The sequence below is a fragment of the Streptomyces sp. NPDC027189 genome, assembly GCF_055566975.1.
The window spans coordinates 1-113,997 of the sequence record NZ_JBVHRI010000005.1 but is presented as its reverse complement, the minus strand read 5'-3'; the positions used below and the strand labels follow the sequence as shown (position 1 = coordinate 113,997).

At 70.1% G+C, this 113,997-nt stretch carries 96 protein-coding genes and 3 pseudogenes (1 of these 99 only partly in view); 40 read left to right on the top strand and 59 right to left on the bottom strand.

The window, feature by feature from the left end; translation table 11 throughout:
- Positions 1-117 carry the end of a lipopolysaccharide biosynthesis protein gene (locus ACZ4RZ_RS14110; protein WP_467744487.1) on the top strand. It extends 3,723 nt beyond the left edge of the window, so only the last 117 of its 3,840 coding nucleotides appear in the window; its start codon lies off the left edge, out of view; its stop codon occupies positions 115-117.
- Positions 118-154: 37 nt separating this feature from the next.
- On the opposite strand, the gene ACZ4RZ_RS14105 is transcribed toward ACZ4RZ_RS14110, so the two are convergent.
- Positions 155-1,570: a GH39 family glycosyl hydrolase gene (locus ACZ4RZ_RS14105; RefSeq protein WP_467745053.1), complete on the bottom strand. Its 1,416-nt coding sequence runs from the start codon at positions 1,568-1,570 to the stop codon at positions 155-157.
- 167 nt (positions 1,571-1,737) lie between these two features.
- On the opposite strand from ACZ4RZ_RS14105, the gene ACZ4RZ_RS14100 reads away from it, so the two are divergent.
- Complete coding sequence (locus ACZ4RZ_RS14100; RefSeq protein ID WP_467744485.1) at positions 1,738-2,832, top strand: DUF5925 domain-containing protein; 1,095 nt, start codon at positions 1,738-1,740, stop codon at positions 2,830-2,832.
- Between the two features lie 56 nt (positions 2,833-2,888).
- Positions 2,889-3,659, top strand: coding sequence for a DUF72 domain-containing protein (locus ACZ4RZ_RS14095; protein ID WP_467744484.1), 771 nt, complete (start codon positions 2,889-2,891; stop codon positions 3,657-3,659).
- Positions 3,660-3,805: 146 nt separating this feature from the next.
- On the opposite strand, the gene ACZ4RZ_RS14090 is transcribed toward ACZ4RZ_RS14095, so the two are convergent.
- Positions 3,806-4,174: a GntR family transcriptional regulator gene (locus ACZ4RZ_RS14090; protein WP_467744482.1), complete on the bottom strand. Its 369-nt coding sequence runs from the start codon at positions 4,172-4,174 to the stop codon at positions 3,806-3,808.
- 71 nt (positions 4,175-4,245) lie between these two features.
- On the opposite strand from ACZ4RZ_RS14090, the gene ACZ4RZ_RS14085 reads away from it, so the two are divergent.
- Together ACZ4RZ_RS14085 and ACZ4RZ_RS14080 are read left to right on the top strand one after the other, a co-directional pair.
- Positions 4,246-5,175 (top strand): GNAT family N-acetyltransferase, encoded by a 930-nt coding sequence (locus ACZ4RZ_RS14085; protein ID WP_467744480.1) that lies wholly within the window; start codon positions 4,246-4,248, stop codon positions 5,173-5,175.
- Positions 5,156-5,656 carry a ribonuclease FAU-1 family protein gene (locus ACZ4RZ_RS14080; RefSeq protein ID WP_467744478.1) on the top strand — a complete coding sequence of 167 codons (501 nt, stop codon included), beginning with the start codon at positions 5,156-5,158 and terminating at the stop codon, positions 5,654-5,656. The genes ACZ4RZ_RS14085 and ACZ4RZ_RS14080 overlap by 20 nt, the downstream gene beginning before the upstream one ends.
- A 21-nt stretch (positions 5,657-5,677) precedes the next feature.
- On the opposite strand, the gene ACZ4RZ_RS14075 is transcribed toward ACZ4RZ_RS14080, so the two are convergent.
- The gene (locus ACZ4RZ_RS14075) at positions 5,678-6,295 is read right to left on the bottom strand and encodes a class I SAM-dependent methyltransferase (RefSeq protein ID WP_467744476.1); all 618 of its coding nucleotides are present in this window, start codon (positions 6,293-6,295) and stop codon (positions 5,678-5,680) included.
- A 136-nt stretch (positions 6,296-6,431) separates the two neighbouring features.
- Between ACZ4RZ_RS14075 and ACZ4RZ_RS14070 the strand changes: the two genes are divergently transcribed.
- On the top strand, positions 6,432-6,566 hold the full coding sequence (locus ACZ4RZ_RS14070; RefSeq protein ID WP_356140129.1) for a hypothetical protein: 135 nt from the start codon (positions 6,432-6,434) through the stop codon (positions 6,564-6,566).
- A 43-nt stretch (positions 6,567-6,609) separates the two neighbouring features.
- On the opposite strand, the gene ACZ4RZ_RS14065 is transcribed toward ACZ4RZ_RS14070, so the two are convergent.
- The 3 genes from ACZ4RZ_RS14065 to ACZ4RZ_RS14055 form a co-directional block, all read right to left on the bottom strand.
- Complete coding sequence (locus tag ACZ4RZ_RS14065; RefSeq protein WP_467744475.1) at positions 6,610-7,059, bottom strand: GNAT family N-acetyltransferase; 450 nt, start codon at positions 7,057-7,059, stop codon at positions 6,610-6,612.
- Between the two features lie 177 nt (positions 7,060-7,236).
- Positions 7,237-7,797, bottom strand: a complete 561-nt coding sequence (locus tag ACZ4RZ_RS14060; protein WP_467744473.1) for a DinB family protein — start codon at positions 7,795-7,797, stop codon at positions 7,237-7,239.
- A gap of 533 nt (positions 7,798-8,330) precedes the next feature.
- The gene (locus ACZ4RZ_RS14055) at positions 8,331-8,735 is read right to left on the bottom strand and encodes a hypothetical protein (RefSeq protein WP_467744472.1); all 405 of its coding nucleotides are present in this window, start codon (positions 8,733-8,735) and stop codon (positions 8,331-8,333) included.
- Between the two features lie 84 nt (positions 8,736-8,819).
- On the opposite strand from ACZ4RZ_RS14055, the gene ACZ4RZ_RS14050 reads away from it, so the two are divergent.
- Entirely contained in the window at positions 8,820-12,230 is a 3,411-nt protein-coding gene (locus ACZ4RZ_RS14050) for an AfsR/SARP family transcriptional regulator (RefSeq protein ID WP_467744471.1), read from the top strand.
- A gap of 506 nt (positions 12,231-12,736) precedes the next feature.
- On the opposite strand, the gene ACZ4RZ_RS14045 is transcribed toward ACZ4RZ_RS14050, so the two are convergent.
- Positions 12,737-13,102: a hypothetical protein gene (locus ACZ4RZ_RS14045; RefSeq protein WP_467744469.1), complete on the bottom strand. Its 366-nt coding sequence runs from the start codon at positions 13,100-13,102 to the stop codon at positions 12,737-12,739.
- Between the two features lie 905 nt (positions 13,103-14,007).
- Here ACZ4RZ_RS14045 and ACZ4RZ_RS14040 point away from each other — a divergent pair.
- Positions 14,008-15,015 (top strand): lytic polysaccharide monooxygenase auxiliary activity family 9 protein, encoded by a 1,008-nt coding sequence (locus ACZ4RZ_RS14040; protein WP_467744467.1) that lies wholly within the window; start codon positions 14,008-14,010, stop codon positions 15,013-15,015.
- Positions 15,016-15,073: 58 nt separating this feature from the next.
- Here the strand turns inward: ACZ4RZ_RS14040 and ACZ4RZ_RS14035 are convergent, their stop codons facing one another.
- Together ACZ4RZ_RS14035 and ACZ4RZ_RS14030 are read right to left on the bottom strand one after the other, a co-directional pair.
- The gene (locus ACZ4RZ_RS14035; RefSeq protein ID WP_467744466.1) at positions 15,074-15,934 is read right to left on the bottom strand and encodes an esterase/lipase family protein; all 861 of its coding nucleotides are present in this window, start codon (positions 15,932-15,934) and stop codon (positions 15,074-15,076) included.
- Positions 15,935-16,105: 171 nt separating this feature from the next.
- Entirely contained in the window at positions 16,106-16,552 is a 447-nt protein-coding gene (locus ACZ4RZ_RS14030) for a MarR family winged helix-turn-helix transcriptional regulator (protein ID WP_467744464.1), read from the bottom strand.
- Between the two features lie 115 nt (positions 16,553-16,667).
- Between ACZ4RZ_RS14030 and ACZ4RZ_RS14025 the strand changes: the two genes are divergently transcribed.
- Positions 16,668-17,042: a cupin domain-containing protein gene (locus tag ACZ4RZ_RS14025; RefSeq protein WP_467744463.1), complete on the top strand. Its 375-nt coding sequence runs from the start codon at positions 16,668-16,670 to the stop codon at positions 17,040-17,042.
- A gap of 227 nt (positions 17,043-17,269) precedes the next feature.
- Here ACZ4RZ_RS14025 and ACZ4RZ_RS14020 read toward each other — a convergent pair whose 3' ends face one another.
- Together ACZ4RZ_RS14020 and ACZ4RZ_RS14015 are read right to left on the bottom strand one after the other, a co-directional pair.
- Positions 17,270-18,244: a DNA polymerase Y family protein gene (locus ACZ4RZ_RS14020; protein WP_467744462.1), complete on the bottom strand. Its 975-nt coding sequence runs from the start codon at positions 18,242-18,244 to the stop codon at positions 17,270-17,272.
- Entirely contained in the window at positions 18,241-21,666 is a 3,426-nt protein-coding gene (locus ACZ4RZ_RS14015; protein ID WP_467744461.1) for a DNA polymerase III subunit alpha, read from the bottom strand. Before ACZ4RZ_RS14015 ends, ACZ4RZ_RS14020 begins: the two co-directional genes overlap by 4 nt.
- A 277-nt stretch (positions 21,667-21,943) precedes the next feature.
- Between ACZ4RZ_RS14015 and ACZ4RZ_RS14010 the strand changes: the two genes are divergently transcribed.
- Positions 21,944-22,462 carry a P-loop NTPase family protein gene (locus tag ACZ4RZ_RS14010; RefSeq protein WP_467715966.1) on the top strand — a complete coding sequence of 173 codons (519 nt, stop codon included), beginning with the start codon at positions 21,944-21,946 and terminating at the stop codon, positions 22,460-22,462.
- 465 nt (positions 22,463-22,927) lie between these two features.
- On the opposite strand, the gene ACZ4RZ_RS14005 is transcribed toward ACZ4RZ_RS14010, so the two are convergent.
- Positions 22,928-25,675, bottom strand: a complete 2,748-nt coding sequence (locus ACZ4RZ_RS14005; RefSeq protein WP_467744460.1) for a helix-turn-helix transcriptional regulator — start codon at positions 25,673-25,675, stop codon at positions 22,928-22,930.
- Positions 25,676-26,135: 460 nt separating this feature from the next.
- On the opposite strand from ACZ4RZ_RS14005, the gene ACZ4RZ_RS14000 reads away from it, so the two are divergent.
- The 7 genes and pseudogenes from ACZ4RZ_RS14000 to ACZ4RZ_RS13970 all read left to right on the top strand — a co-directional run.
- Complete coding sequence (locus ACZ4RZ_RS14000; RefSeq protein WP_467744458.1) at positions 26,136-26,396, top strand: hypothetical protein; 261 nt, start codon at positions 26,136-26,138, stop codon at positions 26,394-26,396.
- Positions 26,397-26,678: 282 nt separating this feature from the next.
- Positions 26,679-28,937 (top strand): FUSC family protein, encoded by a 2,259-nt coding sequence (locus tag ACZ4RZ_RS13995; protein ID WP_467744457.1) that lies wholly within the window; start codon positions 26,679-26,681, stop codon positions 28,935-28,937.
- A gap of 355 nt (positions 28,938-29,292) precedes the next feature.
- The gene (locus ACZ4RZ_RS13990) at positions 29,293-30,207 is read left to right on the top strand and encodes an MBL fold metallo-hydrolase (protein WP_467744456.1); all 915 of its coding nucleotides are present in this window, start codon (positions 29,293-29,295) and stop codon (positions 30,205-30,207) included.
- Positions 30,208-30,229: 22 nt separating this feature from the next.
- On the top strand, positions 30,230-31,720 hold the full coding sequence (locus ACZ4RZ_RS13985; protein WP_467744454.1) for a carboxylesterase/lipase family protein: 1,491 nt from the start codon (positions 30,230-30,232) through the stop codon (positions 31,718-31,720).
- Between the two features lie 60 nt (positions 31,721-31,780).
- Positions 31,781-32,164, top strand: a complete 384-nt coding sequence (locus ACZ4RZ_RS13980) for a RidA family protein (RefSeq protein ID WP_385276454.1) — start codon at positions 31,781-31,783, stop codon at positions 32,162-32,164.
- Between the two features lie 86 nt (positions 32,165-32,250).
- Positions 32,251-33,099: a hypothetical protein gene (locus ACZ4RZ_RS13975; RefSeq protein WP_467744452.1), complete on the top strand. Its 849-nt coding sequence runs from the start codon at positions 32,251-32,253 to the stop codon at positions 33,097-33,099.
- Between the two features lie 325 nt (positions 33,100-33,424).
- Positions 33,425-33,712 (top strand): annotated as a pseudogene (locus ACZ4RZ_RS13970) (FAD-dependent oxidoreductase); the annotation flags it as partial.
- Positions 33,713-33,858: 146 nt separating this feature from the next.
- Here the strand turns inward: ACZ4RZ_RS13970 and ACZ4RZ_RS13965 are convergent.
- The 9 genes from ACZ4RZ_RS13965 to ACZ4RZ_RS13925 form a co-directional block, all read right to left on the bottom strand.
- A complete protein-coding gene (locus tag ACZ4RZ_RS13965; RefSeq protein ID WP_467744450.1) occupies positions 33,859-34,941 on the bottom strand; it encodes a S1 family peptidase in 1,083 nt (360 codons plus the stop codon).
- Between the two features lie 297 nt (positions 34,942-35,238).
- On the bottom strand, positions 35,239-36,183 hold the full coding sequence (locus tag ACZ4RZ_RS13960) for a slipin family protein (protein WP_467744448.1): 945 nt from the start codon (positions 36,181-36,183) through the stop codon (positions 35,239-35,241).
- A gap of 146 nt (positions 36,184-36,329) precedes the next feature.
- Positions 36,330-37,229 carry a S1 family peptidase gene (locus ACZ4RZ_RS13955; RefSeq protein ID WP_467744447.1) on the bottom strand — a complete coding sequence of 300 codons (900 nt, stop codon included), beginning with the start codon at positions 37,227-37,229 and terminating at the stop codon, positions 36,330-36,332.
- A 262-nt stretch (positions 37,230-37,491) separates the two neighbouring features.
- A complete protein-coding gene (locus ACZ4RZ_RS13950; RefSeq protein ID WP_467744445.1) occupies positions 37,492-38,274 on the bottom strand; it encodes a DUF1684 domain-containing protein in 783 nt (260 codons plus the stop codon).
- 4 nt (positions 38,275-38,278) lie between these two features.
- Positions 38,279-39,664, bottom strand: coding sequence for an NtaA/DmoA family FMN-dependent monooxygenase (locus ACZ4RZ_RS13945; protein WP_467744444.1), 1,386 nt, complete (start codon positions 39,662-39,664; stop codon positions 38,279-38,281).
- Positions 39,661-40,779 carry an LLM class flavin-dependent oxidoreductase gene (locus tag ACZ4RZ_RS13940; RefSeq protein WP_467744442.1) on the bottom strand — a complete coding sequence of 373 codons (1,119 nt, stop codon included), beginning with the start codon at positions 40,777-40,779 and terminating at the stop codon, positions 39,661-39,663. The genes ACZ4RZ_RS13945 and ACZ4RZ_RS13940 overlap by 4 nt, the downstream gene beginning before the upstream one ends.
- A gap of 51 nt (positions 40,780-40,830) precedes the next feature.
- Positions 40,831-41,628 (bottom strand): amino acid ABC transporter ATP-binding protein, encoded by a 798-nt coding sequence (locus ACZ4RZ_RS13935; protein ID WP_467744441.1) that lies wholly within the window; start codon positions 41,626-41,628, stop codon positions 40,831-40,833.
- A 41-nt stretch (positions 41,629-41,669) separates the two neighbouring features.
- A complete protein-coding gene (locus tag ACZ4RZ_RS13930) occupies positions 41,670-43,487 on the bottom strand; it encodes an FAD/NAD(P)-binding protein (protein WP_467744439.1) in 1,818 nt (605 codons plus the stop codon).
- Positions 43,484-44,344, bottom strand: coding sequence for an amino acid ABC transporter permease (locus ACZ4RZ_RS13925; RefSeq protein WP_467744438.1), 861 nt, complete (start codon positions 44,342-44,344; stop codon positions 43,484-43,486). The genes ACZ4RZ_RS13930 and ACZ4RZ_RS13925 overlap by 4 nt, the downstream gene beginning before the upstream one ends.
- 394 nt (positions 44,345-44,738) lie before the next feature.
- Here ACZ4RZ_RS13925 and ACZ4RZ_RS13920 point away from each other — a divergent pair, with 394 nt between their 5' ends.
- Positions 44,739-45,692, top strand: a complete 954-nt coding sequence (locus ACZ4RZ_RS13920) for an ABC transporter substrate-binding protein (protein WP_467744436.1) — start codon at positions 44,739-44,741, stop codon at positions 45,690-45,692.
- Between the two features lie 126 nt (positions 45,693-45,818).
- On the opposite strand, the gene ACZ4RZ_RS13915 is transcribed toward ACZ4RZ_RS13920, so the two are convergent.
- Positions 45,819-47,042 (bottom strand): DUF5685 family protein, encoded by a 1,224-nt coding sequence (locus ACZ4RZ_RS13915; RefSeq protein ID WP_467744434.1) that lies wholly within the window; start codon positions 47,040-47,042, stop codon positions 45,819-45,821.
- Between the two features lie 290 nt (positions 47,043-47,332).
- On the opposite strand from ACZ4RZ_RS13915, the gene ACZ4RZ_RS13910 reads away from it, so the two are divergent.
- On the top strand, positions 47,333-47,770 hold the full coding sequence (locus ACZ4RZ_RS13910; protein WP_467744433.1) for a cell division protein SepF: 438 nt from the start codon (positions 47,333-47,335) through the stop codon (positions 47,768-47,770).
- A 48-nt stretch (positions 47,771-47,818) separates the two neighbouring features.
- On the opposite strand, the gene ACZ4RZ_RS13905 is transcribed toward ACZ4RZ_RS13910, so the two are convergent.
- Together ACZ4RZ_RS13905 and ACZ4RZ_RS13900 are read right to left on the bottom strand one after the other, a co-directional pair.
- Positions 47,819-49,009: an acyl-CoA dehydrogenase family protein gene (locus ACZ4RZ_RS13905; protein ID WP_467744432.1), complete on the bottom strand. Its 1,191-nt coding sequence runs from the start codon at positions 49,007-49,009 to the stop codon at positions 47,819-47,821.
- 314 nt (positions 49,010-49,323) lie between these two features.
- The gene (locus ACZ4RZ_RS13900) at positions 49,324-50,928 is read right to left on the bottom strand and encodes an MFS transporter (protein ID WP_467744430.1); all 1,605 of its coding nucleotides are present in this window, start codon (positions 50,926-50,928) and stop codon (positions 49,324-49,326) included.
- Positions 50,929-51,183: 255 nt separating this feature from the next.
- Between ACZ4RZ_RS13900 and ACZ4RZ_RS13895 the strand changes: the two genes are divergently transcribed.
- Together ACZ4RZ_RS13895 and ACZ4RZ_RS13890 are read left to right on the top strand one after the other, a co-directional pair.
- Positions 51,184-52,365 carry a glycosyltransferase family 39 protein gene (locus tag ACZ4RZ_RS13895; protein ID WP_467744428.1) on the top strand — a complete coding sequence of 394 codons (1,182 nt, stop codon included), beginning with the start codon at positions 51,184-51,186 and terminating at the stop codon, positions 52,363-52,365.
- 251 nt (positions 52,366-52,616) lie between these two features.
- Positions 52,617-53,645, top strand: a complete 1,029-nt coding sequence (locus ACZ4RZ_RS13890) for a phosphatase PAP2 family protein (RefSeq protein WP_467744426.1) — start codon at positions 52,617-52,619, stop codon at positions 53,643-53,645.
- Between the two features lie 111 nt (positions 53,646-53,756).
- Here ACZ4RZ_RS13890 and ACZ4RZ_RS13885 read toward each other — a convergent pair whose 3' ends face one another.
- Positions 53,757-53,972, bottom strand: a complete 216-nt coding sequence (locus ACZ4RZ_RS13885) for an I78 family peptidase inhibitor (protein WP_467744425.1) — start codon at positions 53,970-53,972, stop codon at positions 53,757-53,759.
- Positions 53,973-54,377: 405 nt separating this feature from the next.
- Here ACZ4RZ_RS13885 and ctaD point away from each other — a divergent pair, with 405 nt between their 5' ends.
- Entirely contained in the window at positions 54,378-56,069 is a 1,692-nt protein-coding gene (gene ctaD, locus ACZ4RZ_RS13880) for an aa3-type cytochrome oxidase subunit I (RefSeq protein ID WP_467744423.1), read from the top strand.
- Here ctaD and ACZ4RZ_RS13875 read toward each other — a convergent pair.
- Positions 55,951-56,988, bottom strand: a complete 1,038-nt coding sequence (locus tag ACZ4RZ_RS13875; RefSeq protein WP_467744421.1) for a helix-turn-helix transcriptional regulator — start codon at positions 56,986-56,988, stop codon at positions 55,951-55,953. The genes ctaD and ACZ4RZ_RS13875 overlap by 119 nt on opposite strands.
- Before the next feature lie 63 nt (positions 56,989-57,051).
- Between ACZ4RZ_RS13875 and ACZ4RZ_RS13870 the strand changes: the two are divergent.
- Positions 57,052-57,333: pseudogene (locus ACZ4RZ_RS13870) on the top strand (epoxide hydrolase N-terminal domain-containing protein); the annotation flags it as partial.
- A gap of 195 nt (positions 57,334-57,528) precedes the next feature.
- On the opposite strand, the gene ACZ4RZ_RS13865 reads toward ACZ4RZ_RS13870, so the two are convergent.
- Together ACZ4RZ_RS13865 and ACZ4RZ_RS13860 are read right to left on the bottom strand one after the other, a co-directional pair.
- Entirely contained in the window at positions 57,529-58,815 is a 1,287-nt protein-coding gene (locus ACZ4RZ_RS13865; RefSeq protein ID WP_467744420.1) for an ABC transporter substrate-binding protein, read from the bottom strand.
- Positions 58,790-59,326 (bottom strand): MTB12 C-terminal domain-containing protein, encoded by a 537-nt coding sequence (locus ACZ4RZ_RS13860; protein ID WP_467744418.1) that lies wholly within the window; start codon positions 59,324-59,326, stop codon positions 58,790-58,792. The genes ACZ4RZ_RS13865 and ACZ4RZ_RS13860 overlap by 26 nt, the downstream gene beginning before the upstream one ends.
- Positions 59,327-59,448: 122 nt before the next feature.
- Here ACZ4RZ_RS13860 and ACZ4RZ_RS13855 point away from each other — a divergent pair, with 122 nt between their 5' ends.
- Genes ACZ4RZ_RS13855 through ACZ4RZ_RS13845 form a run of 3 tightly spaced genes read left to right on the top strand, consistent with a single transcriptional unit; the run spans position 59,449 to position 63,904 of the window.
- Positions 59,449-59,931, top strand: coding sequence for a hypothetical protein (locus tag ACZ4RZ_RS13855; protein ID WP_467744417.1), 483 nt, complete (start codon positions 59,449-59,451; stop codon positions 59,929-59,931).
- Entirely contained in the window at positions 59,931-63,179 is a 3,249-nt protein-coding gene (locus tag ACZ4RZ_RS13850) for a branched-chain amino acid ABC transporter permease/ATP-binding protein (protein ID WP_467744415.1), read from the top strand. Before ACZ4RZ_RS13855 ends, ACZ4RZ_RS13850 begins: the two co-directional genes overlap by 1 nt.
- Positions 63,176-63,904, top strand: coding sequence for an ABC transporter ATP-binding protein (locus tag ACZ4RZ_RS13845; RefSeq protein WP_467744413.1), 729 nt, complete (start codon positions 63,176-63,178; stop codon positions 63,902-63,904). Before ACZ4RZ_RS13850 ends, ACZ4RZ_RS13845 begins: the two co-directional genes overlap by 4 nt.
- Here ACZ4RZ_RS13845 and ACZ4RZ_RS13840 read toward each other — a convergent pair.
- Both ACZ4RZ_RS13840 and ACZ4RZ_RS13835 read right to left on the bottom strand, forming a co-directional pair.
- Complete coding sequence (locus ACZ4RZ_RS13840) at positions 63,792-64,478, bottom strand: transglycosylase family protein (RefSeq protein WP_467744411.1); 687 nt, start codon at positions 64,476-64,478, stop codon at positions 63,792-63,794. The two genes, ACZ4RZ_RS13845 and ACZ4RZ_RS13840, sit on opposite strands and share 113 nt — an antisense overlap.
- A 117-nt stretch (positions 64,479-64,595) precedes the next feature.
- Positions 64,596-65,264 (bottom strand): transglycosylase family protein, encoded by a 669-nt coding sequence (locus ACZ4RZ_RS13835; RefSeq protein WP_467744410.1) that lies wholly within the window; start codon positions 65,262-65,264, stop codon positions 64,596-64,598.
- Between the two features lie 537 nt (positions 65,265-65,801).
- On the opposite strand from ACZ4RZ_RS13835, the gene ACZ4RZ_RS13830 reads away from it, so the two are divergent.
- Both ACZ4RZ_RS13830 and ACZ4RZ_RS13825 read left to right on the top strand, forming a co-directional pair.
- Positions 65,802-66,575 carry a hypothetical protein gene (locus tag ACZ4RZ_RS13830; protein WP_467744408.1) on the top strand — a complete coding sequence of 258 codons (774 nt, stop codon included), beginning with the start codon at positions 65,802-65,804 and terminating at the stop codon, positions 66,573-66,575.
- A 429-nt stretch (positions 66,576-67,004) separates the two neighbouring features.
- Positions 67,005-67,205 (top strand): hypothetical protein, encoded by a 201-nt coding sequence (locus tag ACZ4RZ_RS13825; RefSeq protein ID WP_467744407.1) that lies wholly within the window; start codon positions 67,005-67,007, stop codon positions 67,203-67,205.
- Between the two features lie 74 nt (positions 67,206-67,279).
- On the opposite strand, the gene der is transcribed toward ACZ4RZ_RS13825, so the two are convergent.
- The 6 genes from der to ACZ4RZ_RS13795 form a co-directional block, all read right to left on the bottom strand.
- Positions 67,280-68,752, bottom strand: a complete 1,473-nt coding sequence (gene der, locus ACZ4RZ_RS13820; RefSeq protein WP_467744406.1) for a ribosome biogenesis GTPase Der — start codon at positions 68,750-68,752, stop codon at positions 67,280-67,282.
- A gap of 78 nt (positions 68,753-68,830) precedes the next feature.
- Positions 68,831-69,544, bottom strand: coding sequence for a lysophospholipid acyltransferase family protein (locus ACZ4RZ_RS13815; RefSeq protein WP_467744404.1), 714 nt, complete (start codon positions 69,542-69,544; stop codon positions 68,831-68,833).
- Positions 69,502-70,194, bottom strand: a complete 693-nt coding sequence (gene cmk / locus ACZ4RZ_RS13810; protein ID WP_467744402.1) for a (d)CMP kinase — start codon at positions 70,192-70,194, stop codon at positions 69,502-69,504. Before cmk ends, ACZ4RZ_RS13815 begins: the two co-directional genes overlap by 43 nt.
- A 238-nt stretch (positions 70,195-70,432) precedes the next feature.
- Positions 70,433-71,518, bottom strand: coding sequence for a prephenate dehydrogenase (locus tag ACZ4RZ_RS13805; protein WP_467744401.1), 1,086 nt, complete (start codon positions 71,516-71,518; stop codon positions 70,433-70,435).
- A complete protein-coding gene (aroH, locus tag ACZ4RZ_RS13800) occupies positions 71,515-71,877 on the bottom strand; it encodes a chorismate mutase (protein WP_467744399.1) in 363 nt (120 codons plus the stop codon). Before aroH ends, ACZ4RZ_RS13805 begins: the two co-directional genes overlap by 4 nt.
- A 49-nt stretch (positions 71,878-71,926) precedes the next feature.
- Positions 71,927-72,313, bottom strand: a complete 387-nt coding sequence (locus tag ACZ4RZ_RS13795; RefSeq protein ID WP_467744398.1) for a YidB family protein — start codon at positions 72,311-72,313, stop codon at positions 71,927-71,929.
- Between the two features lie 283 nt (positions 72,314-72,596).
- On the opposite strand from ACZ4RZ_RS13795, the gene ACZ4RZ_RS13790 reads away from it, so the two are divergent.
- The 4 genes from ACZ4RZ_RS13790 to ACZ4RZ_RS13775 are packed head-to-tail and all read left to right on the top strand — an operon-like array spanning position 72,597 to position 75,125.
- Positions 72,597-73,265, top strand: a complete 669-nt coding sequence (locus ACZ4RZ_RS13790; RefSeq protein ID WP_467744397.1) for a hypothetical protein — start codon at positions 72,597-72,599, stop codon at positions 73,263-73,265.
- A 48-nt stretch (positions 73,266-73,313) separates the two neighbouring features.
- Positions 73,314-73,898, top strand: coding sequence for a DUF6529 family protein (locus tag ACZ4RZ_RS13785; RefSeq protein ID WP_467744396.1), 585 nt, complete (start codon positions 73,314-73,316; stop codon positions 73,896-73,898).
- The gene (locus ACZ4RZ_RS13780) at positions 73,895-74,314 is read left to right on the top strand and encodes a Rieske (2Fe-2S) protein (RefSeq protein ID WP_467744395.1); all 420 of its coding nucleotides are present in this window, start codon (positions 73,895-73,897) and stop codon (positions 74,312-74,314) included. Before ACZ4RZ_RS13785 ends, ACZ4RZ_RS13780 begins: the two co-directional genes overlap by 4 nt.
- A gap of 22 nt (positions 74,315-74,336) precedes the next feature.
- Positions 74,337-75,125: a nucleotidyltransferase domain-containing protein gene (locus tag ACZ4RZ_RS13775; RefSeq protein WP_467744394.1), complete on the top strand. Its 789-nt coding sequence runs from the start codon at positions 74,337-74,339 to the stop codon at positions 75,123-75,125.
- On the opposite strand, the gene ACZ4RZ_RS13770 is transcribed toward ACZ4RZ_RS13775, so the two are convergent.
- The 15 genes from ACZ4RZ_RS13770 to ACZ4RZ_RS13700 all read right to left on the bottom strand — a co-directional run bounded on the left by ACZ4RZ_RS13770 (position 75,027) and on the right by ACZ4RZ_RS13700 (position 91,980).
- Positions 75,027-75,803 carry a nucleotidyltransferase domain-containing protein gene (locus ACZ4RZ_RS13770; protein ID WP_467744393.1) on the bottom strand — a complete coding sequence of 259 codons (777 nt, stop codon included), beginning with the start codon at positions 75,801-75,803 and terminating at the stop codon, positions 75,027-75,029. The genes ACZ4RZ_RS13775 and ACZ4RZ_RS13770 overlap by 99 nt on opposite strands.
- Positions 75,804-75,806: 3 nt before the next feature.
- Positions 75,807-76,829 (bottom strand): ADP-ribosylglycohydrolase family protein, encoded by a 1,023-nt coding sequence (locus tag ACZ4RZ_RS13765; RefSeq protein WP_467744391.1) that lies wholly within the window; start codon positions 76,827-76,829, stop codon positions 75,807-75,809.
- On the bottom strand, positions 76,826-77,584 hold the full coding sequence (locus tag ACZ4RZ_RS13760; protein WP_467744390.1) for an NUDIX hydrolase: 759 nt from the start codon (positions 77,582-77,584) through the stop codon (positions 76,826-76,828). The genes ACZ4RZ_RS13765 and ACZ4RZ_RS13760 overlap by 4 nt, the downstream gene beginning before the upstream one ends.
- A 159-nt stretch (positions 77,585-77,743) precedes the next feature.
- Entirely contained in the window at positions 77,744-79,225 is a 1,482-nt protein-coding gene (locus ACZ4RZ_RS13755; RefSeq protein ID WP_467744388.1) for an MFS transporter, read from the bottom strand.
- Between the two features lie 31 nt (positions 79,226-79,256).
- A complete protein-coding gene (locus tag ACZ4RZ_RS13750) occupies positions 79,257-79,871 on the bottom strand; it encodes a TIGR03086 family metal-binding protein (protein ID WP_467744386.1) in 615 nt (204 codons plus the stop codon).
- The gene (locus ACZ4RZ_RS13745; RefSeq protein WP_467744385.1) at positions 79,868-80,863 is read right to left on the bottom strand and encodes a sigma-70 family RNA polymerase sigma factor; all 996 of its coding nucleotides are present in this window, start codon (positions 80,861-80,863) and stop codon (positions 79,868-79,870) included. The genes ACZ4RZ_RS13750 and ACZ4RZ_RS13745 overlap by 4 nt, the downstream gene beginning before the upstream one ends.
- 166 nt (positions 80,864-81,029) lie before the next feature.
- Positions 81,030-82,094, bottom strand: coding sequence for a pseudouridine synthase (locus ACZ4RZ_RS13740; RefSeq protein ID WP_467744383.1), 1,065 nt, complete (start codon positions 82,092-82,094; stop codon positions 81,030-81,032).
- An 11-nt stretch (positions 82,095-82,105) separates the two neighbouring features.
- Positions 82,106-82,756 carry an SMC-Scp complex subunit ScpB gene (scpB, locus tag ACZ4RZ_RS13735; RefSeq protein WP_399088865.1) on the bottom strand — a complete coding sequence of 217 codons (651 nt, stop codon included), beginning with the start codon at positions 82,754-82,756 and terminating at the stop codon, positions 82,106-82,108.
- Positions 82,753-83,970, bottom strand: a complete 1,218-nt coding sequence (locus ACZ4RZ_RS13730; protein ID WP_467744381.1) for a segregation and condensation protein A — start codon at positions 83,968-83,970, stop codon at positions 82,753-82,755. Before ACZ4RZ_RS13730 ends, scpB begins: the two co-directional genes overlap by 4 nt.
- 18 nt (positions 83,971-83,988) lie before the next feature.
- Complete coding sequence (locus ACZ4RZ_RS13725) at positions 83,989-84,561, bottom strand: hypothetical protein (RefSeq protein WP_467744379.1); 573 nt, start codon at positions 84,559-84,561, stop codon at positions 83,989-83,991.
- Complete coding sequence (locus ACZ4RZ_RS13720) at positions 84,546-85,673, bottom strand: ParA family protein (RefSeq protein WP_189191469.1); 1,128 nt, start codon at positions 85,671-85,673, stop codon at positions 84,546-84,548. Before ACZ4RZ_RS13720 ends, ACZ4RZ_RS13725 begins: the two co-directional genes overlap by 16 nt.
- 388 nt (positions 85,674-86,061) lie before the next feature.
- Positions 86,062-87,177 (bottom strand): alanine dehydrogenase, encoded by a 1,116-nt coding sequence (gene ald, locus ACZ4RZ_RS13715; protein ID WP_467744378.1) that lies wholly within the window; start codon positions 87,175-87,177, stop codon positions 86,062-86,064.
- Between the two features lie 144 nt (positions 87,178-87,321).
- Positions 87,322-89,403, bottom strand: coding sequence for a tetratricopeptide repeat protein (locus ACZ4RZ_RS13710; protein ID WP_467744376.1), 2,082 nt, complete (start codon positions 89,401-89,403; stop codon positions 87,322-87,324).
- Positions 89,404-89,574: 171 nt separating this feature from the next.
- On the bottom strand, positions 89,575-90,201 hold the full coding sequence (locus tag ACZ4RZ_RS13705) for an NUDIX domain-containing protein (protein WP_467744374.1): 627 nt from the start codon (positions 90,199-90,201) through the stop codon (positions 89,575-89,577).
- Between the two features lie 129 nt (positions 90,202-90,330).
- Positions 90,331-91,980: a CTP synthase gene (locus ACZ4RZ_RS13700; RefSeq protein ID WP_467744372.1), complete on the bottom strand. Its 1,650-nt coding sequence runs from the start codon at positions 91,978-91,980 to the stop codon at positions 90,331-90,333.
- 521 nt (positions 91,981-92,501) lie between these two features.
- Here ACZ4RZ_RS13700 and ACZ4RZ_RS13695 point away from each other — a divergent pair.
- Positions 92,502-94,304, top strand: a complete 1,803-nt coding sequence (locus ACZ4RZ_RS13695) for a glycoside hydrolase family 15 protein (protein ID WP_467745052.1) — start codon at positions 92,502-92,504, stop codon at positions 94,302-94,304.
- Between the two features lie 147 nt (positions 94,305-94,451).
- Positions 94,452-95,834 (top strand): FAD-binding protein, encoded by a 1,383-nt coding sequence (locus ACZ4RZ_RS13690; protein WP_467744371.1) that lies wholly within the window; start codon positions 94,452-94,454, stop codon positions 95,832-95,834.
- Between the two features lie 76 nt (positions 95,835-95,910).
- Here ACZ4RZ_RS13690 and ACZ4RZ_RS13685 read toward each other — a convergent pair whose 3' ends face one another.
- A complete protein-coding gene (locus tag ACZ4RZ_RS13685; RefSeq protein WP_467744369.1) occupies positions 95,911-97,605 on the bottom strand; it encodes a flavin monoamine oxidase family protein in 1,695 nt (564 codons plus the stop codon).
- 10 nt (positions 97,606-97,615) lie between these two features.
- Positions 97,616-99,124, bottom strand: a complete 1,509-nt coding sequence (locus ACZ4RZ_RS13680; RefSeq protein WP_467744367.1) for an APC family permease — start codon at positions 99,122-99,124, stop codon at positions 97,616-97,618.
- 222 nt (positions 99,125-99,346) lie between these two features.
- Between ACZ4RZ_RS13680 and ACZ4RZ_RS13675 the strand changes: the two genes are divergently transcribed.
- Positions 99,347-100,987 carry a PucR family transcriptional regulator gene (locus tag ACZ4RZ_RS13675; protein ID WP_467744366.1) on the top strand — a complete coding sequence of 547 codons (1,641 nt, stop codon included), beginning with the start codon at positions 99,347-99,349 and terminating at the stop codon, positions 100,985-100,987.
- A 12-nt stretch (positions 100,988-100,999) separates the two neighbouring features.
- Here the strand turns inward: ACZ4RZ_RS13675 and ACZ4RZ_RS13670 are convergent, their stop codons facing one another.
- The gene (locus ACZ4RZ_RS13670; protein ID WP_467744364.1) at positions 101,000-102,136 is read right to left on the bottom strand and encodes a glycosyltransferase family 4 protein; all 1,137 of its coding nucleotides are present in this window, start codon (positions 102,134-102,136) and stop codon (positions 101,000-101,002) included.
- 621 nt (positions 102,137-102,757) lie between these two features.
- Positions 102,758-103,207 (bottom strand): annotated as a pseudogene (locus tag ACZ4RZ_RS13665) (hypothetical protein); the annotation flags it as partial.
- A gap of 186 nt (positions 103,208-103,393) precedes the next feature.
- Between ACZ4RZ_RS13665 and ACZ4RZ_RS13660 the strand changes: the two are divergent.
- Positions 103,394-103,546: a hypothetical protein gene (locus tag ACZ4RZ_RS13660; protein ID WP_467744362.1), complete on the top strand. Its 153-nt coding sequence runs from the start codon at positions 103,394-103,396 to the stop codon at positions 103,544-103,546.
- Positions 103,547-103,624: 78 nt separating this feature from the next.
- Here the strand turns inward: ACZ4RZ_RS13660 and ACZ4RZ_RS13655 are convergent, their stop codons facing one another.
- The 3 genes from ACZ4RZ_RS13655 to ACZ4RZ_RS13645 all read right to left on the bottom strand — a co-directional run bounded on the left by ACZ4RZ_RS13655 (position 103,625) and on the right by ACZ4RZ_RS13645 (position 107,214).
- Positions 103,625-103,918: a hypothetical protein gene (locus ACZ4RZ_RS13655; RefSeq protein WP_399088883.1), complete on the bottom strand. Its 294-nt coding sequence runs from the start codon at positions 103,916-103,918 to the stop codon at positions 103,625-103,627.
- Positions 103,919-104,094: 176 nt separating this feature from the next.
- Entirely contained in the window at positions 104,095-104,778 is a 684-nt protein-coding gene (locus ACZ4RZ_RS13650) for a hypothetical protein (protein ID WP_399088885.1), read from the bottom strand.
- A 1,239-nt stretch (positions 104,779-106,017) separates the two neighbouring features.
- Positions 106,018-107,214, bottom strand: coding sequence for a hypothetical protein (locus tag ACZ4RZ_RS13645; RefSeq protein ID WP_467744360.1), 1,197 nt, complete (start codon positions 107,212-107,214; stop codon positions 106,018-106,020).
- 240 nt (positions 107,215-107,454) lie between these two features.
- Here ACZ4RZ_RS13645 and ACZ4RZ_RS13640 point away from each other — a divergent pair, with 240 nt between their 5' ends.
- From ACZ4RZ_RS13640 to ACZ4RZ_RS13625, 4 genes are all read left to right on the top strand, one after another.
- A complete protein-coding gene (locus ACZ4RZ_RS13640) occupies positions 107,455-107,754 on the top strand; it encodes a hypothetical protein (RefSeq protein WP_467744358.1) in 300 nt (99 codons plus the stop codon).
- Positions 107,755-107,875: 121 nt separating this feature from the next.
- Positions 107,876-109,279, top strand: coding sequence for an IS1380 family transposase (locus ACZ4RZ_RS13635; protein ID WP_467744357.1), 1,404 nt, complete (start codon positions 107,876-107,878; stop codon positions 109,277-109,279).
- Positions 109,280-112,810: 3,531 nt separating this feature from the next.
- A complete protein-coding gene (locus tag ACZ4RZ_RS13630) occupies positions 112,811-112,999 on the top strand; it encodes a hypothetical protein (protein WP_467744355.1) in 189 nt (62 codons plus the stop codon).
- A complete protein-coding gene (locus ACZ4RZ_RS13625; RefSeq protein ID WP_467744353.1) occupies positions 112,996-113,295 on the top strand; it encodes a hypothetical protein in 300 nt (99 codons plus the stop codon). Before ACZ4RZ_RS13630 ends, ACZ4RZ_RS13625 begins: the two co-directional genes overlap by 4 nt.
- A gap of 319 nt (positions 113,296-113,614) precedes the next feature.
- Here the strand turns inward: ACZ4RZ_RS13625 and ACZ4RZ_RS13620 are convergent.
- The coding region (locus tag ACZ4RZ_RS13620; protein WP_467744351.1) for a transposase at positions 113,615-113,997 on the bottom strand (383 nt) is incomplete at its 5' end.

The window sequence follows — 113,997 nt, the reverse complement described above, 5'->3', positions numbered from 1 at the left end:
GCGGTGCGGCCCGGCGTGCGGCAGCTGCGCTGGCTGCAGAGCAGCTTCTGGTTCTCGCTGCCGCTGCTGGCGGTGTTGCTGGCTTCGATGGTGCAGCGGTTCCTGACGATGAAGTAGTGCATGCGTACGCGGGCGCCGAAGTGGCTCACCGGACCTACCGGGTGAGCCACTTCACCTCGTACGCCCGCATCTCGAACCGCTTGCCGTCCACCTGGGCGCTGATCGAGCGGTCCAGGGCGTTGATCACTAGGGCGACCTTGTCGGTGGCGAGCACGCGGACGTTGGGCACGTCGTCGGCGGCGACGGACACGGTCTCGTACTTGGTCCCGGGCGGGAACTCCTTGCCGAAGCGGGACACCAGGTCGTGGATGGGGAGTGGTTTCCCGCCGTCGGCGCCGTCGGTCGGCGTCCACAGGCAGCCCGCGCAGTCGGAGCCCTTCTCCTCCTCCGGGTTCCAGTAGAAGCCCGAGGAGGCGCCGCCCTTGACCATCGCGATCATTCCGGCGGCCTGCACGGCGGCGCGGTGGATCTCGGACCAGCCCTTGCGGTCGTCGTTGCCGTCGGCCGGTTCGACGTAGTACTCGGCCCACCACAGCGGCAGGCCGTGCGTCTGTTCGCGCACCCACTCACCGACGGCCGTGAGCTTGTCGGTGGCCGCGAACTCGTTGGGCAGCATCTCGTCGTCGTTGGTGTAGCTGGAGCCGTCCACGACGACGAAGTCGGCGCCCACCTTGTTCTTGTTCCAGTAGTCGAAGGCGTCGAGGACGCGCTGGTCCATGGCACCCCAGGTGCCCTTCACGGTGGTGGACGCGTTGTCCGTCTGGCGCGGGTCGAAGCTGTCCATGACCAGGTAGGGGCCGCCCACCATGATGTCCTCGTTGACCTTCTTCAGCGCCTTGTAGACCAGGTTGTAGAGCTCGGTGTAGCCCTCGTAGTCCCAGCGGGCCTTGCTGTCGTTCCAGAAGCCCTTGAACTCGTTCCAGACGATGAAGTGCCGTACGTCCGGATAGCGCTTGGCGACGGTCGCGGCGAGCGCGGCGAAGTCCTTGTAGTGGGCGCGGTCCGGGGCGGTCTCCAGGGCGGCCTGGCTCCAGTCGGTGACGCCGGACTTGCCGCCCTTCATCCAGTCCGGGGAGCAGCACAGGGTGACGACCGGGGTGCCGCCGGACTTGCGGATGAAGTCGATGCGGCGGTCCATCTCGGCGAAGTCGTAACGCCCCTTGGACGGCTCGGGGTTGCCCGCACCCCAGCCCATGATGTGCTGGTTCTGCGGCAGCGACTGCTTCTCCAGCAGCCCCTCGACGCGCTCGGTGGCGGCGGCGGCGCCCTCGTCGGCGCTGAACTGGGTATGGGTGAAGCCCCAGCCCACCTCCGGCCGCGGCGTTTCGGGCGGGGTGACCGGTGTACCATGCACCTTGTCCCCGTCGCGGGTCGTGCCCGCGATGCTCCCGCCGTCTCCCGGCAGGGTGTTGAGCAGGGTCACGACCAGGGCCAGAGCAGCCACACCGACGCCGAGCAGCGCGGTGAGCCGCCACCGTCGTGCCCCCGAATTCCACCCATGACGTCCCATCATGGGCAACAGTAACGGCGGGGATCGGCCGTAGGACAGATCCCGTATCACCACAGCCCTGTAACAGGACGGAGGGGATACACCGGATGCGGTGGACGACAGCCGACACACGGGACGCACCGCGGAAACCGGGTGCACGGCGCGCCCACGTGACGGATCATGGCGGCATGTCTGCGAACCCACACGACGCTCTGCCGATCCGGCTCAACGTCGACGACAGCGACTCGCCGTCGGACGTCGTCGACGCGCTGTTCCTCGGCCGCTTCGCGACGGGCGAGCAGCCGCACTCGCACGCGGCGAACATCGACCGCGTACGGTCCGGGGCGACCCTGCTCCCGCCGGGCGCACGCGTGCTGCGCTCCGCCCGCGACGACGACCGCAGCTCGACCCTCGCCGAGGGCGACGGCTGGACCCTCCTGGTGTCGCGCTGGAACCGCGGCGCCGACGTCACCGTGACCGCGACCAGCGAGGAGCTGGCCGAGAAGGTACTGAACCAGGCGACGGACGGCGCGGCGGACGAGCCGGAGCCGCAGCCGGAGAACGTGACGATGGGGTTCTGGTACGTGTCGCCGCGCCGGGGCCCGCACCGTACGACGCGGCAGATCTCGGCGGGTACGTGGGAAGAGGTCCGCGCCAACTACACGGCGCCGGTGGCGGACGCGATGGACCGTCTGATGAAGACGACGCCGGAGGACATCGCGGGCCGGCTGCTGCTGTTGCACGGGCCGCCCGGCACCGGCAAGACCTCCGCGCTGCGCACGCTCGCCCGCTCCTGGCGCGACTGGTGCCAGGTCGACTGCGTCCTGGACCCCGAGCGGCTCTTCTCGGACGTCGGCTATCTCATGGACATCGCGATCGGCGAGGAGGACGGCACGGGGAAGGGCCGCTGGCGGCTGCTCCTCCTGGAGGACTGCGACGAGCTGATCCGCGGTGAGGCCAAGCACACCGCGGGTCAGGCGCTCTCGCGCCTGCTCAACCTCACGGACGGCCTGCTGGGTCAGGGCCGCAATGTGCTGGTGGGCGTCACCACCAACGAGGACCTGGAGCGCCTCCATCCGGCCGTTGTCCGCCCCGGCCGCTGTCTCGCCCGCATCGAGGTCGGCCCGCTGACCCGCCGCGAGGCGGTGAGCTGGCTGGGCACGGAGGAGGGCGTCTCGCGCGAGGGCGCGACCTTGGCGGAGCTGTACGCGCTGCGCCGGGGGACGACTCCTACGTCGGTACCGGACCAGCGCGAGGGCGCGGACGCGGGGCTGTATCTGTAGCTCCGCATCCGATCTGTGGCCCCGCGTCTGCCCGCCTCCGGTGCTTTGATGGAGGTATGACCCTGTACGTCGGCACGTCGGGGTGGCAGTACAAGGACTGGCGCGGTGTCCTCTACCCGGACCGGCTGCCCCTGCGGCTCTGGCTGGAGGAATACGCGGCGCGGTTCGCGACGGTCGAGCTCAACAACGCCTTCTACCGGCTGCCGTCGCGGCAGAACTTCGAGGGCTGGCGGGAGCGCACTCCCGCGGACTTCGTCGTCGCCGTCAAGGCGAGCCGCTATCTGACCCACATCAAGCGGCTGCGGGACCCGGCGGAGCCGGTGCACCGCCTGATGACGCACGCGGCCGGCCTGGGCGACCGGCTCGGCCCGGTCCTGCTCCAGCTCCCGCCCACGCTGCGCGCCGACCCCGCGCTCCTCGACGACTGTCTCGCCCAGTTCCCGTCCGGCACGCGGATCGCGGTCGAACCGCGCCACGACTCCTGGTGGACGCCCGAGGTGCGCGAGGTGATGGAGTCACGGGGCGCCGCCCTCTGCTGGGCCGACGTGCTGTCCCGCCCGGTGACCCCCCTGTGGCGGACCACCGACTGGGGCTACGTCCGCTTCCACCAGGGCCGCGCCCTGCGGTGGCCGCATTACGGCCGGCAGTCCCTGACGACCTGGATACAGCGCATCGCGGACACCTGGCCGGACGACCACGACGTGTACGTGTACTTCAACAACGATCCGCACGCGGCGGCCGTCCAGGACGCGGTGACGTTCGCCCGGGCGGCGAGGGCAGCGGGCCTGACGGTGACCCGCACGCCGGGCCACATGCCGGCGTCGTGAGGTGACGCGGCCCGTCTACTCACCGCGACTCTTCTTTCCGCCTCTTCCCGTCTCGTCCCGCCTCGACGGCGCTCCGGCGCTCCGCTCCGGCACGGCGGCGTACCCGGCGGTGCCGAAGTCGGCCCAGCCGCGGCGGCGACCCGCTCCTATCCCCCGTAAGCCGCCCGCAGGGCATCCCGTACGGCGTCGAGCGCGGCCGACTCCGTGAGGCCGAGGCGGCGCGCCCGGTCGGCGTAGGCCTGCGCGGCGGTCGCGGCCTCGCGTGACGCGGCGTCGCCGGCCGCGGCCACGAACGTTCCGTTGCGCCCCCGCGTCTCGATCACCCCGTCCGCCTCCAGGGCCCGGTACGCCTTGGCGACGGTGTTGGCCGCGAGGCCGAGCGACTCGGCGAGGCCGCGCACCGTGGGCAGCTTGTAGCCGACCGGCAGCGCACCGGACCGGGCCTGCTCGGAAATCTGGGCGCGCACCTGCTCGTACGGCGCGGCCCCCTCATCGATGTGGATCTTCAGGGTCACGCAGCGATTGTCCCGTACCCACCGGAAAATGAGAGGCATCCGCACACGACCCACGCGTAGCGTGCGACTCCATGACCGTGATCGTTCGCGAACTGCGCCGCGGAGACCGGGCGGACGCCGAGGCCTTCGCCCGCATCCGTCACCTGGCCCTCCCGTTCATGCTCTTCACCCCCGAGTCCATCGCCTACGACCTGGAGCACGCCCACCCCGACTCCCACTACCAGCCGCTGCTGGCCGAGCGGGACGGCGAGCTCGTCGGCACCGCACAAGTGGGCTTCGTATACGACAGCCCGGAGCCCGGCCAGGCGAACGTCAACGTCTATGTGCACCCCGAGCGGACGGGACGCGGTGCGGGCGCGCTGCTGGTGCGCGCCGCCGAGGAACGCCTTGCCGCCCTCGGCGCGACCAGGCTGCACGCCTGGGTCCTGGACGAGCCCGGGAACCGTGCCTTCGCGGAGAGGCACGGCTACCGCGCCGGCCGCTCCGCGCACTTCCTCCGCCTGGACCTGGCGAACGGCTCCCTGCCGCCGCTCCAGTCCCCGCCGCCCGGCGTGGAGCTGCGCACCGCCGCGGACTTCGCCGACGATCCGCGACCACTGTTCCACCTGGACGCGGAGACGCTGCTGGACGAACCGAGCGACGTCGACCGCGAGTTCACGGACTACGAGGCCTGGCTGACGGAAACCTGGCGCCACCCCCTGTTCAGCCCCGGGCTGACCTCGGTCGCCGTGGTCGACGGCCGGCCCGCCGCGTTCAGCGCGGCCCGCACCGACGGCGGCACCCGCTATGGCACGGTGATGACGGGAACCGCGCGTGCCTTCCGGGGCCGCGGCCTCGCCAAGCTCGCCAAGAACGACTCCCTGCACCGCGCCCGCTCGGCCGGCTTCACGGAGGCGTTCACGGGCAACGACTCCGGAAACGGGCCGATGCTGGCGATCAACAAGTGGTTCGGATACGAGATCTGCGCGACGGAGGTGCAGTATGTCCGCGACCTCGGCTGACACCCCGGCCTCACTGGAGGTCGTCCTCGTCAAGTACGGGCGTACGAAGATCAGTTACCCCGCCGAGCTGCTCGCCGACGACGGCACGCGGATCACCGTACGCGCGCCGTGGGCGGGCGACGGCGTACGCGACTTCGGCTTCGTCCGGTTCGAACAGGGCGATGTCTTCACCGAGTACTACTGGCGGGACCGGTGGTACGCGGTGAAGGAGGTCCGCGACAGCCAGGGTGTGCTGAAGGGCTGGTACTGCGACATCACCCGCCCGGCCACCGTCTCCGGCGGCGAGCTGGTCGTCGAGGATCTCGACCTGGACCTGTGGCGCTCGGCCGACGGCAGGACCGTACTCCGCCTGGACGAGGACGAGTTCGCGGCGAGCGGCCTGGCGACCACCGACCCCGAGGCCGCGACCGCCGCCGAGAACGCCCTGGACGAACTCGAACGACTGGCCCGCGGCGGCGACTTCGAGGCGCTACTGGCCTAGCCGGCTAGGGCCCCCGTCTCGTCACTCGACGGTGGCCACCACCGCGTAGCGCTCGTCCTCGACTTCCCGGCCCCACAGCCGTGCGTCGTCCGACAGCGGCTCCACGCGGAGGTGGGTCACCAGAGGGTCGAGGAGGGCGGTCAGCCGGTCGGCCGGTATGCCGACCGGGCTCACGGTCCCCCAGACGCCCTCGACGAGGACGAGTCGCCCTCCCGGGCGGAGCAGTCCGCGCCAGTGGCGCAGGACGCGCTCGGGGTCCGGCAGCGCCCACAGCACATGGCGGCACAGCAGCACGTCGAACCGCTGCTCACCGATGGGCGGTGCCACCGCGTCACCGACGAGAAACACCGCGTCACGGCCGGCCAGCTTCGCGCGCGCGAGGTCGACCATGCGCGGCGAGCGGTCGACCCCGGTGACCCGGTGACCTCTCTCGGACGCGAGCAGTGACAGGCTGCCGGTGCCGCAGCCCGCGTCGAGGACGTCGGCCGGGCGCTCGGGCAGCCACGCCCGCAGCCGGGCCGCCCAGGCCTCCCTTACGACGGAGTCGCGCAGGCCGTGGTCCGGCTCCTCGTCGAACGTGACGGACTCCGCGTCCCAGTCGACGCCCGCTCCCGGATTCATGTCACTGTTACTCGCCATGCGCCCCAGGGTGACACCCGCCACTGACAGTCGATTCGTGACAGCCGCCACAGACAGATCCCGACCGATGAGGAACTCTCCCGGAAAGGGTCTACCTCCGTACACAGCGGAATCCGGTAGGCACAAGGAGGCAGCCATGCGCCGTGTGACCGTGCAGAAGCCCCTGAGGAAGTCGGACTCCCGCCGTGTGCGGGACGAGGCCGACGAGCGTCCGGCCGAGCGCCCGGAGGTCCGAAAGGACATCGCACGAACGTGGTGGCCGGACGGCTGAGCCGCCGCGACCACCACCAGGACCAAGACCAGAACCGGAACCGTCAGACCAGCCGCTTGCGATAGTGGATCCGGTCGTACGGACCGTCGACGCGCCGCTCGACCACCTCGTACCCGTACCTCGGGTAGATCTTCTGGTTCTCCCACATCAGCGCGTTCGTCAGAAGCCTGATCTCGGGCAGTCCGAGCTCACGCGCGCGTGCGTCCACGAAGTGCAGCAGCCGGCGCCCGATGCCCTTGCCGTGGGCGTCGGGGTGGACGGCGATGATGTCGAGGTACAGGTGATCCTCGCGCTCCTCGACCACCACGAGCCCCGTCACCGGCTCGCCCGTCACGAACACCTGCCCCGCGGCCACGTTCGCCGCGTGATCCGCCTCCATGGGCGCCGGAACCAGCCCGATGCGCGCGATGTAGGGATGGAACGCCGCGTCGATCAAGGCCTTCACGACCGGCACGTCGTCGGCGACGGCCGACCGGATTTCCTCGTCTGTCATGCCGCGAACGCTACCTACCTGATCGCAGTCTCAGCACTCCCTTGACGGGAGCACCCACGACGGGCCGTACCGCTGCCCTTGCTGCGGCTCATCGCACTGGCCGAGCGTGGAGCGTTCGAGATCTGCGATGTCTGCTGCTGCATGCGCCTGCGGCGGCGGATGTAACCCCGGCCCTCGTTACTGGCCCACCCTTCCGTCGATGCACTCGCGCAACAGGTCGGCGTGCCCGCAGTGACGGGCATACTCCTCGATCCTGTGCACCATCAGCTCCCGAACTGCGATCCCGTCCTTCCCCAGACGCTCGCTCAGATCCGGGTGCTCGGCCAGCGCGGCGTCGGTCGCGGCCTGCTCGCGCGCCAGAGCGGAGTACGCAGCGTCGACCTCGGCCTGCTCGGCGACAGCTCCGTCGAAGTCCGCGTCACGCTCGCCGTACAGCTTCGGCAGCGGATCACCGTCGCTGATCCAGTTGCGCCAGTCCCGTTCCACCTCGACGAGGTGCCGAAGCAGGCCGAGCAGCGACATCGTCGACGGCGGAACCGACCGCCGGGCCAGTTGCTCCGCATCCAGACCCTCGCACTTCATCCGCAGGGTCGTGCGGTAGTTCGTCAGGAAGTCCTGCAGCGTCGCAAGCTCGCCGTCCGGACTGACTCCTTCGCTGTCGCGGGGGTCGTCATCCGGGTCAACCCACATGTCGGGGTAGATGGTTGCCCGGCTCCATCGTGCGGTTTGGTCACTCATGCGTTCCATGTTCGTCCGTGAGGGCCCGAGCTCGCCAGTCCCCGCGTTTGAAGTAGTTCGGGTGCTTGGGGGCAGCGTCGTTGTCCATCACCAGGTGCAGCTCGCCTTCGGGGTAGGCGCGCGGGTGACCTGCTTGAGGAAGGCGCGGAACCCTTGGCCCCGGTGCCGGGCTTGCACGCCCCGGTGACCTGGCCGGTGGCGAGCTGCCCGGACAGAGAAACAGCAGGCCACCGGCAAGAACACAGCAGCTCTCCGCGCAAATGCCCGTCGAACCATCTGGGTACGCTCCGCCTCGGACATCTCGGTGTTCTCGCTCAGGAGTCTCAACTCGCTGCGGGCCTGGGTCAGCACAGCGAGAAAGCCCGCGTACAGGTCACGCCGGGGCTTCCGCCACTCGGACGTGACGGCGCGTTTGTGCTTGCGTGACTCCAGCAGCAGCTCGCGATGGTCCTTGCGCGCCTCCACCAACAGCGAGGTCCCCCTTGCGACACCCGCGCCCAACAGCGTGGCCAAGAGAGTCGTCCACTGCATCGTCAGCCGAACGCGTTGTGCCGTGTGTTGCCGTCGCCGACCAGCACCCCTTGAGCGCCGCGGGCGTCCACGGTGATGTGCCCCGTCCGGCGCTGCGCGCGGAATACGGCGCGGGCCGCCGCGAGGATCTCCTTGTCCGTCTCCGCTCTGGAGCCCGTCAGGACCTGGAGCAGCCGGTTCCACCACAGGTCGGGGTCCGTTTCGTACGCGTCCAGCACCCGTACGCCGTAGCCGCCGCCCACGCCGTTGCCGCCTTCCCCGCTGTTGGCGCCACCCCCGCCCAGCCGTCGGCGGACCGCCTCGCTCAGCCCGGCGTAGAGGCCGTGGACGACTCCGCGCGCAGTGTCCGTGAGTCCGGCCGCCGCCCGTGTGGCCAACGCGGTGGCCACCAACTCCACGTCGGTCACTGGGACCTCCCCTCAGTTGTGCGGGTTGTGCGATGTCGTGTCCGTCACCATGGCCGGGGGTGCTGCAATGCTGGTGAAATTCCGATGATGTGGAGGAGCGGGGGCTACGCAGTGGACGGGGGAACTCCTCAGCAGCTTCGGATCGACGTGCTCGGGCCGTTACAGGCTCGGCGGGGCGCAACACCGCTGGATCTGGGGCCTGTTAAGCGGCAAGCCGTGCTGGCCGCGTTGCTGCTCCGTCAGGGGGCCGTGGTGAGCCATGAACAGCTGCTCGACGGGGTGTGGGGGTCGGAGCCACCCGCATCCGGCCACAAGGTGCTGGCCAGTCATGTCAACCCGCTGCGCAGGACACTCGACGCCGAAGGCACCCGGCATACGGAGTCGGTGATCCGCAGCGGCAAGGGCTGGTACCGCTTCGCCGCCGACGACGTCCGGCTCGATGTGGCGGACCTGACCGAGTGGGGCGATGAGGCGCTGCGCACCAAGGCGTCCGGCGACCTGGCCACCGCGACGGACCAGTTGTCCGCAGCGCTCGCGCTGTTCCAGGGCGAGCCCTTGGCCAACCTGCCGGGACCGTTCGCGCAGGCCGAGCGGGAGCGGATGCTGGAGCGCCGGCGAACACTCCGGCTGGAGAGGCTCGAGTCTCTGGTCCTGCTCGGCCGGTTCACCGATGCCCTGGACGACCTCGCCGCGCTGTCCGCGTCCGATCCGTATGACGAGTCGCTGTTGGCCTTGCGTATGCGGGCTCTGTACGGCTGCGAACGTCAGGCCGAAGCGCTGAACGCCTACGAGGACATGCGCGTACGCCTGCGTGACGAACTCGGAGTCGATCCCCGTGAGGAGCTCCGCCGGGTGCACGAGGCGGTGCTGCGCCAGGACGACACCTGCCTCCTCGGTCCGGCGGATCCCCCCGCGCAAACGCTCTCCAAGATCACCCTTCGTAATGATCCGGCAGCGGCCGCGCCGATGCGACCAGGGTCACCGCAGCGATCCGCTCACCCGCCACGCGACAGCGCTCCGCCCTCTCCGGCCGAACTGCCGCACGACGCCGCGGGGTTCGCCGGCCGCACCGACGAACTCGCCAGGCTGCACGCGCTGCTTCCGCCCGAGCAGGGCCGGGGACCGGCGAACACCGTGGTCATCTCCGCCATCGGCGGCGCCGCCGGCATCGGCAAGACCGCTCTGGCGGTGCACTGGGCACACCAGGTGCGTGAGCGCTTCCCGGACGGTCAGCTGTATGTGAACCTGCACGGATTCGACCACGACCGGCAGCCGCTCAAGCCCGGCGAAGCCCTTGAGCTCCTGCTGCGCAGCCTGGGGCTCGCGGCATCAGAGATCTCCACGAACGACGACGCGCAGGCACGCGTGTACCGGACGCTGCTCGCCGACCGACGCCTGCTCGTCCTGCTGGACAACGCAGCCTCGGCGGAGCAGGTCCGTCCGCTGCTCCCAGGCAGCCCGTCCTGCTGCGTCGTCGTCACCAGTCGCAACCGGCTCGGCGATCTCGTGGCCCGCGACGGGGCACACTCCATGCCGTTGGACCTTCTCCTGCCGGCCGAGGCCCGCGCACTGCTGAGCCAGATACTCGGCGCGGACCGGCTGTCCGCGGAACCAGCCGCGGCTGACGAGTTGATCCGGCTGTGCGGCAGCCTGCCGCTGGCTCTGCGCGTGGCCGCCGCCCGGCTGGCGGGCGATCCAGGCTTGCGCCTGGCCGATCTGGTCACCGAGATGTCCAAGGGCAACCGGCTTGAGGCGCTGGAGCCGGACGGTGACGACAGCTCCCCCTTGCGTACGGCCTTTTCCGCGTCGCACGCGGTTCTGGCGCCAGCCGCGCGCCGGCTGTTCCGCCTGCTCGGCCTCTTCCCCGGACCGCACCTCACCGCCGAAGTCGCGGCAGCCCTCCTGGACGTACCACTGCAGCCGGCCCGACGCCTGCTCAGCACCCTGGCCGCCGCCCACCTGATCGAGCCGGCGACGGTGGGCCGATACCGGTTCCACGATCTCCTTCGCGAGTACGCGCAGGAGCGTGCGCAGGTGGAAGAAACGGCGGCAGATCGTGACGCCGCGTTGCGACGCGTCCTGATCTGGTACGTGCACGCCGCTCGCGCCGCCTCGGGAACCTGGTTCTTCCCGGAGCTGCCCCCCGACCTCGTCCCCGAGGGCGGCCGGCCGGGCATGCCAACCGCCGCCGGAGCCGAACAGTGGCTGGAGGCGGAGCGGGCGAATCTGCTCGCCGTCATCAACCATGCCGGCCGCCACGGTCCCCGCCTCGTCGCCTGGCACCTGACCAACGCACTGCTCGGCTACTTCTGGCTCCATCTGCCGCGGGCGACGTGGCAGGCCACCGCGCAGACGGCGCTGGACGCGGCCACGGCCGAAGGCGACCTGTTCGGCCAGGCAGCCATGCACAGCAACCTCGGAATGGCCCGGTGGGACCGGGGGCACGCAAGGCAGGCGATGGATCATCACGCACGCGTACTGGACATCAGTCGGGAGCTCGGTTGGGCGACAGGCGAGGCAGTGGCTCTCGGCGGCACAGGCTTCGTGGAATGGAGCATGGCGCGCCTCGACCGTGCGCACGAGCATCTCACCACCGGCATGCGGATCATCCGTGCAGCCGGAAATCGTCACATGGAAGCGTTGGGGTTGGTCTTCCTCGGTTGGACCTGCCGGGATCTGGGCCGGCTGCGCGAGGCTGCTGATCACCTCGAACTGGCCATCAGGCGAAACGAGGAGATCGGCTGGAACGACGACAGCCTGGCTCTGCAGAATCTGGGCTGGGTGTACTGGGAACTCGGACGTCTGGCTGACGGCCTCGACGTCCTCGGCCCCGAGGTGACCGCTGACGAGAGGAGCGGATACCGCCATGGCCGCGCGATGATGCTGGACGCCGTCGCGAAGATCAATATCGAGCTCGGCCGCCACGACGAGGCGCTGATACAGGCTGAGCGTGCCTTTGCCATGGTCAAGGACGTGGGACGGCGCTGGATTCAGGCCGGCATCCTCAACACGGTCGCCGACGCTCACCGAAAGCTCGCACATTTCGACGAGTCGGTCCGGGTTGACGGGCAGGCTCTCACCCTGGCCCGCGAGGCGAGATTCAGACGCGCCGAGGCGGACAGCATCCTGGGGCTCTCCCTCACCCAGCAGCAGCTGGGCCTGCACGACCAGGCCCGCAGCCATGCCGAGCAGGCGCTGAACCTGGCGCGCGATCACGGGTTCCGCGTGGTGGAGGGTCAGGCCCTGACCGTCATGTGCGGTATAGCGGAGTCCGAGGCGACGTATGTCAGAGCCGTCGCACTCGGCCGGGAGGCACTGGCGATACACCGTCAGACCGGCCACCGCCTCGGCGAAGCCCGTACCCTCGTCGTCCTCAGCCGCGCCCTCCACAAGAGCAAGGACGCTGCCGCCGGCCCCATGAGGCAGCGGGCGTTGGACGTCTTCTCAGACGTCGGCGTGCCGGCGGCGGAGGCGTACAAAGATCTCGACTGGTGACGTTTGCACAGCCGTGACCGGAAACCTTCGAAGAAGGGCGCGGCTCTTCTAAAGGAAAGGGCTCAACCGGAAGAACGTTTTCCCGGGCCAGACACCTCATGGACGACGTTTCCGCAGTTCACAGCCCGCCCACGGAAAACTCCTGAAGCGGGTGTCGCAGGTTCGAATCCTGCCGGGGCACAAAGAGAAGGGCCGGCTCAGGAGGGGTTGCCTCCCAGGCCGGCCCTTCGGCGTTTCAGGCGCCGTGCCACAGGCGTGCCACTACGTGCCGGCGGGGTCCTCTTCGGGGGTTCTTTGTCGTCTGGATCGGTCGGCGGGTGCCGCACCACAACCGCGCCATTGGCTGAGGCCGCCGCGTCCGTCGTTCCCTGTCTCGGAGCCAGTCGCAGCGGCATACGCAGGCCAGTTGTCGAAGTGACTGCCGGCGACTGCGCACGACGGCGTTCGGGAAGGTCCGGCCAGGCCGAGGGGCAGGGGCGTCTGCACGGGAGCCTTAGGCGGGTGCGTCAGGCGGGTGGGCATCCGAACCAGTTCACCGTGCCGTCGCTGGAGGTATAGCCCAGGCACCTGATGGTTCTGTTGTGCAGGGTCTCGGTCCGGTCGACCCCTTCGTCCAGAGTGTCCCCCTTGTAATGGGTCTGTTCGAGGGTGTCGATCTCGACGATGTACCAGCGGCTCTTGTCGGTCGGGATGCTGCAGCGGTGGCCGGTCACGTTGCGGCTGGGCCCTTCGCTCCACATGTCCTGTTCGGCGCGGTCGCAGTGCGCGCTGTCGGCGGCGCCGGCGGCGCCGGCGCCGGTGCCGAGCAGGGCCGTCGCGCCCGTGGCCACCGCCGCGGTAACGCCGAGCAGGCGCTTCAGAGTGATGTTCATCGATTGGTCCTCCTGCCAGGTGCGGTGACGGCTCGGAGTCGCCATGTCACCTCAGTGTGATGGTCACACTTATCCGGGATGTCCGGCCCGGCAGCCGGCGGCGCAGTCCCCCGACCCGGTGACGTCGGTGATGCCAATGCAGCAGGCCGCGGTCACACCCCCGGCCGCCCCCGGAGCGGGCCTCGGTTAGTGCCGGGGAGCGCCGCCCCGTCCTGGTCACCACCGACGGCCGACGAGCCCTCACGGTGTGGAAACGATGGCGGCCACGGCTGGCCGACCAGAACCGTGCCCAGGAGTGCGAGGCCCTGCGTCCCCTCCTCCACGGCGAGCAGGCCGCGCGACTCGCAGCGCAGGCCCGCCTGGGCCGACCGTCCAGCCGCCCCGCGGGAACTCTGCCCCTACCCGGATCTGATGGACAGCTGACATCCACGTGCGACATCAACGACAGCGGGACTCACCTGGCCTTGTTGCCCACGCATGAGGGGCGTGCCGTGCAGAGGGGGTCACACACCCCAAACAGCTCCCCCAGGCCAGGGGCATCGGCGCTCTCACGGGGAGGGGTCCCACATGGTCGTTGGGCACACTCCATGGTCCCCGACCTGGACGGAAGCGAGCCCGCTGCTCGCCCTCAGCAGCCCCGCCGGGAGCCATTCAGAGAGCCAACCGAGGCGTCTCACCGCGGACAAGAGCGGACTGCCACGGACGGTTCCGCCGCTCGCCCGCAGGTGGGACAGAGCTCCCCAAGCGCCCTTCCTGAGCCCCCAGTTAGCCCCGCCTTAACGGCGCCATAAGGATCTCCATCACCCGCCTCCAGCAGGCGATTCCACGGTTTCTTGGGGCTAGCTTGCTGATCGCCCCCCACGGGTTCGCCGCATGCCCGAAGGACCGTTTCAAGGAGTTCCCCCATGTCTGCTCGCCGCAAGGCCGCCACCGTCGCCGTCGGCATCGCCCCCCTCGCCCTGACCGCGCTGGGCGCCGCGCCCGCGTCCGCGCACGGCACGATGGGTGACCCGGTCAGCCGGGTGTCCCAGTGTTATGCGGAGGGCCCCGAGAGCCCCAAGTCGGACGCCTGCAAGGCGGCCGTCGCGGCGGGTGGCACCCAGGCGCTCTACGACTGGAACGGGATCCGGATCGGCGACGCGAACGGGCAGCACCAGGCGCTGATACCGGACGGCAAACTGTGCAGCGCGAACAACGACGAGTTCAAGGGGCTCGACCTGGCGCGCGCCGACTGGCCGGCGACCGGCGTGAGCAGCGGCTCGTACACCTTCAAGTACCGGGTGACCGCCCCGCACAAGGGCACGTTCAAGGTGTACATCACCAAGGCGGGTTACGACCCGTCCCAGCCGCTCGCCTGGGACGACCTGGACCTCGAGCACCCGGTCGCGACGGCCACCGACCCGGTCGCCTCGGGCGGCTTCTACACCTTCTCCGGCACGCTCCCGGAGCGCTCGGGCAAGCAGCTCCTGTACGCGATCTGGCAGCGCTCGGACAGCCCGGAGGCGTTCTACTCCTGCTCGGACGTGGCCTTCGGCGGAAGCGGCAACGCAGGCAGCGGTGGTACGGGAGGCAGCTCCTCCCCCGCCCCGACCGCCTCCGCGCCCTCCGAGGAGCAGATCGAGGACGGTGCCGACAAGTCGACCGTCGAGCACCACGGTCACGGTGACGATGACGCCAGTACGTCGGCGGAGCCGACGACGGCCGCGAGCACCACGAGCGCCGCGGCGGCCGGCACGGACACGGCGAACGAACCGAAGGCGGACGGTTCCTCGCAGAACCTCGCCGAGACGGGCGGCGACTCCTCCACGTCGTACATCGCGATCGGCGGGTCGACCGCCCTTGCGCTCGGTGCCGCGGCGCTGTTCGCCTCGGTCCGACGACGCGCGATGTCGGGTGGCCGCCACGGCCGCTAGGGCGCGGGATTCCGGGGTCTGTCCGGCGGCTCAGGCCGGACAGACCCCGGCGGCGTGCTCAGCTGAACACGGACGCGCAGGTGGTCGCGGTGGCTTGCGACGGATCGAGGGCGTTGGCCACCTCGTGGAACGCGATCCGGTCGAGGAGACCGATCGCCACGTGCTCGGAGAGGTCGACCGAGCACAGGTTCTGCAGCAGGACGTTGTGCACGTCGGAGCCGGTGAGGAACTGGGAGTTGTACGGCGTGGCCACCTCGTCGTACTTGGTGGCGATGACCGTGTAGTGGACGCCCGCGACGGTGTCGCCGCCGGCGTTGAGCTTAGTCAGGAACGCGGATCCGGCGACCTGGTCCGCGAGTCCCGGAGTGGCCGCCGAGAGCAGGTCCTCGGCGCCCGGGAAGTACGGCAGCAGGTTGGCGAGACCGCTGAGAGTCGTGCCGTGGTTGTCGGGCGCGATACCGACGAGCGTGTTCACCTTGGCGGCTCCGCCGAGGAACTTGAGGTAGTAGCGGGGCATCATGCCGCCCTGCGAGTGACCGACGAGGTCGGCCTTGGTCGCGCCGGTCGCGGCGAGCACCTTGTCGACGAATGTCTGGAGCTGTTCGGCCGACTTGTCGATGGGGCCGAGGCCGTTGAAGAGCGGGACGCCGGGCAGCTGCCCGTAGTCGAGCGAGTAGACGCAGTACCCGCGGTGCACGAGGTAGGGGGCGAGGCCCAGCCAGTTGTCGACGGAGTTCCCGAAGGTGCCGTGCACGAGGACGACGGGGCGGGGGTGGGTGGCGGACGGCTTGCAGGAGTAGTTGTTCCAGCCACTGCTGGGGGCGGAGTCCGCCCGGGCGGTGGCGGCGGGGACGACGGCGACAGCGACGGTCAGGAGCAGCGCGGTCAGGGGTCTGAGCACGCGCTTCCAGGGCAGCATCGGGTGATCTCCTTGCGGCTCAAGGGAGTTGCGACGGCGTACGCCCTGTGATCCGGATCACGAGGATGCTGTTCACTCGTCAAGTTACGGGTGAGTAGCTCACGTGTGAAGTTACGCGTCAGTAAAAACTTCCAGTGGTAACCAGGGGCAGCGGTCGCAGCCTACGAACCGTCACCAGGCGGGCCTGATAGGACCGTAGGGCGCGATACGCACCAATCGGTCACGCAACGCGCGCATTTCACCCTCTCCGAGTAGCCCACCCCACGTCCGCACGACGTCGGCGGCCGCCTCCTCCGCCGCGCGCGTACAGGCCCAGCCGCGCTCGGTCAGCACGACCAGCCGGGCACGCGCGTCGTCGGGATGCGGGCGCCGCTCGACGTACCCCTTGCGGACGAGCTCCTCGACGAGCTGACTCGCCGCCTGCTTGGTGACCCCGAGGTGGGCGGCGAGGTCGGTGACCGTCGCGCCGTCCGGGGCGAGCCGCGCGAACGCGAAGCCGTGCGCGGGCCGCAGCCCCTCGAACCCCCGGGCGACCACGCCCTCGTGAATACGTTGCGTCAGCTCACCGGCGACGGCGAGCAGCGCGGCGGACAGGGCCATGGCCTCGGAGTTCTGCACGCACGCATTGAAACACCCTTGACGGATTGGTCAAGCAGCTTGACCATAGGAGCGTCAGGCATGGTCAAGCAGCTTGACCATCTCCTCTTGCCCATCCACCTGCCCGGAGGCACCCGTGCCCGTCATCCGTCCGTCCGAGGCCGTCGTCCACGAGATCCACGGCGCCCGTTTCATCGCGCACGCCACTCCCCTGAGCGGCAGCAAGGAGCTGTGCGCCTGGCGCGGCGAGATACCCGCGGGGACCAAGGCCCCCGTCCACACCGTCAACCGCGAGGAGATCTTCCATCTCCTCGCCGGCGAACTGCTGATCACCCTCGACGACCGCACCGAGCGGATCGCCGCGGGCGACACGGTGATCATCAACCCGGGCGCCACGCTGGGCGTCGAGAACCCGACCGAGGAAACCGCGATCTCCTGGGTCACCACATCCATCGGCCTCCAGGCGGAACTGGCCGACGGCTCGGTCCTCACTCCGCCGTGGGCGAACTAGGGAGGCCCTACGGGGTTTCTCGCCCCCTCCGCCCCTACCCTCCCCCACTCTCGGCTTCGCTCGAGCGGGGGGACCCCCATCGTCCCTGGGGGCTGCGCCCCCAGACCCCCGCTTAAAAAGACTGCACAGTTCCCCGCGCCCCCAAAAGGGGCGCGGGGAACTGCGCGACCAGCCCTCGCGGGCAGCGGCGGCGGGGGCGAAAACCCCGTAGGGCCGCCGCATTCCCGTCACGCCGCCAGCGTCCCCGGCCCGATCACATGCGGGCCGAACTTCGCCCTGGCTCTGTCCGCGACCTCCTCGATTCGGCGGACCTTCTCGTCCACCGGGTCGAAGGTGAGCTGGTAGGAGGCCTGTTCGGCGGGGGTCAGCCCCTCGGCGCGCAGGGCGATCGCGCGGACTCGGGCGCGCTGGAGGCCGAGCGCCTCGTACATGCGGTACGCGGTGTCGGTGAGCGTCGACGAGTGTGCGGTGGGCTCCTTGAGCGTACGGCTGCGGGTGGTCGCGGAACGGTCGGCGTAGCGGACGGTGAGGGTCAGCGTGCGGCAGACCTTCTCCAGGGCGCGCAGCCGGGTACCCAGCTCCTCGGCGGCCGAGAGCAGGGCGCGGCGGTGCCGGGACGGGTCCAACTCGTCGCGGGAGAAGGGGCGTTCGGTGGCGAGGGAGCGTGAGGTGGCGTTCGGGACCACCCTGCCCCGGTCGATGCCGGACGCCCTCTCGTGCAGCTCGCGGCCGGCCCGGGCACTGGTGAGGCGCTGCAGTGTGGACAAGGGTGCGGCGGCGACCTTGCCGATGGTGTCGAGGCCGTACTCGCACAGGATGCGGGCGGTGGCGCCGCCGATTCCGGGCAGCGCGGCGACGGGCCGCTCGGCGAGGAACTCCGCGACGGCGTCCGGCTCTGCGGGCACCACGCGGGTCACCCCGGGCGCGGCGTCCCGCAGGGCCATCCGCGCGAGCATCGGCCCCGGCCCGGCGCCGATCACGCAGTCGATCCCGTACAACGCGAGCGCCCGCACCCGGATCAGCGAGGCGAACTCCACGGCACCGCGCCCGAAGTACCGTTCGGCGCCGCGCAGATCCAGCAGCGCGCCGTCGGGCGGCAGCGCCTCGATGACGGGGGTGAACTCCTCGAGGAGCCCGAGGAGTTGAGGCAAGGCCGCCTCGTACATCGGAGGCAGCTGGAAACGTACACAGAGGATGGTCATCCCGCACTCCCCGGACTCTGGTGCCACAACTTCTTTCCCCCCGCGGGCCCTTCGCCCGCGGGACGCAGATCGGCCCAGGGGTGCATCTCGAACCCCGTGGGCATGCGGATCTTCCGGCCCGCAGCCGGATCGCCGTCATCGGGCTTCTCCGGCACGGGCTCCGCCAGCCGCGCCGCCACCACGTCGAGGCCGCCCTCGGTACGCAGCTCGACCAGCTCGGCGAGGTTCCAGGCCGCCGCGCCCACCACGCTGAGGCTGCGCGGGCCCCGGCGCTGCACCACCCCGCGCACCAGCAGCAGCCAGGAATGGAAGACGGTGTGGGCGCAGGCGTCGTGCGAGTCGTCGAAGAAGGCGAGGTCGACCAGGCCGGTGCCGTCGTCCAGGGTGGTGAAGATGACGCGCTTGCCGGAGCGGATCGGCGGGGTCTGGGTGGCCGCCTTGGCACCCGCGACCAGGACCGTCTCACCGTGCCGCGCCTCCCGCAGCCTGCGCGCCGTGACCACGCCCAACTCCCCCAGGAACTCCCGGTGGTCGTCCATCAGATTGCGCGAGGCGTCCATGGAGAGCACACCCAGCTCGGCACTGAGCCGCTCCGCCGAGGAGAGGTCGGGCAGCCCGGCGGAGGCGGTCTTCCGCCCTCCGGCCAGGGGGAGTTGGTCCCCGCCCGCACCCCGGGAACCCCGATGCAGCTCGGTCAAGTGCAGTTGCAGATCACGGCGGTTGGCGCCGAAGGAATCCAGCGCACCGACCTGCGCGAGCCGCTGTGCGAGCGGCCGGCTCGGCCGGGCCCGCTCCCAGAAGTCGAGCAGCGAGGCGTACGGCTGCCCGTCCGCGATCCGCGCGGCCTCGGCCTCACTGATGCCGTGCACGTCGGAGAGCGCCAGGCGCACCCCCCACACCCCAGATTCAGACACCAGTTCGATACGATGTGCGACCGCCGACCGGTTCACGTCCAACGGCAGGATCGGCACCCCCCGCCGCCGCGCGTCCGCGAGCAGCAGCCGCTTCGGGTACATCCCGGGGTCGTGCGTGAGCAACCCCGCGTAGAAAGCCGCCGGGTGATGGGCCTTCAGCCACGCCGACTGGTACGTCGGCACGGCGAAGGCCACCGCGTGCGCCTTGCAGAAGCCGTACGACCCGAAGGCCTCGACGATCTCCCAGGTGCGCGCGATGGTCTCGGCGTCGTACCCCTTCGCCGCCGCGTGCTGGGCGAACCAGAAGCGGATCCGCCCCTGCGACTCGAGGTCGGAGAGCCCGCGGCGCACCCGGTCCGCCTCGTCGCGTCCGCAGCCGGTCATGATGTCGACGATGTCGATGATCTGCTCGTGGAAGACGACGACTCCGTACGTCTCCCTCAGCGGCCCCTCCAGATCCGGGTGCGGATAGCGGATCGGCGCCCGCCCGTGCCGTGCCTCGATGAACGGCCGCACCATGTCGGCGGCGACCGGCCCGGGACGGAAGAGCGAGATGTCGACGACGAGGTCGTGGAAGGTCGCGGGCTGAAGCCGCCCGACCAGGTCCCGCTGGCCCGGCGACTCGATCTGGAAGCAGCCCAACGTCTCGGTGGACTGGATGAGCCGATACGTCGCCGGGTCGCCCGGCGGTACCGCGTCGATGTCCGGCCGTTCCCCCGTGGCCCGCTCCACCTCGGCCACCGCGTGCGCCATCGCGGACTGCATCCGCACGCCCAGTACGTCGAGCTTGAGCAGCCCGAGGTCCTCGACGTCCTCCTTGTCGAACTGCGACATGGGGAAGCCCTCGCCGCTGGTCGGCATGACCGGCGTACGGGCGAGCAGGGAGGCGTCGGAGAGCAGCACCCCGCACGGGTGCATGGCGATTCCGCGCGGGAGCGCGTCGAGAGCCTCGACCAGCTCCCACATCCTGCCGTACCGCTCCCCTTCTCGTTGAAACTCCCTTGCCAACTCCCGCAGTTCGGGCAGTTCGTCCATCGCCGCCCGGGCGTCGCGGGCCCTGATGTGCGGGAAGGACTTGGCGATCCGGTCGATGTCGGCGGGGTCCATGGAGAGGGCGGCGCCCACATCGCGGATGGCGTGCCGCACCCGGTAGGTCTCGGGCATCGAGACGGTCGCGACCCTCTCGGTGCCGAACCGGCCGATGATCGCGCGGTAGACCTCCAGGCGGCGCGCGGACTCCACGTCGATGTCGATGTCGGGCAGCACCGAGCGGCGCTTGGACAGGAAGCGTTCCATCAGCAGCCCGTGCTCGACGGGGTCGGCGTGTGCGATGCCGAGGAGGTGGTTGACGAGGGAGCCCGCACCGGAGCCGCGCGCGGCGACCCGGATGCCCATCTTCCGTACGTCGTCCACCACTTGAGCGACCGTCAGGAAATAGGAAGCGAAGTTGTGATGGGCGATGATGTCCAGTTCGCGATGCATCCGCTCCCAGTAGGCACGCCGGTCGGCATAGCCGCGCAGCACCATCCCCGCCGCCGCCCGGGAGGCCAGGGCCCGCTGGGCGGTGCGGCGGCCGGCGCCGACCAGGTGCGGTTCGGGGAAATGGACGGTGCCGATACCGAGGTCGTCCTCGGGGTCGACGAGGCACTCGGCGGCGGTGGCATGCGTCTGTTCGAGCAGGCGGTACGCGGTGTCGCGGCGGTAGCCCGCGGACTCGACGATCCGCTCGGCGGCACTCAGCATGGCGGCCTCGCCCTTGAGCCAGGCCTCGCCGGAGTCCAGCTCGCGCCGGGGGTCGACGGGGACGAGACGGCGGGCGGCGTCCAGGACGTCGGCGACCGGGCCCGCGCCGGGGTCGGCGTACCGCACGGCGTTGCTGAGCACCGGCCGCACCCGCTGCTCGGCGGCGAAGCCGACGGTGCGGGCGGCAAGGCGCAAGGAGCCGGGGCCCGTACCCGTGCGGCCGTGCCACACCGCTTCCAGGCGCAGAGCGTCGCCGTAGATCTCCCGCCAGGGCGCGAGCAGCTTCGCGGCCCGGTCGGGGCGCCCGGCGGCGAGCGCGCGGCCGACGTCGGAGACGGGGCCGAGCAGGACGGTCAGGCCTTCGGCGTGGTTGTCCGACCAGGGCAGCAGCGGCTGGCCCGCGTCTCCCGCATGGACCGCCGTAACGATTCTGCACAGGTCGGCCCAGCCGGCCGCGCCGTCCCGGGCCAGGAAGGTCACGCGCGGTGTCGACTCATCGATGAAGGCACCGCCACGCACCGGAGTGCGGCGCCGCTCCCCCCGTACGGGCTCCCCGACCGCCACCTCCGCGCCGAACAGCGGACGGATGCCCGCCTTCGCGCAGGCCTTGGCGAACCGGACCGTGCCCGCGAGGGAGTCCCGGTCGGTGAGGGCGAGGGCGTCCATGCCCCGCTCGGAGGCGCGCTCGGCCAGCCGCTCCGGGTGCGATGCCCCGTACCGCAGGGAGAACCCGGAGGCGGTATGCAGATGCGTGAACCCTGGCACACGCACCTCCCGCACCCATGGGCTCCGACGAGCCCTCGAACACCAGTTCCCAACTACCTCACCCCCACCATAGACCAATTCTCGAACTCTTGTGCGAAATCCATTCGAGCCCGTCCCACCTGCGCAAACACCGGGCGCGGTGTGACGGAGCACGACAGTTTGCGAATGGAGCACGCTGACTCGCGAGCCCTTTGGAGTCGTTGCATTTGGTGAGTCGGTGGTGGCAGGTGAGGAGCGCAGGAGCGTTCCTCCCAGGGCGCCGGGATAGGGTGCACCCGTGGAACGGATCTTGGTGGTGGGTGTCACCGGTGCGGGCAAATCCACGCTCGCCCAAACCGTGAGCAGTCGTCTGGGCGTGCCGTACCACGAGATGGACGCGCTGTACTTCAACGGCCCCAACTGGGCCATCAACAACAAGTTGACCGAGGACGCATCAAGGCTCACCGCCGAGCCTCGCTGGATCATCGACTCTCTCGGCTATCCGGAAGTCCGTGATCTGCTGTGGGACCGGGCCGACACCGTGATTTGGCTGGACTATGCCAAACGCGTCATCATGCCCCGCGTACTGCGCCGGTCCATCCGGCGCACCGTCACACGCGAGGTCCTCTTCGGCGGCAACAGGGAAACCTGGACGGACTGGCTGAGCCGGGAACACCCGGCCTGGTGGTCCTGGTCCCAACACGGGGCCCGCCGCCGCGAAGTCGAGCGCCGTGTCCGCGATCCCCGTTTCGCCCCTCTCGACACCCTCCGCTTCGGCCACCCCAATGACACGGCGGCCTGGCTGGCATCCCTCTGACCCGGCGGGCCAGGCCGCTGGGGCGTAGCCCTTTGTGGTGTGAGGTGGACTCTGGGCGCAACGCCGGGCGGGGTCCGCAGCCGACGCAGGACGCGGCACCTCGTGCGGAACAGCGCCCTTTACGTCGAGGACCGGATCGAGCACGTCGATCCGGTCCTCTCCGCCGTCTCGTCGGCGCTGGTGGGTCCGCAGTTGTCGGCACGGTCGTGGCTGCAGGTGTAGGGGCGTGAAAGGCAGGCCAGGGCTCGGACGGCTCTCACGCCCCCCAAGGGCACAGGCGCAGGGGGTAGGACGCCCGGGTGAATCCCTTGTGCGACGACGAGCTCATGTGACCGCTCGTCGTCGCGCTCCACGAATCTGTCATGCGGAATCGAGCCGCGGGTATCCGTCAGCCGACTGCAGCGCGACGGGCGCCGCCCGGCAGGCGGCACGCTCGTCAGCGCGCATCCGGGGCAGACTCGGCGCTCAGCCCTGGACGCCGGTACCCGACAGGGTGCCTTCGACCACGTCGCGGAGCTGTGAGCGGGCGGTGATGCCCAGCTTGGGGAACACCCGGTAGAGGTGCGAACCGACCGTGCGCGGTGAGAGGAACAGCTTTTCCCCGATCTCACGATTCGTCAGACCGCGGGCCGCCAGCTGGACGATCTGCTGCTGCTGGGGGCTGAGTTCGGCGAAGGCACTGGGCACGACGTCGCCGGCCTCGATGCCGGCGGCGCGCAGTTCTGCCTTGGCCCGCTCGATCCACGGCCGAGCGCCCAGCCGCTGGAAGGTTTCCAGGGCGGCGCTCAGCAGCGGACGGGCCTCGGCGATACGGCGTCGCCGCCGGAGCCATTCCCCGTAGTCGAGCTGTGTCTGCGCCCGTTCGAACGGCCACTGCTCACCTGCATCGTCCGCCAGTGCCGCCTGGAAGTACGGTTCCGCGTGCTCCGGTTCGGCGAGCAGGGCGCGGCCCCGGTCGATCAGTGCGGTGAGCCGTGCCGACATGCCTGTACCGAGGCGCCGCGCCGATCGCTCCAGCAGTTCGGCGGCGTGCTCCTGCTGTCCTCGGCGGACGGCCGCCGCCGCCAGTTCGGCCAGGACGGTGTAGGAGACGTGGTAGTGAACCGGATCGCCGTCGTCGGTGAACGCGGAGCGGAACTGTGTGTACGCGGTGTCGTAGTCGCCCTCGGCCACCGCCGCCAGGCCCAGGGCCCGACGCGCGAAGACCGCGACGGAGCGGCTTTCCAGCGGGTCGACAAGGGCCAGCGCCTGCTCGGCTCTCCGTCGTGCGTCGGCCGGCTCGCCGAGCAGGGCGAGCACCGTGGCGTCGAGTGCCTGGGCACACGCCTCGGCGTGGTCGAGTCCGGCCGACGATGCCATGGCCGCGATGTCGGCGGCCACCGAGCGGGCCTCGGCCCATCGGCCCTGCTCCAGGCGGGTCCAGCCGGCCGCGCATCCCAGTCCGTCCGGGAGCGGTCCATGGGCCTGCCACTGGTCGAATGCCTCGTCGAAGGTCCTGGCGGCGAGGGTGGTCTGGTCGAGCAGCCAGGCGACGATGGCCAGCGCGGTCAGGCGACTGGCGTCGCCCTTGGCCTCGGCGATGAGCCCGGGCAGCACCGGTGCGAGGGAGGCTCCTCCTGCGCTGCTGGGGTCGGAGACGGCCAGTACCCAGGCGTGCAGGGCCGCTCCGGCGGCATCGTCGGGCATGCGGGAGAGCAGGCTCTGGATCTGCCGCTGTTGGGACTCCTCGCCCGAGTAGTAACGGACCACCGCCGCCGCGGCCAGCGCGTCGAGTACGAGGGGCGACCGGGCGTCCGCCGCCTCGTCGGCGACACGCATGAGCAGGGCGAAGGCTGCTGTGTGATGGGGGCCCAGGGACATGAGCTGTCCGGTGGCCAGCGCGGCTTTGCCCAGCAGTGCCTGGTCGTCGGTGCACTCGCGGACTGCGGCGGCCAGGTGTTCCACCCAGCCGAGTTGACCGGTGAAGACGGCGGTGGCAGCGGCTTCGGTCAGAAGGCGCGCCCGGTCCTCGCGGCGCGGGCTGAGCTCCGCGGCGCGCTCCTGGGCCGCGGCAGCGGCCGCGAAGCCACCTCGGCGCCGGGCCCGGTCGGCCGTCTGCTGCAGGGCGGCCGACACGTCCTGGTCGGGGCGTACGGTCGCGGCGGCGAGGTGCCAGGCGCGGCGGTCGGGCTCCTCGCACAGCAACTCCGCGAGAGCGAGGTGGGCCCGGCGGCGTTCCTCGAACGACGCGGCATGGTAAACGGCGGAGCGGACGAGCGGGTGACGGAAGGAGATCCCGGATCCGTCCTGGCGTACGAGACCGGCCCGGTCCGCGGGTGCCCATGCCTTGTCGTCCGCCTCGGGAAGTCCCACGGCCGCCGCCTGAGCGTCCGCCGCGTCGGCGGCCGCGAGCAGCAGCAGGATGCGGCGGGTCGGTTCCGGCAGGTCCGCCGCGTGCCCCGCGAAGATCCGCTCCAGTCGGTCGGTGACCGGCAGCGGGCCCTCCACGCCACTGCCCTCGGGATGCCGGATCGCGGTGGCGTGGGCGAGTTCCACCAGGGCCAGCGGGTTGCCGGCCGCCTCCTCGAGGATCCGCACCCGGGTTCGGCCGGTGGGCGGCGTGGGCTGCCGGTCCAGCAGCCGGTTGGCCGCCTCGGCGTCCAGCGGGCCGAGTTCGAGGCGCTCGTATCCCTTGTCGAAGCCGGGCAGCGCGGCCGCGGTGCGGACTCCGACCAGCAGCGTGACGGGCTCGCTGTCCATGCGTCGCGCCACGAAGGAGAGAACGTCCAGTGATCCGCGGTCGATCCACTGGGCGTCGTCGACCACCACCAGCAGCGGGGCGGTTTCCGCCAGGTCCGACAACAAGGTCAGAACCGCCAGACCGACGAGCATCGCGTCGGGAGTCTCCACACACTCCTCGAGTCCCAGGACGGCACGGAGCGCGGAGCGCTGCCGCGACGGCAGGCCCTCCGCTTCACCGAGTACCGGGCGCAGCATCTGATGAAGACCGGCGAATCCCAGGTGCGCCTCGGATTCGCTCCCCACCGCCCGCAGCACTCGGCCACCCGCACCCCGTGCGCGATCGGCCGCGAGGTCGAGCAGCGTGCTCTTTCCGGCACCGGGGTCACCCGTGACGATCAACACGTCGCTGTTTGACCGATCAGCGCCCACACGCCGGATGATTTCTGCGGTCTCGGTTTCTCGGCCCACCACCGCCAGACCGGAATTCCGCATCGAGCGCTGGTCCCCACGAGCCCTTCCATCGTTTTCCACGGATGCTCCAGGGAATCGAGATACGCCCAGATACTAGCGTGAGGGAACCGCGGCAGCGCACCGCAGGAGCGGCGTCGAACCCGCTCAAGAGCACTCAGAGCGCAGTCGTCGTCCGGGGTATTCCGGCCATGGCATCCATGGAGTTCTCCCAGACCGCTCGTTCATCTTCGCACCGTCACGGCATCGGGATCGTCACGGCGGGACAACCGGCAGGCGTATACGCCCCGCCCCTGTGGACGAACGGCACCGATGCAGTCACGTGACGCATACCCCGGCTGTTCGTCCAGCCGCAGAATCGTGAAGCGGGCACGGCCGCGCCTTTCCGGGTCGGCGGGCAGGAACGGCCGTGCGTCGCCGGTGGTGTCGTGCCATCGAAGACGGGGATCACATAAACCGTACATTCTGACCGGAAGGCGCTGTCATGGTCACTGGACGCTCGTGGCTGGTCGGACTCGGGTTCCGTACGCCATGCGGTCGGCTTGTACGCCACTTCTACGTAGTCGACGGCATGGCCGATCCGGAGCAGGCCCACGAGGCAGCTCTTGGGCGGGCGAACGACCCGAGCGAACGCGCAGGGCGCGGAAACCTGCGGCCCGACGACGGCTGTGTCGAGATGCGCCGAGTGTCGCGCGACCCTCTGGGCACCTGGCGGCTGTCCGTCCCAAGTCCGTGCACTGCCTAGCCCCCTGGAACCGTAAGCCATCGTCGACGGGTGCGGGCCCGTCCGGCGCCGCGCGGTCGTCAACGCCGACAACGGACGCCTTGTCTCCTTTCGCCGTCCATGCCACCGCGAGCTACCCCACGGTCCTCCACCTGCGTGCTGCAGAACCTCCGAGAGCAGTCACCTGACGCATACCGGACGGAACCCCCGCGTACCGAGACTGGCCACGCGAGTGGTGGCCGGCCAGAACCTCGAGACACCCCTCGCGGCCGTGCACCCGCGAAAGGACCTACGGAGATCACCATGGTGGCAAGGACAACGGCATCGCTGTGGGACCGCTTCGCCGCCTTTGACCCCGGGCTCATACGTCTGACCTCCGCGATGCGCGCCGTGCTCGGCACAGCCGCGGCCCTTGCCGTGCTGACAGCGCTGGGAGCGCCCGAAACGGCGCTGGTGGTCGGCGGCTTCACCGCGATGACGACGCCACTGGCGATCAGCGACCTGCATCCGCGCAACCAGCTCATCACCCTCGGACTCGGCGCTCCGCTCTCTCTCGCGTCCCTGGCCTCCGGAGCCGTGCTGACGCCGTACCCGACGGCAGCCAAGCTGATCTTTTTGGTGGTGATCTACCTCGCCGTTCAGGCCCGCCGGTTCGGCCCACGAGGGCTGGGCCTGGGGATCTTCGGTTTCATGGCCTTCCTGCTGTCTCAATTCACCCAGGCCCGAGCAGACCAGCTTCCGCAACTCGGGGCGTCGGTACTTGTGGCTTTCGGGGCCGTCACGACCGTGTGGTACTGCGCCGGCCCCATCACGGCGGCCGGAGCTCTGAGGCGGCTGCGGCACGCATTCGACGTGCGTCTGCACGACGTCCTGCGGGACACGGCCTCGATGGTCGCCACCGGGCAGGACGACGGCACCCGGAGCCGCTCGTTGCAGGACCGCCTCGACAGACTGCACGCATCCGTGCTGCTGATCGAGGACTTTCTCGACGAGCGCGCCGTCGACGAGGGCACCGAGGCCCTGCTGCGGCACATTGGTCGTGTGGAGGTGGCCGCGCAGCGCCTGGCCGTACTCACGGTCCGCGTGGTCCGCACACCGGAGGCCCGCAACGATCTGGCGGAACGGACGGCGCGACAGCGGCTCGCGCAGCGGATCCGGGCTCTCCGGCACCAGCTCACCGTGGGAACGGCCTGTGCATCCGAGCAGTGCGAGGAGAGGCACGAAGGCGGCCCGGCGAACCGGCCGACCGGCTCCGCACATGTGCAGGACTGCTTCCCCGCGGTCGACGAACTCGCCGCAGCCCTGCGGGTTCTCGGCCCACGCGGCCGCCCGGCAGGGTTCGGGACACCTCCTCACAAGCCCGCCCCACCAACCCTCGGGTCGGTGCGGCACAGGGACACAGACACCGAAGGCCTGAAGCGCCAAGCCACACGTCAGGCGTTCCAGGTGACAACGGCCTCGGCCCTCGCCGTCACGGGCGGTCATCTCCTGTCTCCGCACCTGTGGTATTGGGCCGTCGTGGCTGCATGGGTCGTCTTCATCAGGACCGAGAGCACCGGCGAGGTGCTGCTGCAGAGTGTCCGGCGACTGGCGGGCACTGTCCTCGGCGTGGTGTTCGGCTACGGCCTTGCCGCCCTGGTCGGCGGAGACGGCCCTGTCCTCCTGATCCTGCTTCTGCTGTGCATGTTCGGGATGTTCTACACCCCGTCACAGGCCTATTGGGCCGTGACGTTCTTCATCACCGGCACACTCAGCATGCTCCTCGCGCTGATGGACACCTTCTCGACGCAAGTGCTGCTCCTGCGTGTCCAGGAGACCGCTCTGGGAGTGTCCTGCGGGATCCTTGCCGCCGTCCTCGTACTTCCCACCACGGTCCGCCGGGCCAGTGACGAGGAGCTGGTCGGTTTCCTGCGCGTCCTCGACCGCCTCCTTCGGGGCATCGCGTCAGGAAGCACGGACGCGGAAACCACGACGAGCTGGGTCCGCGCGGCACACGACCTCGACCAGGCACTGGAGTCCTTCCGCAAGGCCTGTCTGCCTCTCACCCATCCGCTCAATCCGCAGCGCGGCCGACGTCACCACGCCCGCCACCTGCTGGAACTTCTTGAGGCCGGCGCGTACCACGCACGGAGCCTGGCCGCCACGGCCGAGCGTCTCCCGGCGGGCCATGTCTCGGAATGCGCCCCCCGCCTCACTGCTGCGGCCGACCGTGCCCACGAGACCGTGGCCCACCTGATCCGCGTCACCGGCCATCGACCGGGAATCTCCTCGCACACGGCACGCCCCAGGGTCGTCAGGGCACTGTCCCTGCTCTCGGAGGAGCGGCGTGTGAGCCGCAGCCGGCCGTCGCCGGAGTATCGCCTGCTGCTGCACATCAATCGCCTCGACGCGACCTTGACCGCGCTTGTGCGAGCCTTGGAGCCGCTCATCTCGGACCCCGGCCGCACCACCATGGTCCCGTCCGAGAGCGTTGACATCCCGTCGCCGCACGGGCCGGCCCCGGCTGCCGCGGTGCACTGCGTCGATCTCGCGGACGAGTGCGAACGTGCCCAAGCCGTCTGACACCCCGGCAGAACGCATCACGGGGTGACCGCACACCCTTGCATTTCGCTGATCGACAGGCATCAAAGCCGCCGACGTGAAAGGCAGGGACGGCCACCGCACACGACACCGCCGGCAAGCAGTCATACGGATCCGGCTGCCGTCTCGTGAACGCGGCGAGGTAGCCACGTGCTCGTCCACGAGGTATCCAGGAATGGAACTCGGAACGGGGAGCCGCCTCGCCTTTCACCGGGCCTACAAGAGGAAACGCCCCGTGCTCAGAGCTGTACAAACAGGTGCAGTCACGTGACGGATACCGCGCCCGCTGGGGCCGCTCGTACGGTTGAGTAAATCCTCCGAATTCCAAGGAAATCCCATGGAACAGATCACCCTCGGCAATGTCTCCATCACCCGGGTCTGGGAATACTACGGTTCCGTCGAAATGGAGCCCCACGCCTTCTTCCCGGAAAGCTCGAAGGAAGTCTGGGAAGCCGGTAAAGACTGGCTGGCCCCGGACTTCCTGGACCCCGAGACCAACATCGTGAATTCCGCGATCCAGACCTGGCTGCTGCGCAGCGAGGGCAAGACCATCCTCGTCGACACCGGCGTGGGCAACCACAAGGACCGTCCCTACGCCCCGGTGTGGAACCGTCTCGAAACGGACTTCCTGGCCAACCTCGCCCGAGCCGGTGTCCAGCCCGAGGACGTGGACATCGTGATCAACACGCATCTCCACATCGACCACGTCGGCTGGAACACCTACCTGGACGGGCGGCAGTGGGTGCCCACCTTCCCCAACGCCACCTACCTGATGCCGAAGGACGACTTCGACTTCTGGAACCCCGAGAACGGCCACAAGCCGCTGCTCGGCCGCGGCAACCAGAACGTCTTCGAGGACAGCGTGGCCCCGGTCCACCAGGCCGGCCAGACGCAGCTGTGGGAGAACAGCCACCAGATCGACGCGAACCTGCGCCTGGACTTGGCTCCCGGGCACACCCCCGGCTCCTCCGTGCTGACCCTCACCTCCGGGACCGACCGCGCGGTGTTCGTCGGCGACATGCTGCACAGCCCGGTGCAGATCCTCGAACCGGACGCCAACAGCTGCTTCTGCGAGGACCCCGCGGGCGCCCGAGCCACCCGCCGCAAGGTGCTGGGCTGGGCGGCCGACAACAACGCCCTCGTGATCCCCGCCCACCTGGGTGGCCACGGCGCCACCGAAGTCGTCCGCGAGGGCAGCACCTTCGCCATCAAGGGCTGGGCCCCCTTCACCCCGTACACCGAGCAGGGCTGAAGCCCGCGGAAAGGCACGAGAAATGAGCCACCACCCCGAACCCGTCGTGACCACCGCGCAGGGAGCCGTCCGCGGTCTGCGCCAGGACGACATCCGCGCGTTTGTGAACATCCCGTACGCCGCCCCGCCGGTCGGCGCCGGCCGGTTCGCCCCGCCGCAGCCGCACGAGCCGTGGGACGGCGTACGCGACGCCACCGTGCCCGGCCCCAACGCGCCGCAGTCCGAGCGCAAGCTCGGCAGCATCGACATGGCCCCCTACTTCGGCACCGGCTGGAGCCGCGGCGAGGACTACCTCACCGTCAACGTGTGGACGCCCGCCGCCGCGCAGGGCGACCTGCCCGTGATGGTGTTCGTCCACGGCGGCGGGTTCGTCGCCGGCTCGACGCGGTCCGCGATGTACGACGGTTCCGCCTTCGCCCGTGACGGCGTCGTCCTCGTCACGCTCAACTACCGGCTCGGCATCGCCGGGTTCCTCGACCTCCCCGGAGCCCCCGCCAATCGCGGCCTGCTCGACGTGGTCGCCGCGCTGCGCTGGGTGCGGGAGAACATCGCCGCCTTCGGCGGTGACCCGCACAACGTCACCCTCTTCGGCCAGTCGGCCGGGGCGACCGTCGTCAGCGGCGTCCTCGCCACCCCTGAGGCCGCGGGCCTTTTCCGCAGGGCGATCGTGCAGAGCGGCAGCGGCCTGGGCGCGTTCACCACCGAGCAGGCCGCCCGCGTCACCGCTGCGGCCGCCGAGGTCCTGGGCGTCAAGCCGCACGCGGACGCTTTCGCGGAGATCTCTGACGAGCGGCTTGTGGAGGCCGCCTCCAAGCTCGCGGGCATCGACCTGCAGACCGCCACCCACCACGACCCGCTGATCGGCCTCAGCCCCTTCAGCCTGGTCATGGACACCCAGCCCGCCGAAGCCGTCGCCGCCGGACACAGCTCCGACGTCGACCTGCTCATCGGGACCAACACCGAAGAGGGCCTCCTCTACCTGGTCCCCGTGGACAAGTACGCCTCCTCGACCGCCAAGGACGTGGACGACACGGCGGCGCGCTCGCACCCGAACCCGGCGCAGCTCGTCGAGACGTACCGCAAGACACGTCCCGAGGCGTCCTACGGCGAACTGCGCTCCGCCATCATGGGCGACGCGCTGTTCGGCGCGGGCAGCAGGGCCCTGGCCGGCGCCCATGCCGCCCACCCCGAGTCCGCGACCTTCGCCTACGAGTTCGCCTGGCGCTCGCACGCCCTGGACGGAGAGCTCGGCGCCACGCACGCGGTCGAGCTGCCCTTCGTCTTCGATCTCACGCACCTGCCGCAGCTGCACGGCCCCGCCGCCCTGCTCGGCCCCGACAAGCCCCCGGCGGATCTCGCCGCCGGCATGCACGAGACCTGGATCCGGTTCGCCACCACCGGCGACCCCGGCTGGGACCCGTACGGCACCGAACGCAGGGCCACGATGCACATCGACGCCGAGTGGACCCAGATCGACGACCCCCGCAGCCGGGAACGGCAGGCCTGGAGCTGACGCCCGTACGGTTTCGCCTGCTCACCCTCTTCAAGGAACACCACCGTTTCAAGGAACACTGTGACCAGAACCGTCATCACCACCGAGAACGCCCCCGTCCTGGCGGCCCCGCTGTCCCAGGGCATCCGCAAGGGCCCCGTCCTGCAGGTCTCGGGACAGCTCCCGTTCGATCCGGACACCGGAGAGGTCGTCGGCACCACGGTCGCCGAGCAGACCGCACAGACCCTGCGCAACGTCACCGCCGTACTCAAGGCGGCCGGCGCGGGCCTGGAGGACGTCGTGATGCTCCGCGTCTACCTCACCGACCCCGCCCACCTGCCCGAACTGAACGAGGCGTACGCGGCTGCCGTCGGCGAACCCTTCCCCGCCCGCACCACCGTCTACATGCAGCTCCCGCCGGGACTGCTCGTGGAGATCGATGCCCTGGCAGTCCTGGACGACTGACTCGGCCACGGAGCAAGGCCGGTCTGGCGCGGTCCCGGGGACCGCGCCAGACCGGCCTCCATCCCTGAGAGCGGAAAGGGGGCACGATGGATGATCGCCTGTCGAGGGCGTGCGTCAACCTGAGGGTTGCACCGGTGGACCTGCTGGACGCCTTTTGCTCCCTGTCGGGGCGCCCTTCACCGCCCTCCGAGCCGCATCCGGTACGCCGGGCCTACGGGCAAGTGCTCCACGCGGTGGCCTCGCTGCCGCTGGGCGCGCTGCAGCCGGGCGACGTGCGCGCGGCCACCGAGGTGCGCGCCGGCCTCCTGAACGCCGACGTGCCGCCCGCGTCCGACGCGGGCGCCCGCTGTATCCAGCACACGGTCGACGAACTGGGTCCCGCCGGCCTGTGGACGCTGGCCCGCAGCACCGCCATGACCCGCGACGACCTCGCGTGGGGCGCCGGCGCGACCCTCGCACGGGAACGCCTCGCACAGCCCGACCCTCTGGACGAACTCGCCGCACAGGCCATCGTGGACGAAATCGCCGAACGGACCCCATGCCAGTGGGGCCGTCACCACACCGACGCGGTCCGTGCCGCGCTGTACCGGACCCTGGCCGACCTCGCCGACGTCCTCCTGGAAGTGTCGGAGTCCACCCCGACACCCCTGCGCTGGACCACCGACGACGACGGAAGGCGCGCCTCAGCCGTGATCGGCGAAGTGGTCCACGACGTTCTGGTCCAGAAGGCGGAGAACGCACCCTCCGCCGCACAGCCCGTCTGGCACCACCCCTCGCCCTCTGCCGCACGCACCGCCTGGCAGTGGCGCATCACGAACGGACCGACGACCGGCCGTGCCTCCCACGGTTGCGGACCCTTCCCTTCCGCGCTCGCGGCCCGGCACACCGCCGAGTGCGCGATCACGGCACTCACCGCCGGGAGATGCAGCCTGTGAGGGATCGGGCACGTGGCCCCGTGCCGACGCCCACACCGCCCTCCCTGACGGTTCGTTCCGGCCTCCCCCGCCATCGACGCTTCCGAGTGGCCCGACTCCCTCACCGACGCCGACCGGCGTGCGCTGTCTCCGGTGTTCTGGAACCCACGTCAGCCCCTGCGGTCTACTCGGTCCGGACATGAACAGCCACCTCGACCTGGACCCGACCGCCTGGGCAGTCACCGCGCGCGGCCCACGCGGCCCCGAGGAGACACCGGCCGCGCTGTTCTTGCTGGAACGGCATGAAGCTTTGCTGCCTGGTTCGCGTCGAACGCAGGGTGGTGGCATGAGCGACTTCGACTTGATGCAAGCCGGTGAACGGACCTGGGATGTCGTGGTGGTCGGAGGCGGCGCCGCCGGCCTTTCGGCGGCCTTGAACCTGGCTCGGCGCCGGTCGGTGCTGGTGATCGATGCGGGCGAGCCCCGCAATGCTCCGGCCGTCCATGTCGGGGCCCACGGAATCCTCGGCCGTGATGGTATCTCCCCGCTGGAGCTGCTGCGGCTGGGGCGGGAGGAGGTCGTCTCGTACGGCGGCCGTGTCGTCTCAGGCCGGGGCGCGCAGATCCACCGGGACGGCGCGGCTTGCGATCACGCGCAAACAACCGTGCTCTGTCACACCGGGCGCGGGGCGTCGGCGTCGGCCAGCCCCGCGCCCCGCACACACCAAAGCCCCGCCCCCGCACAAGGCGGGAACGGGGCTCCGTCGGAGGGTGCCGGCCGTCAGCCGATCTGGGCGCCGAACGTCGAGAGCGCCTCGGTGATCGGCTGGAAGAAGGTCTCGCCGCCCGAGGTGCAGTCGCCACTGCCGCCGGAGGTGAGGCCGATCGCGGAGTCGCCGTCGAACAGCGAGCCGCCGCTGTCACCGGGCTCGGCGCAGACGTCGGTCTGGATGAGTCCGTTGACGATGTCACCGTTGCCGTAGTTCACGGTGGCGTCCAGGCCGGTGACCGTGCCGTCGTGCACGTGGGTCGTCGAACCGCTGCGGGTCACCTTTTCGCCGACGGTCGCTTCGGCCGCCTTGGTGATCTTCTGCGTGGAGCCGTTGTAGAGGTCGACCTCGCTCGGGTGGTCGACGTTCCCGGTGTACTTGACCAGGCCGAAGTCGTTGTCCGGGAAGCTGGACTGCTCGTTCGTGCCGATCTGGTTGCCGCTGGAGTCCGACCAGGTGGAGATCGCCTCGGTGCAGTGGCCGGCGGTGATGAAGTACGGCTGCCCGTCCTTGACCACGTTGAAGCCGAGCGAGCAGCGCCCGCCGGAGCCGGTGATGGCGTCGCCGCCCGCGATGAAGGGCTTGAACTCCCCCTTCGTGCGCTGGAGTTCGGCCTTGGCGCCGAGACCGTCGACGACCTTGGTCAGCTTCTCCAGATCGGCACCCTTGACCGTACGGTCCGCGGTGACGACGACCTTGTTGGTCGCCGGGTCGGTCGCCCAGGACGTGCCGGGGATGGTCGCGTCCTCCTTGAGCGCGGTACGGGCGCTCTTCAGCTCGGCGAGGGAGTTCTCGACGATTCTGGCCTTGGCGCCGGCCGCCGCAACGGTCTTGGCCGCGCTCTCGTCGAGCACGTTGACGACGAGGTGCTGGGACTTCGCGTCGTAATACGTTCCTGCCGCGTCGGCGCCCAGGTCCTTGCCGAGCGTCGAGGCGAGCTTTCCGGCCGCCGCGATCGAGAGCGTGTGCGGCGTGGGAGCCTTGGGAGCCTCACTCGCGTTCGCAGTCTGGAAGGTGACTCCGGCGGCGACGAGTGCGGCGATGCCCGCACCCGTCATGACGGCACGCCGCTTGGGTATGCGTCGATGCTTCAACTCACGTCCTCCTGTGGGGGGTCGGTCGCGGAGGTTGTGGGGACCCCCGTAACCGGAAGGCGTACGGACATGGACCTGGCGCACGACAAAAACTCGCGCCAGAACGCATCAAGCCGTGTCCATGCCAGTTGTCGCGGCCCACTATTCCGAGACGCACAGGGGGCGCACAAGGTCGACTTCAGGACGCGCGTACGCCAACGGGCGTACGCACCCTGCGCCTTGACGGTGCGTGGTCACACCACGTCGGTTCCCTGTGCAAACACTGCGTGCGCGCGACGGTCGTACAGCCTGTGAGGTCTAGTCCTGTCTCGTTTTCGAGCCCTCGGCGTCCTGATCCAAGGAGGCGTCCAGCGACGGGGGTTGCTCCTGCACCGGTTGCTGAACCGCGGGCGGTGCCTGCTCGGGTGCCGGGGCGGCCGGCTGTTGCGCCTGCTCCGGTACCGGGGCGACCGACTGTTGCGCCCGCTCGAGGAAGCGCAGCAGCTCCACCGGGAAGGGCAGTACGAGCGTGGAGTTCTTCTCCGCCGCGACGGCCACCACCGTCTGCAGCAGCCGCAGTTGGAGCGCCGCGGGCTGCTCCGACATCACCCCGGCGGCCTCCGCCAGCTTCTTGGAGGCCTGCAGCTCCGCGTCCGCGTTGATGACCCGGGCCCGCCGCTCGCGGTCGGCCTCGGCCTGCCGGGCCATCGACCGCTTCATCGTCTCCGGCAGCGATACGTCCTTGATCTCCACGCGGTCGATCTGCACACCCCAGCCCATGGCCGGGCTGTCGATCATCAGCTCCAGGCCCTGGTTGAGCTTCTCGCGGTTGGACAGCAGATCGTCCAGGTCGCTCTTGCCGATGATCGACCGCAACGAGGTCTGCGCCATCTGCGAGACCGCGAAACGGTAGTCCTCGACCTGGATGACCGCGTCGGCCGCGTCCACGACCTTGAAGTAGACGACCGCGTCGACCCGAACCGTCACGTTGTCCCGTGTGATGCCCTCCTGGGCCGGCACCGGCATCGTCACGATCTGCATGTTGACCTTACGCAGCCGGTCCACGAAGGGCACGACCATCGTGAACCCGGGCCCGCGCACCTCCGAGCGCAGGCGGCCCAGCCGCAACACCACGCCCCGTTCGTACTGTTTGACGACGCGGGCCCCGGCCATCGCATAGACCAGCCCCACGGACGCGACGGAAACTCCCGCCGCCACCAGTTCCTCGACCATCACGGCCCCCCAGGGTCCGAAGTGGCGCATCAGGCGTGTACAGCGCGTACTTCGACGGTAACTCCGTCACCTGACCAAGGGCGAGCCCCCGCACGTCAGTTGCGTGCGGGGGCTCGCCTGCTGCCGGCTGCAGGTCTGGCCGTGCGGAAGCCGTGTGGGGGAGAGCAGCCGGTCGGTCAGCCGACGCTCACGCCGTAGTAGTTCAGCGCCTCGACGACCGGCTGGAAGAAGGTCGTACCGCCGGAGGTGCAGTTGCCGCTGCCGCCGGAGGTCAGACCGTAGGCGACGGAACCGGCGTAGAGCGGGCCGCCGCTGTCGCCGCCCTCGGCGCACACCGTGGTCTGGATCATCTGGTAGACCACGTCGCCGCCGCCGTAGTTGACCGTGGCGTTCAGGGCGGTGACCCGGCCGCTGTGCGTGCCGGTGGTCGAGCCACGCCGGTAGACGGTCGTACCCACGCTGGGCGTGGCGGCGCTGGTGATGGTCTGGCTGCCGACCGCGCTCGGGTGGGCGATCGAGGAGTTGGTGTAGCGGACCAGCGCGAAGTCGTTGGTCGGGAAGCTGTAGCTGACGTTCGTGCCCAGCGTCGTGGTGTGACCGGAGTTGGAGTACCAGGTGGAGGCGACCTCGCCGCAGTGGCCGGCGGTCAGGAAGTAGTAGGTGCTCCCGCTGTGCACGTTGAAGCCGAGCGAGCAACGGTACTGGCCGCCGTAGATGGCGTCGCCACCGGTGATCAGCTTCTTGAACTTGCCGGGGGTGTGCTTGATGGTGAGGGCGGCGGCGTTGCTGCCCGCGTCCTTCTTGATCTTCGCGATCTCGGCCTTCGAGACCGTGCTGTCGACGGTGACGACCACGCGGTTCGTCTTGGCGTCGACCGCCCAGGCCGTGCCCGCGACGTCGGACTTCAGTACCGACTTGTTGACACTGCTCAGCTGAGTGGCGCTGAAGGTGTGGACGTCGGACGCGTTCGCGCTGGGGACCGCGAACGATGCGGCGGCCACGAGGCCGGTGGTGACGGCGATCAGCCGGGTCCGTCTCGTTATGCCGCTGCGGGGAGTGGTGCGCTTGATCCTCACGTTCGTCCCTCCGAAGGGAAGTCGGGGGCCCTCGTGTCGTGGGGTAGGGGCCCGTGAGGCGCAGCCGGGGGCCGCCCATCCGGATTCCGGACAAGCCGTGCCCCTGACAAGCGCTGTGGGGGAGTATTCGGCTGCACGGCCAAGCGGCGCAAGGGCACCTTTCGGCCGTGCAGCGTTCAACTTGCTGACGCCCCAGGGCAGTTGATCTTCGGCCCCCGAAAAGCCCCGGAGCCCCCACGAACCTTCGGAAGTCCCGGCAGCCTCAGCGCAGGTGGCGCTCCCCCGCCGCGATGGCCGCGCCCAGCGTATTCCCGGACGGCGGGAAGGGGCAGATGAAGTGGTCGGCGAATGCGCACGGCGGAAGCACGGCCCGGTTGAAGTCCACCGTCGTACGCCCCTCCGCGTCGGGCGCCGCGGGGCGCAGGAACCGGAAGCGGTAACTGCTGTCCCCGCTGGTGGCGTCGGCGAAGACGGCCCACAGCGAGCCGTCGCTCTCGACCGACACCTGGAGCGTGAGGTCCTCTCCGTCCAGGGTGAAGGCGAGGACACCGCCGAGCCCGAGGCCGCGGGAGACTCCGTCCGCGTTCTCCACGCGTACGGTGCGGTCCTCGCCGTACGGCGTGAAGTGCCCCGGCACCGACCAGCGCGGATCGTACGGGGTCGCCTCGATGCCTTGGAAAGCCCCCCGCGCGGGTGCGGCGGGGTCGTAGTCGCGTACGCCCCAGATCCCCTCGCGCACCAGGACGACGAACCGGCGCTCGCCGCGCCCGACGCGGGCCCCGGCCGCCGGCCCGAGGTCGGCGTCGAGCACGACCTCACCGGTGAAGGGCTCCCCGTCGACGGTGAGTCCGTCCTCGGCCGTCGCCGTCAGGACGACCGCGTCGTCCTTGGCGGCCCAGTGCCCGGGGATGTCCGGAAGTCGCCCCTCCGGATAGTCCTCGATCCAGTGCGTGCCCGTGAGCGCCAGCGGTCCGTAGGGCGCGGACACCGTCTCGGTGCGGTGCTCGTGCCAGTGCTTCCAGTCCTCGGATGCGTCCGTCGTCATGTGATCAACCCTTCCATACGGGCTGCGCCAACCCGAGGTGTGAGCGCAGCGTCGTGCCCGTGTATTCCGTGCGGAACGCGCCGCGCTCCTGAAGCAGCGGCACCACCCGGTCCACGAACTCGTCGAGTCCGCCGGGTGTCAGATGAGGTACGAGGATGAAGCCGTCGGCGGCGTCCGTCCGGACGAACTCGTCCAGCTCGGCGGCGACCGCCTCGGGCGTGCCGATGAAGGACTGCCGCCCGCTCGCCTCGATGACGGTCTGTCGGATGGACAGGCCCTTCTCGCGCGCGAGGGTCCGCCATTTCTCGGCGACCGCGAGGGGGTCACCGACGCGCACCCGGCCCTGCACCAGGGTCGACTCGGGGACCGGGTCGATGTCGGGGAGGGGGCCGTCGGGATCGTACGAGGAGAGGTCGACGCCCCAGATCTGCTCCAGGGTGAGGAGCGCGTTCTGCGGCGAGACCTGCTGCCGCCTGATATCGGCCGCCCGCTCCTGCGCCTCGGCGGCCGTGTCACCGAGCACGAAGGTGACCCCTGGCATGATCTTCAGGTCCTCGGGCGCCCTCCCGTACGTCGCGAGCCGCCCTTTGACATCGGCGTAGAACACGCGGCCCTCCTCCAGCGTGCCGTGCCGTGTGAAGACGACGTCGGCGGCGGACGCGGCGAACTCGCGGCCCTCCGGCGAGTCCCCGGCCTGGATGACGACGGGGTGCCCCTGTGGCGAGCGCGGCACGGTGAACTCGCCCGCGATGTCGAAGTGCCGCCCACGGTGCGCGAAGGGGCGGGGCAGGCCTTCGGGCGTCCAGGAGTCCCACAATTCCCGAGCCGTCGCCACGAATTCGGCGGCGCGGGTGTACCGATCGGCGCGGTCGAGATAGCCCCCGCGCCGGAAGTTCTCCCCGGTGAACGCGTCCGACGACGTCACCACGTTCCAGGCGGCCCGGCCCCCGCTGAGGTGGTCCAACGAGGCCAGTCTGCGGGCGAGCTCGTAGGGCTCGTTGAAGGTCGCGTTGACCGTGGCCGCCAGGCCCAGTCGCTCGGTGACGGCCGCGAGCGCGCTCAGCACGGTGCGGGACTCCGGGCGTCCCACGACGTCGAGATCGTGGATACGCCCCTTGTGCTCGCGCAGCCGCAGGCCCTCGGCGAGGAAGAAGAAGTCGAAGAGCCCGCGCTCGGCGGTACGGGCGAGATGCTCGAAGGAGGCGAACTCGATCTGGGACCCAAAGGAGGGGCGGCGCGATGGGGGTCCCCCCGGGCGTTCAGCACCGGGGGAGCCTCCTGCCGGGGTGGTGGTCGAGTGACGGGCGGGAGGGTCGGCCCAAACGGTGGTGTTGTTGACGCCGGGGAAGTGGGCGGCGAGGTGAATCTTTTTGCGAGGCCGTACGGTCATGACGCTCCCCCTGCCACGACGTACTGGTTGGCGGGCCGGGCAAGACCCAGGTGTTCCCTGAGCGTGCTGCCCGGATAGAAGGTGCGGAACAGACCGCGGTGCTGGAGCAGCGCGACCGTTCCGTTGACGAGCCGCTCCAGGTCACGGCGCGGTTCGACGGGCGTGAGGTGGAAGCCGTCGGCGGCGTCGGCCCCGTGCCAGGTGGCGATCAGCTCGGCGAGGTCGACGGGGCCGCCGCGGTACAGCGGGCCCTGCGCGGTCTGCCGGGGCCCGCCGCCGCCGTGGCCCGGCTCGGCCGCGCGCTCGCCGTCACCGAGGTCGACGGTGAGCCCGGCGAGGACGCGCAGGTCGTCGGGGTTTCGCCCGAACTCGGCTGCCGTGTGGCGCAGTTCGTCCCGTACGGCACGCGCCCGGGCCGGGCCGGCGACGCGGACGAGCGCCACGTCGGCGTAACGGGCGGCGATCCGCCGGGCCGGTCCGTCGGTCGCGTCGACGACTCGTATGGGGTGGCCCTGCGGGGGCCGCGGCACGATCGAGGGCCCCTTCACGGAGAAGGTGGCGCCCTCGAAGTCGACGTAGTGCAGTTTGTCCCGGTCGATGAAACGGCCCGTGGCCTCGTCGCGTATCTCGGCGTCGTCCTGCCAGCTGTCCCAGAGCCGGGCGGCCACGTCGGCGACTTCGCCGGCCTCCTGCCACAGCGCGTCGGCGGACGGGGGTCCCCCCTGCTCGAGCGGAGCCGAGAGCTGGGGGGAGGCGTGGCGCCGGCCGAACAGCCGGGCCTCCCCCTCGGTCGTCGACACGTCGATGTGCCAGCCGGCCCGGCCGCGGCTGACCCAGTCGAGGGTCGCGACGGCCGCCTGGACGTGGAAGGGCTCGGTGTGCGTGGTGGTGACGGTGGGCACCAGACCGATCCGGTCGGTGGCGGGCGCGACCCGCGAGAGCACGGCGAGCGCGTCGAGCCCGGGCCGCGCGAAGGTGTCGCCGAGTGTCACGAAGTCGAGCGCGCCGCGCTCCGCGAGTCGCGCGAGCTCCACGTGCGAGGCGGCGTCGAAGGCCGCCTGCTGATCGAGGGCGGCGGCCAGGTGCAGAAGCGTCCGGCCGTGCGGTGCGGTCATGCGATGAACCTTTCTGAGGGGGGTGGTTTCGAATGGCCAAGGCGACTGGATTCACAGGACCTTGGAGAGAAACGTGCGTGTGCGCTCGTGCCGCGGCCTGTCGAGAACATCCCCGGAGGCGCCCTGCTCGACGACCCGGCCGTCGTCCATGAAGACCACGGTGTCGGCGACCTCGCGGGCGAACCCGATCTCGTGCGTGACGACGATCATCGTGGTGCCCTGGTGGGCCAAGTCCTTGATGACGTCGAGGACTTCACCGACCAGCTCGGGGTCGAGCGCCGAGGTCGGCTCGTCGAAGAGCAGCAGTTTCGGTTCCAGGGCGAGGGCACGGGCGATGGCGACCCGCTGCTGCTGGCCGCCGGAGAGCTGCTTCGGATAGGCGCCGGCCTTGTCGGCGAGCCCGACCCGGTCGAGCAGCCTCCGCGCGGTCTCGACGGCGTCCTTGCGCGGCCGCTTCAGGGCGAAGACCGGCGCCTCGACGATGTTGTCCAGCACGGTGAGGTGCGGGAAGAGGTTGAAGTTCTGGAAGACGAAACCGATCCGGGTGCGCTGCTTGAGGATCTCGCGCTCGGGCAGCTCGTACAGCCTGTCGCCCGAGCGCCGGTAGCCGATGAGCGAGCCGTCGACGCTGATCCGGCCCCGGTCGACCTTCTCCAGATGGTTGATGGTCCGCAGCAGCGTCGACTTGCCGGAGCCGGAGGGCCCGAGGACGACCGTGACCTCCCCGGCCCGTACCTGGAGGTCGACGCCCTTGAGCACCTCCAGTGAACCGAAGCTCTTGCGGACGGACCTGATGTCGACCATGGCCGCGGCGGCGGCCGGATCGTCCTTGGTGAGTGACGCGCTCATAGCGAAGTTCCTCAGGGGTGTGGGTGATCTGGAGGGCGCGTTCAGGCGGCGGCGCGACAGGACAGCGCGCGCAGGAACGCCAGCGCGGCACGCGCCGTCGCGTCGTTCTGCCGGAACGCGGGGCCACCGGTACGCGGCCGGGTGAACGCGCCCGAGCCCCGGGCATCGGTGTGCGGGCCGAGCGCGAAGCGCCGGGGGTGCGGGGTGCCGGAGCGGTCCAGGACCCGCCCGTCGGCGGCATCCACGGCGAGCAGTCCCTCGGGGGTCGCGGCGGCCCCGTCGGCGTACAGCTCCCGCAGCAGAGAGTCCCGCGTGCGCTCGACCGTGGGGTGCGGCAGCCGCGCTTCGACGAGTGCGCGTGCCTCGATCGTCGCGCCGGGCACGGTGGCGCTGGCCGCCCGGAAGATCCCGTCCTCGGCGGTGACGGTCATGTCGGCGCCCACGAACTTCAGGATCCCGGCCCGCGACAGCGCGAGCATCTGACGCAGCCGCGGACCGGGCGGCCCCGACGCCAGACAGCTGAAGAAGCCGTGCCACCAGGAGCCGATGTCGCCGAGCCGGACCAGCTGCCCGTAGACGGAGAGCAGCCCGAGAAAGACGGCCAAGTCGGGGCTGTGCGAGGGATCGTGACGTCTGCTCAGATCTTCCTCGATATATCTGCGCAGGCCGCTTTGGAGCTCCTCGTACGAGGTGTGCCGCACCCCGTCCAGCGGGTGGTCGAGTGCGGCGAGGTCCAGCCGGTCGGCGGGGTCGGGCACCGCGGACGCCACCAGCGCCTGGATCTCGACGCCTTCTGCGGCCGCGTACTTCTCCTCGAAGTCCGTCCAGGCGATCCGGGTGCGCTCGGGGTGCGCGGCGAACAGCCGGTGGTAGTGCGCGAACCCCAGCTCCTTCTCCACCAGCGGCCAGACGTCCCGCCGGAAGTCGAAGCCTCCCCCACTCTCGGCTTCGCTCGAGCGGGGGGACCCCCATGGGCGCGCGAGGAGTTCGTCGATCTCCGCGGGCCCGAAGAACCGCGGCAGCGGGGGCCGTTCGCCCTCCCAGCCGTAGCCGATCTTGGAGTGGTAGGGGACGCCGCGCCGCGAGCCGACGTGCAGGATCGGCTCCCGCCCGGACGGGTGGTACGTCTGCCCGTCGTAGCGCCCGCCGCGCCCCTCCGTCAGCAGCACCATCAGATCGACGAAGGCGAGCCCGAAGCCGCGGACGAGGACGGGTTCGCCGGGGGCGAGGGCGGACAGGTCGCTGTCGGCGGTGAAGTCCGGCGGCAGATGGACCAGCCCGTGCTCACGTGCGTACGCCGCCAACTCACGCTGTTCGTCGTCCAGTTCGGCGTCGAGGTGGCCGAGGGACAGCACCACGAGGTCGGCGAGGAGCGGGCGCGACCGGCCCTGAAGCCACACCTGCTGGCGGTCTTCGCGGGGTCCGTTGACGCGCAGGGCGCGGTGCGGATGGTGCTGGACCCGGATTCCCGGCGGCAGGGCGGCCACGGCACGCTCGTACACCCAGCGCAGGTACGCGCCCTGTCGTGGCCGGTCCGCGAAGGTGCGCCCGTCGAGGCCCGCCCACTCGTGCAGGGTGGGGCCTTCGAGCACCGGCCCGGCCATGTCCACCGTCTCGTCGGTGAACATCGTGACGTCCTGGGCCTCGGAGTTCATCCACAGCAGCGGCGACTGCTCCTCGCGCCAGATGCGTCCGGCGCCCGGCGGACAGGGGTCGACGACATGGATGTCGAAGCCTTCGATGCCGTCACTGCCTCGATCGCCGTACAGCTCGGGAGCGTTGGCGGCGATCCGCTCCAGGAGACCGGTCCCCCGCGGTCCGGCACCCACGATCACCAACGAGGGACGTCCTGGACTCATCGGCCGCGCTCCGAACCGCGCGCGTAGTGCTTCTCGACGTAGTACTGGCCGACGCTGAGCACCGAGGTGACGATGACATACCAGAGCGTGGCCACCATCAGGAGTGGCATGACCTGGTAGGTGCGGTGGTAGACGAGCTGCACGGAGTAGAGCAGGTCCTGGACGGCGATGACGCTGACGATGGAGGTGCCCTTGAGGGTGCCGATCAGCATGTTCCCGGCCGGCGGCACGATGGAGCGCATCGCCTGCGGCAGCACGATCTTCCACCAGCGGCGCCACCTGCTCAGGCCCAGCGCCTGCGCGGCCTCGATCTGCCCGCGGTCGACGGAGAGGATGCCGCCGCGCACCACCTCGGCGGCGTACGCGGCCTCGTGCAGGGTGAGGCCGACGACGGCGACGGTGACCGGGCCGAGCAGATTCACCGTCTTCACGCCCAGGATCTGCGGGTAGAGCGCCCCGATGTTGAACCAGAACAGCAGCTGCACCAGGATCGGCATCGACCGGAACAGCCAGACATAACCCCAACTCACCGCCCACAGCACGGGGTTGGCGGACAGTCGGAACGCGGCGAGCAGAGTGCCGAGCGCGAAGCCGAGCCCCATCACGACGGCGGTCAGCCACAGGGTGAGCCAGAGGCCGCGCAGGACGGAGGCCGAGGTGAAGTAGTCGCCGACGACGCCCCACTGGAACGCGTCATTGCGCACTACGGAGTTGAAGGCGAGCCCCAGGAGGGCCAGGACGACGGCGGCGGCGGTCCATTGACCGAGACGGCGCCGCGGGACGATGCGCAAGAGCGCCGCTTCTTCCGGGTCTTCCGGTGCGGCCGCGGCGGCCTTGGTAAGGGTGTCGGAGGACATGCGAAGGCTCCGTGATGCGTCGGGATCGAACGCGGCTGATGCCTTCACACGGAGCGCCACGAGGCGCGTACGGCCGAGCCCCTCAGCAGGACCGTCCACCGAGAGTACGGGGACGTTTCCCCTCACTGTCAAGGCTGTCCATACTGTGAGCGTTACGTCTCAACGCAGTTGACGCGGAAACGGATGCCTGTTCCACTTGGGCCCATGAATCGGCAGCAGCGGCTGGTCACGCGCTCCCACATCGACTTCGGTCGAGTGTGGTCCTCGTCCTGTTGAGCTGACCCCCTGCGCGCCCGCTTCTGACGGGCGCCTTCGCGTTCTCCCCCGCCTTCACACGCGCACCCCTCCCCTCGCGCTTCCTTTCTCACCTTCTGCTTTCAGGAGACCGCACACCATGCGTACGCCCACGCGTGCCCGCAATCGATATTTTGCGCCCTTTGTTCTGACCACTTCGGCAACCCTGCTCCTCACCGCGTGCGGCTCCGGCTCGGACGACTCCACCGGCGGCACCGCCCAAGCCGCGGCCAGGGCGGACAAGATCCCCACCGCCGACGTCGTCTCCGCCGTCGAGAAAGACGAGGCCGCCGCCAAGCTGCTGCCCTCCGGAGTGCGCAGCCTCACCCTCGCCGTCAGCGTCGGCGGTACGCCGCCCGGCACCACGTACCTGGCCGACGGCAAGACCCTGACCGGCCAGGACGTCGACTTCGCGCACGCCGTCGCCAAGGTGCTCGGCATCGAACTCACCACGGAGCAGGCCTCGTTCGAGGCGATCCTGCCGGCCCTCGGCAGCGGCAAGTACGACGTCGGGGCCAGCAACTTCGGCGTGACCGACGAGCGCCGCAAGGTGATCGACTTCGTCACGTACATCAACGACGGCCAGGGCTTCGCCACCCGCGCGGACAGCAAGCTCACGAAGGTCACCGACCTCGAGCAGCTGTGCGGCCTGAACGTCGCGACCACCGCGGGGACGACCTTCGAGGCGACGCTGGAGGAGAACAAGAAGGTCTGCTCCGACTCGGGCAAGAAGGCGTACAAGGTGCAGACCTACAGCGAGCAGGGTGCCATCTGGTCCTCGCTGCAACAGGGCCGCAGCGACATCGTGATGAGCACGATCAACGGCCTGCGCTACACCGTCGCCCACCAGCAGGGCGTCAAGTTCCTCAACGAGTTCCACCGCCTCGATGTCGGCTTCGCCTTCAAGAAGGGCACGAAGCTGGCGCCCGCCTTCCAGGCCGCCGTGAACGAGCTCATCGCCGACGGGACCTACGACAAGATCCTGAAGAAGTGGGGCACGACGGGTTCGGCGATCGAGAAGTCCCAGATCTCCCCGCCGGAGCTGCGGAACTGAGGCGTACGGTGCTTTCCCCGCGCCCTGTGCGAGAGCGCCCCCATCAGGGGCGCGGGGCTCCGACATCCTGCGACTCCACCGCGTGGGCGCGACCAGCCGCCCAGGCCCCGCCGCTTACGCGGATCGTCACAATCCGCAGTCGCAGCACGAGCAGCACTCACAGCATTCGCAGGCCTCGCAGCAGTTGCAGTCACAGTCGCAGTTGCCGAGGCACCCCTCGCGCTTCCTGCGCGACCACGGGCCCTCGTACTCGTCGGCACAGCACACCTTGCAGGTGCAGCACAGCCCGATCGCGGCCGCGCACCCGGCCCAGAAGCCGCGCCTGCCGGGCCCCGGCGGCTGGAGGGAGGGGCCGCCGCCGAAGGGGTTGCCGCCGACGTACGGATTCTGCGGCGCACCCTGCTGGGGCGGCGGGCCGAAGGAAGCGTCGGGCCCGAACGAGCCCTCCGGCGCGTGCCCGCATCCCGACGTCCCGAACGCCCGGTCCACCGACCGCCCCAGCTCGTGCACGAGCAGCACATGCACCAGCTTGCTGTCGGTGCTGTGCTTTCCCGGGGAGACCCCGGACCCCCAGGCCACTTCGCGCAGCGCGAGCCGTATCCCGTGCAGGGCGTCATCGGCGAGCCGACGGGCCTCGGCCGACGACGTCCCCGTGGCCGTCAGCGGGTTCCACGCCCCCGACGCGGCGTCAGTTTCCCTGTCCTCCACGGCATCCAGGAGATGCGCGAGCCGTCCGAAGAGGCGTCCGGCCTCGGCGAGGGGCTCGGCGTTGCCGGGACGCCCGGCCAGCACGGCGGTGTGCGCGAAGGCCGCGGCGGTGGCGGTCTCGGTCGGTTCGGTGACGGTCAGCAGTGGCGTTCCGAGCCCGGCCAGCGCCTCGATGCCGACCTGCCGGTCCACGGCGTCGACGAGGACGGCGGTGTCGAAGCCCACGTCGGAGCCGGTCCGCGCGCCGGCCTTCCCCCAGCTCGCGGCGACCCGGCGCGCGGCGAGCGCCACCGGCTTGCGGGCCAAGAGGCCGTCGCCGTCGGCGACATGGTCACGCACCTTCGCCGAGGCGAGCACCAGCGAGACGGCGGCGGCGAGCCGGGCGCCCTCGCCCTGCGCGACGGACGCGGTGCGCATGCCCCGCAGCGGACAGGGCCCGGCGGTCCGTCGCCAATCCGTCGTCCGCTCGGCCTGAGCCTCCGTCAAAACCGATATCAGCAGCCCGTCGTAGTTGGTGACGACCCTGGCGAACTGGCCGTGGTCCCCGCGCAGCGCGAGGCACAGCCCGCACAAATGCGCCATCCATTGCGTCTTGAGTCCTTCACCGAGGCGGTGGCTGCAGGGCCTCACGATTCCGAACACGACACTCCCCCGTGACACGTACGACGTTGAGCTGCGGCATCGTATCGACCACCTCGTTCACCCGTACGCACCGCCCGTCACCCGAACGCCGTGAGAAATCATATTTCACTCTCAGTCAGCAGCCGTACACAGCAAGACCCTTGGGGCACGGGGGCTCTCGACGTATTCGCTGTGCACCAGTACCGTCACGAAACCCCCGCGCGGCGTCTATCCACTTGGCGCGACATCCGCATCATGGACGACCATGGGGATGCGGAAAGCAATAAAGACCGCTGTGAGAGGAGGCGTCCATGGGATCGGTGCGCAAGGCGAGTGCCTGGCTTGGCCTCGTCGACGACAACGATGACGAGCGTTACTACGACGACGACTACGCCGAGGGTCAGGAATCCGGCGATGCCTGGGTCACCGACCCGCGGGTGAAGGTCGCGTCCGAGACGGCGGAGGAGAAGGGCCGCCGGATCGGCACGGTCACCCCGGACAGCTTCCGGGACGCGCGCGGCATCGGTGAGCTCTTCCGGGACGGTGTCCCGGTCATCATCAACCTCACGTCCATGGAGCCTGCCGACGCCAAGCGCGTGGTGGACTTCGCGGCCGGCCTGACCTTCGGGCTGCGTGGCACGATCGAGCGGGTCGCCACCCGTGTCTTCTTGCTGACGCCCGCCAACACGGAGATCGTCAGCGGCGAGGCCGCGGGCCGTCCGACGGACGGTTTCTTCAACCAGAGCTGAGGCAGGGCCGCTCACCGGCCCTGCCCGCTCAGGGTCCCCACCGGGCCTCTACCGGAAGGCATCGAGTCCGGTGAGCGCCTTGCCCAGCACGAGTTGATGCATTTCCACGGTGCCTTCGTAGGTGAGCACCGACTCAAGGTTCGTGGCGTGCCGCATCACGGGGTATTCGAGCGAGATGCCGTTGGCGCCGAGAATCGTCCGCGCGGTACGGCAGATCTCGATGGCCTCTCGTACGTTGTTGAGCTTGCCGAAGCTGACCTGTTCGGGACGGAGCCGTCCCGCGTCCATGCGCCGCCCCAGGTGATGGGCGAGCAGAATCCCCTTGTGCAGTTCGACCGCCATGTCGGCGAGCTTGGCCTGGGTGAGCTGGAAGCCGCCGATGGGCCGTCCGAACTGCTCACGCGTCTTCGCGTATTCGAGGGCGGCCTCGAAGCTGGCCCGCGCGGCGCCCATCGCGCCCCACACGATCCCGTACCGCGCGTGCGAGAGGCAGCTGAGCGGCCCCTTCAGCCCGGTCACGTCCGGCAGCACGGCGTCGGCGGGCAGCCGTACGTCGTCGAGGATCAGCTCGCTGGTGACGCTGGCCCGCAGCGACCACTTGTGCTTGATCTCGGGGGCGGAGAAGCCGGGCGCATCCGTGGGCACGACGAACCCGCGGATCCCGTCGTCGGTCTGCGCCCAGACGACGGCGACCCCGGCGACGGACCCGTTGGTGATCCACATCTTCCGCCCGTTGAGGACCCAGTCCCCGCCGTCGCGCTTGGCGTACGTCCGCATGGAGCCGGGGTCGGACCCGTAGTCGGGCTCGGTGAGCCCGAAGCAGCCGATGACGTCGCCGGAGGCCATGTCCGGCAGCCACCGCTGCTTCTGCTCTTCACTGCCGAACCGATGAATGGCATACATGGCGAGGGAACCCTGCACGGACACGAGCGACCGAATCCCGGAATCGGCGGCCTCGAGCTCCAGACAGGCAAGCCCGTACTGGACGGCGCCGGCCCCCGCACAGCCGTATCCCTGGAGCGACATCCCGAGCGCCCCGATCCCGCCCAGCTCCCGGGCCAGTTCCCGGATCCCGGGCAGCTCCCCCTTCTCGTACCACTCGGCGATGTGGGGCAGCACCCGGTCCGCGGCCCAGGCCCGCACGGTGTCGCGGATCGCGAGGTCCTCCGGCTCCAGGAGGTCATCGATACCGAGGGGGTCAGCTGGGTCGAAGGGCGGGAGCTTCGAGGACGCGGACATGGGACAGCCTCCGGATGACTGAAACTAGCACCGCTAGTTACGATTCCGACCCGACGTTACGACTCAGTGTCCCGCAAGTCCAGGCCGCACCCGACGACGACCCGGCAGCCGCCAACGGCGCCCCACCCCCACGGGAGACGAGCACTTGTAAGCGGGGCAGAAACGGACGGTGCGGCGGCGGGAGAAGAAGCGGTGCGGGAGGGTGCGGGAGCGGGAGAAGAAGCGGTGCGGGAGGGTGCGGGAGCGGGAGGAGAGGCGGTGCGGGAGGGTGCGGGAGCGGGAGGAGAGGCGGTGCGCGCGGGAGAAGGAGACGGCTACGCGGACACGCGGGACTCGGCAGCTTCCCTGGGCGCGGGAATCGCCGCGCCCGCCGCGGGCGCCCCGCACTCCATGACCCGCGGCAACCGCAGCGCCATCACAGCCCCCAGCAGCAACAACCCCGCGCTGACCAGCAGGGTCACATGCAGCCCGTGCACAAAGGAGTCCCGAGCCGCATGCCTCAGGGCCGCCCCGGGAGACCCCCCGAGCCGCCCGGCAACCTCGTAGGCCTCCCCCAGCGAGTGCCCCGCGGCACGGGAATCGGCCGCCGGAACCCCGGGAACCGACGACAGCCCGGGCGCGTACGCCGCGTTCATCACGCTCCCCAGGAGCGCGATGCCGATCCCGGCGCCCAGCTGGTACGAGGTCTCACCTATCGCGGCGGCCCCACCCGCCTGTGCCGGCGGCGCCTCGCTGAGCATCGACTCGTACGCCCCGAAGAGCGTCGTCTCCAGCCCGAACCCCAGCAGCACGAACCCGAAGAGCAGCAGCCCCGTGTTGTCGTCCCCGCCCATCGCCGTGAGCGTCACCACCGCGGCCGCGGTGAGACAGAACCCGAAGCAGACCATCGCCCGCGGCCCGAACCGCCGCAGCATCTTCGCCCCGGCGAGCCCCGAGGCCATCGCCGCGACGGTGAGCGGCAGCAGCCGCAGCCCGGTCTCCAGCGGCGACAGCCCGAGCACGAGCTGCAGGTACTGCGCGGCAATCAGCTCGAGCCCGACCAGGGCGAGCATGGCCAGCACGATGCAGCCCACCGATGTACTGAACGCGGGCCGCGAGAACATCCGCAGATCGACCAGCGGCTGCGCACGCCGCCGCTGCCGCCGTATGAACCCGGCCATCAGCGCACCGCCCACGAGCAGCGGCACCAGCGTGAACGCACTGAACGGCGCCTCGCCGCCCCCGAGCCGCTTCACTCCGAAGACGATCCCGAAAAGCCCGGCGGCGGCCATCAAAGCCCCGACGACATCCCACGGACCGTTCCGGTCGCCCCTCGACTCGGGCAGCAGCAGCCGTCCGATCGGCAGGCTGACCAGCATCAGCGGGATGTTGACGAGGAAGACCGATCCCCACCAGAAGTGCTCCAGGAGGAAGCCGCCCAGCAGCGGCCCCACCGCCGCGCCCACCGCGGCGACCGCGCTCCAGATGCCGATCGCGAGCGCCCGCTCCCGCCGGTCGGGAAAGACCTGGCGCAGGATCGACAGCGTCGCGGGCATGATCATCGCGCCGCCGACGCCGAGCAGGGCCCGCGCGCCGATGAGGACCTGTGCGTTGTCGGCGAGGGCCGCGATCCCGGAGGCGACGCCGAAGAGCCCGTACCCAAGAAGGAGGACACGCCTGCGACCTACGCGGTCACCGAGCGTGCCGAAGAGGATGAGGAGCGAGGCGCAGACGAGTGGGTAGACGTCGACGATCCAGAGCAGTTCTATCGCGCCGGGCTTGAGGTCCTCGGTGACGGCGGGCACCGCGACGTGCAACACGGTGGCGTCGACGGCGACCAGCAGGAGGCTGACGCAGAGGACGACGAGGACGACCCAGCGGTTGGCACCGGCCCCGGCCTCCCGACGGCATCGCGCAGCGGCCGTGGTCGTCCCGGACATGTACGTACCTCCAGATGTTCCCTCGCGTTCGGCGGTCCGCAGGGTGGGGACTCCCTGGGGCTGCGGCCTGGGGAGCGGAATCCCGGCCCACGCAACAAAGGCGAGTGAGCGGCCAGCGTACGCGAGTTCCCGCCAATGACGCGTGGCAGACCTCTCACCTTCTTCCCGCCGAGCGTGTGGCGTGCGCCACGCCCCCCTTGGTGCACCACGCCCCGCGGGGCCTGCCGGTTCCGGGTGCCACCGATAATCGAGCCCGTGACCGATCTTGAGACGCCTGTCGCGACACCGCCCCGAACGGGCGCCCTGCGCCGGGCAGCGCCCGCCCTCCTGGGGTACGTGGGCGTCCGCGCCCTGGGCCTCATCGCCCTCGCCCTGTGGAGCGCGGCGCACGGCAAGAGCGCCCACACGCTGCTGACGGCGCGCTGGGACTCGCTCTGGTACACCCGGGTCGCCGACCTCGGCTACGGCTACGAGGTCCGCCTCCCGAACGGCGACGTGCACTCGAACCTCGCGTTCTTCCCGCTGCTGCCGTGGCTGGAGCGGCTCGTCTCGGCGATCACACCGTTGTCGTATGCGGACGCGGGCCTGCTGGTCGGCACGCTGGCCTCGCTCGCCGCGGCCTGGGGGATCTTCGCGGTCGCGGACCAGGTCCACGGGCCCCGCGTCGGCGTCTGCGCCGTGCTCGTGTGGGCGGTGCTGCCCGTCGGCATCGTGCAGTCCATGGCGTACAGCGAGTCCCTCTTCACAGCGCTCGCCGCCTGGTCGCTCTACGCGGTGCTGACCGGCCGCTGGCTGACGGCCGGCCTGCTCGCCTCGCTCGCCGGACTGACCCGCCCGGTGGGCATCGCGGTGGTCGCGGCCCTGTGGGCGGCGGCGATTACCTCGTTCGTGGGAGAGCGCGCACGGGATCGGAGCGCGGCGCGGCCAGAGGGCGCACGAGTGTGGCCGCGCGCCCTCGGCATGCTCCTCGCGCCCCTCGGTGCCGCCGGATATGTGCTGTGGGTCGGCCACCGCACGGGCAAGGGCCCGCTCGGTTATCTCGACGTCCAGGCGGGCTGGCGCAACGGCTTCGACGGCGGGTACGCCTTCGCCCGCTTTGTCGGCGACAAGTTCACGGCATTTCCGTCGGCCCTGGCCGGTGTCGGGCTGATCGTCGGGGTCGCACTGATTGTCTGGCTGTACGTGACGTGCGTACGTCAGGGGCAGCCGCTGTCACTCCTCGTATACACGGGGGTCGTCACCGCGCTCGCCCTGTGCGCGTCGAGCTACTTCGGCTCGAAACCGCGCCTCCTGCTGCCCGCCTTCCCCCTTTTCCTCCCCCTCGCACTGGCCCTGGCCCGGATGCGTACGTCCAGGTCAGCGCTGATTCTCGGCGGTGTGGCGGTGGCTTCGGCGGTCTACGGAGCCTTCTGGCTGAACGGCTCCGGGCCGCCATGATCCACCCCTCGGGGCACGGTGAGCGGCCGGTGAGCGGCCGGAGAATTCCACGCCAGGATTCGGTGAACGAATATATAAGCGCCATAAAACCGAACGCTGTGCGAGATCAATGGAATTGAAGGGTCCGGACGCCGATCATTAGACATTCATTGGAAATAAACGCGGTTCTGAGAGGAATCCCACATCACATCGTCATCACAAACCGAGTGATTCGGCCTGGAACACAGCTCACTCGCTGTAACGTCGATTGAGTGCGTACCGAACGAAACCTCACCCGTCTGGATCGGGTCTTCGCCCGGCTGGACCGTGAGCCGGAACGACCGGCCCACATCGATGTGCCGAAGATGAGCCGGCACAGGGTTGTGCTCTTCGGAGCCACCCTGGCGTTCTACGTGGCCATTGTGTGGGCCGTGACGATCACGTCATGGCTGGTCCGGTTCGACTGGCAGGTCATGTTCTTCCGGCCCTATCAGCAGTGGCCGGAGATCCACGCGTTCCTCGACTACTACGTGGTGCTCGGCCAGCGCGGCCCCACCGCCGTGATGGTCGCCGCCTGGCTGGGCTGGCGCTCCTGGCGGCAGCACACCCTGCGCCCGCTGCTCACGCTGGGCGCCTCGCTGCTGCTGCTCAACATCACGGTCGGCGCCGCCAAGCTCGGCATGGGCCGCCTCGGCCCGCACTACGCCATCACGATCGGCTCGAACGAGATGGGGCTCGGCGGCGATATATTCCCGTCGGGCCACACCGCGAACGCCGTCGTGACCTGGGGAATCCTGGCCTATCTGGCCTCGACCCCGAGGGCCAGGCGCTGGCTGTCCGCGCTCTCCGCCGTGACCTCGCTGGGCGTCGGCCTCACCACCGTGTACCTCGGTACGCACTGGCTGAGCGATGTGCTCCTGGGCTGGGCCGCGGGTCTGCTGATCCTGCTGGCGCTGCCGTGGGTGGAGCCGCTGATCGCCCGTGCCGAGGCCGGGATCTTCTCGCTGCGCGACTCCTGGCGCGCCCGTCGCGGCCGCAGCGCGCCCGCTCCGACGGCCTCGCCGGCCGGCGCGCCCGTCCTGGTCCCGCAGCCCACCGGCGCGGACGGGGAGGTACCGGCCCGCGAGACGGTCGGCGCCGCCCGGGCGCCCCGGGCACCCGTCTACCTGGCCCCCGGGCCGCACACGACCCGCTCGGAACGCACCCCGGTCACGCCGGTCGGCAGCCGCCGTCCGCCGCACCCGGACCGAGTGGCACGCGGGACCACAACCGCCTCGGCCCGCCCCCTGACCGGCGGCTGAGGACAACACGACACCAGGACAGCGGGGCCGGTACGCACAGCCTCTCCCCGCACCGCGAAGGCCCCCGGTTCCTGACGAGCCGGGGGCCTTCGCGCGTTCCGTGGGCCGCCGTCAGCCCTTCCAGCAGCGGGTCACCGTGCCGTCGCTGACCTCGAAGTTCAGCCGCCCGAAGCGGTACTCCATGGTGATGATCGCGCCGGGCGGCAGCGAACGCACCGAGGACCAGCCGTGCTCCCGGGCACGACGCTCGGCGCTGTTCGCCTCCAGCCCGACATAGCTCTCCGGACTGTCCTGCGGCTCTGCGGGAGGGGTGGGAATGGGTGCCATGACCGCCACGTTAGGCGGCGTGCCGCGGCCGGGGAAGACCGAACCCGCCACCAAGCGTCACCTATCCCCCTCCGGTCACGCTTCTGTCACAGGATCACGACACTCGTTTCGGCCGAACTCCGTCACACGTACGAGGGGTTCCGTACGTGTTCCGCACGCCTTCGAACGTAATTCGGAGCTACCGTGACGCAGTCCCGAATAGCCCAATGGAATGTGCGGATCCGGCGGTGCGACCAATCTTTTGTATTCCGATTTCGGGGCGTGCCGCTGAAGCTGACGACGCATAGGAAATACACGGTTCCAGCACACAACCACCGCACGCCCCCTGTCGGAGCACGGGGCGACGCGAGCATCATGGCGTGAGCTTCAGCAGGCCCAGAACGCGCGACGGCGAAGGGGCGAGCGATGGGGACGGACACCGCGCAGGCGACCGCGCGAGCCGTACGGACCGATCGGCCGGGGCGACTGGTCGTCGACTGGCTCACGACCACCGATCACAAGAAGATCGGCCACCTCTACCTGATCACGTCGTTCGTCTTCTTCCTCATCGGCGGCCTGATGGCACTGGTGATGCGCGCCGAACTCGCCCGGCCCGGCCTGCAGATCGTGGACAACAACCAGTTCAACCAGCTGTTCACCCTGCACGGCACGATCATGCTGCTGCTCTTCGCGACTCCGACGTTCGCGGGGTTCGCCAACGAGATCATGCCGCTGCAGATCGGCTCCCCGGACGTCGCCTTCCCGCGGCTGAACATGCTGTCGTACTGGTTCTTCCTCTTCGGCGCTCTGATCGTGCTGGGCTCGCTGCTGGTGCCCGACGGACCGGCCGCCTTCGGCTGGTTCGCCTACGCCCCGCTCAACAGCCTGGTGCGCTCGCCGGGCATCGGCGCCGACATGTGGATCATGGGTCTCGCGCTGGCCGGCTTCGGGACGATCCTCGGCGCGGTGAACTTCATTACGACCATCGTCGGAATGCGCGCGCCCGGAATGACGATGTTCCGGCTGCCGATCTTCACCTGGAACACCCTCTTCACCTCGATCCTGATCCTCTTCGCGTTCCCGGTGCTCGCGGCGGCGCTGCTGGTCCTGGAGGCGGACCGAAGGTTCGGCTCGGTGGTGTTCGACGCGGCCAACGGCGGCGCGCTGCTGTGGCAGCACCTGTTCTGGTTCTTCGGGCATCCCGAGGTCTACATCATCGCGCTGCCGTTCTTCGGGATCATCACGGAGATCCTGCCGGTCTTCAGCCGGAAACCGATCTTCGGCTATCTGACGCTGGTCGCCGCGACCATGGCGATCACCGGTCTCTCGATCGTCGTATGGGCGCACCACATGTTCGCGACCGGCGCGGTGTTGCTGCCGTACTTCTCCTTCATGTCGTTCCTGATCGCCGTGCCGACGGGCGTGAAGTTCTTCAACTGGTCCGGCACGATGCTCAAGGGATCCCTGTCCTTCGAGACGCCCATGCTGTGGGCGACGGGCTTCCTGGTGTCATTCCTGTTCGGCGGCCTGACGGGCGTGATCCTGGCCTCGCCGCCGCTCGACTTCCACGTCACCGACTCGTACTTCGTGGTCGCCCACTTCCACTACGTCGTCTTCGGCACGGTCGCCTTCGCGACGTTCGGCGGCTTCTACTTCTGGTGGCCCAAGTTCACCGGCAAGATGCTCGACGAACGGCTCGGCAAGATCCATTTCTGGACGCTGTTCGTCGGCTTCCACACGACGTTCCTGGTCCAGCACTGGCTGGGTGCCGAGGGCATGCCGCGCCGGTATGCGGACTATCTGGCCGCCGACGGCTTCACGGCGCTCAACACCATCTCCACGATCGGCGCCTTCCTGCTGGGCATCTCGACGCTGCCGTTCCTCTACAACATCTGGAAGACCACCAAGTACGCCGCGAAGGTCGAGGTCGACGACCCCTGGGGCTTCGGACGCTCCCTGGAGTGGGCGACCTCGTGTCCGCCGCCCCGGCACAACTTCGTCACGCTGCCCCGGATCCGCTCCGAGTCCCCGGCGTTCGACCTGCACCATCCCGAGTACGCGGCGATCGAGCAGAAGCCCGGTCCAGAGCCCGAGACAGCCGGTCCCGGGCCGTCCTGATCGCCTCGGTGAGCTCGGCGGGTTCGAGGATCTCGAACTCGAAGCCCATCAGCATCACGTGAATGACCATCACGTCGAGACTCGCCGCCCCGGTGCGCAGAATGCAGCTGTCCGTCCCGTCGGCCGCCAAGGTCCCGGCGGAGGGCGAGATCCGCTCGGCCGCCTCCTCCAAAGGCACGAGCAGCCTGATGGCGGCGTGCGAGGCGTACGCGCGCGTGGAGACGCCCTTGGAGACATACGCCGCCAGGTCCTCGGCCGGTGGCGTACGGGGCGTGAAGCGCGGTCCGTGCGGCGGCTTGGGCGTGATGCGGTCGACCCGGAACGTACGCCAGCCGTCGCGGTCGACGTCCCAGGCCACCAGGTACCAGCGGCGCTCGGTGCACACCAGGCGGTGCGGTTCGACGGTACGGCGCGTGGCGGCACCGCCGTGGTCGCGGTACTCGAAGCGCAGCCGCTCCGAGTCGCGGCACAGATTGGCCAGCTCGGTGAGGACGGCGGGGTCGACGGCCGAGGGCTGCGGGCCGCGCAGCATCGGCACGGTGAACGCGTTCAGGGCGCCCACGCGACGGCGCAGCCGGTTCGGCAGCACCTGTTCGAGCTTGGCGAGGGCGCGTACGGAGGTCTCGCCGATGCCCTCGATGCCCTGCCCGGCCGCCGTGCGCAGCCCGACCGCCACGGCCACCGCCTCGTCGTCGTCCAGGAGCAGGGGCGGCAGCTCGGCGCCCGCGCCGAGCTGGTAGCCGCCGCCCGTGCCGGGGCTGGCGTTGACGGGATAGCCCAGCTCGCGCAGCCGGTCCACATCGCGGCGGACGGTCCTGGGCGTGACGCCGAGGCGGTCCGCCAGGTCGGCCCCGGACCATTCGCGGTGAGCCTGCAGCAGCGAGAGCAGGCGCAGGAGTCGTGCCGATGTCTCCAACATGGTTCCGAGTCTGCCAGCCATTGCGGACAGTAACTGTCCGCAAGGGTTCCTGCCGTGGGAGACATGGCAGACACCACGGTGCACACCTTCCGGATCGAGATCCCCCAGGCGCAGCTGGACGACCTGCACACGCGCCTGGACCTGACCCGCTTGCCCGACGAGCTGCCGGACGCCGGCTGGGAGTACGGGGCGTCGCCGCCGTACCTCCGCGAGCCCGCGGCGTACTGGCGGAACGCCTACGACTGGCGCAAGCACGAGGCCGCGCTCAACGAGTTCCCGCAGTACGTCACGGAGATCGACGGCGCCCGCGTGCACTTCAGGAGGGTTCGCCCCCTCCGCCCCTACCCTCCCCCACTCTCGGCTCCGCTCGAGCGGGGGGACCCCCATCGTCCCTGGGGGCTGCGCCCCCAGACCCCCGCCAACAGACTGCGCAGTTCCCCGCGCCCCTTTCAGGGGCGCGGGGAACTGCGCGACCAGCCACCACCCACCCGCAGCCGAAAGGCTGGTCGGGACGGGCGGGGGCAGAGGGGGCGAGAAAACTCAAGGCCGATACGACAGTTGCGGCACGTCGAAACACGTGGTGTTCATGTCCCCTTGCGAGACCCAGCCCTTGGCGTCCTCCCAGCGGGCCACGGACAGACACGTCCGGCGGGTCTTCGGCGGCTCGGGCAGTCGCTCGTACGTAACGGGGACCAGCAGCCCATCGGCGGTGTACGGCTCGCCCCGGTTCATGAAGTCGTCGACGCACGCACGCGTAACCCCCGTACGCGCACAGGACTTCGCCGCGTCGGTGAACCATTTCGCGGCGGCCCACCCCTCCAACTGCCACTGGGAGTGGGCGCTCAGCCCCTTGGTCCCGTCCCGGAACTCCCGTACGGCCGGATCCCCCACGTCCTCGTAGTTGCGACTGGACCCGGTGGCCCACAGGGCGTTGCGGCACCGCGGCGAGTCCTTGTAGTCCTCGGGAACGGTCGATGCCCAGTTCTGCACATTGGTGACCTTGGCGATGACCTCGGCCCCGACGTCGTCCATCGCCTTGCACAGCTGCGCGTTCCCATGCGTGTCGATGGCGTCGAAGACGAGATCGGCGCCCTGCTCCTTCAAATCGGCTGCGGCGGCACGGAAGTTGGGCAGCGCGAAGTCGACCTGTTCGGTGACCACCTTGTAGCCCTCGGCCTTCAGCCCCTGGGCGACGAGCCGGGCATACGCGGCGGACGCGGACTGGTTGTAGGAGACGACAGCGGCAGTGCGGGCACCCTGCGCGCGCTTGAAGTAGCGGTACACCTCGGTGCCGCCGTACAGCTTGCCGTCCCAGCCGGTCCTGCTGTTCCGCGGAGCGAGGCTGCCGTAGATGCCGTACAGATGCGGATACGTGTCGTACGCCGGGCCGATGGGCTGGCCGCCGATGTCGGGCACGCGCGCGTGGGACACGCGAGAGGCGCCCGCGTAGTCGAGGGCGGTGGTGGCGACGAGGGCGACGACCTTGTCCTCGTCGACGAGTTTGTGCACGCATTCGTTGTTGCCCACGCCGCTGCCGCCGTCGTCGCACAGGCGCACCTCGACCGGACGGCCCCCGATCCCGCCGCGTGTGTTGAGGCGTTCGAAGTACGCCTTCGCCCCGTCCCGCGGCCCGGTGAAGGCCGAGCCGCCGACCGGGCTCGTGGCGCTGGTGATGATGCCGACGCGGATCGGAGCGGTCCCTCCTTGCTGCGTCGGCGTGGAGCGGTTCTCGAAGTCGCTCTCGGGGAGGCGGCTGCCGCAGGCCGTGCCGAGGAGGAGCAGCAGGACCAGGGCAGCGCACTCAGCAGCCGGGGCCCGGCGACTCATTGCCGCTCAGCTGGACCAGCGCGCAGAGCGTCTTGACGGAGACCTTCCAGGTGCCGTCCTGCTCGACGGCCGTCCCGGAGGCACCCGGCAGCGCGGTCGCGCCCTTCAGAGTCAGCGAGTACGTCACGTTCGCGTCGGTCGGCGAGGTGAACTCGACCTTCTCGACCTTCGCCTGCACCTGCTCGCCCCGCTTGTCGCCGTTGAAGCTCTGCAGAACCTTGGTCATCCGGTCGCCGTTCTCCAGGACGGCCTGCTTGTCCTTCTGCGCGACGGCCGGGTCGAAGAACTTCTCCCAGTTCTGCTTGATCTCCCGCTCGGCGGCCGCCGGATCGGACGGTGCCGTGGGGCTGGGCCGGGCGCTGGTGGACTGCTGCACGGAGGGGGTGGGTGGGGCGCTGCTCCCGCCACCGCTCTCGTCGCTGCACGCCGTGAGGGTCGCGGCGAGGACGAGAACCGCCACCGCTGCCGCGCCCCGGCCGTTCCCCCGCCTGAGATCGCTCCCGAGAACCATCTGGCTCACCACCGGGTATCGGTCCGGGCCATGTGCGCCCGGAGCTTTCAGGGTCAGCTTCCAGAAGGCATAGTGCAATCCATTGGCTGGCATGGACAGACATACGACGTCTGGGAGACCGGATGCGGACAGCTCGACTGCGGACCGTGCACCCCGTCCTGTGGGCCGGGTGGGCCGCGCTCGCCACCGGAGCGGTGCTGTGCGTCATCGGCTGGTACGGCATCTCGGGCGAGCGGTACGCGGAGCGGCAACTGCCGTACCTCGCGTCGTGCACGGTGCCCGGCGCCGCGCTGATCATCGCGGGCGCGGTGCTGCTCACGCACGGCAGGAACGCGCTGGCCGCGGCGCGCGTCGAGGAGTTGTACGGGCTGCTCGTGGCGGCCGAGCCCGCCGACGTGGACGAGTCCGGGCAGGTGGCGGCCGCGCCCCTCGCCGTCAGCGGCGAGCTGCTGATGGTGCCGGGCGGCACGTTGTGGCACCGCGCGGACTGTCCGCTGGTCGCCGGGAAGCCGGAGGCCGTGCCGGTGGACTCGCGGGTGCTGGCGAGCGGGGAGTTGGGGCCGTGCCCGATCTGTGAGCCGTCCGCCGCAGATCCGGGTGACTGATGGCGTCGCTGACGTACGACCTCACGCTCGCCGGTCTCTCGGTCGGCAGTGCCGCCGCGCTCACCGGGATCGGACTGATCGTCACCCATCGGGCGACCGGCGTGCTCAACTTCGCGCACGGCGCGATCGCGATGGTGTGCGCGTATCTGCTGCGCCAGTTCACGGTCGAGTGGGGCTGGCCGCTCGCGCTCGGCGCCGCCATGACCCTCCTTGTCGTGGCCCCGGCCATCGGGACGGTCCTGGAACGCTTCGTCTTCCGCCCGCTGTCCGTGCTGGGCGGCGACCCGGCCCAGACGCTCGTCGCGTCCATCGGCGTCTTCGTCCTGCTGGTCGGCGGGGCCGCCCTGGTGTGGGGCACCGGAGCGCGCGCGGACGCGCCGACGCTGGTGTCGGCGGATCCCTGGGGGCAGTTGGCGGTGGCCGTCGCGCTGGCCGTCGGCGTCGGCGCGTTGACGCGCTGGACCCGGTTCGGCACGGAGCTGCGTGCTGTCGTCGACGACCGCTCGCTCGCCGTCCTCGGCGGTATCGACGCGGACCGGGTGGCCGCGGCGGGCTGGGCCTTCGGCTCGTTCACGGCGGGTCTGACGGGCGTGCTGCTCGCACCCTATGTGCGCCTCGACCCGTACGGCATGCCGCTGCTCGTCATGGAGGTGATGGCCGTGGCGGTGGCCGCCCGGATGCGCAGCCTCCCCGTCGCCGTCGTGGTGGCACTCGGCATCGGGGTCGCCCAGAGCCAGCTGACCCGCCTGCACCCCTCGGGCTGGGCCGAACCGCTGCTCCAGGCGGTCGGCGCGAACCTGTTCGTGGTCGCACTGCTGATCGCGGCGCTCGTCCTCCCCGGCATCGGCACCCGCGACGCGCTCCCGCGTTCGGCGACGGCCCGCGTGGCGACGCCGCCGGGCGCGTGGATCGTGGCGGTCGTCCTCTTTCTGCTGCCCCTCGGATTCGCCGGCTCCGACCTGCATACGTCGGTGCAGGTCCCGGCGCTGGGCGTGGTGCTGCTGTCCCTGGTCGTCGTGACGGGCCGGGGCGGCCAGATCTCGCTCGGGCAGGCCGCGTACGCGGGTCTGGGCGCCCTCTTCACGGCGCTGCTGGCGGCGGGCCGCTTCCCCGGCCTGCCGCGCCTCCCCGAACTCGCCGCGCTGGCGGTGGCCGTGATGCTGGTCGCTCCGCTGGGCGTCCTGACCGGCTGGCCGGCCATCGGCCGCCACGGCCTCGCCCTCGCGCTGGCCACCTTCGCGGTCGGCGTGGGCGTCAGCCGCTTCGTCTTCGCCCAGCCGTACGCCACGTCGGGGCTGTCCCTCGACCGTCCGGCCGGCTTCGACGGCGACCGCGCCTACTACCTGCTCGAACTGGCCCTGCTGGCCGCCGCGTTGCTGGCCGCGAACGCCTTGCGCCGGGGTCGTACGGGCCGGGCCCTGGCCGCCATGCGCGACCACGAGTCGGGCGCCTCGGCGGCGGGCGTCCGGGTCCCCGCCCTGAAACTGACCGCGTTCGTCGCGGGCGCCGCCCTGGCCGCGCTCGGCGGCGGCATGCTCGGGATGGGCCTGCGCGCCTTCGATGCCACGGCGTACGACCCCGTACGCGGGCTGCTCTGGTTCGCGGCGGTCTTCGTCCTCGGCGCCGACAGCGTCCTGGGCGCCCTGGCCGCCGCGGCCCTCCTGGTGGGGCTCGACGCGGGCGCCCGCGGCGGCGTGGCGGCCGCCCTGATCGGCGTACTGGCCGTCCTCGTCGGCCGCTTCCCCGGAGGCCCCTACGAAGCGCTGCGCGCGGCGGGCTCCCGGCTGCGACTGCGCCGCCGGGCGACGCTGACACCCCTGGGGGCACGGGTCCGGCGGCAACTGCGGCCGGTGGAGCCGAGGAGAGCCGGAGCGTTTGTGCCCACGGGGGCGACCTCGGTGGCGAACGCGGGAAGGAACGCACCGGGAGCTTCGGGAAGGCGCCCGGGAGCACGCGCGGCACCCGCGTCCGGTCCGGACGAGTCCGGCCGGCCAAGTGGCCCGGCACCGCGGCCGACCGTGCGGCGCCACCCGAAGACGCCCGAACCGCAGAGCGCCCAACACGCCCCGACCGAACCCGCCCGCCCGAGGGACACGCCGCTGGAGCCCGCCCGCCCGAGCAACACGCCGCTGGAGCCCGCCGCCCCTGCGCCCAGCGCGACCGGATGGCCCAGCGCGACCGTATGGCCCGGCACAGGCCGGACGGCGCGGGAGACCGAGCGGCCGGACAGCACGGCACAGCCGCTGAGCGAGACTCCCGCCCAGGAGCGGGGAGAGCCCCCGGACCACCCGGACCACCCGGACCACCCGGACGACGCCACACCACCCCGCGGCGAAGAGCTGGGCGGTCCCCCGCACCCACCGGCCGACACCCCACCACCACACGACGACACGCCCGACCATGAGCTCCACCAACCGCTGGGCCGCCCACGGACGACGCCCGCTACGGCACGTTCGCCCGGGGACGTCGCACCACGGCCGAGCTCCACGGGACCGGCTCCGGCCGCACGCCCCGCGGCCGGCGGCCCCCGCCGTTCACGCCCCCCTGTCGAACCCGCCCCCCACCAGCCCCTGACCGCCCGCCGACTTCACGTCGCCTACGGCGGCTTCACCGCCCTCGACGGAGTCTCCCTCGACCTCCGTCCGGGGCGCGTCACGGCAGTCGTGGGACCCAACGGCGCCGGAAAGAGCACCCTCTTCCACTGTCTCGCCGGGACGTTGCGCCCCTCGGGCGGGCAGGTGCTGCTCGGGGGGCGGGACATCACCCGGACGGCCGCGCACGCCCGCACCCGGCTGGGGGTGGCGCGGACCTTTCAGCAACTGGCGGTTTTCCCCTCGTTGACCGTGGCTGAAAATGTCCGCGTGGGCGCCGAACAGGGACGGATCGCCGATCCGGGTGCGGTGGAGCGCTCGTTGCGGCTGCTCGGGCTCGACGGACCGGTGCGGGCGCTGCCCGCGGCGGGGCTGCCGACCGGCACGCTCCGGCGCGTCGAGCTGGCGCGGGCGCTCGCCGGGAGTCCGCGCGTGCTGCTGCTCGACGAGCCCGCAGCCGGACTCGACACCGGCGAAGTGACCGCGCTGGCCCGTGTGTTGCGTGCCCTCGCCGCGGACGGCATGGCCCTGCTCGTCGTCGAGCACGACCTCGACCTGGTCGCCGACCTGGCGCATACGGTCCATGTCATGGCGGCGGGGCGGATCGTCACCTCCGGCCCCGCCGACCGGGTACTGGAGACGAGGGCCGGCGGATGAGCATCGCCCTGCGCCACGCGCGCGTGCGCTACGGCCCCCTGGAGGCCCTGCACGGCGTGACCCTCGTCGCGCCGGGCCCCGGCCTCACCGTGCTGCTGGGCCGCAACGGCTCCGGCCGTACGACCGTGCTGCGCGCCCTCGCGGGAACCGTGCCGCTGTCCGCCGGCGCCGTCGTCTGGGACGGCGCCGACGTGACGCGCCTGCCCGCGTACGAACGCGCCCGGCGCGGACTGTGTCTCGTCCCGGAGCGCCGGGCCGTCTTCGGTTCGCTCACCGTCCGCCAGAATCTGGAGCTGGCCGCGGGCGACCACACCGCCGCCCTCGACGCCTACCCCCAGTTGGAGCCCCTCCTCCCCCGCCGCGCCGGCACCCTCTCCGGCGGCGAGCAGCGGATGCTCGCGCTCTCGCGCGCCCTGCTGGCACGCGCGCGCGTGGTGCTCGTCGACGAACCCGCGCAGGGCATGTCGCCGTCGGTCGCGGCACGGACGTACGAACTGCTGAGCGGCCTCGACGCGTGCGTAGTGGTCGCCGAACAGCGGCTGCCGCCCGGCCTGCGCGAGCGGACGGGCCGGACGACGTACGTCCATGAACTGCGCCGTGGCGCCGTCGTGTTCAGCGGAGAGGCGGCCGAGGTCGCACGGGGGACGTGGGGGACAGCGGAGCGAGGGGCGGACCGAACAGGGCCGGGTTCGCGTACCGGGCGCCGCCCGAACCCTTCGGGATGACCAGCAGCGTGCCCACGCTGATCAGACGCGGATCGCTGCCGATCATCTGCTTGTTGGCCTTGTACAGCGCCTTCCAGCCGCCCTTGACCTGGTACTTGCGGGCGATGGACGAGAGCGTGTCGCCTGCCTTCACCACGTGCATACGGCCCTGGAGTTCGTACCTCTTGGCACAGACGGGCCAGGCGGCCTCCCAGCCCTGGATGGCGAGCACCTCCTCGGCGACCTTGATCTGCTGCTCGCGCGTGGCGAGATCGGCCCGCGGGGCGTACACGAGTCCCCCGAACTCCTTCCAGGTCGGCTGCCAGAACTGCAGCCCTCCGTAGAAGTCGTTCCCGGTGTTCGCGTCCCAGCGCCCGCCGCTCTCGCAGTCGGCGATGCAGGCCCAGGGCCACTGGTCCTTCGCGCAGTCGTATGGCACTCGTACCGAGTGGGGGCCGGGAAGCGGAGGCGGCGGCGCGGCGGACGCCCCCGAAGGAGGGACGAGGACGGCCAGGACGGCGGCGACCACGGCCGCGTACCGAACGCGCCTGGTCGACAGGGTCGGCACGATCCGCGTGGTCGGCATCAGGAACATCCGGCCACGCTAAGCAGCGCGCCCGGCATGCCCGTTGAGCCGCGCCCGATGCGGCCGGGGCCCCACCCGGTCGGAGGACCGGGTGGGGCCCCGTACCCGGGACCGGGGGAGCGGGACTCAGAAGTCGAGCCGCTGCCCGGGCACGATCAGATCGGGATCACCGCCGATGACCACCCGGTTGGCGGTGTAGATCTTCCGCCAGGTGGTCCCGTGCCGCGCGGCGATACCGCTCAGCGTGTCTCCGCTGCGGACGGTGTAGTCGCCGCGGGAGGAGCCGCGGTTGGTGTGGCCCGACGGACGTGCCGGCGCCTTCGACGGCTTCGACTTCGACGGGGCCGACTTGGGTGTTGACTTCGTGGCGGCCGACCGTTCGGCCGACCCGGCGCCCGAGGACGCCGGCGCGTTGCCGTACGCTCCGGCGCGCGCCGAACAGGTGGGCCACGCGCCCCATCCCTGGGCGCGCTGGACCTTGGTGGCGACGGCGATCTGCGAGGCCTTGGAGGCCTTGTCTGCGGTCGAGGCGTAGGCGGTGCCGCCGTACGCGCGCCAGGTGCCGGCGGAGAACTGGAGTCCTCCGTAGTAGCCATTGCCGGTGTTGATGTGCCAGTTCCCGCCGCTCTCGCACTTCGCGATGCGGTCCCACACTCCACTGTCGGCCGCTGCGGCGTTGCCGGTCGCGGCGAGCAGTCCGAGCGGGGCGAGCAGTGCCGCCCCGGCAAGGACCGCCGTCGTACGAGCCTTGGTCGTCGTACGAGCCTTATGAGTGTTCTCGGCACATGCGGACATGTATTTCCCTCTCGAAACGCCCGGGATCCCCCAAGGCGGGGCACGATTCCCTGCGCATAGGACGCGGTCGTCGCGCTCCGCCCCGTCCGCCGGAGGCTGTGCTGCGAGCTGGCTTGGTGCGGCCGGCGGACGTACCCGAGCGGTGCTCGTTGCACACGGCCGAGAAATCTAGGGAGCTTGTCGCCCCGATATCAACCAACTCCTTGTCATTCGAGGCCAGTTCGCCGTTACCGCGAGTATCGTCGATTTTCGGCCACCCACTTCATTAGGTGATTTCCTGATTTGTCGACCAGTCACCCTGGCGATCTGTGACCCACTTCACCGCCTCAACTTGCCTGGCAGTCCGAGAAGTTGACTCGGAGTAACCGATTCCGCAGGTCACCTCACCCTGCGCGTCGGATGGTTCGATTCCGTTCGCTCTCGGGCGTGACTCCGGCCACAGATCGCCCGTTGTCATCTTCATGAGCCGGGGACCCCCCGGCGTCATGGGCCGGGAGCCACCCGGCACCGCCACGCACCGCATCCCGAGGAGCCACCGTGCCGCGCATGCTCGACGTCAGCGACGACGTACGCGCCGAGATCGGCGACGAAGAAGCCGACCGGCTGCTCGCCGGAGAGAACGCCCCCGGCAGTTACGACTGCACGTCCTGCCGCACCCCGGGCGATTCGGAACAGGAGCGCACCAGCACCGTCCTGTTCATCGGCGACGAGACCGCCGTCCTCGCCTTCGCCCACGCCACCTGCCTGCCCTCACAGGTCGTGCAGGTCACCGAGGAGCAGCTGCAGGGCGCCGTCCGCTCGATCAACCCCGACGGCCCGCCCGTCGAGGCCGCGCCCGAGCAGGCCGTGCTCGGTGTCACCAGCGGACTCGTCCTGATCAACGGCGAGTTGCACCCGGCGCTCGTCGTCGAGCCGACCGGCCCCATCGTGCGCCCCGGCTCGACCGACGTCGGCGACGACTTCCTGCCCCTCCTCATCGAGCAGGGCTTCATGCCGGTGACCGAGCTGAACTCGGTGCCGCCGGTGCTGCACGGCTGGTCCGTGCTGCTCGCCATGGGCCAGCTGCACGCCGTGCTGCAGCCGGGCACCGGCGGCGGCTCGCACGTCGCCTGGTGGCAGGCGCACCAGGCGCTGCAGGTCGCCGAGAGCTGGCGGGCGGCCGCCAACAAGCACCAGCAGGTGCTCCTGTTCGCCGCCCCGGTCGGCTCGATCGGCCGCCAGCCCCGCGAGGACCTGCTGCGCGACGCGCTGGACAAGGCGGCGGCCAACGGCAAGCTCGTCGCGGCCGCGATGCCGCTCGCGGGGACCTGAGCCGGAGCCCGGGATCGGAGCCCGGACCGGAGCCCGATCGCGATCCCGGGTCGGGGCTCGGGCCCGGACCCGAGCCCCGACCGGAGCTCGGACAGCCCGAAAGTGCGCCGGGCACACTCCGGTTGACCTGCGAAAGCGACACGGTGGCCGCATCCGTTGGGCGGCGGGGTCGTTGGCACATACGTGCACACCTACGACGTCCCCCGCCGCCAGGCCTTCCAGGCGAGCCCTCCCCCAAGCTCTCCACTTCGTTCGAGCAGGGAGGTACCCCCGGCGCGACCGGCTCAGGATCCTCCCGGCGGCCCCTCGGCCACGCCGATCTACGACGCGCTCTCCGCCGAGTGGGTCAGATCCTTCAAGGCCCTGCCCGGCGACCGGCACGGCGAAGAGAACCTGGGCTTCACGGCTTTCGGGAGCCTCCCGCGCGGCATGAGTTCGTCTGGTGTGTCGAGCTCGTACAACTCCTACAGCTCGTACAGCGCGGGGGCGCACTCCGCACGTCAGAGTGGAGCGCAGCACGGTCAGACCGCGACGGCGACCGCGATCTGGCAGACGAGCGGGCGGCAGCACAACACGGGGATGCTTCACATCCCGGCGGCGCTGCCGCCCGCACCCCGTAGGGGGCTCTGAGACACGCACGGGTAAGGGGCGGCTCCTGGGGAGCCGCCCCTTACCCGTTATTGTCCTTGCCGGTTGTCGCTACGTCACTTCTTGGCGCCGCGCTTCTCGCGCACCCGAACCGAGATGTGGATCGGCGTGCCCTCGAAGCCGAACTGCTCGCGCAGTCGGCGCTCGATGAAGCGCCGGTAGCCGTGCTCGATGAAGCCGGAGGCGAAGAGCACGAAGCGCGGGGGCTTGGTGCCCGCCTGCGTACCGAAGAGGATGCGGGGCTGCTTGCCGCCGCGGATCGGGTGCGGGTGGGCGGCGACGAGCTCGCCGAGGAAGGCGTTCAGCCGGCCGGTCGGGACGCGGGTCTCCCAGCCGTCCAGGGCCGTCTCGATCGCCGGGACGAGCTTCTCCATGTGCCGCCCGGTGCGCGCCGAGACGTTGACGCGCGGCGCCCACGCCACCTGGAGGAGCTCGGTCTCGATCTCGCGCTCCAGGTAGTAGCGGCGCTCCTCGTCGAGGGTGTCCCACTTGTTGAAGGCGAGGACGATCGCGCGCCCGGCCTCGACGGCCATGGTCACGATGCGCTGGTCCTGGACGGAGATGGTCTCGGACGCATCGATCAGGATGACGGCGACCTCGGCCTTCTCGACGGCGGCGGCCGTGCGCAGCGAGGCGTAGTAGTCGGCGCCCTGCTGCAGGTGGACGCGCTTGCGGATGCCCGCCGTGTCGACGAACTTCCAGGTGACACCGCCGAGTTCGATCAGCTCGTCGACCGGGTCACGGGTGGTGCCCGCGATCTCGTTGACGACCACGCGCTCCTCGTTCGCCACCTTGTTGAGCAGCGAGGACTTGCCGACGTTCGGGCGGCCGATGAGGGCGATGCGGCGGGGGCCGCCCACCGCGGCGCCGAAGGTCTGCGCCGGGGCCTCGGGCAGGGCCTCCAGGACGGCGTCCAGCATGTCGCCGGTGCCACGGCCGTGCAGCGCGGAGACGGGGTGCGGCTCACCGAGACCGAGGGACCAGAGGTAGGAGGCGTCGGCCTCGCCGCTCGGGCCGTCGACCTTGTTGGCGCACAGCACGACGGGCTTGCCGGCCTTGCGCAGCAGGCGTACGACCGCCTCGTCGGTGTCGGTCGCGCCGACCTTGGCGTCGACGACGAAGACGACCGCGTCGGCCGCCTCGATCGCGTACTCGGCCTGCGCGGCCACGGACGCGTCGATGCCGAGGACGTCCTGCTCCCAGCCGCCGGTATCGACGAGCTTGAAGCGGCGGCCCGCCCACTCGGCCTCGTAGGTGACGCGGTCGCGGGTGACGCCGGGCTTGTCCTCGACGACGGCCTCGCGGCGGCCGATGATCCGGTTCACCAGGGTCGACTTGCCGACGTTGGGACGGCCGACGACGGCGAGAACGGGCAGCGGGCCGTGGCCCGCCTCCTCGATGGCGCCCTCGACATCCTCGATGTCGAAGCCCTCTTCCGCGGCGAGCTCCATGAACTCCGCGTACTCGGCATCGCCGAGCGCCCCGTGGTCGTGCTCTGCCGAGCCCTCGGGCTGGATGTCGTCGTTCATGAAGTCCGTACCTCGTCGTTCATTCGTGGTGATCGGTGGACCGCCCGCATATCGGGTGATCCACTACTCAAGTGTCGCCTAGTGCCCGGTGGGGCGCCCGGCGTTTTCCCGGCGTCCGGTCAGACGCCTGGCGTGGTCCAGGTGGGCGCTGAGCTGCTTCTGGATGCGGGCGGTCGCCTCGTCCAGCGCCTTGCGCGTACGCCGTCCACTGCCGTCGCCCGCCTCGAAGGGGTCGCCGAAGACGACGTCGACCCGGCTGCGCAGTGGGGGCAGCCCCTTTATCAACCGGCTGCTCTTCTCGGAACTTCCCAGCACCGCCACCGGGACGATCGGCGCCCCGCTGCGTACGGCGAAGTACGCGAGCCCGGCGCGCAGCGAGGCGAAGTCGCCCTCGCCGCGGGTGCCCTCCGGGAAGATTCCCAGGACGCCGCCGTTGTCCAGGACACCCAACGCCTGGGTGATGGCCGTGCGGTCGGTGGTCTGGCGGTCCACCTTCAGCTGGCCGATGCCGAGCAGGAAGGGGTCGAGCGGGCCGATGAACGCTTCTTTCTTGATCAGGAAGTGCGTGGGCCGGGGCGCCACACCCATGACCATCGGGCCGTCGATGTTGTGCGAGTGGTTCACGGCCAGGATCGCCGGGCCGGTCGCGGGGACCTTCCAGGCGCCGAGCACCCGCGGCTTCCACAGCCCGTACATCAGGCCGACGCCGATCCGGCGCCCTACCTCGGCGCCCCTCTCGGAGGGTGCGGTCACTTGGCGGCCCGCTTCTCCTCGACGAGGGTGACGACGCACTCGATGACCTGCTGGAGCGTGAGGTCGGAGGTGTCCACCTCGACCGCGTCGTCCGCCTTGGCGAGCGGGGAGGTCTTGCGGCCGGAGTCGGCCGCGTCGCGCTTGAGCAGGGCCTCGCGCGTCTGGTGCACGTCGGCGCCCTTCAGCTCACCGCTGCGGCGGGCGGCACGCGCCTCCGGGGACGCGGTGAGGAAGATCTTCAGGTCGGCGTCCGGCAGCACGGTGGTGCCGATGTCCCGGCCCTCGACGACGATACCGTGCTCCGCGGACCCGGCGAGCGAGCGCTGCAGCTCGGTGATCCGGGCGCGCACCTCGGGCACCGCGCTGACCGCGCTCACCTTGGAGGTGACCTCCTGCGTCCGGATCGGGCCCGCGACATCGGTGCCGTCGACGGTGATCGTCGGCCCGGACGGGTCGGTGCCGGAGATGATCTCCGGCTTCTCGGCCGCGGCGGCGATCGCGGACGGGTCCGTGATGTCGATCCCGTTGTTGACCATCCACCAGGTGATCGCGCGGTACTGGGCCCCCGTGTCCAGGTAGCTCAGCCCAAGCTGCGCGGCGACGGCCTTCGAGGTGCTCGACTTGCCAGTGCCGGAGGGTCCGTCGATGGCGACAATCACAGCCGGGGCGGTCCGGGCGGCCTTTTCCACGGTGACGGACACCTTCCTGGTACGGGGTGGTGGGTATGTGCGGGACACGAACGCGCCCCGCACAAGGTTACTGGGTACACCGAGCCGCCCGGCACGGCGCTGCGATCGGGGGTTTCAGCCCGTCCGGCGTTTGAGGACGAGCGCGTCAGCCCGATACGGGGGGCTAGGGGGCGGAGCCCCCCAGATACGGGACGGGAGGGGGCGAAAACCGCCCTGCCGCCGGCGGCCCCCCACGCACCTACTGCCGCAACGCCCAGCCCCGCTCCCGCAGCGCCGCGCTCAGCACCGGCACCGCCTTGGGCTCCACCATCAGCTGCACCAGACCGGCCTGCTGCCCGGTCGCGTGCTCGATCCGTACGTCCTCGATGTTGACGCCGGCCATCCCCGCGTCGGCGAAGATACGGGCCAGCTGCCCGGGCTGGTCGTCGATGAGAACGGCCACGACGTCGTACGCGCGCGGAGCGGAGCCGTGCTTGCCGGGGACGCGGACCTGTCCCGCGTTGCCGCGACGCAGCACGTCCTCGATGCCGTCGGCGCCCTCACGGCGCTTGGACTCGTCGGAGGACTGGAGGGCACGCAGGGCCTGCACGGTCTCGTCGAGGTCGGCGGAGACGTCCGCGAGGAGGTCGGCGACCGGCCCCGGGTTCGCGGAGAGGATGTCGATCCACATCCTGGGGTCGGAGGCCGCGATGCGGGTCACGTCACGGATGCCCTGACCACAGAGCCGTACCGCCGCCTCCTCAGCGTGCTCCAGGCGCGCGGCGACCATGCTGGACACCAGGTGCGGCATGTGCGAGACGAGCGCGACCGCACGGTCGTGGGCGTCCGCGTCCATGACGACGGGCACGGCACGGCAGTGCGAGACCAGCTCCAGCGCGAGGTTGAGGACCTCGGTGTCCGTGTCCCGGGTGGGCGTCAGGACCCAGGGGCGCCCCTCGAAGAGATCACCGGTGGCGGCCAGCGGACCCGACTTCTCACGGCCGGACATGGGGTGCGAGCCGATGTACGAGGAGAGGTCGAGGCCGAGCGCCTCCAACTCGCGGCGCGGGCCGCCCTTGACGCTGGCCACGTCGAGGTAGCCGCGGGCGACCCCGCGCCGCATGGCGTCCGCGAGCGTCGCGGCCACATGCGCGGGCGGGGCCGCCACGATCGCGAGGTCGACGCGCCCCTCGGGCACCTCGTCCGTGCCGGCGCCCAGCGCGGCCGCCGTACGGGCCTGCTCCGGGTCGTGGTCGGCGAGGTGCACGACGACGCCGCGCGCGGCCAGCGCGAGCGCCGCCGACGTACCGATCAGCCCGGTTCCGATGACGAGCGCGGTCCTCACTGGGCGATGTCCTTGCGCAGCGCGCCGGCGGCGCCCAGGTAGACGTGCACGATGTCGGCGCGCGGCCGGTCGGAATCGATGTGCGCGAGGACCCGTACGACACGGGGCATCGCGCCCTCGATGTCCAGTTCCTGCGCGCAGATCAGTGGTACGTCGACGATGCCGAGCTTGCGCGCCGCGGCCGCCGGGAAGTCGCTGTGCAGATCGGGCGTCGCGGTGAACCAGATGCTGATCAGGTCGTCCGTGGTGAGGCCGTTCCGCTCCAGGATGGCGGTGAGCAGCTCGCTGACCTGCTCGTCCATGTGCCCGGCCTCGTCCCGCTCCAGTTGGACGGCGCCCCGGACCGCTCGTACCGCCACGGTGATACTCCTCGCTGATCTACCTGCACGTCTTGTCACACCAGCGTAGTCAGCCGGCAACGCGCGGGTGCGCGGCGCCCGCCTGACGAGACGGCCACCGCGCACGGATCAGGGCGCAGAGCGACTGCTGCTTGATGAGGTCCTCCAGGGATGTGCCGGCCTGCGGGAGCTCTCCGCCCGGGGTCAGCTTGTCGACGGCCTGGGGCAGGGTCTGCGCGATCTGGTCCGCGGCCTGTTCCGGGGTGACACCGGCCTCGGCCGCGACCTTCTGGAGCGCGTCGCCGGGCAGCGCCCGGGCGACCTGCTCGCCGCTGACGGGCTTGTTCTCCCCGGTGCCGACCCAGGACTGCGCCTCCTCGGTCAGCCCGGACCTGGTCAGCATGTCCATCAGCCCGCCGAGCGGATTGCTCCCGCCGGCGCCGCCCTGGCCCTTCATGAGGGCCCCGAGCAGCGAGGCCAGGATGCTGCCGCCGGGAGGTACCGCCCTGGCCGCCTCCGCCGAGGAGACCGCCGAGCAGGCTGCCGAGATCGTTACCCGCCATGATCACGCCTTTCGAGAGCGCGGCCGGGGGAAGGCCACCTTCCGACCCCAGAACCTGTCAATGTCACTCGAATCGCCCTATTCCGCTACTTGTAGTGAGAACGCGCCCGTGCGCCTCTGGACGCGCGGGCGCGGGTCCGCTCTCATGGCAGGAGACTCGCCTCGGGGGAGGCCCGTAATGAAGCGTCCAGGACCCCTTCTCACCCTTCTCGCGGGGCTGCTGCTCGGCGTGTTCATGTTGTCACTCAACGCGACGACGGGGACGAAGAGCGCGTCGTCGTACCGAGAGGAGTCGCCCGGCGTCAAGGTGTCGCCGAGCCCGCCGCCCAGTTCGTCGCCGACGAAGACCACGCCGTCACCGACTCCTTCGAAGAGCGCTCCGCCCAACGCCGACTACGCCGGCCGTACCGACGACGACTCCTCCGCGGTCGCCGTCTCGCTGCGCGACGGCAAGGCGATCGCGTACTTCTGCGACGGACACGACAAGGAGTCGTGGCTGAAGGGCGACGTCAAGGACGACGGCACCATGAAGCTCACCGGCAAGCACGGCGCCGAGTTGAACGGATCGCTCAAGGAAGGCAGGAGCATCCGCGGCACCGTCGACCTGGGCGGGCAGCGCTACGGCTTCACCGCCGACAAGGCGGTCAGGCCGTCCGGGCTGTACCGGGCGACGGCCACCGTCAGGGGCGCCAAGCTCGACGGCGGCTGGATCGTGCTGCCCGGCGGCAAGCAGGTCGGCATCCTCGACCGCGACGGCAAGCCCTCGGCGGCGCCCCGGATCGACCCGGAGACCGGCGCCGTGACGATCGACGGCGAACAGCTCACCGCACGGCCCGTCACCCCCTGACCCAGCCCCGCCTCCCGTTCCGACCCCCTCCTCCGCAGGGAGCCGATCATGACCGTGGACCCGAACGCCGCCACCCAGGGCTTCCCCTCGCCCCAGCCCGCCCACCGCCGCGCCGGGGCCGCCCGCTATCTCGTCCCGGCCCTGGTCGCCGCGGCGGTCGCGGTCGGCCTCGGCGTATACGGCAAGGCGCACGACCCGGCGGGTACCGCCTTCAACCTCGCCGGCTTCAGCAGCACGGGCGCCGTGAAGTCGTGGCTGGCGACGACGGCGTTCGCCTTCGCGCTCGTCCAGCTCGTGTCGGCGTTCATGGTGTACGGGAAGCTGCCGGGGCCGAGCTGGGCGCCGGTGCTGCACCGCTGGTCGGGGCGGATCGCTTTCCTGGTGGCGGTGCCCGTCGCGGTGCACTGTCTGTACGCGTTGGGCTATCAGACCTACGAGCCGCGCGTGCTGTGGCACTCGCTTCTGGGTTGCTTCTTCTTTGGGGCATTCAGTGCAAAAATGCTCTTGCTCCGCTCGGAGCGACTGCCCGGCTGGCTGCTGCCACTCGTCGGGGGACTCGTCTTCGTCGTCCTCACGGCCATCTGGCTCACGTCGGCTCTCTGGTTCTTCCGCACGTTCGGAGTGACGACATGACCAACCCCCCTGCGCGGCGCACGGTTCTTGGAACAGGCGCAGCCGCCGTCCTGCTCGTGGGGTGCAGCAAGTACGGCGACAACAGCAGCAGCAATAGCAGCACCAACGCCTCCCCGGCGGCGGCCGGTGGGGACGCACTCGCCAAGACGTCCGACATCCCGGTCGGCGGGGGCAAGATCTTCAAGGACAAGAAGGTCGTGGTCACCCAGCCCAAGAAGGACGAGTTCAAGTGCTTCTCGGCCATCTGCACCCACCAGGGCTGCACGGTGAACAAGGTGGCGGACGGCACCATCGACTGCCCCTGCCACGGCAGCAAGTACCGCATCACCGACGCTTCGGTGGTCCATGGGCCCGCCACGCGTCCGCTGCCCGCGAAGAAGATCACGGTGGAGGGAAATTCGATCCGCCTGGCCTGACCGGGCACGTACGCTCCGGGGCATGGATTCCGAGGCTCTGGAGCCTGCCCACGAGGCCCTGGTGCGCGACCACACGATCTACTCCTGCGTGATGGGTTCACGCGCCTTCGGTCTGGCCACGGACACCAGCGACACGGACCGCCGGGGCGTGTTCCTCGCCCCGACACCGCTCTTCTGGCGATTCGACAAGCCGCCGACGCACGTCGAGGGCCCGGCCGAGGAGCAGTTCAGCTGGGAGCTGGAGCGCTTCTGCGCCCTCGCGCTGCGCGCCAACCCGAACATCCTGGAGTGCCTGCACTCGCCGCTCGTCGAATACGCCGACGACACGGGCCGCGAACTCCTCGCCCTCCGCGAGGCGTTCCTCTCCCACCGTGCGCACGACACGTTCGCCCGCTACGCCCTGGGCCAGCACAAGAAGCTGGAAGCCGACGTACGCCGGCACGGCGCGCCCCGCTGGAAGCACGCCATGCACCTCCTGCGCCTCCTCATGAGCTCCCGCGACCTCCTGCGCACCGGCGCCCTGACGATCGACGTCGGCGACCAGCGCGCGCCGCTGCTCGCGGTGAAGCGGGGCGAGGTCTCCTGGCCGGAGGTCGAGACCTGGATGTCCCGCCTGGCGACGGAGGCCGACGAGGCGGCCGCGCGGAGCCCCCTCCCACCCGAGCCGGACCACGCCCGCGTCGAGGACTTCCTGATCCGGGTGCGCCGCGCCTCAGCCCTCCAGGCCGCCGCCCAGGACCCCCTCCAGACGGACCCGTACGACGAACGCGTGCAGGGCGTCGTACACAGTCGGGGCGTCGGGCAGCGCTGAGGCGTCCTGTGCCTCGTCCAGCAGGGTGTGCAGCCGCTCCACGTCGTCCCGCACGCGCGCGTGGCCGACGTCCGCGTCTCCGTGCTCCTGCTCCGCCTTCGCGGCGATCAGGTCCGGCAGATACGCGGGAGCTTCGACCTGCCCGATCAGCGAGGGGAGATCGGCCTGCACCTCGCCGCTGCGCATCAGGTGTATGCCGGTGAGCAGCACGCGGAATGTGTAGAGCAGCGGCTTCAGTTCGCCGGTCTTCTCGAACAGCCGCCATTGCGTCACCGCGAAGCCCCGGTAGTGGTGCGCGTGATGGCTGGTGAGGACGCCGGGGGCGAGCGAGACCAGCTCGCGGTGTGCCTCACTGGTGTGCACGACCAGTGGTGAGAGCAGTTGCTCCAGCACATAGCCGTTGCGTCGCAGCATCAGCCGTACGAACTTGCGCAGGTCGTGCGTGACCAGGTCCATCTCGACGCCGTCCCGGTCCCACATCCGCGACCGGGTCTCCTCGGGCTCGCGCAGCCCCACCAGGGCGGCGGTCGGCAGCAGATGGACGCCACGCAGGTCGACGTCGGAGTCACGCGAGGGGAAGCCGTAGAGGTGCGCCCCGGAGACGGTGGCGAACAGCACCGGGTCCGGCTGCTCGGCCACCACTGCCGCGAGGTCGATGTCCAGGACGTCGTCAGTCATCCCTCAAGCGTCCCAGAGCGCCCCCAGCGACATCAGGTCGCCCTGGTACTCGATGCGGTCGGCCCACTCCGTCGGCCAGGCGTCCGAGCCGTGGTGGGCGCCCGCGAAGGCGCCCGTCAGACAGGCGATGGAGTCGGAGTCGCCGGAGGTGCAGGCGGCGCGGCGCAGCGCGGTGACGGGTTCGTCGACGAAGAGCAGGAAGCACAACAGGCCGGTGGCGAGCGCCTCCTCGGCGATCCAGCCCCCGCCGGTGGCCAGGCACGGGTCGGTCTCGGGCGAGACGGTGCGCACGGCGTGCCGGAGGTCGTCCAGGGCGCCCAGGCACTCGTCCCAGCCGCCGGCGATGAACTGCTCCGGCGAGGAGTCCTCGCTGTAGGTCCACAGGTCGCCGAGCCAGCGGGAGTGGTAGCGATGCCGGTTCTCGTACGCGTACGACCGCAGCCGGCCGACGAGTCCCATCGGTTCGGCGCCCTGGGTGAGGAGCCAGATCGCGTGTGCCGTCAGGTCGGCCGCGGCGAGTGCCGTCGGGTGCCCGTGGGTGAGCGCGGCCTGGAACTGCGCGGCGCCCGCGCGCTGTTCGTCGCTGAGCCCGCGTACGAGCCCGACGGGCGCCACGCGCATGTTGGCGCCGCAGCCCTTGGAGCCGATCTGGCTGGCCTCCTGCCAGCGGCGTTTCTCGTTCTTCAGGAGGTTGCAGGCGACGAGGCAGGTGCGGCCGGGCGCACGGTTGTTGTCGGGCGACTGGTACCAGTTCACGAACTCCTCGCGCACCGGCCGCTCCATCCGCAGCGGGCCGAGCAGACCGCGGTCCATGGCCGTGCGCAGCCCCCGCGCCAGCGCCAGCGTCATCTGCGTGTCGTCGGTGACCGTCGCGGGCCTGGGCAGCTTCATCTGCCGCCAGGGCCCGCACTTGGCGAGGATCGCCGGGACGGAGTTGAACTCGGTCGGGAACCCGAGCGCGTCGCCCAGCGCGAGTCCGATCAGGGAACCGGTGGCGGCGCGCTTCGCGAGCGTCGTGGTGGTCATGAGGGCCGTCCTTCCGAAGTGGGACGCAGCAGGGGTGGGTGCAGGGCTTTGGCACCGCCCGCCCGGTAGAGCGCGGCGGGCTTGCCGCGGCCTCCGGTGAGGCGCGCGGCACCGGGGATCTGTTCGACGAAGCCCGGCGTGGCGAGGACCTTGCGCCGGAAGTTGGGCCGGTCGAGGGCGGTGCCCCACACGGTCTCGTAGACCTGCCGCAGCTCTCCGAGGGTGAACTCGGGCGGGCAGAAGGACGTGGCGAGACAGGTGTACTCGAGCTTGGCGCCGACACGTTCGTGGGCGTCGGAGAGGATCCGGTCGTGGTCGAAGGCGAGCGGACCGAGCGCGTTGTACCGCAGCCACTGGGCCTGCGCCGCGTCACCGCCGCCGCGCGGCTCGGGAGGGTCCGGGAGCAGCGCGGCGTACGCGACGGAGACGACCCGCATCCTGGGGTCGCGGTCGGGTTCCGTGTAGGTCCGCAGCTGCTCCAGATGGAGTCCGGAGACGTCCGACAGGCCGGTCTCCTCGGCGAGTTCACGCCGGGCCGCGGTCTCCGCGGACTCGTTCGGCAGCACGAAGCCGCCGGGCAGTGCCCAGCGGCCCGCGTACGGCTCCTGGCCCCGCTCGACGAGCAGCGCCTGAAGCACTCCCCCGCGGACCGTCAGGACGGCCAGGTCGACGGTGACGGCGAAAGGCTCGAACGCGTACTTGTCGTAGCCCTCGGGTGCCTTGCCGCCGGGCGCGCGGCCTTCCCGTGCGAGCACGCCCACCCACCTCCCATTAATAGTCAGATCGACTAATAGTCATTACGACTATAAAGAGGTGGGTGAGCGTCTACAAGCCCCTGGGCGTGGGGAATTGACGGTGATTCGAGCCCGGTGCGCGAAAATTGTCAGCCCCTGAGGTCGGGGCGGCGGAAGGTGTCAGCCCGAAGCCCGGGCGTGGGAGACATCCGGCTTTCGAGCCCCGGCGGGGGGAGCATCCAGGCTCTGAGCCCGGGCGCGCGCCGGCGCGAACGCCGCCACCACTGCCCCCGCGGCAGCGACCCCCGCCGAGACCCAGAGCGCGGGTCCGCACCCGTCGACGAAGGACTCCGCCGAGCCGTAGCCCCCGTACCGCGTGAACACGGCGGCGGCGACGGCGACTCCGAAGACACCGCCCAGCTCGCGCAGCGCGTTGTTGACGCCGGCCGCGACGCCCGCGTCCCCGGGCGGCACCGACGAGGTCACGGCGTTCGCGACGGTCGGGAAGACCATGGAGATGCCGATGCCCGCGACGATGAGCGGCACGACCAGGCTGCCGTAGCCGACGCCGGGCTCCACCTGGCGGGCCAGCAGCCCGAGGCCGACCGCCTGCAGGACGAGGCCCGTCAGCATGAAGGGCCGGTTCCCGAACCGGTCGGCGAGCGCGCCCGCGAGCGGCGCGACCAGCAGCGGCATGCCGGTCCACACCAGGATCCGGACGCCGGTCTGCAACGGGGACTCGCCCAGGCCGAGTTGGAACAGCTGCGTGATCATGAAGAGGGAGCCGAGCAGCGACATGAAGGTCAGGAACGCCGCCCCGTTGGCGGTGGCGAAGCCGCGCCTCCTGAAGTGCGCGAGCGGCAGCATCGGGTAGCGCGCCCGCGACCGCTCCCAGCCGAGGAAGGCCGCCACGAAGACGACGCCGACGGCCAGCGCGCCCAGCACCTCGGTGCTCCCCCAGCCCGCCTCCGGAGCACGCACCGGCGCCCAGGCGAGACCGGTCAGGCCCACGGCGGCCAACAGCAGCCCCACGACGTCGAGTTGGGGACGGGGACCGTAGCTCTCGCGCAGCTTGAGGGCAGCAAGCGGCAGCATCGCGAGCCCCGTCGGCACGTTCAGCCAGAAGATCCACTGCCAGGACAGGCCCTCGGTGACAGCGCCGCCGAGCACGGGCCCCGCGGCCACGCCGAGCCCGGTCACCCCGCCCCACACGCCGATCGCGACGCCCCGCTTCTCGGCCGGGAACGCCTCGCTGATCAGGGTCAGCGTGAGCGGCAGCAGGACGGCCGCTCCGGCGCCCTGGACCACGCGTGCGGCGATGAGCTGCCCCGGACCGCCCGCGAGTGCCGCCAGGGCCGAGGCCAGCGTGAAGACGGCGAGCCCGACGACGTACATGCGGCGCCGTCCGAAGCGGTCGCCGAGCGCCGCGCCGGTCAGGGTGAGGCAGGCGAAGACGAGGTTGTACGCGTTGATCGTCCACTCCAGGTCGGACAGGCTCGCCCCGAAGTCGGCCCGCAGGGCGGGCAGCGCGGTGGCGACGACGACCACGTCGAGGGAGCAGAGCAGTGCCCCGAGTCCGGCCAGTACGACGGTCCACGCGCGGTGCGGCGGCGCGGCACCGGCGGCCGGTGCGCGGACCGGGGCACGCAGGATGTCAGCCATGACGGTTCCTTCCGTGAGGTAGAGGGATCACTCACGGAAGGCAGACCGGGCCCGGACCGGAAAGGAATCGCGGCGCCTCGGGAAGCCGTCCCAGAAAGGCGAGCAGCCGGTCACAGTGCTGGGCGGACGGCGGCACGGCGACGGGCTCCGCGAAGCGCACGCCGCGATCCTCGTCCGCGACCACGCACCGTGCCACGGGCAGCAGTTCGACGGCGAGCGCGGAGGGAATCGGCCGCGCCCGACCGCAGGCCTGGGTCACGTCCCAGCCGTGCACGGCGATCTCCACGGCACCCACGGCCGTCATCACCCGGGCGTCCAGCGGCCGGTCACCCACGACCACGGTGTCCGGGGGCCCCGCGGCCCAGGCGCCGAGCACGGCGCAGGCGCGCCTGCGGAAGCCACAGACCGGATCGGAGGCCGCTTCCGGGAAGAGCCCTCCCGGGAAGAGCCCTCCGGGGAAGAGCCCGATGGGCCTGCCCGTGAGTCCCTCGTACAAGGCGTCCAGCGAGTCGTCGAGGTGCCCGAGCAGCTCCCTCAGGTCCCACTCCGCGCAGGGTGTGACCCGCTCCAGGCTCCCGGGTACGACGGCGGAAACGCTTCCCAGGGCGTACGCGAGCGAACGCTCCAGCAGTTCCCCGGTGTTCACGACAGCACCGCCGGCATCCCGAAGCGTGCGAACAGCCCCGGGTCGAGGAAGACGGTGATGCGCGCGATCCCAGCGTCCTCGGCCACTCGCCCGACCGCCCCTTCGACCGCTCGCCCGACGGTGAGCACCTGCAGGGAGTGGGCCCTGAAGACGCCGTCGGCGCCGCGTTGGTACATGGCCGCGGTCGGCTGCCCGTTCGCGCGCGTGGGAAGCATCCGCAGCCCTCCCCTGATGTGTGCCCGGGTCTCCAGGAACCGCAGCACGTCCTTCTTGCCGCTGAACCACTCCAAGTAGGGAGGCATTTCCAGTTCGACACCGTCCTGGAGGAGCCCCAGGAGCGCGTCCATGTCGGCGTGTTCGAAGGCCGCCATGTAGCGGTCGATCAGTTCGCGGTCCCCGGGGACGTCGGACTCGGTCACCAGCTCCTCGTCGGGCGCCACCTCGTCGAGCCGGGCACGCGCGCGTTGGAGGCTGCTCTTGACGGCCGCCGTGGAGGTGCCGATCAGGGCGGCGACCTCGGGCGCCCGCCAGGCCAGCACATCCCGCAGGATGAGCACGGCCCGCTGCCGCGCCGGCAGGTTCTGCAGCGCGGCGACGAGCGCGAGCCGCAGACTCCCCCGGGCCGCCACCACCGTCGCCGGGTCGACGAGCGCGTCGGGCAGCGGCTGCAACCACGGCACATCCGTCGCAGGGGCCGGGAGAGGCTCCTCAGGCCCCTCTGAGGGCCCGCCGAGCCCGGAGGGCAGCGGGCGGCGCACACGGCCCTCCAGGGCCGTCAGACACGTATTCGTGGCGATCCGATGCAGCCAGGTGCGCACCGACGCCCGGCCCTCGTACCCCTCGTACGACCGCCAGGCCCGCAGATAGGTCTCCTGGACGAGGTCCTCGGCGTCGTCGACCGACCCGAGCATGCGGTAGCAGTGGGCGAGAAGCTCCCGTCGGTACGGATCGGTCAGTCGTACGAATTCGTCGCGGTCCGTCGTGATGGCCATCCCCGCTCCCTTCGTTCACCGGCAGGCACCGGTGGATCGTCCACCGGCACGCACCGATGGATCGTTCACCGGTACAGACCGGCGGAGCGGCGAAAACGAATCGGCCGGTCCCGGAGAAGTTCCGGGACCGGCCGTCTTACGCGCGAGACCCAGGGGGCCGTGCGGCCTAGAGGCCGACCTCGGCCATGAGCATGCCGACCTCGGTGTTCGACAGGCGGCGCAGCCAGCCCGACTTCTGGTCGCCCAGGGTGATCGGGCCGAAGGCCACGCGCACGAGCTTGTCGACCGGGAAGCCGGCCTCGGCGAGCATGCGGCGCACGATGTGCTTGCGACCCTCGTGGAGGGTCACCTCGACCAGGTAGTTCTTGCCGGTCTGCTCGACGACCCGGAAGTGGTCCGCCTTCGCGTACCCGTCCTCCAGCTGGATGCCGTCCTTGAGCCGCTTGCCCAGGTCGCGCGGGATCGGGCCCACGATGTGCGCGAGGTAGACCTTCTTCACGCCGTACTTGGGGTGGGTCAGGCGGTGGGCCAGCTCACCGTGGTTGGTGAGCAGGATGACGCCCTCGGTCTCGGTGTCGAGCCGGCCGACGTGGAAGAGCCGCGTCTCGCGGTTCGTCACGTAGTCACCGAGGCACTGACGGCCCTCGTTGTCCTCCATGGTCGAGACCACACCGGCGGGCTTGTTCAGCGAGAAGAACTGGTACGACTGCGTCGCGACCGTCAGCCCGTCGACCTTGATCTCGTCCTTCTCCGGGTCGACGCGCAGACCCTGCTCCAGGACGATCTCGCCGTTGACCTCGACCCGGGCCTGCTCGACCAGCTCCTCGCAGGCGCGGCGGGAACCGTAGCCCGCGCGCGCGAGCACCTTCTGCAGGCGCTCGCCCTCCTGCTCGGCGCCCGGGAAGGTCTTGGGCAGCTTGATGTCCTTCTTGCCCGCGTACCGGTCCCGGTTGCGCTCCTCGGCCCGCGTCTCGTACTCGCGGGAGCGCGCGGGCTCCGTACGGCCGCCACGCTGCTGGCCCTGCTTGGGTCCGCCCTTGGCGCCGCCGCGGGCAGCGCTGCCGCGCCCGGACTTCGGGCCGTCCTTGGAGGCGCCTGGGCCCACGTCGTAGCGGCGCTCCTCGGGGCGGGGCTTGCTGGGGCGGCCCTGCCCCTGCTTCTGGTCCCTGTCGTTGCCGGCTCCGCGGTAGTTACCGCGCCCACCGCTCTTGCCGCTGCCGCTGCTTCGCATCAAAGTTCCGTCTAGTCGTCTGCGTCGTCTGTCCCCGGAGCGTCAGGAGCATCCGGATCGAACGACGGAACCCCTTCCTGCGTCTCTGCCTCGATCGCGTCCGCCTCGGGGAGGAAGGGCGCGAGCTCCGGGAGCTCGTCCAGGCCGCGCAGGCCCATTCGCTCCAGGAAGTAGTTCGTCGTCCTGTACAGGATCGCACCTGTTTCGGGTTCCGTGCCCGCCTCCTCGACCAGACCGCGCTGCAACAGGGTGCGCATCACACCGTCACAGTTCACTCCGCGGACCGCGGAGACCCTCGAACGGCTGACCGGCTGGCGGTACGCGACGACCGCGAGCGTCTCCAGAGCCGCCTGCGTGAGCCGGGCCTGCTGCCCGTCCAGGACGAAGCGCTCGACGGCCGCCGCGTACTCGGGCCGGGTGTAGAACCGCCAGCCACCCGCGATGAGCCGCAGCTCGAAGCCGCGGGCCTGCACGGTGTACTCGTCGGCCAGCTCGCGCAGCGCGTCCGCGATCTGCCGCCGCGGCCGCTCCAGGATCTTCGCCAGGTGCTCCTCGGTCGCGGGTTCGTCCACGACCATGAGGACGGCCTCCAGGGCGGGCTTGAGATCGAGGTCGGCGACGGTGCGCAGCCCTGCCGGGATCTCGGTGGTCTCCTCGCTCACGCCTTCTCCTTCTTGGCCTCGTCCTTGGGTTCCTCGGGCGGCCGGTCGAACTCGTCCGTGACGGTCGGCTGCTCGTCCCCGTCCCCGCCCGTCCAGCGCACCACCAGGTCCCCAAGGGCCTCATCCTGGTCGAGCGCGACGGCCTTCTCCCGGTAGAGCTCCAGAAGCGCCAGGAACCGGGCCACGACCGTGAGGGTGTCGTCGGTGTCCTCGACGAGCGCGCGGAAACTGGCCTGCCCGAGCTCCCGCAGCCGCGCCACCACGATCCCGGCCTGCTCCTGCACACTGACCAGCGGCGCGTGGATGTGGTCGACGTACACCTGCGGCTTGGGCCTGGGCTGCATCGCCTTCACGGCGAGCTTCGCGAATCCCTCCGCCCCGATGCTGATGACCACCTCGGGCAGCAGCTCGGCGTGATGGGCTTCGAGGCCGACGGTACGGGGGTAGCGGCGGCCCTCTTCCTCCAGCCGCGCGCTGAAGATGTCCGCGATCTGCTTGTACGCGCGGTACTGCAGCAGCCGCGCGAACAGCAGGTCCCGCGCCTCCAGCAGCGCGAGGTCGGCCTCGTCCTCGACCTCGGCGGAGGGCAGCAGCCGGGCGGCCTTGAGATCGAGCAGCGTGGCCGCGACGACGAGAAACTCGGTCGTCTGGTCGAGGTCCCAGTCCGGCCCCATGGCCCTGATGTGCGCCATGAACTCATCGGTGACCTTGGACAACGCCACTTCGGTGACATCGAGCTTGTGCTTCGAAATCAGCTGAAGCAGCAGGTCAAAGGGCCCCTCAAAGTTCGAGAGCCGAACTTTGAAGACTCCGTCACCGGGCTCGGCGGAAGCTTCGGGCTCGGCGACGGTTTCGGCGGCAGGCGGTTCCTCGGCAGCTCCGGCGGCGTTGCGGGCAGTCGTCCCGCCCGGCGATGGGGGTTCCCCCTGCTCGAGCGGAGCCGAGAGCTTGGGGGAGGGCGGGCCCAACGCCCCACGGTCCGCACCCGAAGAATCGACCCCGACCGGAGACTCGCCCTCCGCCGCAGGCGGCTCAGGCTCCACCACAGGCGGAGCAGCCTCGGGCTCCGCCTCCGCAGGAGCCGCAAACGGCTCCTCCACAGGAGGCACAACCGGCTCCTCCACAGGAGCCGGCGCCGCCCCGGGCCCCCGCCCGAGCACACGCCGACGCCCGGCGGAGCCACCGGCGGGGAAAGGGACGTCGTTCGAGGTCATAGCCGTCGCAGGCTACCGCTACCGCCCACGCAGCCGTCGTACGAGGATGCTCGCGTCCCCCCGGGATTCAAGATCCGCGAGCACCACGGCAACCGCCTCGCGGACGATCCGCCCACGGTCGACCGCGAGTCCGTGCTCCCCGCGGAGCACCAGCCGGGCGTGCTCGAGATCCATGAGCTCCTCGGCGGACACGTACACCGTGATCTTCTCGTCGTGCCGCTCCCGCCCGCTGGGCCGACGGTTGGCGGCACGCCCCCGCTTGCCGCGGGAGGACTGCCCGGCGGGGGCAGAACCTTCCTGCGCCGCCTCACGTCGCCCGGAGCGCTCCGGAGCGGCGCCCCGGCTGCGGGACTCCCCCGCGTCGGACTCGGCGTCGGCCGCGACGTGTTCGTCGCCCTCGCCGTCACCGCCCTGGACGGGCACCGACTGGGGCGCGTCCTCCCCGGCGGCCGCCGGGTCGCTCTCGCCCGCGGGAGCGGGCACCCGGGCCTCGCCGTTGGTCCGGCGTGAGGGCGTGGACGCCTGGAGCGCCATTCCCCCGGTGGTACGGAACAGTTCGTCGGCCCCCGGCAGACTCACTCGGCGTGACACCGGGCGAGCACCTCCCTGGCGAGCTGGCGATAGGCGGCGGCACCGACGGAGTTGGACGCGTACGTGGTGATCGGCTCACCGGCGACCGTGGTCTCCGGGAAGCGGACGGTCCGGCCGATCACCGTGTGGTAGACGTGATCGTCGAAGGCCTCGACCACGCGCGCGAGCACCTCACGGCTGTGCACCGTGCGGGAGTCGTACATCGTGGCGAGGATGCCGTCGAGCTCCAGCTCGGGGTTGAGCCGCTCCTGGACCTTCTCGATGGTCTCGGTGAGCAGCGCGACACCACGCAGCGCGAAGAACTCGCACTCGAGCGGCACGATCACCTTGTGAGCCGCCGTCAGGGCGTTGACGGTCAGCAGGCCGAGCGAGGGCTGACAGTCGATCACGATGTAGTCGTAGTCGGCCATCAGCGGCTTCAGGGCGCGCTGCAGCGTGGACTCACGGGCGACCTCGCTCACCAACTGCACTTCGGCGGCGGACAGGTCGATGTTGCTGGGCAGCAGGTCCATGTTCGGGACCGCCGTCTTCAGGAGCACCTCGTCGGCCGCCATGCCCCGCTCCATGAGCAGGTTGTAGACGGTGAGGTCGAGCTCCATGGGGTTGACGCCGAGACCCACGGACAGCGCGCCCTGCGGGTCGAAGTCGACGAGCAGGACCCGGCGTCCGTACTCCGCGAGCGCGGCACCCAGGTTGATGGTCGACGTGGTCTTGCCGACGCCGCCCTTCTGGTTGCACATCGCGATGATCTTCGCGGGGCCGTGGTCGGTCAGCGGGCCCGGGATCGGGAAGTACGGCAGCGGGCGGCCGGTCGGACCGACGCGCTCACGGCGCTGGCGGGCCGCGTCGGGCGCGAGCGTGGCCGCGTACTCCGGATCGGGCTCGTACTCGGCGTCGGGGTCGTAGAAGTGCCCCTCGGGCAGTTCGTCGTAGTCGGCGAAGTGGGTGCGGTTCTCGCCACTTCCGTTGCCGGCCATGGCGTTCACGTGATGGCCATCCATGCTCTGGTGTGCTGTCTGAGTCATCCGGGGACTCTTTTGGGCTGCGAAGGTTCGGACAGCGACGGAGCCGACAGCCTCGAGCCCCGTGGGGCTCTGGCCCCGCGCCGGCATTCCTGGTTGACCACCCCCGGGAGAAAATGTCGACTCATTCACAAGTCGTCTTACCTCCTTGGTGACCAGGAAATTTCTAGATAGGTCAGCGTGGCACCATGCCGACGGTTGGCGACTCTATGGCGTGTCACCGGTCCGCAGCAACACAATCCGCCGGACCCGACCCGATGTGTCGGCAACCGAACACCCCGCTGTCAAGGGCGTAAGGCCGTCGCACGGCAGGTTTCACCGGTGTGCGAATCGGCTGAAGAGTTACGTTCGTGGCGAGTTGAACGAGTGTCGCAAAGTGACCCGACACACATCCGGCCGGACCTTGTCGAGCAAGGTCCGGCCGGGTGCGCTGGGCTGACGACCTGTGTTGACGTATCGCCTTTTACCCGTTGATGACTTAACCGAGCAGGGTCTCCAGCTCGACGTGCTCCAGGCCGAGCGCCTCGGCGACCTCGCGGTAAACCACCTTGCCGTCATGGGTGTTGAGACCCTTGGCGAGCGCGGGGTCACGGCGCAGCGCCTCGACCCAGCCGTTGTTGGCCAGCGACACGATGTAGGGCAGCGTGGCGTTGGTGAGGGCGTTGGTGGAGGTGTTCGGCACAGCGCCGGGCATGTTGGCGACGCAGTAGAAGACCGAGTTGTGGACCACGAAGGTCGGCTCGGCGTGCGTGGTGGGACGCGAGTCCTCGAAGCAGCCGCCCTGGTCGATCGCGATGTCGACAAGGACACTTCCCGGCTTCATCCGGGACACGAGCTCGTTGGTGACCAGCTTCGGCGCCTTGGCACCCGGGATGAGGACGGCACCGATGACGAGGTCGGCGTCGAGGACGGCCTTCTCCAGCTCGAAGGAGTTGGACATGACGGCCTTGATCTTCGTGCCGAAGATCCGGTCGGCCTCACGCAGCTTGTTGATGTCGCGGTCGAGCAGGGTCACGTCGAAGCCCATGCCGATGGCGATCTGCGCGGCGTTCCAGCCGGAGACGCCACCGCCGATGACGACGGCCTTGGCCGGGACCACGCCCGGGACACCGCCCGGCAGGACGCCGCGGCCGCCGGCCGCGCGCATCAGGTGGTACGCGCCGACCTGCGGGGCCAGACGGCCCGCGACCTCGGACATCGGAGCGAGCAGCGGCAGCGCGCGGTTCGGCAGCTCGACCGTCTCGTAGGCGATCGCCGTGGTGCCGGACTCGATCAGCGCGTCCGTGCACTCCTTGGAGGCGGCCAGGTGCAGGTAGGTGAAGAGCGTCTGGTCCTTGCGGAGGCGGTGGTACTCCTCCGCGATGGGCTCCTTGACCTTCAGCAGCAGGTCGGCGGTGGCCCAGACCTCGTCGGCGGTGGGAAGGATCTGCGCACCGGCGGAAACGAACTCGTCGTCCGTGATCGAGGAGCCGACGCCGGCGTTCTGCTCGATGAAGACCTGGTGGCCGTTGCGCACCAGCTCGTGCACGCCGGCAGGGGTGATGGCCACCCGGAACTCGTTGTTCTTGACCTCGCGGGGGATACCGACCTTCACGTCGATCACGGTCCTTGGCTCAGGGGATGTGGTGCATTACAAGACATACCCACATGTACGGGGGCACATCGGGAGACACCGCAGGAGAAGGTGCGGCAGAGCCAGTTTAATGAAGGTGTTCTCTCTGTCTAGCCTTTCATTGCATCAATCTTCTGCGGATGTACTGCGGATTTCGTAGGCGTTAGCACCTTGTTCCCTGACCGAAGCGGTCTCGAGGAGCTCATCACCCAGCATTCGCTCGGCCGCGCCGCGGTGCAGCTTGGCGGCCGCCGGGTCGCCGAGCCGGTCCAGGGTGTCGGCCAGCCTGAGCTGCAGCGCGGCCTGCAGTCGTACGTCGTCGACGCGCCGGGCCCACTCGACCGCCTCCTGGCAGGTGCGCAGCGACTCCTCGGGCCGCCCCGCGTACTCCTGGACCCGCGCCAGCTCGCTCAACGCCCGGGCCTGGGCGGCCACATCAGCGTTCTTGCGGTGACCGCTGACGGCGGCGCGCCAGTTGCGCAGCGCCTCGCCGTAGCGGCCCGCGTAGGTGTTCGCGGTGGCGATCCGGCCGTACAGGCGGGCCGCGTCCACCCGCTCGTCGCGGGCGAGCCGCTGGGCGAGCGCTCTGCCGTACCAGTCGGCGGCCCGGTCGTAGTCCCCCAGCTCCTGGTGGGCGCCGCCTACGGATTCCATCGCGCGGCCGGTCGCATACGGGTCATTTGCTTCGCGCCCGGCGTCCAGGGCGGCCCTGTAGCGGGCCAGCGCCTCGGCCGTACGGCCGGTCTGCGCGTCCAGATCGGCGAGGTTCAGCAGGGCCGCGGCCTTCTCGCGGGGCAGGTTCCGGCGCTCGGCGACGTCCAGGACGAGCCGGTGGATGCCGTACAGCTCGGGCGCCGCCGCCCGCGTACCGACGTGCGCGACCATCGCCCTCACCAGCGCGGCCATGAGGCGGCGGGCCAGCGTGTCCAGCTCGCCGTCGGCGACCGCGAGCCGGGCGGAGGCCAGCAGTGCGGGCTGCCGGACGCGCAGCCAGTCGGCGGCGGCCCGGGGATTCGGGAAGCGCAGGGCGCGCGGCATTCCGGCGAGCTTCTCGCGGGCGGGCGAGCTGTCGGTCTCGGTGATGGCGCGGCAGGACACCAGCAGCCGCACGGTCCGCTCCAGCATCCGGGCGCGGGCCAGCTGCAGCTCGGCCGGGCGGTCGTGGGTCTCGGCGAGCGCGCGCAGCAGCGGCTGCAGACAGCCGGGCACCTCGTACTGGGGCAGCGGGGACTCGACGGGCCGGATCAGGCCGAGCGCGGCGAAGTCGTCCAGCATGGTGCGGGCGGTGCCCACCGAGCAGCCGGCCAGCGCGGACGCGGTGTGCGGGTCGATGAGGCCGGCGGGGGCCAGCGAGAGCAGTCGCAGTATCCGCGCGGCGGTGCTCGGCAGTGAGGCGTAGCTGAGCCGCAGGACACGGGCCAGCGGCGAGCCCTCCTCACCGTCGCTGCGCAGATGCTTGGCCAGGTCGGCGACGGCGGACTGCGGGCGGGCCGCGAGCCAGCCGCCGGCGAGTACCAGGGCGGCGGGCTGGCCCGCGCACAGTTCCACCAGGCCCTCGGCGGCGAGCGGGTCGACGGTGATGCGCACCGAGCCGGTGAAGCGGTCGAGGAGTTCCAGGGCGGACTTGGTGTCCAGACCGCCCAGGGTGCAGGGACGGACGTCCGCGATGCCGGTGAGGGGTCCGCCGGAGACGGCGACGACCAGGCACTCCGGGGTAGCGGGCAGCAGCGCGTCGACCTGCTCGGCGTCGGCCGCGTCGTCGAGCAGCAGCAGCACGCGACGGGTGGCGAGGGCCTCGCGCACCGCCTCGGTCAGGTCGTCGTCGGCGGCCCCGGGCGGCGTGGGCCGCTCCAGGGCGGAGAGAAGCTCCCGTGCGGTGCGCTCGGTGGGCACCCGGGTGCCGTCGGGCTCGGTGAGCCGGGCGCGCAGCACCCCGTCGGGGTAACTCTCGGCGACCTGCCGTACGAGCTCCTCGGCGAGCGCGGTGCGGCCCGAGCCGGGCTTGCCCGCGATGAGCAGCACGCGCGCGCGTGGCGCCTTCCTGCCGGAGAGGGTGTCCAGGCCCGCGCGCTCGATGTCGGCCCGGAGTTCCTTCAACTCTCTTGTACGGCCGAGGAACTGACCCTCCGTAGGAGCGGACCCGGCAGCCGGGCGCTGCCCCTTGGCCGACACCTTCGTGCCGCCGTTGTCCACCGCCTGATCCGCCACGGGCCACACTCCCGTCCCACTGCACGCTGGGGCCCGCCGGGACTCCGGTTCGGGCGTTTCCAGAGCCTAGTTCACGCTCTGCGACGATCTGGGAGGAGCGCGGCGGACACGTCCCCCGATCGGATCAGGCGATCGTAGGACTGATGGCGTCGGGGTGGCGTCAGAGGTGGGTCAGACCTCGAAGGGCCGCGCGGGCCACGGCGCCTCCGCGGGGCGCAGCGCGTCGAGGCCGTCGCCGTGCCGCGCGGCGACCAGGGAAAGGACGCCGACGACGAGGCAGTTGTTGTGCAGGTCACCGGCGAGCACGCCCCGTACGAGCTCGTCGACGGAGACCCTGGCCAGCTCCATGTCGGCCTCTTCGTCCTCGACCTCGAAGCGCTGTCCCTCGGCTTCGGAGAGGTCGCGGGCGAGGAAGATGCGCACGGCCTCGTCGCAGCCGCCGGGCGTCGTGTAGACGTCGGTCAGCACGCGCCAGTCCTCGGCCTTGACGTGCGCCTCTTCGTAGAGCTCGCGCTGGGCGGCGTGCAGCGGGTTCTCGCCCGGGATGTCGAGGAGGCCCGCGGGGATCTCCCAGAGCTTGTGGCGTACGGGGTGGCGGTACTGCCGGATGACCAGCACACGGCCCTCGTCGTCGAGGGCGAGGACGGCCACGGAACCGGGGTGGACCTGGTAGTCGCGGCGGGCGACCGATCCGTCGGGCATGACCACGTCGTCGGTGCGCACCGAGGTCTTGTTGCCCTTGAAGGGAGTCTCGGTCGCTCGGACCTCCCACTCCTCGGCGGTGTCCTTGAGCGTCATGGCCTGTCCTTCCCACACGTACAAAAGAGCCGGTCACGGCCGAAAGAAATCGGCCACAGCGAGGCTGCGACGGAGACCGGGGCGCGCACCTCGAAAGACACGCACCCCGGCCACCGTACAACCGTTGTGTTACTTGCCCGTCTTGCGCTCCACCGCGGCCTTGACCAGGCCGGCGAAGAGCGGGTGCGGGCGGGTCGGGCGAGAGCGCAGCTCGGGGTGCGCCTGGGTCGCGACCAGGTAGGGGTGAACGTCGCGCGGGTACTCGACGTACTCGACGAGCTTGCCGTCCGGGGAGGTGCCGGAGAACTGCAGACCGGCCTTCTTCTCCAGCTCGGCGCGGTAGGCGTTGTTCACCTCGTAGCGGTGACGGTGGCGCTCCTCGACGTACTCCTTGCCGTCGTACACCTCGCGCACGATCGAACCGTCGGCGAGCTTGGCCGGATACATACCCAGGCGCATGGTGCCGCCCATGTCGCCCTCGCCCGCCACGATGTCGAGCTGCTCGGCCATGGTGGAGATGACCGGGTGTGCGGTGGCGGAGTCGAACTCGGTGGAGTTGGCGTCCAGGATGTCGGCCAGATTGCGCGCGGCCTCGATCACGATGCACTGCAGTCCGAGGCAGAGGCCGAGCAGCGGGATCCTGTTCTCGCGGGCGTACTGGATCGCGCCGACCTTGCCGGAGACACCGCGGTCGCCGAAGCCACCGGGGATGCAGATCGCGTCGACGTCGCCGAGCTGCCCCGCGGCGCCCGCCGGGGTCTTGCAGTCGTCCGAGGTGACCCACTTGATCTTCACGCGGGCCTTGTTGGCGAAGCCGCCCGCGCGGAGGGCCTCGGTCACGGACAGATAGGCGTCGGGCAGGTCGATGTACTTGCCGACGAGCGCCAGGTTGATCTCGTGGACCGGGTTGTGGACGCGGTCGAGCAGGTCGTCCCAGGTCGTCCAGTCCACGTCGCGGAAGGGCAGGTCCAGCTTGCGCACGACGTACGCGTCGAGACCCTCGGTGTGCAGGACCTTCGGGATGTCGTAGATCGACTTGGCGTCGATGGCCGCGACCACGGCCGCCTCGTCGACGTCGCACATCAGCGAGATCTTGCGCTTGATCGCGGTGGGCACCTCACGGTCGGCGCGCAGCACGATCGCGTCCGGCTGAATACCGATGTTGCGCAGCGCCGCAACCGAGTGCTGGGTCGGCTTCGTCTTCAGCTCCCCGGACGGACCGATGTACGGGAGGAGCGAGATGTGCACCACGAATACGTTGTCGCGGCCGACCTCGTGACGGACCTGGCGGACCGTCTCCAGGAACGGCAGGGACTCGATGTCGCCGACCGTGCCGCCGACCTCGGTGATGACGACGTCGACGTCGTCGGTGGCCATACGGCGGATGCGGTGCTTGATCTCGTTGGTGATGTGCGGGATGACCTGCACGGTGTCGCCCAGGTACTCACCGCGCCGCTCCTTGGCGATGACCGTCGAGTACACCTGGCCGGTGGTGACGTTGGCCGAGCCGTCCAGGTCCACGTCGAGGAAGCGCTCGTAGTGACCGATGTCCAGGTCGGTCTCGGCGCCGTCGTTGGTGACGAACACCTCGCCGTGCTGGAACGGGTTCATGGTGCCCGGGTCGACGTTCAGGTACGGGTCGAGCTTCTGCATCGTGACCCGCAGACCCCGCGCCTTGAGCAGCGCGCCCAGGCTGGAGGCGGTCAGGCCCTTGCCGAGGGAGGAGGCGACACCCCCGGTGACGAAGATGTGCTTGGTCGTCGTGGATTTGGGCGGCATGGCCAAGAGGGGGCTCCCGTGGTCGCGGTCTGGGGTGCGTACCGGCGTGTGGTCCGGAGATTTCCGGAGGTGCCGTCGCTGCGGTTCGGGGGTTTCTTGCCCACCGGTCCACGGGCTACCAGGGTATCAGCGACGGGACGAGACCGCTTCCGGCCACGCTCCGCACACACGTCGGCACAGACCCCACACGGCGCTCACTCGATCGGCCCACCCGGGTTGACGGGAGCGGCACGCGGATCTTCCACGTGCGTCGTATCCTGCTCGGACACTCGCTGCCGAGCCCGGCCGGCACACGGCACCATCCCCGCCCGTACCCCGGAACAACGAGAGCTCGTCAGTTCGTTTCGAAACGACAATCGCAATGCCAATCGCACCGACAATTGACGTCTCGCAGCGACACATGACCATCGTTCCGCACAACTGACGTTCCCCATCAACCGACGTTCCGCATTAACAACGTTCCCTGACCGCAGAGCGACCGCCCCTCGGGGGGCGACGTGGCCGTTCGACTGGAGATGCACGTGGCCGGGCGCATCGAGGATTACGCACTCATCGGAGACATGCAGACAGCTGCGCTGGTCTGCAGGGACGGCACAGTCGACTGGCTGTGCCTGCCCCGCTTCGACTCCCATGCCATCTTCGCTGGGCTGCTCGGCACGGAGGAACACGGGTTCTGGCGGCTCGGCCCGGCGCACTCGGCCGATGCCGAACCGCCGACGGCGGCGCGCCGCAGGTACCGCGGCGACTCGCTGATCCTCGAATCCGAGTGGGACACCCCGCGCGGCACGGTCCGTGTGACCGATTTCATGCCCCCGCGCGACGGCGCACCGCAGCTGATCCGCATCGTCGAGGGCGTGACCGGCCGGGTGCCGATGCGCTCCGCGCTGCGCATGCGTTTCTCGTACGGCCGCGTGGTGCCCTGGGTGCACAAGCACGAGGGGCGGACGGTCGCCGTCGCCGGGCCCGACTCGGTGTGGTTCGACACCGCCTGCGAGACCTACGGCAAGGCGCTGACCACGTACGCCGACTTCACGGTGGCGCCCGGTGACCGGTTCGCCTTCACCATCTCGTGGGAGCCCTCGCACAAGGAGCCTCCCGGACTGCCCGAGCCGGAGCAGTCCTTGGAGGCCACCGAGGACTTCTGGCGCGAGTGGGTCGAGCAGTGCACGTACCACGGCCCCTACCGCGAGGCCGTCGTCCGCTCGCTGATCACGCTGAAGGCCCTGACGTACGCGCCCACGGGCGGCATCGTCGCCGCCCCGACGACCTCGCTCCCGGAGGAGATCGGCGGCGTACGCAACTGGGACTACCGCTACACATGGCTGCGCGACGCCGCGATCACCCTCTCCTCGCTGCTGCGCACCGGCTACCGCGAAGAGGCCCGCGCCTGGCGCGAGTGGCTGCTGCGCGCGGTCGCGGGAGACCCGGAGAACCTGCAGATCATGTACGGCATCGCGGGCGAACGGGAGTTGGGCGAGGCGGAGCTCGACTGGCTGCCCGGATACGAGGGTTCGACTCCCGTACGCGTCGGGAACGGCGCCGCCCACCAGCTCCAGCTGGATGTGTACGGCGAGGTCACCGAGGCCCTGCACCTCGCCCACATGACGGGCCTGTCGCGCAACGACTACGCCTCGCTCCTGCAGTTGAAGCTGATCCGCTACCTGGAGAACCACTGGGACCAGCCGGACGAGGGCATCTGGGAAGTTCGCGGCCCGCGCCGCCACTTCGTGCACTCCAAGGTGATGGCCTGGGTCGCCGTCGACCGCACGATCAAGCTCATCGAGTCCGGTGACGCGGACGGCCCGCTGGAGAAGTGGCGCGAACTGCGCGACAACATGCACCGGGACGTGTGCGAGAAGGGCTACGACAAGGAGCGCAACACGTTCACGCAGTCGTACGGCTCCAAGGAGCTCGACGCCTCGCTGCTTCTCATCCCGCAGATGGGCTTCCTGCCGCCGGACGACAAGCGCGTGATCGGCACCATCGAGGCGATCCAGCGCGAGCTGTCCACGACGGACGGCTTCATCCTGCGCTACCCGACCGCCGGTGAACACGCGGGCGTGGACGGTCTGGAGGGCGACGAGGGCGCCTTCCTGGCGTGCTCGTTCTGGATGGCGGACGACCTCGCGATGATCGGCCGCGTGGACGAGGCCCGCAAGCTGTTCGAGAAGCTGCTGGCACTGCGCAACGACCTCGGTCTGCTGGCCGAGGAGTGGGACCCGCGGCTGCAGCGCCAGGTCGGGAACTTCCCGCAGGCGTTCAGCCACGTGCCCTTGATCGACACGGCACTGAGGCTGACGGCGAGCGGCGCGTACGGCGGCTGACGGCGAGTGGTGGTTCGCGCGCCCCGTGAGGGGCGTGGGGAACCGCGCGTCCGGCCACCGACGACCCTCGGCTTCCCACGCCGTCCGGCCGGGAGACCGCCTACGCTGAAAACTGGTCCTGTCCCCTGCTGGAAGGGGGCGGCCGCCATGGCTCCCCTTTCGAAGGCGGGCGCGGCGCTCGCCGCACTCCGCGCGGATCTGGTCGGCGACGTGTTCGCCCCGGACGATCCCGGGTACGACGAGGCCCGGACGATCTTCAACGCGATGATCGACCGGCGCCCCGCCGTGATCGCGCAGTGCGAGGGCGAGGCCGATGTCGCCCGTTCGGTGCGCTTCGCGCGCGAGCTGGACCTGAAGATCGCGGTGCGCGGCGGCGGCCACAGCGTGTCGGGCATGTCGCTCAACGACAACGGCCTGGTCGTCGATCTGCGCAGGATGCACACGGTGACGGTCCATCCCGGTTCCGAGACGGTACGGATCGAGGGCGGCGCCCTCATGAGGCACCTCGACCACGCCACCCAGCCGTACGGCCTGGCGACCACCGGCGGCCGCGTCTCGACCACCGGCGTCGGCGGCTTCGTACTCGGCGGTGGAAACGGCTGGCTCGACCGGACCTTCGGCCTCGCCGTCGACAACCTGCTCGGCGTCGAACTGGTGACGCCCGACGGCTCGACGGTTCTGGCCACCGACCATGAGAACCCCGAGCTGTTCTGGGCGCTGCACGGCGGCGGCGGGAACTTCGGCGTCGCGACCGCGCTGACCCTGAAGCTGCACCCGCTCCCCGAGCTCGCGATCGCCCTGCTGATGTACCAGCCGGATGCCGGCCCGGACGTGCTCCGCATCTACCGCGAGGTCATCGAGAACGGCCCGTCGGAGGTGAGCGGCGTCTTCATGTATACGACAGGCCCGCCCGAGGAGTTCGTCCCCGAGCACATGGTCGGCAAGCGGCTGATCGCCGCTCTCCTCACGTATGTCGGCGGCGAGCAGGACCTGCGCATACTCGCTCAGCCGCTGGTGGCGCTGCCGCACGAGGCCGAGGTTCTCACCGCCCTCCCCTACCCCGACCTCCAGTGCATGCTCGACAACCCGCCCGGTCTGCGGAACCACTGGTCGGCGGAGTATCTGACGGGCCTGCCCGACGAAGTCGTGGACGTCTTCTGCGCCCTCGGCGAGTCCGTGCCCGTGCCCACGGGAACCCAGCACATGCTGTTCCCCCAGGGGGGCGCGATCGCCTCGGGCCCTGCCCGGTTCCCGGTGCCCTACCGGGACGCGCCCTGGTGCGTGCACCCCTTCGGGATCTGGGAGGACCCGGCCGACGACGAGCGCTGCATCCAGTGGGTCGAGCGGGTCCGCGCCGAAGTCCACCCCTGGCGCACCGGCGCGGTGTACCTCAACTTCATCGGGGACGAAGGCGGCGACCGGGTCGTGGCCGGCCTCGGCTCCGAGAACCTCCGGCGCCTCTCCGCCGTGAAGGCCGAGTACGACCCGGACAACGTCTTCCGCTTCAACCACAACATCAAGCCCGCGTAAGCGTTTACGCAATCGTTTGCGCAAACGATTGCGCGGACGCCCGCGTAAGCGCTTGCGCATACGTTTTCGTAAGCGTTTACGCGAGGGCGGCGATCACCTCCCGCGCGGCGCGCTCGCCTTCGGTCGCGCCGCCCTCCATGAAGCCCTGGAAGTCGTAAGAACAGTGCTCGCCGCCGATGTGGATGTTGCCCTGGGCGACACCCTCGTAGCCCGCGTACCGGTGGAGATAGCCCACGGGCCAGTACGAATAGGCGCCCAGGGAGTGCGGGTTGAGGTGCCAGGCGGAGAGCTGGGCCTTCCCGGTCCAGGCCGCCGACGTACCGGGGAAGAAGGCGTCGATGTCCGTGAGGTACTTCCCGGCCAGGCCGGTGACGTAGGGATCGCTCTCGTACGAGAACGGGCTCGCGGGCGTCAGCGACTTGGCGAGGCTGCCGCCGCCGTACTGGAGGAGGATGCCGCCCGTGCCCGGCTGGACCTTGGTGGTGTCCCAGGTCTGCTGGACCTCGGTGTCGGTGAAGCAGTCGCCCGCCGAAACGCCGGGCCATGCGCCGGTGCCGCGCCAAGGACGGCTGGAGAACTGCATGTTGAGTTTGGTGCAATAGCCCATGCGGGCGTCGCGCAGCAGGTTCGTCATGCGGGTGTCGAAGGCGGCCTTGGTGAGGTCGAGTCGCTGCAGGATCGGCAGCGGCACGCACAGGATGGTGCGGTCGGCGGTGACCGTGCGGGTGGCGCCGGATTCGGTGAACGTAAGCGTTTGCGTGCCGTCGCTGTTGGCCTTCACCGCGTTGAGGGACCAGCCCTGGCGGATCGTGCCGTCGGGCAGGAAGTCGGCCATGGCGTGCGGGAGTTGGTCGTTGCCGCCGGTGATGTGGTAGCGCTCGTTGGACAGGCCCCAGATGTTGAAGTTGCCGGGATTGGTCTGGTAGCCCATCAGCAGGACCAGGGCGAGCGAGGACTGGTCGACGGTGTCGGCGCCGTACTCGACGTTGTACGTGACGTCGAAGAGCCGTCCGAGGGGCGAGCCGTGGCCGCCCGGCACACGGGAGTCGATCCAGTCGTACAGCGACATGTTGTCGAGGGCGGTGCCGGCCGCCGTGGTCTGGTTCCAGAAGACCTCGCCGGAGTCCTGGAGGTCCTTGTGGAGGGCCTGGTAGACCGCCTTGAAGTCCTCGTCGGCCTGATCGCGCGCGTAGTACTCGCCGTTGATCCAGAAGACCTCCTCCGCCCCGTTGGGGCCGCCTCCGAGGAAGTCCTCGGTGGGCAGTGCGAAGCGGCGGCAAAGCTCCAGCATTTTCTTGTGACTGGTGTCGATCAGCTCACCGCCGATCTCGGAGGTCTGGCCGTACGCCCAGTGGTCGCGCTGGGAGTACATGCGGCCGCCGACGCGATCCGGGTTGGCCTCGTAGAGCGTGCAGGCGTACCCCGCGTCGTGGAGGGTGAGGGCGGCGGTGAGCCCGGCGATTCCGGCGCCCACGACGGCGATACGGGGAGCGGAGGAGGAGGAGGCGGCGGCTCCGGGCGCGGCCGCCACGCTCGCGGTCGTGGTCGCCGTAGCGGTCGCCGCGAGGGCGGCCGCGCCCTTCAGGAGGGAGCGCCGAGTGACGCGCGCCTCCTCCACGGGCAGGCCGAGCCGGCGGGCGGCAGCGTGGTCGGCGACGAGGGTGCGCAGGGAGTGCATCGTGTGCGTACGGGCCGCGTTCGCATGGGACGAGGTCGTACGGGACGAGTTCGTACGGGACGAGTTCGTACGGGACGAGTTCGTACGGGACATGGGGAGTTCCTCAGACGGTTGTGAAAGGTTCCTTGACTGCGTCACCCGTGCGCTCGGCCGCGTCCTCGAGGACGATCCGGCCGATGATGTCGTAGCGCTCCGGCTGCCGGGCCTTGAGGTAGAACCCGAGGCCGAGGCCGCCGAAGAAGACCAGGCCGACGATCCACGGGATGGCCTTGAAGAAGAGCGAGTCCGCCGCCGTACCGGCCGCGGTGTCCAGGTTCAGCACCAGCAGCACGACCACCGCGATCATGCCGATCCCGCCGATCAGGGGCGCAGTGAAGGTCTTGAACCAGTGCCGGTCCTCGGGGTGGTTCTTGCGGAAGTAGCCGATGACCGCGAACGAGCACAGCGTCTGCACGATGAGGATCGCCATCGTGCCGAGGATCGCGAGCAGCGTGTAGAGGTGGACGTACGGGTCCTGCCCGGTCAGCCAGAAGGCGGACACGAGCGCGACGGCGATGACGGATTGCACGAACGAGGCGATGTACGGAGAGCCGTGCCGCGCGTGCGTACGGCCCAGGGCCGGATGCAGGAAGCCCTCGCGCCCGATCGCGTACAGGTAGCGGGACGCGCACTGGTGGAAGGCCATCCCGCAGGCGAACGAGCCGGTGATCAGCAGCCATTGGAAGGCGTCGACCGCCCAGGCGCCGATGAAGGCGTGCGCCGGGTCGAAGAACAGGTCGAGAGGGCTCGTGCCGGAGGAGACCTTCACCGAGCCCTTCAGGCCGTTGCCGGCGATCGTCATCCAGGAGACGTAGATGTAGAACAGTCCGACACCGACGACCGAGATCAGCGTGGCGCGCGGGATGACCCGTTTCGGGTCACGGGACTCCTCGCCGTACATCGCCGTCGACTCGAAGCCGACCCACGACCAGAAGGCGAAGAAGAGTCCGAGACCGGCGCTCGGGCCCTTGAAGGCATTGACCGGGTTGACCGGCTCGACCGGGATGCCGTCGGGGCCGCCGCCCCGCACGAGCACGGCCGTGGCCACCGCGAACAGCACGGCGATCTCGGCGATCAGCATCACGCCGAGCGCCTTCGCGGTGAGATTGATGTCGAAGTACGACAGGACGGCCGTGACGGCGAGCATGACGGCCGCGTAGAGGATCCACGGCAGGTCGACACCCAGCTGGTCGTGGACGGTGGTCTTCGCGAAGTACGAGAAGACACCGACGATGGACGCCTCGAAGACGACGTACGCCATCACGGCCAGCATTCCGGAGGCCATCCCGGCGATCCGGCCCAGCCCGTGCGAGATGTAGCCGTAGAAGGCGCCCGCGGCCGTGATCCGCTTGGCCATGGCGACGTATCCGACCGAGAAGACCGTCAGCACGAGCGTGGCGAAGAGGTAGCCCGCCGGCGCGCCCGTGCCGTTGCCGAAACCGACGGCTATGGGGAGGTTGCCGGTCATCGCGGTGATCGGCGCGGCGGTGGCGACCGCCATGAACACGACGCCGACCAGACCTACGGAATTCGCTTTGAGTCGATGGACCTCTCGCGTGCGCGTTTCTGCCATTCCCGCCCCTCCGAGCCTGTCGATTCAACGAAATTCGAAGATCATTCGTTGTTTCCTTGCGGATGCGACAGTGTGGCGGGGTGGTGACGCACGCCACAACAGACACGAGGTCGCGCAATTTGGGCGCAGGGGCGACGCATTGTCGCGTGCATGTCGCCCGGGTCGGCTCCCGTAACCGGTCGGATATGTCCCCGGAACGCGACCGCGGGTAGCGTCCGCTGCATGGACAGCCGTATGGACAGCCGTTACGACACCCAGGGCGCCGGAATCACCGTGCAGCGGGCGCTGGAACTGCCCGGGCTGCGCAGCGGGCTGCCGGAGATCCTCGCGGGGGCCGACCGGCTGCAGCGCACCGTGCGCTGGGTGCACGCGGGCGAGGTCCCGAACATCGCCTCGCTGCTCAAAGGCGGCGAACTCCTGCTGACCACGGGCTACGGCCTCGGCACCCGCCCGGCCGACCAGCGCGCCTTCGTCCGCACCCTCGCCGAGCGGGGCATCGCGGCGCTCGTCGTGGAGCTCGGGCCGCGCTTCACCCGGCTGCCCGCGGCCCTCGTGGAGACGGCACGCAGCGCCGGCCTCCCACTGGTCCAGCTGCACCGCGAGGTGCCCTTCGTGACGGTCACGGAGGAGATCCACACCGAGATCGTCAACGGCCACTACGCGCTGCTCCAGCAGGCCGAGGAAGTGCACCGGCGATGTACCGAAGCTCTCCTCGGCGGCGGCGGAGTCCCCCAAGTCCTCGGCATCCTCGCGGACTTCAGCGGCAACCCCGTCTTCCTGGAGACGGCGGAGGGCCAGCTCCTGTACGCCGCCGGGGCCGGCTCCGCGGGCGCCGATCCGCTCCAGGTGTGGGAGGGGCTGCGCGGCCAGCACAAGGAGCAGCCGCCCACCGGAACGACCCTCGTGGACGTGCCCGGCGGCGGCCCCGGCACGGGCTCGGTACGGGCCCGACTGGTCCTCCTGCCCGTCAACTCCCCCATCGCGCCGGTGCACCGGATCGCCGCTGAGCGGGCCGCGGGCATCCTGGCCGTCGTCCTGATGCAGGCCCGTCAGGAGGAGGAGCTCGCGGCACGCGGGCGCGGCGACTTCCTCACCGACCTCGCGGAGGGCCGCATCGAGGCCGAGGACGCGCCCGCGCAGGCCCGCGTGCTCGGCTTCAAGCCCGGCAACAGCCCGCTCCTGCCGGTCGTGATGCGGCTCGCCGACGGCCTGTCCCCCGGCGGCGGCTGGGCGGTCCTGGCCCGCGCGGTCGCCGAGGAGCTCGCCTCCGTGGGAGTCCCGGTCCTTCTGGGCGTACGACCGGTCGAGGGCCGTGTCCCGCTGCTCCTGGGCCTGCGCTCGGAGTCCGAACGCGCGGCCGTGGCGGACCGGGTCGCGGCGGCGCTGCGGGCGGGCGTGGAGCGCGCGGGCATGCAGCGGCCCGGCGCGCAGCCGCCGGTGGTAGTGGTCGGGGTCGCGGGCGGCTGGGCGGCCGCGTCGGCGGGCCTTCGGCACGCGGCGGAGACGGCGACGGCGGCACAGGGCCTCACGGACCGCCCGTGGTACGACGCACGCCGCCTGGACATCGACCTGCTCCTGTGGCGCCTTCGCGACCACCCGGATCTGGCGGCCTTCGTGGACCGCGCGATCGGCCCCCTCCGCGACCACGACAACCGCTCCAAGCCTCCGCTGCTTCCCACCCTGGAGACGTACTTGGCCCACGCGGGCCGCAAGGCGGAGACGGCCCGCGAGCTGCATCTGAACCGGCAGACCCTCTACAACCGCCTCGCCCGGATCGGGGAGTTGCTGGGCACGGACCTGGACGACCCGCAGACAGTCCTGGCGTTGAGCCTGGCGCTGCGGGCGCGCCGACACGTCCCCTAGCTCGGACGTCCTCTAACCAAGGGGCCTGGGCTGGGTCAACTCGTCGTAGACGCTCAGTACTTGAGCCACGGTCTCGTCCTCGGTGGGCCAGGTGGCGGCCTGTCGGGCCCCCTTCGCCCTCAGGAGTTCCCGGCGCCCGGGGTCGCCGAGGAGGCGTACGACGGCGTCGGCGAGCGCCAGCGCGTCACCGTACGGGACGAGTTCGGCAGCGTCGCCGACCAGTTCGGGGATGCCGCCGACCGCGGTCGCGACGAGCGGCACGCGCGCGTGGAGCGCCTCCTGCGCGAGTACGGAGCGGGATTCCCAACTGCTGGTCAGCAGTGCGAGATCGGCGGCCGCGAGGAGCTCCGTGATGTCCTCGCGCCGGCCGATCAGCCGGACGGGCAGCCCTTCGTCCTCGATACGGCGCTGCAGAACCGGCCGCAGCGGCCCCTCTCCCGCGATCACGAGCAGCGGCAGGGGATCGAGGCGACGCCAGGCGCGTGCGGCGTCCAGCAGGGTGTCGTAACCACGATGGCGGTCGAGCGAGCCGACGGCCATGAGCAACGGCCGGTCGGTGGCGCCGAGTTCGGCCCGCGCCTTGTGTCGCAGCCGGTCGGGGTCGCCTGGCTCGACGGGCGTGCGCGGCGCGGGGAAGGCGACGGCGGCGAGCCGTGCGTCGCGCGCTCCCCTGCCCCGGGCCCGGTCCACGAGGTCGGACGAGGTCCCCAGCACCACGGCGGCGGCCCTGGCGACCCGCCGCTCGATGAGCCGCAGCAGATGGGCCCGCGCCCCCTCCGCGTGCGAGCGCGTGTGCCAGGTGACGACGAGCGGCACGCGCCGCCCGCTCACCGCGAGCGCGGCCCGCAGTGCCGCGTGCAGCCCGTGCGCGTGCACCAGGTCGGCGTCCGCGCAGGCCGTCCGCAGCGCGGCCACGGAGGCCGGGTCACTGCTGCGCGGCACCGGAACGTGCTGCGCGCCCACGCCGGTGAACCCGTACGCGCGATCGGCCTCGGCGGGAGCGCACACGGTGACCCGCACACCCCGGGCGACGAGCCCCGATGCCAGCGACCGCACATGCGCGCAGCTGCCCGCGCTCCCGCCGCCGAGCACCTGCACGGTGCGCAGCGGCGACTGGCCGTGCGGTGAGTGGCTGCTCACGTGGCTCACGTGGCCGGGGCTCCTGGTTCGGCGTCGGACGGTCACGAAGAAACGTACAGAAGGATCGCGCAGAGGTGGGGTGTACCGCACGTCGTGCTCCGCGTACTACGCCAAGGATGCCAGGCCGCACGGGTGTTCCGGGACCGCCGCCGGACGACGGTCGCGACGACTAGGGCAACTCGCCAGGAGTAGTCACTCACACGAGTGAGAAGTGCGGGGGATTTGGGTGGAGTTTGGGTGTTGGGCGTTCGGGGCGTTGGGTGCGCTGCGGGGTTGGGAAGTCGCCGGGAGGCATTGGGGGTGGGTCGCTGGGCGCGCCGCGAAGCGCTGGGGGTGTGGGTCGTTGGGGGTGCGTGCTTGCCGTCATCTGCGCGCCGGGGCGCGCCGTGCGGCGCGTGGTGGCAGGTGTCCGACCTGGTCGGCGGGCAGGCTGGGGTGGGGCGGGGCGACGGCACCCTGCACTCAGAGGCGCCGTCTGCGGGCGGAGGTAGGCGCGGAGCCCAGGGGCACGCGCGGAGCCCGGGACCCGGAGCCCGGAGCCCGGGACCCGGAGCCTGGGGCCTGGGGCCTGGGGCCTGGGGCCCGTACAGAGCACGCCGCTCGTACAAAGCACGCCGCTCGCTCAGTTCGTCATGCGCGCCCCAGTGAGCGCGCCGCGTCGCTGACCTTCTCCCCGTACGCCGTCGCGGCCACCAGTGCCGCGGCGTGGGCGATGAGCCCCGCGCGGCCGTTGCCCGCGGCGATGGCGGTGCCCAGGGCGGCACCGAGTGCGTGCGCGCCGGTGTCACCGATCATCGCGCGCTCACCGAGGTCATCGGGGAGCACGGCCGCGGCGGCCCCCATCGCCGCGGCGGACAACTGCCCGGCGGTTCCGCCGCGCAGCACCCCGGGCGCGCCCAGGGCGAGCACGGCACCGGCGGCCCGCCCGGGCCGCACATCCACGAGGTTGACGAAGTGCGCGGTCCCGGCGATCACGACACCCGCGAGCAGCTTGTCCAGGGGCCGCTCCTTGAGCATCGCCCCCGCCACCAGCCCAGCCGCCGAGATCCCGAACAACGTGACCGCCCCGCTGGTCACTTCAGTCAAGTCTTGCTGATGCGGTATTAACTTAGCTGGTCAGGGGGCTAGATGATGTATTTCCATCCGCCCCGGCTTAGTCCCGTGCCATGAATCCTCGGTACGGTCTGCGGCACTACCCTGCAAAGACGACTGACCCGCCTGGGCATCCCCAGCACCAGCAAGGCCCGCAATGGGGCCTGGCTGGTCATGGTCGGCGCCGTCCACTGGAAGATGCTCGCCGATCTCCTCGGCCTCGCCGACGGCACGGCCCACAGCTGGCACAAGCTCAACGGGCGAGATCGCGCCAGCTACGTCGCCAGCCGACTCAAAGCCTCTCAGCCACCCACCGAATCCGAGTAGGGACCAGGTCCGCCGTACTTGACGGCGCCAACAGGTCGGCGGAATGGAGCCCAGCAATCGTTGCCGGGCTCCATTCGCTTATTGTCCGACGGTGAGTGCCCAGTGAACGCTGGACGGAGCGGTAACGTTCACCGTGCCCTGTTCGCGGGAGCGCTTCAGGCCCAGTTGGTTGAAGGTGCTGCTGACCTCTCCGCCCACGCATTCAAGGGGAAAGCTCAACCCGACCGGTTGCACGGAGACGGTCAGTTTTCCCTGGCCTTCGCAATTCACGAGGACCGAGAGTGCACCGGCCTTGATTCCGCCCCGGATCTCCAGTTCTCGGTTGCCGCTGGCGTTCGCGGCCTGTGCTACGACCTTGCCGTCTGGAAGCACTGGCGCCTTGGTGACGGTCTCTCCGGGAACGTGCTCGGCACGGCCAGGCGACCCTGTGGGCGACGATGCAGAACGAGACGAGGGCGTGTGGGCAGGGGGCGAGGCGTCGTCCTGGCCACTGGTGCAGCCAGCCAGCACCACTACTGCTGCCAGCCCTCCGGCCGCCGTGAGTACCCTCAGTTTTCCCACAGGTACCAGCCGACCCGGTAGGGGGAGTAGCTGACTACGGTGTGCTTCGGAGTGGACGTGCAATTGGCGTGGACTATCCAGCTCTGGCCTGTGTGCTTGAGCCGCCAGACGCCGTACCTGGCGTGGGTGGTCTTGTGTGACGGCGTGTCTACGGAGATCGAGTTGCCGAGTTTGGCCGTGAGCGACAATGACAGATTGATGTTGAACTTGGCCTCGATCTTGGCGATCATGGTGTTGATCGAGGTATCCAATTCACCACTGACGCCGACGGTTACCGAGCCCGTCACCTCCGACGTGAAGGTCGACCTGGCGGTCCTGGAAGTGCCGTTGTAGTTCGCGTTCGTGGGCCCTACACCGCTGTGGTACTTGTTGCCCTGAGATGTGGGTTTGTAGATAAACGTAGTCGGGCTACAGTCCGGGCGGTTGGGCGAGTTGCCCGGGGACGGAGACTCTTCCGCCGGCTCGGTGACCGCTTCCTCGGGGACTTCGGTGACGTTTTCCTCAGGTTCCTCGGGCGGCGCGGTGTTGATGACCGTGTCATCGGCCGGTGCAGAGGCCGAGGGTGAAGGAGTCGTTCTCTCGTCTGCCGCCAGCGCGGGACTGGTCAAGGCCGCACAGAGCAGCAGCGCGGTAGAGGAGAGAAAGACGGTGCGACGTGCAGATATGTCCACAAGACACCTATCCGGTGGGGACTGCCCTCGTGGCAGTTCGGATACGTTGACCGTATGTCAGGGTCATGCCGGTAGCGAAGATTCCGCTGATCTTCTGAGGTGGAGTTGAGGTAGACGACACCAATTCTCGGATTTTCCAAACACTTTGATCGCGCTGCGGTTTGGCGCCCGAGTCATTTCGTCCGTTGCCTCTGTCTTGATCCAGCCCGCTGCCGTAGGTCACTACTCATTGCTTTCAGTCCTTCAGGAGTGGGCTCAGCCAGGACTCGTATTCGTCCCCCTCGACTCGGTACGGTCATGGGCGTGTCCGGCGTGCGTCGGGTTGGTCACCCACGGGCGTGCGCCGGTTGACCGCGCGTGACCTGGGGAGCTGGTAGGGGCATGGCGGTTGACGCTGCTTGATTGGAGGAGGGGTTCACGTCGGCGAGGGCTTCGCGGGTCATGGGTGCCGGTGCCGGGCTGCGGGGCTCGATGACAGGGCGCCGGCACATCGCCGGTTGGCGAACACGATCCGCTTCGGGACTCGCGGCCCTGGTAGCTGCTGCTCGTCGCCTTGGTCCAGGGGCGCGGTTAAGGAGGCCACGTTGGGGTTCGCCGCGTGCCCGCTGACATCAATCAACCACCATTCATGCGGTAATAACTTCGCCGGTCAGGGGCTGGCTGAGGGCGTCCTCGGTGTGGTCGGAGCGGTGTCCGGAGCGCGTCGGGGTTGGCCACCATGGGCGTGCCCCGGTTGGCGAATCAAGCCCGATCGGGTGCGCGGACCGCATGCACGTCCCGCCATGCGATGACTGAAGCATTGGAGTCAACGCTTCGGCAGATGTACCACGGGAGCCACTCGTTTGAGTAGCCGAGTCGGGCCCTTCGTTCCTGGAGGGGCAACGCCTGGAGCGGCATTTAGTTGAGTAGACGAGCCGTGCGCGGAGCGCGGTCCAATAGAGCGAGTTAACTGAGGCATGGTCAGCTACTCCCGTCGGTCACGCTCGACTTGGGCGTCTTCCTCGGCCTGAACGTCGGCAAGAGCAGGCGACGACCGACGCGAAGGACGCCGCGGTCATCCGGGACGCCGCCCGGACAATGCCGCACATCCTGCGCTCACTGGAACGAGATCACCGCCGACTGACCGTACTGCGGGGTGGCCCAGGCATGACCCGAGGACGAACAGCGACGAGCTCTGGAAGCGCAGATCGGGCAGTTGCTGAAGGCGGCACCGGGTAACGCTGAAATTGATGCTCAGCGTTACCGGAATAGATCGCTCCAAGTCCAAGGTCCCGCGGGACGACCATCGGTCTCTCGTCCATATGGGAGCACCGTGGCGAGCGCGCCAGCGTTCACGCCGCGGCGTGTCAGCATCTCAGCCGCTTCGTGGGCTCTTGAGCCCCGCAACGCCTTCAGTAGGTCGGAAAGATAGGCCGCGTTGGTGGGGTCGGCTTCGGTCGCTGCCCGGTGTGCCAGTGCAGCTACTGCGTCGTGCGCACCCGCCTCCCGCAACGCCCACAGTAATCCAGCAACATAGCCGGGGTTTCTGAGGTTGGTGTCGATGACGGCGCGATGCACCAGGGCCTCGGTGGCATCGTCCGCACCCGCGCCCTGCAACGCCCGCAAAAGCCGAGCTACGAAACGCGGATCGGTCAGCTGCACGTCAGCTGCGACGCGACGGGTCAGGACCACCAACGCATCGTCCGCACCCACACCCCGCAACTCCCCCAAAACCGCGGCAACCGAGCCCACGTCCGTCAACTGCACTCCACTGGCGACGCGCCCGGCCAAGACCACCAACGCATCGTCCGCACCCACACCCCGCAACTCCCGCAAAACCGCGGCAACCGAGCCCACGTCCGTCAACTGCACTCCATTGGCGACGCGCCCGGCCAAGACCACCAACGCATCGTCCGCACCCGCACCCCGCAACTTCCGCAGCAGCCAAGCGACGAAACGCGGATCCGCCAGCTGCACTTCACGGGCGACGCGACGGGCCAAGACCACCAACGCATCGTCCGCATCCGCACCCCGCAACTCCCCCAGAACTTCTTCCATCCAATGTGAGCCTTTCAGGTCCATTTCCCGGATAGCCCGGTATGCCATGTGCGCCCTGGCTTCATGTGCTCCCGCCCCTCGCAGCTCCCGTAGCAGCCGAGCGACGAAACGCGGATCCGCCAGCTGCACTTCAGCGGCGACGCGACGGGCCAACACCATCAACGCATCGTCCGCACCCACACCCCGCAACTCCCGCAAAACCGCGGCAACCGAGCCTGCCTCCGTCAACTGCACTTCAGCGGCAACGCGACGGGCCAACATCACCAACGCATCGTCCGCACCCACACCCCGCAACTCCCGCAAAACCGCGGCAACCGAGCCTGCCTCCGTCAACTGCACTTCATCGGCAACGCGACGGGCCAAGACCACCAAGGCTTTAGGGGCTTCCACCTCCCGCAAGCGCCGCAGGACACACACAACGAAACCCAGGTCTGTAAGAGGGACTTCAACCGCTGTTCGTAGGGCATGGAGCGCAACCGTTTTGTGCTCACCTGTTTGGCGCAACTCTCGCACTAGAGCCACCGCGGCATCTTGCGTGTCTTCCCTTTCTCGGAGGCTCCACTCCGAAAGGGGAATCGGACGTGAGTCCGCGCGTGGATTCTGAGTGACGATGCGATCTGCCAGGACTGCCACCGCCTCATGATCGCCCGCCTCTCGCAACTCCCGCAGAAGCCGCCCGACGGGCTCTGGGTCCGTCAGCTGTACTTCAGTGGCGACGCGACGTGCCAGGACTGCCACCGCCTCATGATCGCCCGCCTCTCGCAACTCCCGCAGAAGCCGCCCGACGGGCTCTGGGTCCATCAGCTGTACTTCAGCGGCGACGCGACGTGCCAGGACTGCCACCGCCTCATGTTCACCCGCCTCCCGCAACTCCCCCAGAAGCCAGACAACAGAGCCAGCACGCGTCAGCGGCGTTTCGGTGGTGGCACGGTGCGCTAGCCTCCGCGTTTCAGTTGCGGCGGTGTCCGGATCTTGATCGGAAACGCGAAAGTGCCTTCTGAGCTGGGATGATGAGGCTTGTCTAGGGCTTCTGTCACCACAGCAGGAAGGCACTTTCTGCGTGCACACTACCGGGTCACGTCCCAAGCTTGTCGTCTCGGCCGACGGTCGCGGGGTCGTCAGTCACGCCGGATCCCGCCTGGTGGCCGATCTCGCCGATGTCACCGGCCTGACCGGCGCGTTCACGGACGCACTGCGCAAGCTGCGGCCGCGTGGCACCGGGCACGGCCCCGGGCGGATCGCGGTCGATCTGGCGGTGATGCTCGCCGACGGTGGCCAGGCGATAGCGGACCTGGCCCTGCTGCGAGACCAGGCGGAAGTCTTCGGCCCGGTCGCCTCCACTGCTACCGCCTGGCGTCTGCTGGCCGGCATCGGCCCGGACGCACTCGCCCGCCTGCGCTCGGCGAGGGCCACCGCCCGGGAAGTCGCCTGGCTGCAAGCCGCCGAGACCACAGGCGGCATACCCGTGGCCCGCGCCGGCGGGCGCGACCTGCCCGGCCTGGTCCTGGACATCGACGCCACCCTGGTCACCTGCCACTCCGAGAAGGAACAGGCAGCGGCCACCTACAAACGCGGCTTCGGCTACCACCCGCTGCTGTGTTTCCTGGACAACACCGGCGAAGCCCTGGCTGGCCTACTGCGGCCGGGCAATGCCGGCGCCAACACCGCCGCCGACCACATCACCGTCCTGGACGCGGCCCTGGCCCAGGTCCCCGACGCCCACCGCCACGGCACCACCATCCTCATCCGCGCCGACAGTGCCGGAGGCGCGAAAGCCTTCCTCGCCCACATCCGAGCACTCCGTGAGCGGGGTATCCACACCTCCTTCTCCGTCGGACATCCCGTCACCGATCCGATCCGCCGCGCGATCCGAGCCGTGCCCGACCATCTGTGGCACCCCGCGCTGGAGCAGGACGGCACCCTGCGGACTGGCGCTGAAGTGGCAGAACTGACCGGCATGGTGGACCTGACGGACCACCCGGACGGCACCCGGATCATCGTCCGGCGCGAGCGCCCTCACCCCGGCGCCCAGTTGTCCTTGTTCGATGTCGACGAGGGCATGCGCCACCAGGTCTTCCTCACCGACACTCCTTATGGCGAAGGCTCCCTGCAGCAGCTTGAGGTCCGCCACCGCGCACACGCCCGCGTCGAGGACCGCATCCGCTGCGGCAAGACCACCGGCTTCGGCCGCTTCCCCTCCCGCCACTTCGCGCTCAACGCCGCCTGGCTGGAACTGTCCCTGACCGCCGTCGACCTGCTCGCCTGGGCCCAGGCCCTGTTGCTGGACGGCGAGTTGGTCTCCGCCGAGCCGAAGAAGCTCCGCTACCGGCTGCTGCACGCCGCCGCCCGCATCACCCGCGGAGGCCGCCGCCTCCACCTGCGGATTGCCGCCACCTGGCCCTGGCGACATGAACTGGCGAACGCATTCGCCCGCCTTGCGGCCCTGCCGAGGCCGGCCACCTGACCAACGGCGCTGCCTCTGCCCACCCACGACCCGAGGAACCCGGAGCACCCGACCCGAGCGCCGGGCCCCAGCCATGCCCACCCGCCGACAGCCACGGCCCCTCCACAGTCAACCCAGCTCAGCCGACCCAACTGAAACGAGGAGGCTAGGGCTGCCACGGCCTCATGTGCTTCCGCCTCCCGCAACTCCCGCAGAAGCCGAGCCGCGGAGCCAGCACCCATCAGCGGCGTTTCGGTCGTGACGCGGTGCGCAAGCGCTGCCACGGCCTCATGTCCGCCAACCTCCCGCAACCCTCGCAATAGCTGGGCCACCCGGTCCAGGTCCATCGAGGCTTCATCCGCAGTGCGCTGGGCCAGGGCTGCCACGGCCTCATGTTCGCCTGCCTCCCGCAACTCCCCCAGAAGCCGGCCGATGGACTCCGGGTGAGTCAGCTGTGCTTCTGTGATGGCGCGGTGGCTCAGGGCTGCCACGGACTCATGTTTGCCCGCCTCCCGCAAGTCCCGCAGAAGCCGAGCCACGGAGCCAGCACGCGTCAACAGCGTTTCGGTGGTGGCACGGTGCGCAAGGGCTGCCACGGCCTCATGTGCTTCCGCCTCCCGCAACTCCCGCAGAAGCCGAGCCACGGCACCGACATCCGCCAGCTGTGTTTCATTGGTGGCACGGTGCGCAAGGGCCGCTACGACCTTCTGCACATCGGCAGACGAGGTCACCCGGTCGCGCCGCAGTTCAAAAAAGAGTTGGGCGACGGCACTGGCGTCTCTTAATGGGGTTTCGGTGGCGACACGGTGCGCTAGGGGCAAGAGAACTTCCCGTGCGCCGGTTTCCCGCAGCTCTCGCAAGAGCCGAGCGCCGACGGCAGCATCCATTAGTGGCGTTTCGGTGGTGGCGCGATGCACCAGTATCGCCAAGGCTGGATATGCTTCCATCCTCCTTAGTTCTCGCAGCAGCCAGATGACATAACCCGGGCTTGTGAGGGAAATTTCTGTGGCGGCGTAGTTCGCCAGGAATTTCACCGCACCGTGCGCTTCAGCTTTCTTCAGCTCCCGCAGCAACTGACCCACGTAGCCCCGGCTGGTGAGATGGGAGTCGGTCGCGGCGCGGTGTGCGAGGGCTTCCGCGGCGCCGAGGAGCCCCGCCTCCCGCATTTCCAGGAGCAGTTGGCCGACCGCCCCCGGGTTGGGGAGATGGGTTTCGGTGATGGCGCGTTGTCCGAGCACTTCCACGGCTTCGTGAGCCTCGCCGTTCCGCAGCTCCCGCAGCAGCCGTCCGACTGAACGCGGGTCGGTGACGTTGGCATGCCTGACGATCCAGTTTGCCGCGTGGAGAGAGGGGTCAAGACCACTGGCATTGAGTTGACGGAGCAAGGCGTTTGGGGCCTCTGAATGGCCGGCGAGGGTGGCCTTGCGTAACAGCCGGGCCGCTTGCTTGTGCAGGCCCCTGCGATCGGCCGCGCCGGCAACCCTGTACAGAGCATCAGGGTCGGTGATGTGCTCGAGCATGGCCTGCCACAGCGAGGGGGCTCCGAGCTGATCGGCGCGGCGGTGGCGCGTGTGCTGGTCGAGGTAATCGGCCGGCTCGTAATGGGCTGGGGTTCCGGACTTGACACGCAGGGCAGTCAACGCGGTTAAGGTGTGCCGGATATCGGTGCGGCGGCCGTTGGAACGCTGACCGGTGCTCAATGCGTCCAACGCCTCTGTTGCCCAGTCTACGTCGCCCATCCGCTGACGGTTGGTCAGGACACCGTCGGCGGCATCCGCGAGCAAAGTAGCCGGCAACGGGGGCGCATGGCCAAGGCGTCGCGCATCGAGGGCGGCGGTGAGCAATGCATATTCAACAGGCGTGAAGTGGACGCCAGGGCCCTCCAGGAAGGCTTTCAAAAGCTCCGGACCACCACTCAGGTGCTGTACGACCTTGCCGTCGACGGCTCCGGCGTTCAGTGCTCCCTCCAGCCGAGGATCCTGCTGCTGCCTGTTCAGTTCCCGCCATCGGCGCTGATCCTCCTCTGACGACACAGCAGCGACCGGGATGCGATGGGTGACAGGGCCCATGAGGAGCGCACGTGCGTGGCTATGAGGATCACCTGGGACGCCCGGCTGAGTGAGTTCAATCCAATAAGGGTCGTACCACAACGTGCCCAAGGCTGCGATGCCCGGCTGGTTGTGCAGCAGAGTCAGCAGCTCCGCAGCGACCCGCTCGCCGTCATGGCCGTTCAGGAACCGCTGAGCCTCGTTGAGCCACAGCACCGTGCTCGGTACGGCACACGCACTCCGCAGCAACTCCAGAAGTTCTACGGCGTTGCGGGGGCGCAACAGCGGGCGATGAGGAGCGAGATCGCAGAGCGCTTCATAGAGAGCCCGGGTCTTGCCGGTTGATGAGTCGCCCGTCAGCATCACCAGGATCGACGGGCCGCCGGCCAGGGCAGGAGCGAGAGCCTTACGAAGCTCGTTGTCATGAGGGCGAGAAAGATAGGGAGTCAGTTCCGGAAGTGAATGGTCGGAAACACGGTCAGGTAGAGCGGCCGGGTGCACCTCCAATTCCGCAGCCCCCATGATCGTTACGGTCTGCGGTCGTGGCCCTCTGTCTCCAGAACCAGCTTGAGCGAGTCGTTCTTCGGCCTGCTCCCTGCGGGCCCGCTCCAACTGTGCGCGCCACCACTTCTCCTCGACGTTCTCGCCGGCCCACTCTGACCACACGATGACCAGTGCTACGACCACGTCGTCGCTGCCTTGCTGCGGCAGCTTGAATTTATCCGGGTCTCTCGGAGCCCAGTCGCTCGCTCGGTTGCCACGGAACTCGCATGCACCCGGCAGGCGCTCCTTCTGCACCTTCGCCTGCAAGGCGTTGAGGCTCCATGCTTTGCGCTGCTTGCGGCGAGCTGCCTCAGCTCGCTCTCGAAGACCCCGAAGTCGCGTGTACAGCTCCCGGCTTTGCGTCCCCACCGCTCGCCCCCCATGTGCTCTTCATCAATCGCTACCCGCCCGATAGCGCCCAGCACCCGATGCGGGCACGACGAGCATCGGATCGGCGACGCGATGACCAGCAGCGTAGGGCTTGCTCCATCCGATCCGCCCGCGACTTGAGACAGTCCGGGCCGTACTTCGTCAGAGTCGACTCACGCGCCGGGCCCGGCAAGCCACACCAATCCATGGAGGAAACCTCATGGCCAACCGTCGCCGCATCAGTCGACCCGCAAAAGGGAAGCCCGCGGCTCACAACGTGGCTAACCGCCCCCTGACGCTTTGGCGGGAAGCTTCTCGTCGCGCCGTGATCGGTCTCTCTGCGGCCCTCGGGCCGGTCGCTCTCACCGTCATCGAGTGGTGGGTCCGCACCCACTGAGATCACATTGAGCCCGGCAGCACGACGCCCACCGGACCAGCAGTTCGGTGGGCGTCGCCCAGCAACCGCGGCTGTTCGAGTACCCCGATGTGGACCGCCGGGGTTTGTGAGTCCCCGTGCAGGCAGACGTTCCGGAAGGGGATGAAGGGTTCGGACAGGTTGTGGTCGACGGGACGGGTGTGTCGTGCCCGATCGGTGTCGCTCGGGGTGCCGCCCGCCCTGATCGATGGTCCGACCAGGTACTACAAGGTGTACGAGTACCTCGATCAACTCACCTACCGGGACGCGCTCGAAGACTTCACCGACGCGATGGCCCTCGCCCTCCGGGACAAGTTGCCCTCCCCATCGCCGCGTGGATCAATGAAGCAGCAGGCCCGGCAGTGATCATCGCGCTGTCCACCTTGGTTCTCCTCTGGTCCTTCTTCCAAGCTCCGGTGACCTGTGGGGCACCAGTCAGAGGACGAACCGATGGCTGCCGCAACAACGCCAGCGGCATCCTCATGGGCTGCCACATCCATCAGCACCGCTGGCAGAAGCTCAAGATGCTGATCTTCCGGCGGCGAGTGCGCGAGTTCTGCTCCGGGCTGTTCTCAGATGGGAAAGCCACCCTCGTCACGCTCGCAGCACTGGGCAGCTTCTTGTCAGGACTAGTAGCACTCATACCTGGCATCGCCGTCTGAGATAGCGGGGCACATAGCAGCGCAGGCACGGCGGGCTATAGGGTCAAGCTCAGTGACCCGTTCGAGACGAACTGGGGAGCGTCGTGCCCGACTGCCGTAGCTCCGGCACCAGAAGTGACGGAGAAGTAGCCGAGGTCAGCAGGAACGATCTGCTGGTGACCCGAGCCGGGCCGGGAGTGCCGTGTGCAACGGGCCGCCCGGAAGATCCGGCCTCACCACCCCCTCCGCTGACGAAGAACCTTCAGGTTCCGGGGGGTTCTCCTAGTTCACCATGTTCATCCAGGATCGGGTCTGCTGCAGGTTTGGGTGACAGGTTCGGTCACGCGAGCTGGAGGGCCGGTGTGGTCATGACGGTCTCGAATTCGATGGGGGTCAGCCGGCCGAGCGAGGCTTGTCTGCGGCGCCGGTGGTAGGTCCTCTCGATCCAGGTCACGATCGCGATCCGCAGTTCCTCGCGGGTGGCCCACGCCCGACGGTCGAGGACGTTCTTCTGCAGCAGGCTGAAGAAGGACTCCATGGCCGCGTTGTCGCCTGCCGCCCCGACCCTCCCTATGGATCCGACCATCCGGTGCCGATCGAGCGCCCGGACGAATTTCCGTGACCGAAACTGCGATCCGCGATCACTGTGCAGAATGCACCCGGCGACGTGTCCACGCCGGGCAACAGCGTTGTTCAGGGCTGTGACGGCCAGGCGGGACTTCA

What these genes read in the sequence shown, in the direction of transcription:
- ACZ4RZ_RS13860 (WP_467744418.1), bottom strand. Translation starts at nt 59,326, where the DNA reads ATGGTTCTCGGGAGCGATCTCAGGCGGGGGAACGGCCGGGGCGCGGCA.
- ACZ4RZ_RS13705 (WP_467744374.1), bottom strand. Translation starts at nt 90,201, where the DNA reads ATGACGCTCAAGGACACCGCCGAGGAGTGGGAGGTCCGAGCGACCGAG.
- ACZ4RZ_RS14095 (WP_467744484.1), top strand. Translation starts at nt 2,889, where the DNA reads ATGACCCTGTACGTCGGCACGTCGGGGTGGCAGTACAAGGACTGGCGC.
- ACZ4RZ_RS13875 (WP_467744421.1), bottom strand. Translation starts at nt 56,988, where the DNA reads ATGTTGGAGACATCGGCACGACTCCTGCGCCTGCTCTCGCTGCTGCAG.
- ACZ4RZ_RS13685 (WP_467744369.1), bottom strand. Translation starts at nt 97,605, where the DNA reads ATGTCCCGTACGAACTCGTCCCGTACGAACTCGTCCCGTACGAACTCG.
- ACZ4RZ_RS13950 (WP_467744445.1), bottom strand. Translation starts at nt 38,274, where the DNA reads ATGACGACGGACGCATCCGAGGACTGGAAGCACTGGCACGAGCACCGC.
- ACZ4RZ_RS13930 (WP_467744439.1), bottom strand. Translation starts at nt 43,487, where the DNA reads ATGAGTCCAGGACGTCCCTCGTTGGTGATCGTGGGTGCCGGACCGCGG.
- ACZ4RZ_RS13985 (WP_467744454.1), top strand. Translation starts at nt 30,230, where the DNA reads ATGAGCCACCACCCCGAACCCGTCGTGACCACCGCGCAGGGAGCCGTC.
- ACZ4RZ_RS13975 (WP_467744452.1), top strand. Translation starts at nt 32,251, where the DNA reads ATGGATGATCGCCTGTCGAGGGCGTGCGTCAACCTGAGGGTTGCACCG.
- ACZ4RZ_RS13925 (WP_467744438.1), bottom strand. Translation starts at nt 44,344, where the DNA reads ATGTCCTCCGACACCCTTACCAAGGCCGCCGCGGCCGCACCGGAAGAC.
- ACZ4RZ_RS13680 (WP_467744367.1), bottom strand. Translation starts at nt 99,124, where the DNA reads ATGGCAGAAACGCGCACGCGAGAGGTCCATCGACTCAAAGCGAATTCC.
- ACZ4RZ_RS13990 (WP_467744456.1), top strand. Translation starts at nt 29,293, where the DNA reads ATGGAACAGATCACCCTCGGCAATGTCTCCATCACCCGGGTCTGGGAA.
- ACZ4RZ_RS13905 (WP_467744432.1), bottom strand. Translation starts at nt 49,009, where the DNA reads ATGTCCGCGTCCTCGAAGCTCCCGCCCTTCGACCCAGCTGACCCCCTC.
- ACZ4RZ_RS14085 (WP_467744480.1), top strand. Translation starts at nt 4,246, where the DNA reads ATGACCGTGATCGTTCGCGAACTGCGCCGCGGAGACCGGGCGGACGCC.
- ACZ4RZ_RS13825 (WP_467744407.1), top strand. Translation starts at nt 67,005, where the DNA reads ATGAGTTCGTCTGGTGTGTCGAGCTCGTACAACTCCTACAGCTCGTAC.
- ACZ4RZ_RS13700 (WP_467744372.1), bottom strand. Translation starts at nt 91,980, where the DNA reads ATGCCGCCCAAATCCACGACGACCAAGCACATCTTCGTCACCGGGGGT.
- ACZ4RZ_RS14065 (WP_467744475.1), bottom strand. Translation starts at nt 7,059, where the DNA reads ATGACAGACGAGGAAATCCGGTCGGCCGTCGCCGACGACGTGCCGGTC.
- ACZ4RZ_RS14000 (WP_467744458.1), top strand. Translation starts at nt 26,136, where the DNA reads ATGGTCACTGGACGCTCGTGGCTGGTCGGACTCGGGTTCCGTACGCCA.
- ACZ4RZ_RS14005 (WP_467744460.1), bottom strand. Translation starts at nt 25,675, where the DNA reads ATGCGGAATTCCGGTCTGGCGGTGGTGGGCCGAGAAACCGAGACCGCA.
- ACZ4RZ_RS13740 (WP_467744383.1), bottom strand. Translation starts at nt 82,094, where the DNA reads ATGCGAAGCAGCGGCAGCGGCAAGAGCGGTGGGCGCGGTAACTACCGC.
- ACZ4RZ_RS14105 (WP_467745053.1), bottom strand. Translation starts at nt 1,570, where the DNA reads ATGGGACGTCATGGGTGGAATTCGGGGGCACGACGGTGGCGGCTCACC.
- ACZ4RZ_RS14020 (WP_467744462.1), bottom strand. Translation starts at nt 18,244, where the DNA reads ATGACCATCCTCTGTGTACGTTTCCAGCTGCCTCCGATGTACGAGGCG.
- ACZ4RZ_RS13785 (WP_467744396.1), top strand. Translation starts at nt 73,314, where the DNA reads ATGACCGTGGACCCGAACGCCGCCACCCAGGGCTTCCCCTCGCCCCAG.
- ACZ4RZ_RS13850 (WP_467744415.1), top strand. Translation starts at nt 59,931, where the DNA reads ATGGCGTCGCTGACGTACGACCTCACGCTCGCCGGTCTCTCGGTCGGC.
- ACZ4RZ_RS13775 (WP_467744394.1), top strand. Translation starts at nt 74,337, where the DNA reads ATGGATTCCGAGGCTCTGGAGCCTGCCCACGAGGCCCTGGTGCGCGAC.
- ACZ4RZ_RS13720 (WP_189191469.1), bottom strand. Translation starts at nt 85,673, where the DNA reads ATGCCGGCGCGGGGCCAGAGCCCCACGGGGCTCGAGGCTGTCGGCTCC.
- ACZ4RZ_RS13900 (WP_467744430.1), bottom strand. Translation starts at nt 50,928, where the DNA reads ATGTCCGGGACGACCACGGCCGCTGCGCGATGCCGTCGGGAGGCCGGG.
- ACZ4RZ_RS13995 (WP_467744457.1), top strand. Translation starts at nt 26,679, where the DNA reads ATGGTGGCAAGGACAACGGCATCGCTGTGGGACCGCTTCGCCGCCTTT.
- ACZ4RZ_RS13940 (WP_467744442.1), bottom strand. Translation starts at nt 40,779, where the DNA reads ATGACCGCACCGCACGGCCGGACGCTTCTGCACCTGGCCGCCGCCCTC.
- ACZ4RZ_RS13755 (WP_467744388.1), bottom strand. Translation starts at nt 79,225, where the DNA reads ATGGCTGACATCCTGCGTGCCCCGGTCCGCGCACCGGCCGCCGGTGCC.
- ctaD (WP_467744423.1), top strand. Translation starts at nt 54,378, where the DNA reads ATGGGGACGGACACCGCGCAGGCGACCGCGCGAGCCGTACGGACCGAT.
- ACZ4RZ_RS14070 (WP_356140129.1), top strand. Translation starts at nt 6,432, where the DNA reads ATGCGCCGTGTGACCGTGCAGAAGCCCCTGAGGAAGTCGGACTCCCGC.
- ACZ4RZ_RS13640 (WP_467744358.1), top strand. Translation starts at nt 107,455, where the DNA reads ATGATCGCCCGCCTCTCGCAACTCCCGCAGAAGCCGCCCGACGGGCTC.
- ACZ4RZ_RS14060 (WP_467744473.1), bottom strand. Translation starts at nt 7,797, where the DNA reads ATGAGTGACCAAACCGCACGATGGAGCCGGGCAACCATCTACCCCGAC.
- ACZ4RZ_RS13780 (WP_467744395.1), top strand. Translation starts at nt 73,895, where the DNA reads ATGACCAACCCCCCTGCGCGGCGCACGGTTCTTGGAACAGGCGCAGCC.
- ACZ4RZ_RS13935 (WP_467744441.1), bottom strand. Translation starts at nt 41,628, where the DNA reads ATGAGCGCGTCACTCACCAAGGACGATCCGGCCGCCGCCGCGGCCATG.
- ACZ4RZ_RS13660 (WP_467744362.1), top strand. Translation starts at nt 103,394, where the DNA reads ATGGTCGGCGCCGTCCACTGGAAGATGCTCGCCGATCTCCTCGGCCTC.
- ACZ4RZ_RS14050 (WP_467744471.1), top strand. Translation starts at nt 8,820, where the DNA reads ATGATGTGGAGGAGCGGGGGCTACGCAGTGGACGGGGGAACTCCTCAG.
- ACZ4RZ_RS13790 (WP_467744397.1), top strand. Translation starts at nt 72,597, where the DNA reads ATGAAGCGTCCAGGACCCCTTCTCACCCTTCTCGCGGGGCTGCTGCTC.
- ACZ4RZ_RS13770 (WP_467744393.1), bottom strand. Translation starts at nt 75,803, where the DNA reads ATGACTGACGACGTCCTGGACATCGACCTCGCGGCAGTGGTGGCCGAG.
- ACZ4RZ_RS14040 (WP_467744467.1), top strand. Translation starts at nt 14,008, where the DNA reads ATGTCTGCTCGCCGCAAGGCCGCCACCGTCGCCGTCGGCATCGCCCCC.
- ACZ4RZ_RS13840 (WP_467744411.1), bottom strand. Translation starts at nt 64,478, where the DNA reads ATGTTCCTGATGCCGACCACGCGGATCGTGCCGACCCTGTCGACCAGG.
- ACZ4RZ_RS13690 (WP_467744371.1), top strand. Translation starts at nt 94,452, where the DNA reads ATGGCTCCCCTTTCGAAGGCGGGCGCGGCGCTCGCCGCACTCCGCGCG.
- ACZ4RZ_RS14035 (WP_467744466.1), bottom strand. Translation starts at nt 15,934, where the DNA reads ATGCTGCCCTGGAAGCGCGTGCTCAGACCCCTGACCGCGCTGCTCCTG.
- ACZ4RZ_RS13865 (WP_467744420.1), bottom strand. Translation starts at nt 58,815, where the DNA reads ATGAGTCGCCGGGCCCCGGCTGCTGAGTGCGCTGCCCTGGTCCTGCTG.
- ACZ4RZ_RS13795 (WP_467744398.1), bottom strand. Translation starts at nt 72,313, where the DNA reads ATGAAGGGCCAGGGCGGCGCCGGCGGGAGCAATCCGCTCGGCGGGCTG.
- ACZ4RZ_RS13945 (WP_467744444.1), bottom strand. Translation starts at nt 39,664, where the DNA reads ATGACCGTACGGCCTCGCAAAAAGATTCACCTCGCCGCCCACTTCCCC.
- ACZ4RZ_RS13730 (WP_467744381.1), bottom strand. Translation starts at nt 83,970, where the DNA reads ATGACCTCGAACGACGTCCCTTTCCCCGCCGGTGGCTCCGCCGGGCGT.
- ACZ4RZ_RS13920 (WP_467744436.1), top strand. Translation starts at nt 44,739, where the DNA reads ATGCGTACGCCCACGCGTGCCCGCAATCGATATTTTGCGCCCTTTGTT.
- ACZ4RZ_RS13845 (WP_467744413.1), top strand. Translation starts at nt 63,176, where the DNA reads ATGAGCATCGCCCTGCGCCACGCGCGCGTGCGCTACGGCCCCCTGGAG.
- ACZ4RZ_RS13675 (WP_467744366.1), top strand. Translation starts at nt 99,347, where the DNA reads ATGGACAGCCGTATGGACAGCCGTTACGACACCCAGGGCGCCGGAATC.
- ACZ4RZ_RS14045 (WP_467744469.1), bottom strand. Translation starts at nt 13,102, where the DNA reads ATGAACATCACTCTGAAGCGCCTGCTCGGCGTTACCGCGGCGGTGGCC.
- ACZ4RZ_RS13855 (WP_467744417.1), top strand. Translation starts at nt 59,449, where the DNA reads ATGCGGACAGCTCGACTGCGGACCGTGCACCCCGTCCTGTGGGCCGGG.
- ACZ4RZ_RS13745 (WP_467744385.1), bottom strand. Translation starts at nt 80,863, where the DNA reads ATGGCCATCACGACGGACCGCGACGAATTCGTACGACTGACCGATCCG.
- ACZ4RZ_RS13765 (WP_467744391.1), bottom strand. Translation starts at nt 76,829, where the DNA reads ATGACCACCACGACGCTCGCGAAGCGCGCCGCCACCGGTTCCCTGATC.
- ACZ4RZ_RS14075 (WP_467744476.1), bottom strand. Translation starts at nt 6,295, where the DNA reads ATGGCGAGTAACAGTGACATGAATCCGGGAGCGGGCGTCGACTGGGAC.
- der (WP_467744406.1), bottom strand. Translation starts at nt 68,752, where the DNA reads ATGAACGACGACATCCAGCCCGAGGGCTCGGCAGAGCACGACCACGGG.
- ACZ4RZ_RS13960 (WP_467744448.1), bottom strand. Translation starts at nt 36,183, where the DNA reads ATGCGCCACTTCGGACCCTGGGGGGCCGTGATGGTCGAGGAACTGGTG.
- ACZ4RZ_RS13835 (WP_467744410.1), bottom strand. Translation starts at nt 65,264, where the DNA reads ATGTCCGCATGTGCCGAGAACACTCATAAGGCTCGTACGACGACCAAG.
- ACZ4RZ_RS13910 (WP_467744433.1), top strand. Translation starts at nt 47,333, where the DNA reads ATGGGATCGGTGCGCAAGGCGAGTGCCTGGCTTGGCCTCGTCGACGAC.
- ACZ4RZ_RS13885 (WP_467744425.1), bottom strand. Translation starts at nt 53,972, where the DNA reads ATGGCACCCATTCCCACCCCTCCCGCAGAGCCGCAGGACAGTCCGGAG.
- ACZ4RZ_RS14100 (WP_467744485.1), top strand. Translation starts at nt 1,738, where the DNA reads ATGTCTGCGAACCCACACGACGCTCTGCCGATCCGGCTCAACGTCGAC.
- ACZ4RZ_RS14080 (WP_467744478.1), top strand. Translation starts at nt 5,156, where the DNA reads ATGTCCGCGACCTCGGCTGACACCCCGGCCTCACTGGAGGTCGTCCTC.